The organism is Sphingobium sp. KCTC 72723 (assembly GCF_014280435.1).
Lineage (GTDB): Bacteria > Pseudomonadota > Alphaproteobacteria > Sphingomonadales > Sphingomonadaceae > Sphingobium.
In genome coordinates, this window is record NZ_CP060388.1 from 3074567 (window position 1) to 3189105 (window position 114539).

101 protein-coding genes and 1 riboswitch (2 of these 102 running past the window's edge) are annotated in these 114539 nt (G+C 63.2%); of the genes, 66 read left to right on the top strand and 35 right to left on the bottom strand.

The genetic code is table 11. The features are described 5' to 3' along the window. From SPBM01_RS15110 to SPBM01_RS15150, 9 genes are all read left to right on the top strand, one after another. On the top strand, positions 1 to 785 hold the end of the coding sequence (locus SPBM01_RS15110) for a LuxR C-terminal-related transcriptional regulator (protein ID WP_188062447.1). Its footprint begins 1897 nt before the window's first position; the window shows 785 of its 2682 coding nt (coding positions 1898-2682); its start codon lies off the left edge, out of view; it ends in the stop codon at positions 783 to 785. Positions 786 to 866: 81 nt separating this feature from the next. After that, complete coding sequence (locus SPBM01_RS15115; protein WP_188062448.1) at positions 867 to 1796, top strand: 3-keto-5-aminohexanoate cleavage protein; 930 nt, start codon at positions 867 to 869, stop codon at positions 1794 to 1796. Further along, the gene (locus SPBM01_RS15120) at positions 1796 to 2890 is read left to right on the top strand and encodes a CaiB/BaiF CoA transferase family protein (protein ID WP_188062449.1); all 1095 of its coding nucleotides are present in this window, start codon (positions 1796 to 1798) and stop codon (positions 2888 to 2890) included. The genes SPBM01_RS15115 and SPBM01_RS15120 overlap by 1 nt, the downstream gene beginning before the upstream one ends. 177 nt (positions 2891 to 3067) lie before the next feature. Continuing rightward, positions 3068 to 5449 carry a TonB-dependent receptor gene (locus SPBM01_RS15125; RefSeq protein ID WP_188062450.1) on the top strand — a complete coding sequence of 794 codons (2382 nt, stop codon included), beginning with the start codon at positions 3068 to 3070 and terminating at the stop codon, positions 5447 to 5449. Positions 5450 to 5542: 93 nt separating this feature from the next. Beyond that, positions 5543 to 7861 carry a 5-amino-6-(D-ribitylamino)uracil--L-tyrosine 4-hydroxyphenyl transferase CofH gene (gene cofH / locus SPBM01_RS15130; protein ID WP_188062451.1) on the top strand — a complete coding sequence of 773 codons (2319 nt, stop codon included), beginning with the start codon at positions 5543 to 5545 and terminating at the stop codon, positions 7859 to 7861. Beyond that, a complete protein-coding gene (locus SPBM01_RS15135) occupies positions 7858 to 8688 on the top strand; it encodes an SDR family NAD(P)-dependent oxidoreductase (protein ID WP_188062452.1) in 831 nt (276 codons plus the stop codon). The genes cofH and SPBM01_RS15135 overlap by 4 nt, the downstream gene beginning before the upstream one ends. Beyond that, positions 8685 to 9341 carry an NADPH-dependent F420 reductase gene (gene npdG / locus SPBM01_RS15140; RefSeq protein ID WP_188062453.1) on the top strand — a complete coding sequence of 219 codons (657 nt, stop codon included), beginning with the start codon at positions 8685 to 8687 and terminating at the stop codon, positions 9339 to 9341. The genes SPBM01_RS15135 and npdG overlap by 4 nt, the downstream gene beginning before the upstream one ends. 82 nt (positions 9342 to 9423) lie before the next feature. Beyond that, positions 9424 to 10344 carry a TIGR03619 family F420-dependent LLM class oxidoreductase gene (locus SPBM01_RS15145; protein WP_188062454.1) on the top strand — a complete coding sequence of 307 codons (921 nt, stop codon included), beginning with the start codon at positions 9424 to 9426 and terminating at the stop codon, positions 10342 to 10344. Between the two features lie 35 nt (positions 10345 to 10379). Continuing rightward, a complete protein-coding gene (locus SPBM01_RS15150) occupies positions 10380 to 12047 on the top strand; it encodes an FAD-dependent oxidoreductase (protein WP_188062455.1) in 1668 nt (555 codons plus the stop codon). A 57-nt stretch (positions 12048 to 12104) separates the two neighbouring features. Here the strand turns inward: SPBM01_RS15150 and SPBM01_RS15155 are convergent, their stop codons facing one another. The 3 genes from SPBM01_RS15155 to SPBM01_RS15165 all read right to left on the bottom strand — a co-directional run bounded on the left by SPBM01_RS15155 (position 12105) and on the right by SPBM01_RS15165 (position 15270). Beyond that, positions 12105 to 13181 (bottom strand): LLM class flavin-dependent oxidoreductase, encoded by a 1077-nt coding sequence (locus SPBM01_RS15155; protein WP_188062456.1) that lies wholly within the window; start codon positions 13179 to 13181, stop codon positions 12105 to 12107. A gap of 62 nt (positions 13182 to 13243) precedes the next feature. Beyond that, positions 13244 to 14317 (bottom strand): oxygenase, encoded by a 1074-nt coding sequence (locus SPBM01_RS15160; protein WP_188062457.1) that lies wholly within the window; start codon positions 14315 to 14317, stop codon positions 13244 to 13246. 14 nt (positions 14318 to 14331) lie between these two features. Continuing rightward, the gene (locus tag SPBM01_RS15165; protein WP_188062458.1) at positions 14332 to 15270 is read right to left on the bottom strand and encodes a Rieske 2Fe-2S domain-containing protein; all 939 of its coding nucleotides are present in this window, start codon (positions 15268 to 15270) and stop codon (positions 14332 to 14334) included. 78 nt (positions 15271 to 15348) lie between these two features. On the opposite strand from SPBM01_RS15165, the gene SPBM01_RS15170 reads away from it, so the two are divergent. After that, positions 15349 to 16002, top strand: coding sequence for a TetR/AcrR family transcriptional regulator (locus tag SPBM01_RS15170; protein ID WP_262504195.1), 654 nt, complete (start codon positions 15349 to 15351; stop codon positions 16000 to 16002). Positions 16003 to 16014: 12 nt separating this feature from the next. On the opposite strand, the gene SPBM01_RS15175 is transcribed toward SPBM01_RS15170, so the two are convergent. Together SPBM01_RS15175 and SPBM01_RS15180 are read right to left on the bottom strand one after the other, a co-directional pair. Beyond that, on the bottom strand, positions 16015 to 16332 hold the full coding sequence (locus tag SPBM01_RS15175) for a 2Fe-2S iron-sulfur cluster-binding protein (protein ID WP_188062460.1): 318 nt from the start codon (positions 16330 to 16332) through the stop codon (positions 16015 to 16017). 90 nt (positions 16333 to 16422) lie between these two features. After that, positions 16423 to 17712, bottom strand: a complete 1290-nt coding sequence (locus tag SPBM01_RS15180; protein WP_188062461.1) for a sulfotransferase family protein — start codon at positions 17710 to 17712, stop codon at positions 16423 to 16425. A 133-nt stretch (positions 17713 to 17845) separates the two neighbouring features. Between SPBM01_RS15180 and SPBM01_RS15185 the strand changes: the two genes are divergently transcribed. The 8 genes from SPBM01_RS15185 to SPBM01_RS15220 all read left to right on the top strand — a co-directional run bounded on the left by SPBM01_RS15185 (position 17846) and on the right by SPBM01_RS15220 (position 25001). Beyond that, entirely contained in the window at positions 17846 to 18709 is an 864-nt protein-coding gene (locus SPBM01_RS15185; RefSeq protein WP_188062462.1) for a helix-turn-helix transcriptional regulator, read from the top strand. Between the two features lie 127 nt (positions 18710 to 18836). Continuing rightward, positions 18837 to 19622 (top strand): SDR family NAD(P)-dependent oxidoreductase, encoded by a 786-nt coding sequence (locus SPBM01_RS15190; protein WP_188062463.1) that lies wholly within the window; start codon positions 18837 to 18839, stop codon positions 19620 to 19622. Positions 19623 to 19686: 64 nt separating this feature from the next. Next, positions 19687 to 20205, top strand: coding sequence for a VOC family protein (locus SPBM01_RS15195; RefSeq protein WP_188062464.1), 519 nt, complete (start codon positions 19687 to 19689; stop codon positions 20203 to 20205). Next, a complete protein-coding gene (locus SPBM01_RS15200) occupies positions 20202 to 20966 on the top strand; it encodes a tyrosine-protein phosphatase (RefSeq protein ID WP_188062465.1) in 765 nt (254 codons plus the stop codon). The genes SPBM01_RS15195 and SPBM01_RS15200 overlap by 4 nt, the downstream gene beginning before the upstream one ends. Before the next feature lie 28 nt (positions 20967 to 20994). Then, on the top strand, positions 20995 to 22254 hold the full coding sequence (locus SPBM01_RS15205; RefSeq protein WP_262504196.1) for a DUF1214 domain-containing protein: 1260 nt from the start codon (positions 20995 to 20997) through the stop codon (positions 22252 to 22254). A gap of 13 nt (positions 22255 to 22267) precedes the next feature. After that, the gene (locus SPBM01_RS15210; protein WP_188062466.1) at positions 22268 to 22723 is read left to right on the top strand and encodes a nuclear transport factor 2 family protein; all 456 of its coding nucleotides are present in this window, start codon (positions 22268 to 22270) and stop codon (positions 22721 to 22723) included. A gap of 61 nt (positions 22724 to 22784) precedes the next feature. Then, positions 22785 to 23867, top strand: a complete 1083-nt coding sequence (locus tag SPBM01_RS15215; protein ID WP_188062467.1) for a TIGR03857 family LLM class F420-dependent oxidoreductase — start codon at positions 22785 to 22787, stop codon at positions 23865 to 23867. Positions 23868 to 23870: 3 nt separating this feature from the next. Continuing rightward, a complete protein-coding gene (locus SPBM01_RS15220) occupies positions 23871 to 25001 on the top strand; it encodes a phosphotransferase family protein (RefSeq protein ID WP_188062468.1) in 1131 nt (376 codons plus the stop codon). A gap of 169 nt (positions 25002 to 25170) precedes the next feature. Here SPBM01_RS15220 and SPBM01_RS15225 read toward each other — a convergent pair whose 3' ends face one another. Beyond that, positions 25171 to 25440: a PRC-barrel domain-containing protein gene (locus tag SPBM01_RS15225; protein ID WP_188062469.1), complete on the bottom strand. Its 270-nt coding sequence runs from the start codon at positions 25438 to 25440 to the stop codon at positions 25171 to 25173. Between the two features lie 150 nt (positions 25441 to 25590). On the opposite strand from SPBM01_RS15225, the gene SPBM01_RS15230 reads away from it, so the two are divergent. The 3 genes from SPBM01_RS15230 (at position 25591) to SPBM01_RS15240 (ending at position 28269) form a co-directional block, all read left to right on the top strand. Beyond that, positions 25591 to 26901 carry an MFS transporter gene (locus SPBM01_RS15230; protein ID WP_188062470.1) on the top strand — a complete coding sequence of 437 codons (1311 nt, stop codon included), beginning with the start codon at positions 25591 to 25593 and terminating at the stop codon, positions 26899 to 26901. A 127-nt stretch (positions 26902 to 27028) separates the two neighbouring features. Next, entirely contained in the window at positions 27029 to 27877 is an 849-nt protein-coding gene (locus SPBM01_RS15235) for an NAD(P)-dependent oxidoreductase (RefSeq protein WP_188062471.1), read from the top strand. Next, entirely contained in the window at positions 27874 to 28269 is a 396-nt protein-coding gene (locus SPBM01_RS15240; protein WP_188062472.1) for a hypothetical protein, read from the top strand. Before SPBM01_RS15235 ends, SPBM01_RS15240 begins: the two co-directional genes overlap by 4 nt. Before the next feature lie 56 nt (positions 28270 to 28325). Here the strand turns inward: SPBM01_RS15240 and SPBM01_RS15245 are convergent, their stop codons facing one another. Further along, a complete protein-coding gene (locus SPBM01_RS15245; RefSeq protein ID WP_188062473.1) occupies positions 28326 to 29612 on the bottom strand; it encodes an MFS transporter in 1287 nt (428 codons plus the stop codon). A gap of 228 nt (positions 29613 to 29840) precedes the next feature. Between SPBM01_RS15245 and SPBM01_RS15250 the strand changes: the two genes are divergently transcribed. The 3 genes from SPBM01_RS15250 to SPBM01_RS15260 all read left to right on the top strand — a co-directional run bounded on the left by SPBM01_RS15250 (position 29841) and on the right by SPBM01_RS15260 (position 34151). Beyond that, positions 29841 to 30719, top strand: coding sequence for a helix-turn-helix domain-containing protein (locus SPBM01_RS15250; RefSeq protein ID WP_188062474.1), 879 nt, complete (start codon positions 29841 to 29843; stop codon positions 30717 to 30719). 151 nt (positions 30720 to 30870) lie between these two features. Further along, on the top strand, positions 30871 to 33264 hold the full coding sequence (locus tag SPBM01_RS15255; RefSeq protein ID WP_188062475.1) for a TonB-dependent receptor: 2394 nt from the start codon (positions 30871 to 30873) through the stop codon (positions 33262 to 33264). 86 nt (positions 33265 to 33350) lie between these two features. Next, positions 33351 to 34151: an SDR family NAD(P)-dependent oxidoreductase gene (locus tag SPBM01_RS15260; protein ID WP_188062476.1), complete on the top strand. Its 801-nt coding sequence runs from the start codon at positions 33351 to 33353 to the stop codon at positions 34149 to 34151. A gap of 23 nt (positions 34152 to 34174) precedes the next feature. Here SPBM01_RS15260 and SPBM01_RS15265 read toward each other — a convergent pair whose 3' ends face one another. Then, the gene (locus SPBM01_RS15265) at positions 34175 to 34540 is read right to left on the bottom strand and encodes a nuclear transport factor 2 family protein (protein WP_188062477.1); all 366 of its coding nucleotides are present in this window, start codon (positions 34538 to 34540) and stop codon (positions 34175 to 34177) included. A gap of 119 nt (positions 34541 to 34659) precedes the next feature. Here SPBM01_RS15265 and SPBM01_RS15270 point away from each other — a divergent pair, with 119 nt between their 5' ends. From SPBM01_RS15270 to SPBM01_RS15280, 3 genes are all read left to right on the top strand, one after another. Beyond that, the gene (locus tag SPBM01_RS15270) at positions 34660 to 35880 is read left to right on the top strand and encodes a cytochrome P450 (protein WP_188062478.1); all 1221 of its coding nucleotides are present in this window, start codon (positions 34660 to 34662) and stop codon (positions 35878 to 35880) included. A 107-nt stretch (positions 35881 to 35987) separates the two neighbouring features. After that, positions 35988 to 36209: a hypothetical protein gene (locus SPBM01_RS15275; RefSeq protein ID WP_188062479.1), complete on the top strand. Its 222-nt coding sequence runs from the start codon at positions 35988 to 35990 to the stop codon at positions 36207 to 36209. Between the two features lie 45 nt (positions 36210 to 36254). Beyond that, positions 36255 to 36521, top strand: coding sequence for a GlsB/YeaQ/YmgE family stress response membrane protein (locus SPBM01_RS15280; RefSeq protein WP_188062480.1), 267 nt, complete (start codon positions 36255 to 36257; stop codon positions 36519 to 36521). A 5-nt stretch (positions 36522 to 36526) separates the two neighbouring features. On the opposite strand, the gene SPBM01_RS15285 is transcribed toward SPBM01_RS15280, so the two are convergent. From SPBM01_RS15285 to phhA, 6 genes are all read right to left on the bottom strand, one after another. After that, positions 36527 to 38185 (bottom strand): FAD-NAD(P)-binding protein, encoded by a 1659-nt coding sequence (locus SPBM01_RS15285; RefSeq protein WP_262504447.1) that lies wholly within the window; start codon positions 38183 to 38185, stop codon positions 36527 to 36529. A gap of 2 nt (positions 38186 to 38187) precedes the next feature. After that, positions 38188 to 40332: a catalase gene (locus tag SPBM01_RS15290; RefSeq protein WP_188062481.1), complete on the bottom strand. Its 2145-nt coding sequence runs from the start codon at positions 40330 to 40332 to the stop codon at positions 38188 to 38190. 116 nt (positions 40333 to 40448) lie between these two features. Continuing rightward, on the bottom strand, positions 40449 to 41750 hold the full coding sequence (gene fahA / locus SPBM01_RS15295) for a fumarylacetoacetase (protein WP_188062482.1): 1302 nt from the start codon (positions 41748 to 41750) through the stop codon (positions 40449 to 40451). Then, positions 41747 to 43087: a homogentisate 1,2-dioxygenase gene (hmgA, locus tag SPBM01_RS15300; RefSeq protein WP_188062483.1), complete on the bottom strand. Its 1341-nt coding sequence runs from the start codon at positions 43085 to 43087 to the stop codon at positions 41747 to 41749. The genes fahA and hmgA overlap by 4 nt, the downstream gene beginning before the upstream one ends. Before the next feature lie 8 nt (positions 43088 to 43095). Then, complete coding sequence (gene hppD / locus SPBM01_RS15305; RefSeq protein ID WP_188062484.1) at positions 43096 to 44151, bottom strand: 4-hydroxyphenylpyruvate dioxygenase; 1056 nt, start codon at positions 44149 to 44151, stop codon at positions 43096 to 43098. Positions 44152 to 44173: 22 nt separating this feature from the next. After that, entirely contained in the window at positions 44174 to 45034 is an 861-nt protein-coding gene (phhA, locus tag SPBM01_RS15310; protein WP_188062485.1) for a phenylalanine 4-monooxygenase, read from the bottom strand. 94 nt (positions 45035 to 45128) lie between these two features. Between phhA and SPBM01_RS15315 the strand changes: the two genes are divergently transcribed. Beyond that, on the top strand, positions 45129 to 45599 hold the full coding sequence (locus SPBM01_RS15315; RefSeq protein ID WP_188062486.1) for an Lrp/AsnC family transcriptional regulator: 471 nt from the start codon (positions 45129 to 45131) through the stop codon (positions 45597 to 45599). A 2-nt stretch (positions 45600 to 45601) separates the two neighbouring features. Here SPBM01_RS15315 and SPBM01_RS15320 read toward each other — a convergent pair whose 3' ends face one another. Then, positions 45602 to 45814: a hypothetical protein gene (locus tag SPBM01_RS15320; protein ID WP_188062487.1), complete on the bottom strand. Its 213-nt coding sequence runs from the start codon at positions 45812 to 45814 to the stop codon at positions 45602 to 45604. A 188-nt stretch (positions 45815 to 46002) separates the two neighbouring features. Between SPBM01_RS15320 and SPBM01_RS15325 the strand changes: the two genes are divergently transcribed. Then, positions 46003 to 46632, top strand: a complete 630-nt coding sequence (locus SPBM01_RS15325) for a TetR/AcrR family transcriptional regulator (protein WP_223177710.1) — start codon at positions 46003 to 46005, stop codon at positions 46630 to 46632. Positions 46633 to 46883: 251 nt separating this feature from the next. Then, the gene (locus SPBM01_RS15330) at positions 46884 to 48962 is read left to right on the top strand and encodes a TonB-dependent receptor domain-containing protein (protein ID WP_188062489.1); all 2079 of its coding nucleotides are present in this window, start codon (positions 46884 to 46886) and stop codon (positions 48960 to 48962) included. Between the two features lie 4 nt (positions 48963 to 48966). Here the strand turns inward: SPBM01_RS15330 and amyA are convergent, their stop codons facing one another. Continuing rightward, a complete protein-coding gene (amyA, locus tag SPBM01_RS15335; RefSeq protein ID WP_188062490.1) occupies positions 48967 to 50454 on the bottom strand; it encodes an alpha-amylase in 1488 nt (495 codons plus the stop codon). Between the two features lie 38 nt (positions 50455 to 50492). Beyond that, a complete protein-coding gene (locus SPBM01_RS15340; RefSeq protein WP_188062491.1) occupies positions 50493 to 51131 on the bottom strand; it encodes a sigma-70 family RNA polymerase sigma factor in 639 nt (212 codons plus the stop codon). 135 nt (positions 51132 to 51266) lie between these two features. On the opposite strand from SPBM01_RS15340, the gene SPBM01_RS15345 reads away from it, so the two are divergent. From SPBM01_RS15345 to SPBM01_RS15360, 4 genes are all read left to right on the top strand, one after another. Further along, the gene (locus SPBM01_RS15345) at positions 51267 to 52013 is read left to right on the top strand and encodes a FadR/GntR family transcriptional regulator (protein ID WP_262504197.1); all 747 of its coding nucleotides are present in this window, start codon (positions 51267 to 51269) and stop codon (positions 52011 to 52013) included. 122 nt (positions 52014 to 52135) lie between these two features. Continuing rightward, complete coding sequence (locus tag SPBM01_RS15350) at positions 52136 to 54820, top strand: glycoside hydrolase family 2 TIM barrel-domain containing protein (protein WP_262504198.1); 2685 nt, start codon at positions 52136 to 52138, stop codon at positions 54818 to 54820. 50 nt (positions 54821 to 54870) lie between these two features. Then, the gene (locus SPBM01_RS15355) at positions 54871 to 55914 is read left to right on the top strand and encodes an oxidoreductase (protein WP_262504199.1); all 1044 of its coding nucleotides are present in this window, start codon (positions 54871 to 54873) and stop codon (positions 55912 to 55914) included. A gap of 86 nt (positions 55915 to 56000) precedes the next feature. Beyond that, the gene (locus tag SPBM01_RS15360) at positions 56001 to 56201 is read left to right on the top strand and encodes a hypothetical protein (RefSeq protein ID WP_188062493.1); all 201 of its coding nucleotides are present in this window, start codon (positions 56001 to 56003) and stop codon (positions 56199 to 56201) included. A gap of 51 nt (positions 56202 to 56252) precedes the next feature. Here the strand turns inward: SPBM01_RS15360 and SPBM01_RS15365 are convergent, their stop codons facing one another. The 4 genes from SPBM01_RS15365 to SPBM01_RS15380 form a co-directional block, all read right to left on the bottom strand. Next, positions 56253 to 59069, bottom strand: coding sequence for a TonB-dependent receptor (locus SPBM01_RS15365; protein WP_188062494.1), 2817 nt, complete (start codon positions 59067 to 59069; stop codon positions 56253 to 56255). A 148-nt stretch (positions 59070 to 59217) separates the two neighbouring features. Next, positions 59218 to 59478 (bottom strand): hypothetical protein, encoded by a 261-nt coding sequence (locus SPBM01_RS15370; protein ID WP_188062495.1) that lies wholly within the window; start codon positions 59476 to 59478, stop codon positions 59218 to 59220. Between the two features lie 92 nt (positions 59479 to 59570). After that, positions 59571 to 60941, bottom strand: a complete 1371-nt coding sequence (locus SPBM01_RS15375; RefSeq protein WP_188062496.1) for a sensor histidine kinase — start codon at positions 60939 to 60941, stop codon at positions 59571 to 59573. Then, positions 60931 to 61584 carry a response regulator transcription factor gene (locus tag SPBM01_RS15380; protein WP_188062497.1) on the bottom strand — a complete coding sequence of 218 codons (654 nt, stop codon included), beginning with the start codon at positions 61582 to 61584 and terminating at the stop codon, positions 60931 to 60933. Before SPBM01_RS15380 ends, SPBM01_RS15375 begins: the two co-directional genes overlap by 11 nt. Positions 61585 to 61695: 111 nt before the next feature. On the opposite strand from SPBM01_RS15380, the gene SPBM01_RS15385 reads away from it, so the two are divergent. The 4 genes from SPBM01_RS15385 to SPBM01_RS15400 are packed head-to-tail and all read left to right on the top strand — an operon-like array spanning position 61696 to position 66631. Continuing rightward, positions 61696 to 62781, top strand: coding sequence for an ABC transporter substrate-binding protein (locus tag SPBM01_RS15385; protein ID WP_188062498.1), 1086 nt, complete (start codon positions 61696 to 61698; stop codon positions 62779 to 62781). Further along, positions 62778 to 64241 carry an OprO/OprP family phosphate-selective porin gene (locus SPBM01_RS15390; RefSeq protein WP_188062499.1) on the top strand — a complete coding sequence of 488 codons (1464 nt, stop codon included), beginning with the start codon at positions 62778 to 62780 and terminating at the stop codon, positions 64239 to 64241. Before SPBM01_RS15385 ends, SPBM01_RS15390 begins: the two co-directional genes overlap by 4 nt. A 34-nt stretch (positions 64242 to 64275) precedes the next feature. Then, positions 64276 to 65577, top strand: a complete 1302-nt coding sequence (locus SPBM01_RS15395) for a CitMHS family transporter (protein WP_188062500.1) — start codon at positions 64276 to 64278, stop codon at positions 65575 to 65577. After that, positions 65570 to 66631: an AbrB family transcriptional regulator gene (locus tag SPBM01_RS15400; RefSeq protein ID WP_410483002.1), complete on the top strand. Its 1062-nt coding sequence runs from the start codon at positions 65570 to 65572 to the stop codon at positions 66629 to 66631. The genes SPBM01_RS15395 and SPBM01_RS15400 overlap by 8 nt, the downstream gene beginning before the upstream one ends. On the opposite strand, the gene SPBM01_RS15405 is transcribed toward SPBM01_RS15400, so the two are convergent. From SPBM01_RS15405 to SPBM01_RS15425, 5 genes are all read right to left on the bottom strand, one after another. Beyond that, positions 66591 to 67247 carry a YjbE family putative metal transport protein gene (locus SPBM01_RS15405; RefSeq protein ID WP_188062501.1) on the bottom strand — a complete coding sequence of 219 codons (657 nt, stop codon included), beginning with the start codon at positions 67245 to 67247 and terminating at the stop codon, positions 66591 to 66593. The genes SPBM01_RS15400 and SPBM01_RS15405 overlap by 41 nt on opposite strands. Positions 67248 to 67390: 143 nt before the next feature. Then, positions 67391 to 68890, bottom strand: a complete 1500-nt coding sequence (locus SPBM01_RS15410; RefSeq protein WP_188062502.1) for a CRTAC1 family protein — start codon at positions 68888 to 68890, stop codon at positions 67391 to 67393. A gap of 19 nt (positions 68891 to 68909) precedes the next feature. Continuing rightward, positions 68910 to 70211 carry an MFS transporter gene (locus tag SPBM01_RS15415; RefSeq protein ID WP_188062503.1) on the bottom strand — a complete coding sequence of 434 codons (1302 nt, stop codon included), beginning with the start codon at positions 70209 to 70211 and terminating at the stop codon, positions 68910 to 68912. 38 nt (positions 70212 to 70249) lie between these two features. Continuing rightward, positions 70250 to 71212 (bottom strand): FecR family protein, encoded by a 963-nt coding sequence (locus SPBM01_RS15420; RefSeq protein ID WP_188062504.1) that lies wholly within the window; start codon positions 71210 to 71212, stop codon positions 70250 to 70252. Beyond that, positions 71172 to 71765 (bottom strand): RNA polymerase sigma factor, encoded by a 594-nt coding sequence (locus SPBM01_RS15425; RefSeq protein WP_262504200.1) that lies wholly within the window; start codon positions 71763 to 71765, stop codon positions 71172 to 71174. Before SPBM01_RS15425 ends, SPBM01_RS15420 begins: the two co-directional genes overlap by 41 nt. A 199-nt stretch (positions 71766 to 71964) precedes the next feature. Between SPBM01_RS15425 and SPBM01_RS15430 the strand changes: the two genes are divergently transcribed. From SPBM01_RS15430 to maiA, 3 genes are all read left to right on the top strand, one after another. After that, on the top strand, positions 71965 to 74565 hold the full coding sequence (locus SPBM01_RS15430; RefSeq protein WP_262504201.1) for a TonB-dependent receptor plug domain-containing protein: 2601 nt from the start codon (positions 71965 to 71967) through the stop codon (positions 74563 to 74565). A gap of 66 nt (positions 74566 to 74631) precedes the next feature. Beyond that, positions 74632 to 76746 (top strand): penicillin acylase family protein, encoded by a 2115-nt coding sequence (locus SPBM01_RS15435; RefSeq protein ID WP_262504202.1) that lies wholly within the window; start codon positions 74632 to 74634, stop codon positions 76744 to 76746. A 114-nt stretch (positions 76747 to 76860) separates the two neighbouring features. Continuing rightward, a complete protein-coding gene (gene maiA, locus SPBM01_RS15440; RefSeq protein WP_188062506.1) occupies positions 76861 to 77493 on the top strand; it encodes a maleylacetoacetate isomerase in 633 nt (210 codons plus the stop codon). Positions 77494 to 77497: 4 nt separating this feature from the next. Here maiA and SPBM01_RS15445 read toward each other — a convergent pair whose 3' ends face one another. Next, on the bottom strand, positions 77498 to 78361 hold the full coding sequence (locus tag SPBM01_RS15445; protein WP_188062507.1) for a LysR family transcriptional regulator: 864 nt from the start codon (positions 78359 to 78361) through the stop codon (positions 77498 to 77500). 88 nt (positions 78362 to 78449) lie between these two features. Here SPBM01_RS15445 and SPBM01_RS15450 point away from each other — a divergent pair, with 88 nt between their 5' ends. From SPBM01_RS15450 to SPBM01_RS15470, 5 genes are all read left to right on the top strand, one after another. Next, positions 78450 to 79595, top strand: coding sequence for an acyl-CoA dehydrogenase family protein (locus SPBM01_RS15450; protein ID WP_188062508.1), 1146 nt, complete (start codon positions 78450 to 78452; stop codon positions 79593 to 79595). 198 nt (positions 79596 to 79793) lie between these two features. Then, on the top strand, positions 79794 to 81395 hold the full coding sequence (locus tag SPBM01_RS15455; RefSeq protein ID WP_188062509.1) for a carboxyl transferase domain-containing protein: 1602 nt from the start codon (positions 79794 to 79796) through the stop codon (positions 81393 to 81395). 104 nt (positions 81396 to 81499) lie between these two features. After that, entirely contained in the window at positions 81500 to 81889 is a 390-nt protein-coding gene (locus SPBM01_RS15460; protein ID WP_188062510.1) for an endonuclease domain-containing protein, read from the top strand. Then, complete coding sequence (locus SPBM01_RS15465; RefSeq protein WP_188062511.1) at positions 81886 to 83727, top strand: acetyl/propionyl/methylcrotonyl-CoA carboxylase subunit alpha; 1842 nt, start codon at positions 81886 to 81888, stop codon at positions 83725 to 83727. The genes SPBM01_RS15460 and SPBM01_RS15465 overlap by 4 nt, the downstream gene beginning before the upstream one ends. A gap of 399 nt (positions 83728 to 84126) precedes the next feature. Next, complete coding sequence (locus SPBM01_RS15470; RefSeq protein ID WP_188062512.1) at positions 84127 to 84594, top strand: MaoC family dehydratase; 468 nt, start codon at positions 84127 to 84129, stop codon at positions 84592 to 84594. On the opposite strand, the gene SPBM01_RS15475 is transcribed toward SPBM01_RS15470, so the two are convergent. Continuing rightward, a complete protein-coding gene (locus SPBM01_RS15475) occupies positions 84560 to 85105 on the bottom strand; it encodes a histidine phosphatase family protein (protein WP_188062513.1) in 546 nt (181 codons plus the stop codon). The two genes, SPBM01_RS15470 and SPBM01_RS15475, sit on opposite strands and share 35 nt — an antisense overlap. Positions 85106 to 85135: 30 nt before the next feature. Then, a riboswitch (cobalamin riboswitch) is annotated at positions 85136 to 85266 on the top strand. A 34-nt stretch (positions 85267 to 85300) separates the two neighbouring features. On the opposite strand from SPBM01_RS15475, the gene SPBM01_RS15480 reads away from it, so the two are divergent. The 14 genes from SPBM01_RS15480 (at position 85301) to SPBM01_RS15545 (ending at position 101339) form a co-directional block, all read left to right on the top strand. Then, positions 85301 to 85528 carry a CbtB domain-containing protein gene (locus SPBM01_RS15480; protein WP_188062514.1) on the top strand — a complete coding sequence of 76 codons (228 nt, stop codon included), beginning with the start codon at positions 85301 to 85303 and terminating at the stop codon, positions 85526 to 85528. Positions 85529 to 85537: 9 nt separating this feature from the next. Next, positions 85538 to 86266 carry a CbtA family protein gene (locus tag SPBM01_RS15485; protein ID WP_188062515.1) on the top strand — a complete coding sequence of 243 codons (729 nt, stop codon included), beginning with the start codon at positions 85538 to 85540 and terminating at the stop codon, positions 86264 to 86266. Positions 86267 to 86346: 80 nt separating this feature from the next. After that, entirely contained in the window at positions 86347 to 87693 is a 1347-nt protein-coding gene (gor, locus tag SPBM01_RS15490) for a glutathione-disulfide reductase (RefSeq protein WP_188062516.1), read from the top strand. A 12-nt stretch (positions 87694 to 87705) separates the two neighbouring features. Further along, complete coding sequence (locus tag SPBM01_RS15495; protein ID WP_188062517.1) at positions 87706 to 88593, top strand: LysR family transcriptional regulator; 888 nt, start codon at positions 87706 to 87708, stop codon at positions 88591 to 88593. 85 nt (positions 88594 to 88678) lie between these two features. Then, a complete protein-coding gene (locus SPBM01_RS15500; RefSeq protein ID WP_188062518.1) occupies positions 88679 to 90541 on the top strand; it encodes a bifunctional sugar phosphate isomerase/epimerase/4-hydroxyphenylpyruvate dioxygenase family protein in 1863 nt (620 codons plus the stop codon). A 37-nt stretch (positions 90542 to 90578) separates the two neighbouring features. Next, positions 90579 to 91238: a TetR family transcriptional regulator gene (locus tag SPBM01_RS15505; RefSeq protein WP_262504203.1), complete on the top strand. Its 660-nt coding sequence runs from the start codon at positions 90579 to 90581 to the stop codon at positions 91236 to 91238. Positions 91239 to 91340: 102 nt separating this feature from the next. Continuing rightward, positions 91341 to 92327: an alpha/beta hydrolase gene (locus tag SPBM01_RS15510; RefSeq protein WP_262504204.1), complete on the top strand. Its 987-nt coding sequence runs from the start codon at positions 91341 to 91343 to the stop codon at positions 92325 to 92327. Then, entirely contained in the window at positions 92327 to 93946 is a 1620-nt protein-coding gene (locus SPBM01_RS15515; protein WP_262504205.1) for a carboxylesterase/lipase family protein, read from the top strand. The genes SPBM01_RS15510 and SPBM01_RS15515 overlap by 1 nt, the downstream gene beginning before the upstream one ends. Beyond that, the gene (locus tag SPBM01_RS15520; protein ID WP_262504206.1) at positions 93933 to 94466 is read left to right on the top strand and encodes a DUF3237 domain-containing protein; all 534 of its coding nucleotides are present in this window, start codon (positions 93933 to 93935) and stop codon (positions 94464 to 94466) included. Before SPBM01_RS15515 ends, SPBM01_RS15520 begins: the two co-directional genes overlap by 14 nt. Beyond that, positions 94463 to 95551, top strand: a complete 1089-nt coding sequence (locus tag SPBM01_RS15525) for a hypothetical protein (RefSeq protein WP_188062519.1) — start codon at positions 94463 to 94465, stop codon at positions 95549 to 95551. Before SPBM01_RS15520 ends, SPBM01_RS15525 begins: the two co-directional genes overlap by 4 nt. Positions 95552 to 95660: 109 nt before the next feature. Further along, on the top strand, positions 95661 to 96119 hold the full coding sequence (locus tag SPBM01_RS15530) for a type II 3-dehydroquinate dehydratase (protein ID WP_188062520.1): 459 nt from the start codon (positions 95661 to 95663) through the stop codon (positions 96117 to 96119). Next, positions 96116 to 97405: an MFS transporter gene (locus SPBM01_RS15535; RefSeq protein WP_188062521.1), complete on the top strand. Its 1290-nt coding sequence runs from the start codon at positions 96116 to 96118 to the stop codon at positions 97403 to 97405. The genes SPBM01_RS15530 and SPBM01_RS15535 overlap by 4 nt, the downstream gene beginning before the upstream one ends. Before the next feature lie 68 nt (positions 97406 to 97473). Next, positions 97474 to 100410, top strand: a complete 2937-nt coding sequence (locus SPBM01_RS15540; RefSeq protein WP_262504207.1) for a TonB-dependent receptor domain-containing protein — start codon at positions 97474 to 97476, stop codon at positions 100408 to 100410. A gap of 68 nt (positions 100411 to 100478) precedes the next feature. Then, positions 100479 to 101339 carry a shikimate dehydrogenase gene (locus SPBM01_RS15545; protein ID WP_188062523.1) on the top strand — a complete coding sequence of 287 codons (861 nt, stop codon included), beginning with the start codon at positions 100479 to 100481 and terminating at the stop codon, positions 101337 to 101339. Here SPBM01_RS15545 and SPBM01_RS15550 read toward each other — a convergent pair. The 3 genes from SPBM01_RS15550 to SPBM01_RS15560 form a co-directional block, all read right to left on the bottom strand. Continuing rightward, the gene (locus SPBM01_RS15550) at positions 101328 to 103370 is read right to left on the bottom strand and encodes a M3 family metallopeptidase (RefSeq protein ID WP_188062524.1); all 2043 of its coding nucleotides are present in this window, start codon (positions 103368 to 103370) and stop codon (positions 101328 to 101330) included. The genes SPBM01_RS15545 and SPBM01_RS15550 overlap by 12 nt on opposite strands. Before the next feature lie 41 nt (positions 103371 to 103411). Then, the gene (locus SPBM01_RS15555) at positions 103412 to 103987 is read right to left on the bottom strand and encodes a hypothetical protein (protein ID WP_188062525.1); all 576 of its coding nucleotides are present in this window, start codon (positions 103985 to 103987) and stop codon (positions 103412 to 103414) included. A gap of 135 nt (positions 103988 to 104122) precedes the next feature. Then, positions 104123 to 105226 carry an alpha/beta hydrolase gene (locus SPBM01_RS15560; protein ID WP_262504208.1) on the bottom strand — a complete coding sequence of 368 codons (1104 nt, stop codon included), beginning with the start codon at positions 105224 to 105226 and terminating at the stop codon, positions 104123 to 104125. An 80-nt stretch (positions 105227 to 105306) separates the two neighbouring features. Here SPBM01_RS15560 and SPBM01_RS15565 point away from each other — a divergent pair, with 80 nt between their 5' ends. Beyond that, entirely contained in the window at positions 105307 to 105765 is a 459-nt protein-coding gene (locus SPBM01_RS15565; protein WP_262504209.1) for a MarR family winged helix-turn-helix transcriptional regulator, read from the top strand. Here the strand turns inward: SPBM01_RS15565 and SPBM01_RS15570 are convergent. Then, positions 105762 to 106544, bottom strand: coding sequence for an SDR family NAD(P)-dependent oxidoreductase (locus SPBM01_RS15570; RefSeq protein WP_188062526.1), 783 nt, complete (start codon positions 106542 to 106544; stop codon positions 105762 to 105764). The two genes, SPBM01_RS15565 and SPBM01_RS15570, sit on opposite strands and share 4 nt — an antisense overlap. A 141-nt stretch (positions 106545 to 106685) precedes the next feature. Here SPBM01_RS15570 and SPBM01_RS15575 point away from each other — a divergent pair, with 141 nt between their 5' ends. After that, positions 106686 to 107594, top strand: coding sequence for an SDR family NAD(P)-dependent oxidoreductase (locus tag SPBM01_RS15575; protein ID WP_188062527.1), 909 nt, complete (start codon positions 106686 to 106688; stop codon positions 107592 to 107594). A 1-nt stretch (position 107595) separates the two neighbouring features. Here SPBM01_RS15575 and SPBM01_RS15580 read toward each other — a convergent pair whose 3' ends face one another. The 3 genes from SPBM01_RS15580 to SPBM01_RS15590 are packed head-to-tail and all read right to left on the bottom strand — an operon-like array spanning position 107596 to position 111215. Beyond that, positions 107596 to 109086 (bottom strand): UxaA family hydrolase, encoded by a 1491-nt coding sequence (locus SPBM01_RS15580; protein WP_188062528.1) that lies wholly within the window; start codon positions 109084 to 109086, stop codon positions 107596 to 107598. Between the two features lie 5 nt (positions 109087 to 109091). Continuing rightward, positions 109092 to 110375 carry an MFS transporter gene (locus SPBM01_RS15585; RefSeq protein ID WP_188065756.1) on the bottom strand — a complete coding sequence of 428 codons (1284 nt, stop codon included), beginning with the start codon at positions 110373 to 110375 and terminating at the stop codon, positions 109092 to 109094. Between the two features lie 39 nt (positions 110376 to 110414). After that, positions 110415 to 111215 (bottom strand): 2-keto-4-pentenoate hydratase, encoded by an 801-nt coding sequence (locus SPBM01_RS15590; protein ID WP_410483003.1) that lies wholly within the window; start codon positions 111213 to 111215, stop codon positions 110415 to 110417. Between the two features lie 116 nt (positions 111216 to 111331). On the opposite strand from SPBM01_RS15590, the gene SPBM01_RS15595 reads away from it, so the two are divergent. The 4 genes from SPBM01_RS15595 to SPBM01_RS15610 form a co-directional block, all read left to right on the top strand. Next, positions 111332 to 112384 carry a LacI family DNA-binding transcriptional regulator gene (locus SPBM01_RS15595; RefSeq protein WP_188062529.1) on the top strand — a complete coding sequence of 351 codons (1053 nt, stop codon included), beginning with the start codon at positions 111332 to 111334 and terminating at the stop codon, positions 112382 to 112384. A 67-nt stretch (positions 112385 to 112451) separates the two neighbouring features. Next, complete coding sequence (gene kduI / locus SPBM01_RS15600; RefSeq protein ID WP_188062530.1) at positions 112452 to 113291, top strand: 5-dehydro-4-deoxy-D-glucuronate isomerase; 840 nt, start codon at positions 112452 to 112454, stop codon at positions 113289 to 113291. 84 nt (positions 113292 to 113375) lie between these two features. Continuing rightward, on the top strand, positions 113376 to 114131 hold the full coding sequence (gene kduD / locus SPBM01_RS15605; protein WP_188062531.1) for a 2-dehydro-3-deoxy-D-gluconate 5-dehydrogenase KduD: 756 nt from the start codon (positions 113376 to 113378) through the stop codon (positions 114129 to 114131). Between the two features lie 61 nt (positions 114132 to 114192). Then, positions 114193 to 114539: the 5' end (the start) of a carboxylesterase/lipase family protein gene (locus tag SPBM01_RS15610; protein ID WP_188062532.1), read on the top strand. The gene runs 1210 nt beyond the window's last position; the window shows 347 of its 1557 coding nt (coding positions 1-347); its start codon is at positions 114193 to 114195; the stop codon falls past the right edge of the window.

Consider the following 114539-nt stretch of genomic DNA (forward strand, 5'->3'; position numbering starts at 1 on the left):
TTAACGATGCGCATCTGGTCGCGATCGAGTGTGGGCTGGACCGGATGCGGGCGTTCATCGTGGCGGAAGAAGTCCGGCTGCTGATCAAGGCAGGGCAGATCGAGGAGGCCGAACGGCATTTTGCGGCGGGCGACCTGCAACTGGAAGGGGAACCGATCCCGACCTTGCATCCCACGCGCCGTAACGAAAGCATTGCCATTGCCTGGCTGCGGATCGAGATGCAGCGCCACCGCCTGGGCCGCGCGCGCAAGGTCGCCTATCGCTGGCTGGAATTTGTAAAGCGCGCGGGCGCTGTGCGATCGGCAGTCACGTTCGAACTGTTGCTGGCGGAAATCGCGGTGTTGCAGGGCAATCGTTCGGAAGCCCGGCGTGCCGTGCGAACCGCCGTCGAAATGGCCGAGCCGGCGGGATGGGTCCGCACCTTCATCGACGAAGGCGAAGTCATCTCTACGCTGTTGACCGAAGCCTATTCGCAAGGGCCGGAACTGGAAACGCCGGCCGACCGCTTCGCCGTACGGCTCGTGTCGATGATGCGCAGCGGCCCGCAGATCGAAACCGATGAGGAGGGTGACGAGGATTTTGGCCTGACCGGCCGCCTGGCCAACCGTGAAGTCGACATATTGACCATGGTCAGCGGGGGATTACGCAACCGCGAAATCGGCGATCGCCTCGGCCTGACCGAAGGCACGGTCAAATGGTATATGCAGCAGATCTACGACAAGCTGGGGGTGCGGCGGCGCCCTCAGGCGGTGTTGCGGGCGCGCCAATTGGGCATCCTGCCCTGAGCGCTTTCCCTACGCCTATCGAAGGATAGATTGCGCACCCGCAGGTGCCTGTCATCGCCCTGCTGCGCGAAAGGAACCATCATGGCCAAACGTAAAGTCATCATCAGCTGCGCCATTACCGGCGCGATCCACACCCCTTCCATGTCGCCCTACCTGCCCGTAACGGCGGAAGAAATCGCGCAATCGGCGATCGGCGCCGCCGAGGCGGGCGCGGCGATCATTCACCTGCACGCGCGCAATCCGGTCGATGGGCGGCCCGACCAGAATCCCGATCTGTTCACGCCTTTCCTGAAAGTCATCAAACAGCGCAGCGACGCTGTGCTGAACCTGACAACAGGCGGTCATCCCTCCATGACCGTGCAGGAGCGCGTCCGCCCAGCCCGGACCTTCGCGCCAGAAGTGGCCAGCCTGAACATGGGGACGATGGGCTTTGGCCTGTTTCCGATGCTGGATAGGTTCAAGGATTTCAAACATGCCTGGGAACCCGCCGCGCTGGAAGCGTCGCGCGACCTTGTGTTCAAAAATACCTATGCCGACATCGAACATCTGCTGGAGACGCTTTCACCGCTCGGCACCCGGTTCGAATTTGAATGTTACGACACCAGCCATCTCTATAATCTGAAATATTTCTTCGATCGCGGACTGGTGAAAGCCCCTTTGTTCATCCAGACCTGCTTTGGCATATTGGGCGGGATCGGCAGCCACCCCGACGACATCATGCACATGAAGCGCACGGCCGACCGGCTATTTGGCGACCAGTATCAATGGTCGGTGCTGGGGGCGGGCGCGCGTCAGATGAGCATCGTCGCCATGGCCGCGTCCATGGGCGGCAATGTGCGCGTCGGGCTGGAAGATTCGCTGTGGGGCGGTCCGGGTCGACTGGCGCAGACCAATGCCGAACAGGTCACGACCGCGCGGCAGATCATTGAAGGCATGGGGCTGGAAGTGGCTACGCCGGACGAGGCCCGCGTTATCCTCGACCTCAAGGGTGCGGACCGGACCAACATCTGATGACCACGGCATTGGGGCCGCTGGCCGGTATCCGCATCGTCGAGATCGACGCGATCGGCCCTGTGCCGCTGGCCGCGATGCTGCTGGCGGATATGGGCGCGGAGATCGTGCGCGTGGCGCGGCCGCCATCGGCGGGTGCGGGCGATTGGGAGGATGTCGGCGGCGATATTCTGCACCGCAGCCGGACGGTGACCTATCTGGACCTGAAGCAGGAGAGCGACCGGGCGCAACTGCTCGACCTGATCGCATCCGCAGACGGTTTGATCGAGGGGTATCGACCCGGCGTGATGGAACGGCTGGGCGTTGGTCCCGACATCTGCCTGGCGCGCAATCCGCGCCTGGTCTTCGGGCGGATGACCGGGTGGGGCCAGTCGGGTCCGCTGGCGATGCGCGCGGGGCATGACATCAACTATCTCTCGATCACCGGCGCGCTCCACGCGATGGGCGATAAGGGCGCGCCGCCGCCGGTGCCGCTCAATCTGGTCGGCGACTATGGCGGCGGAGCGATGTTCCTGATCTTCGGTCTGCTCAGCGCATTGCTGTCCGCGCAGAAAACGGGGCAGGGGCAAGTGGTCGATGCCTGTATAACGGATGGCGTGGCATCCCTGATGAGCCTGTTTTACGCCTGGCAGCCCAAGGGATTGTGGACGGATGCCCCGGCGTCCAACCTGCTGGACGGGGCTGCACCTTATTATCGCTGTTATGCCTGTGCGGATGGGCGGCATGTCGCTGTCGGCTGTCTGGAACCCAAATTCTTTGCCCAGATGGTCGACGGGCTTGGCTTGGCCGATCGCAATTATGACCAGAATGATCGCGCCAAATGGCCCGCGATGCAGGCGGACTTTGCAGCCGTTTTCGCCACCCGAACGCGCGACGCATGGGCCGATCATTTCGCGGCGACCGATGCGTGCATCACGCCGGTTCTGTCCATGGCCGAAGCACCGGACCACCCGCATAATCAGGCACGCAACAGCTTCCTTCACCGGGGTGGCATGGCCCAGCCAGCGCCTGCGCCACGGCTCGATCGCACAATGGGGGCGATCACCGAACCGGGAAGCGCGGACATAGCCGACCTGATCCGCCGCTGGTCCTGATTGCCGCATAATGAGCGTGCGGCATAAATGCCACGATAGACAGATTAGTTTTCATCTGTGCAACGATTCCTGCCGGACGGTAGGTGGAGAATCGCGGCCGTGACGGCCTCTATACATCGGTAAGGATGATGCCTGCGAACAGAACAGGCTATCCGCATCGACCACGGGAGAGAGAGAATGAAATTAGGCATTTTGAAACTTGCGCTGTTGTCGACCGGGGCAACGATGGCGACCCCGATCTGGGCGCAGGATGCCGCAAATGGCGCTCCCCAGGTTGAGAGTGCGGGCAGCGGTGACATCGTCGTGACTGCGCGCCGCCGCGAAGAGCGGTTGCAGGACGTGTCGGTTTCCATTTCCGCCTTTTCGGCTGCCGCGCTGGAACGTAGCACGGTCCAGACCATAAGCGACGTCAAGACGATCGCGCCGGGCTTCACCTTCTCGTCCGAAGGCGGCAAGGATAATGTGGCGCTGACGCTGCGCGGTATCGGCCAGTTGCCGCTGGGCGAAGTGACGCCGGGTGTGGTCATCTACCTGAACGACACGCCGCTGCCCGCCGTCGGTTCCAACGTCCCGACCTATGATATCGGCAGCATTCAGGTGCTGAAAGGACCGCAGGGGACGTTGTTCGGCCGGAATACGCTGGGCGGCGCGGTGGTCGTGGGCAGCCAGAAGCCGACCTACGAGTTTGAAGGCTATGTCGAAGGCACCTATGGCAGTTTCGACTATCGCGAACTGGAAGGCGCCATCAACGTGCCGATCATCGCCGACAAGGTGGCGTTCCGGGCGGCCGGTCAGATCCGTCGGCAGGATCCGCGCACGATCGCGTTCGATGGCGGGCCGGGTTTCGACAATATCAAACAGGACGCTTTCCGCCTGTCCTTGCTGCTGGAGCCAATCGAAGGGCTGAAAAGCACGACCATCTATGAATATTTCAAGAGCGACGAGCTGGCCGGTGGTCTTTACCTGCTGCGCCAGAATTTCTCGCTTGCAGCGTTCGGGCTTGGGGTACTCGACCCGCAGGCAGCCACCGCGCTGGCGACACAACGCGCCAATCGTCGTGGCTCCTTCGACGGTGGCATCAACGGCGGTCGTTCGTCGCGCAAGATGACGTCGATCACCAATGATACGTCGTTCAGCTTCGGCGATCTGACGCTGCGCAACATCTTCGGCTTCCGCAAGAATTTCAGCGATCAGTTGATCAATACCGGCGCATTGCAGGATCTGTCGATCCCGACTGGCCTGCCAGCGCCATTCCCCGCTGCCGTACCTTTCACTCTATTCCATGCCGCGTCGGTCCTTGATCGCCAATATCTGACCAACGAAACTCAGTTGCTGGGCGATTTCGGATCGTTCAACTTCATCACCGGCGCATTTTACAATAATGACAAGTCCGCTGGTCCAACCGGATCGCAATTCACGGCATTTTCTGTCGGTGGCGTGCCTGCGCCTGCGGTCAGCGCCCATGTTCGGAACAAGAATTTCGCGGTCTATGGCCAGATCGGCTATGAAATCACCGAGAAGCTGAAGCTGAACCTAGGCGCGCGTTATAGCTGGGACAAGGTATCGGCCTGTGGCGGCACGATCGGCACCACCTATGTGGACGAAGAAACCTGCCTCGCCACGGCGAGCCTCGGCCTGGCCGACGGCGTGGGTACGGTCGCCAACAAGGGTAAGGAGCCTAGCTGGACCATTGGTCTGGACTATAAGGCCACGCCTGACTGGCTGCTCTACATTGCTTCGCGGCGGGGCTATCGCGGCGTGAACATCAACACGCCGCTGTTCGAAACGCCCTTTACAACGGGTGGCCGCAACGCAGCTTGTGTAGCGACCGGCGGTATCTGCCCCGATTTGCGCGCGTTCCAGAAGACGGACGAAGAAACGATCACCGACGTCGAACTGGGTTCGAAATATGACTATCATGTCGGGTCGGCGCGTGGCCGGTTGAACGTTGCAGCCTATTACAGCAAATATAAAAATGCGCTGCAATTCCTCAATACCCAGACGATCGTTCCCAACGGTACGCCGGATTCGCCGACTAACGGATCGCTGGCGGCCAATGTCGCCAACCTGCGGATCTGGGGCATCGAACTGGAAGCGTCGATCAGTCCGAGCCGGAACCTGACGGCAGCGTTCAACGCCGCCTATACCAATGTGAAGGTGGAAAGCGTAAACGTACCAGCCGGATTGCCAGCGGCGGTGACGCTGGGCGAGGCGCAGATCAATACCTACTCGCCCAAATTCTCCGGTACGGCGAGTGTCAGCTGGATCCTGCCGATCAAGCCTGCCGACGGCGACATCGCCTTTAACGCGGACCTGTTCATGACCGACGATTTCGGTGGTCAGAATGGCGAAAAGCTGCCGGGTTACAAGCTGGCCAATGCCCGCCTCGACTGGCGCGGCATCGGCGGAACGGGGCTGGATCTGGGTGTATTCGTCAAAAATCTATTCAAGGAAGAATATTTCTCGGCATCCAGTGTGCTGCTGGCCTCCTTCCCGCTCAGCTCGGTCTATGCCGGCGAACCGCGGACATGGGGCGTCAGCGCCAAATACAGCTTCTGACAATGGGCGGGCGGGGCGATGAAAGTCGCTCCGCCCGCATCATGGGTTAGTGCAACCGCGGAGTAAGATGTGACGTTGGACAATCTACATCGCATGACAGCCTCTGCTGGCGATATTGCGGCTTTGCTGGGTGCCAGCACGCTGGGCGCGATGATGAAGGCGGCTGAAGCGCTGACGCTGGAGGGTCATGGCGCGCGCGTCACCTATTCGCGCAAGGTGTTCATTCCGCTGACCAAATTATGCCGCGACGTCTGCCATTATTGCACCTTCGCCACCACGCCTGCACGGGCAGGCGACGCTTATCTCAGCCGCGACGAAGTGCTGGTGATCGCAAGGGCAGGGGTTGCGGCAGGATGCCGGGAGGCGCTGTTCACGCTGGGCGATCGGCCCGAAGATCGCTATGGCGCGGCGCGTGAGGCGTTGGCGCGTCTGGGCCATGACTCCACCTTGTCCTATCTCGCCGAAATGGCCGAACTGGTGCTGCAAGAGACAGGCCTGCTGCCGCACCTTAACCCCGGTTTGATGGATGGGGCGGACTATGCCCTGTTGCGGCCCCATGCCGCGTCGATGGGCATCATGCTGGAAAGCAGCGCCGATCGGCTGTGCGCGCGCGGCGGCCCGCATTTCGGGTCGCCCGACAAGGAGCCTGCGCGCCGTCTGGCCACGATCGCCGAGGCGGGCCGCGCCAAAGTGCCTTTTACCACCGGGCTGTTGATCGGCATCGGAGAAACCCGCGACGAACAGGTCGAAGCGCTGGTCGCCATCCGCGACCTGCATCGCCAATATGGCCATGTTCAGGAAGTTATCATCCAGAATTTCCGGGCCAAGCCCGGCACGCGGATGGCCGATCATGCCGAACCGGCGCTCGACGATCATCTCTGGGCGATCGCCGCCGCGCGACTGATCCTTGGGCCGGACATGACGATCCAGGCGCCGCCCAACCTGCACGACCAGGTCGATCTCGCCCCGCTGATCCGCGCCGGGGTCAATGACTGGGGCGGGGTGTCGCCGGTGACGCCCGACCATGTAAATCCCGAAGCGCCCTGGCCGCATCTGGAGACATTGGCGCAGGCCACCCGCGCCGCTGGCCGCACCCTCGCCCAGCGGCTCGCCATCGGACCACGTTATGCGCTGGCGGCGCCGGATTGGGCTGCGCCGGCGGTCGCGACTAACATCCTCCATGCCATCGACGGACGTGGCTTGCCCAAGCCCGACGATTGGGCCGCCGGACATGGTGACGACGCCGCGCCCGCCCTGATCGGGGCCGATGTCGGCCAGGCATCGGCATCGGTTCTGGCGCTTTTGCGCGATGCCGAAGCCGGTGCGCGATTAAGCGAACGTGACATAGTCACGCTGTTCGATGCGGATGGCCATGATCTTTCCGCTATCGTCGCGCAGGCCGACCGGCTGCGGCAGGAGAGCGTCGGCGACACTTTGACCTATGCCGTCAACCGTAACATCAACTACACCAATATCTGCCTCTACAAATGCGGCTTCTGCGCCTTTTCCAAGGGCAGTACGAAGGCGATGCGCGGCCCCGCCTACCGGCTCGACTATGCCGAGGTCGGACGGCGCGCGGCGGAAGCCTGGGATCGCGGCGCGACCGAAGTCTGCCTGCAAGGGGGCATCCATCCCGACTATGACGGCAACACCTATCTGGCGGTGCTGAAGGCCGTGCGTGAAGCCGCGCCCGATATTCATATCCACGCCTTCTCCCCGCTGGAAGTCACCCATGGCGCGCAGACGCTGGGCCTGCCGCTGGAGGATTATCTGGCGCAGTTGAAGGCGGCGGGCCTCTCTACCTTGCCCGGTACAGCGGCCGAGATACTCGACCCTGAAATCCGCGCCTTGATCTGCCCGGACAAGGTCAGCGCGGACGAGTGGATCGAAGTGATGCGCGTCGCCCATGGCATCGGCCTGCGCAGCACCGCGACGATCATGTTCGGCCATGTCGAGGGATATCGCCACTGGGCGCGCCACCTGCTGCGCATCCGCGCCTTGCAGGAACAAACCGGCGGCTTCACCGAATTTGTCCCCTTGCCCTTCGTCCATATGGAAGCGCCGATCTGGCGCAAGGGGCTGGCCCGGTCGGGACCAAGCTATCGCGAGGCCGTGCTGATGCACGCCATCGCCCGCATCGTCCTGCACCCGCTGATCCCCAATATCCAGGTATCCTGGGTCAAGATGGGGCCGGAGGGGGCCGCCGCGATCCTGAACGCGGGTGCCAACGATATGGGCGGCACGCTGATGGACGAATCGATCACCCGCGCGGCGGGCGGCGTCAACGGCCAGGAATTCGGCCCCACGCAAATGCGCGCGCTCGCCGCATCGGTCGGACGCCCCGTCTGCCAGCGCACCACCCTCTACGAGCCGGTATCGCCCCGGCAAACCCACATCACGGAGTCCCTATGACTGATCTCTTGCACCCCCTGAAGGACAAGGTGGCGATCATCACGGGCGGCGGCAGCGGCATTGGCCGCGCCACCGCGCTGATGATGGCGCAGCGCGGCGCGAAGGTCGCGATCACGGGCCGCACCGAAGCGCGGCTCGCGCATGTCGTCGAAGAAATCGCGGCGCAGGGCGGGCAGGCGCTGGCCGTCGCCATGGACGTCATGGAGGAAGCCTCGATCGCGGCGGGGATAACCAAGGTGGTCGATCGTTTCGGACGCCTCGACATTCTCCACAGCAATGCCGCCCAGACCGGCCTGATGCACGAAGATGCGCTGATCGCCGACATGGACGTCGCCTTCTGGGACCGCACCTTCGCCACCAACCTGCGCGGGTCGATGCTGTGCGCCAAGCACGCCATCCCCCATCTCCTGTCGGCAGGCGGCGGGTCGATCGTCTTTACCGGTTCCGGCAAGGGGCTGGCGGGCGACCTCGATTATCCCGCTTATGGCACGACCAAGGCGGGGATGCTGGGCCTCTCCAAATATATTGCCACCCAATATGGCAAGCAGGGCATCCGCTCCAACGTCGTCGTAGTCGGGCTGGTGATGACGGAGGCGCTGGACGACAATATGCCGCCCGAAGCGCAGAAGCTGATGACCGAACATAATCTGGTCGATTATCTGGGTCGCCCCGAAGATATCGCCGAAGTCGTCGCCTTCCTGGCATCCGATCAGGCCCGCTATGTCACCGGCGCATCGATCGTCGCCGATGGCGGCTTCACATCCCATTCGGCGGTCTATGCGGACATGATGCGCTTCGCCGCCATGCAGACGGAGACACAGTCATGAGCCTTCCTGCTATCGCCATCGTCGGCGGCACCGGCAATCTGGGCGCGGCGATCGCCTGGCGGCTTGCCCGCGCGGGCTATCCCGTCGTCATCGGATCGCGCAGCGCGGACGGCGCGCAACAGGCGGCCGCAGAGCTTGGCCACGGCCTATCGGGTGCCACCAATATCGACGCGGCGACGGGGGCGGACATCGTCTTCGTCACCGTGCCCTTCGCCGCGCAGGACGCGACGCTGCGCGACATCGCGCCGCATGTTATGGGCAAGATCGTCGTGGACACCACCGTCCCGCTGGTCCCGCCCAGGGTGATGCGCGTCCAACTCCCCGCCGAAGGATCGGCCGCGCTCCGTGCGCAGGTCGCGCTGGGCGAAGGCGTGACTGTCGTTTCCGCCTTCCACAATGTCGCCGCGCACAAGCTGGCCAAGGATGTCGATGTCGGCTGCGACGTGCTGGTGTTCGGCGATGACAAAGCGGCGCGCGGCCAAGTGGTCGCCCTTGCCGACGCGATGGGCCTGCGCGGCCTGCACGGCGGCGCGCTGTGCAATTCGGCGGCAGCCGAAGCGCTGACTTCGATCCTCATCTTCCTCAACAAGACCTACAAGGTCGACGGCGCGGGCATCCGCATCACCGGCGACCTGATCCCGCCTGCCGATTGAGCGCCCCCTTCCGGGCGGAAGGTGCGACCGGGCCACCGGGCGCGCCATCCTGCCGGGCATAAACGATACAGGGGATAGAGGAATGAAGCTCAACATCGGCGTGCCCAATTCGATGCATGTGGCGGCGATGACCCAGCCATGGGAACATGCGCTCACCGGCGACGATATCGGCCGCGCGCTCAAGGTCGCCGACGATCTGGGCTTCAACAAATGCATGTTGGGTGAGCATTTCATCATCCCGCAGGAACATATCGCGCTGTCGGGCGACCATTATGTCCATGGCACGGTGGCGCTCGCCTTCCTCGCCGGGCGGACGTCGAAAATGCGGGTCAGCTCGTCCGTTTCCATCCTCCCGCTGCAAAGCCCGATCGTACAGGCCAAGGCCTGGTCTACGCTCGACTGGCTGAGCGGCGGCCGCGCGACCGCTTTGTTCGGCGTCGGCTGGCTGAAGGAGGAATTCGACATGCTGGGCGTCGATTTCCACAATCGCGGGCGCATGGCGGACGAATATGTCGCCGCGATCATCGAACTATGGACGTCGGACACGCCGACGTTCGAGGGCGAATTCGTCTCCTTCAAGAATGTCGGCTTCGCGCCCAAGCCAGTGCAGCAGCCGCGCCTGCCGATCTGGTTTGGTGGCGATGCGGAGCCTGTGCTCAAGCGCGTCGCGAAATTCGGCGACGGCTGGTCGCCTTTCCGCACCCCGCCGGAAAAATTCCCCGCATGTCTCGACCTCATCCGCGCGCAGCCGACCTATGATGGCCGCCCGATCGACCTGTTCTTCGCGCTGGAAATGCTCAATGTCGGCGCCCATCACGAAATCATGGACGACCCCCGCGCGCCCGGCACGCGCAACGCGCAAAAGATCATCGACCAGATCGGCTGGCTGAAGGATCTGGGCGTCAATGAGACGATCGTGCCGCTGCCACCGGGCATGACGGGCCTTACCGAATATATCGAACGGCTGCACTGGGTGGCCGAAGAGATCATGCCCAAGGTGTGAGCATTGCCCACCCGCACGATGAATCGGAGTAGATAATGAGCCAATATGATGTGGTCGTCGTCGGATCGGGTGCGGCGGGCCTGACGGCGGCGCTGCGGGCCGCTGCGGCGGGCCTGTCTGTGCTGGTGCTGGAAAAGGCCGCGCATTTCGGTGGCACCACCGCCATATCGGGCGGCGGCATCTGGGTGCCGGGCAGTCCGCAGGCGCAGGCCGCCGGGGTCGATGATAGCGCGGCGGTGGCGCGCCAATATGTCCTCGACGTCATCGGGCCGAGCGCCGACCCCGCGCTGGTCGACGCCTATCTGGACGCCGCGCCCGAAATGGTCGCCTGGCTGGACAGCAACAGCGCCGTCCGCTTCCTCCTCTCGCCACCCAGCAGCGACTGGTATCCCGACATCGCGGGGTCCGCCGATCATGGCCGCCTGCTGTCGCCGCAGGAATATGACGGCAAGAAACTGGGTGCCCATTTCGCCGACCTGCGGCCAGCGCGTGAGGAGTTCAACGCACCGGGCGGCTTCATGATCGACCTGTTCGATCTGCCCTATCTGGCCGACATGCCATCGGCCAAATCCCTGTTCCATTTCGGCAAGCTGGCCGCCAAGTTCGGTGCGGACAAGCTGCGCCGCTACCCGCGCGGCACCCGGCTGACGATGGGCAATGCCCTCATCGCGCGGCTGATGCGGTCGGCGCTCGACGCGGGCATCACCCTGCGCAAGGACGCGGCCGTCGATCGCCTGTTGGTCAGTGACGGCCGCGTGACCGGCGTGCGCGTGGGTGGAGAGGATATCGCGGCCAAGGTCGGCGTGCTGCTGGCGGCAGGCGGCTTTTCCGCCAGCGAACAATTGCGCAAAGCCTATATCCCCTATGCCGAGGACCATGTCTCCATCCTCCCCTATGAAAATACCGGCGACGGCATGAATATGGCGTTGGATGCTGGCGCTTCATTGGACGGCGAAAACCTCGTCAACGCGGTGTGGGCCGTGGTATCGACCATGACCCGGCCCGACGGCTATGTCGCTCGCTACGCCCATCTGATCGACATGTCGAAACCCGGCTGCATCGCCGTCAACGCGAAGGGCGAGCGATTCGGCAACGAAGCCTCCGTCCACTTCGTCGAAGCCATGCACGCCACCGGCACCGTCCCCGCCCACATCATCGGCGACGCGCATTTCGTGAAGACCTATGGCATGGGCATGGTGCTGCCCGGCGGCGGCGGCCTCAAGAAGCTGATCGCGGCAGGCTATGTCATCGAGGCACCCACTTTGCGCGAACTGGCCGACAAGATCGGCGTCGATGGCGACGGCCTGCTTTCGACCGTGGCCAAGATGAACCGCTATGCCGAAACCGGCAAAGATCCCGAATTCGGGAAGGGCGATACCCAGATCGACATCGAAATCGGCGATCCCAAACACAAGCCCAATCCGTGCCTGGGCCGTGTCGAGAAGGCGCCCTTCTACGCGATCAAGATCCATCCCGGTGATGGATCGACCACGGTGGGACTGAAGATCGACACGCATTGCCGGGTGATCGGCACCGATGGCGCGCCGGTTGCGGGCCTCTATGCCGCAGGGCTGGACGCCAACTCGATCTGGCGCGGCAAGTCGCCCGCCCATGGCTGCAATGTCGGCCCGGCGATGGTCACAGGCTATATTGCGGGGCAGGCGATGGCCGCAGTCGGGGCCGAGGCGTTGGTTCCCGCCTGACCGGCACAGGACAAGGCCCGCGCTATCGGCGATAGCGCGGGCATCTTACATGCATTCTCAGACTGGTTCGGCGACCGCCCCGGCACGCGCTTTCGCTGTGGCGACCAGCGCGTACAGACCCGCATTATATTGCGTCATCTGCTCCATCGTCAGGTCGCGATAGGGCGTCATCGGGCAGAGCGAATCCACCACATCCCAGAAGGGCTCTATCTTCTCCAGCACTTCGTCGACCGGGCCGCAGGTCACGAACGCCTCGACCATATCGTCCGACACATTGCCGATGACCTTGGCGATATCGCCATGTTCGCCCAGGCTGAGCTGGCAAGCGCGGGCCTGGTCGCCAAAGCCGGTCGCTTCGAAGAACGGCTCATATTCCTTATAGCCCGAATAGGCGGCGACAGTGGCACGGCTGTCGTCGATCGCCTTTTGCTTGTCGTCATTGATCGCGATCCACGGCCAGGCATTGATTTCGATGTCCGCGCGGCTGCGACCATATTTGGCCAGCGTCGTTTCGATGAAGGGCAGCTTGCTGCGCGTATAGGCCGCCGACCACAGCGCATGGACCATCAGCCCGTCGCCAACCTCCAGCGCCAGCGCCGTCATCTTGTCCTGCAACGCAGCGATCCAGATCGGGATTTCCGGGCGCACCGGCGGCGCGGTCAGCATCATCTCGCCAAAATCGGCGGAGAAATATTCGCCCTCAATCGGGTCCATGCCCGTATGCGCATTGGCGATGACATAGCGGATCACCTTCACGCTCTCGCGCAAATGGGTCAGCAATTTGCGTTCCGGCTCGCCATACATGCCGGTGACGCAACTCTTGATGCTGGACCCCAGCCCCAGCACGAAGCGCCCGCCCGAAATCCGGTCGACGTCCATCGCCGCATAGGCGGTTTCGACTGGGCTGCGCGTGCCCGCGATCGCGACGCCGGTGCCGACTTTCAGATTGCTGGTCAATGCGGCCGTTGCCGCCATCGGCACGAAGGGCGGGCCGTAGATCTGGAGCGAAAAACAGCCCTCGAAGCCGACCTGTTCCATCTGCTGCCCGATCCCGCCCATCATGGGGGCGGGCAGGGTCGGCATGACGCCCCACCAGCGGCGTTCGCCGCCGACGGCATTGGCGAGCTGTGTCATGGAAATTTCCCGAAAAAAATCGGGCGGACCGTCATGGTCCGCCCTTCAGGGGGAGGGGGAAATCAGAACTGGAACAGTTCCTTACGCAGGCCGATGATATCGCTGCAATCGGCGCTCACATTATCGCGATAGGCAAAATCGCCCTTCGCCTGCCGATCGCTCAATTCCATCATCGCCATGCGATACCGCTGGCCGGCCTGGTCAAACTTGCTGTGCAAATCCTTGCGATCGGTATGGCGCATATAGCGGGGGCTTTGTGGGGAGGTCATATAGCTGTCCTGCCGCGACACTTTGTAACCGGCCTTGGGCATGACATAGCTGAACATGCGCCCGGCATTGCTGGTATTCATGACCATTTCCATCCGGGTGCGGTCCCGCGTTTCGGGGGTGCATGGGTGGAACAGCGGCACGTCGTCACCGGGGCTGAACCGGCCATAGGCGATCGCGCAGTGCGACCGCAGATAGATGCGGATCACCTGCCGCACATTCTGGGTCGGCTGCTTGATTCCGCTGAAGAATTTCATCACCGGCGCGACCGATTTGTTGACGCAGGTGCGGACCATGGTGACAGTCTCGCTGTCGTAAAATGTCTCGATCGTTTCGCTATCCGACCGTTCGTCGCCGACCACGTCGGCGTGCAGGAAATCGGCATGGGTCAGGTCGATCAGATTCTCCAGGCTGATCGGCGCGGAGCTTTCGAAACGCACCGTCGCCGTCATATGGCGGGGCAGGCCACCCTTGGGCGGAAGGAAGGGCAGGCTGGGCAAATGGCGCGGATCGGCAGCCAGCGGATTGCCCAGCCAGGCCCAGACGACGCCATAATGTTCCATCACCGGATAACGGCCGCGCGCGTCGGTGTAATCGCTCTTGTCGCGCACCACGCGCTCATTGGGGTGGAACTCGCTCGCCACGACCACGCCATTGTCGCGCCACAGGAAGATAGGGTTGGAATAGACGGCGCGGCGCACCGGCTTGCCCGTCACCGAATAATCGTGGGCAACCGGGAACCAGCTGTCGCGCATTACGATATTGTGCGGCACCCAACGGTTGACGACATTCATGGCGATGGGGCTGCCACCCGATGGCGGCGCGCTATGGTTTTCGTCAGAGACGGGGCGATCGGCGATTTCCAACATGTTCAAATCCTCCTTCAGGCCGCTACGGTCTGGTCATGGGTATCCTGCGTTGCGTCGAGCAGGGCGTTGCGCAAATCCTCGCCATGGAGCGATACGGTCGGTTTGGTGGTCCGCAGCTTCGATCCGTCGATGGACGAAAGGACGGTCAGCGGATTGACCCCGCGCAACATCGCGCCGCGCAGCCCGGCCCGGCGGACGCCCAGTTCCGCGCGCCAGCGCACTGCGGTCACACCGCGCGCTGCTGGGACGGGCGACAGGACGGCATGGAGCAGGTCGTTGAAGGCGTCGTCGCGCAGCGTCAGATGCGTCTCGCCGGTCAGCGGATGGGTGCGGGTCAGCAGCGTCAACGGAAATTCGGCGACGAAATGGGATGGCCAGTGCAGCGGATACCACTGGCAACTGCGCTCCATCACCAGCATCCCGCCCTCTTCATGCAGTTCGGACATGATATAGGGGCTGAACCGCACACCGCGGATCGACAGGATCAGCGCGGGATCATCATATAGCGCATCCAGATATTCCTGATGGCTGCAACTGACATTGACGGTGCCGATATAGCGATATTTGGGTTCCGCGCTCAGCGGCGCTTCCGCCTTGGGGTTCAGACAGACGCGCACGAAACCGGCCTGTTCGCTGACGCCAAAGGCATTGGCCTTGTAGATCGGCGGAAATTTCTGCTGATCCTTCATGTTCGGGATCTCTTTCAGCCGCCCCGTCTCGCCATCATAGCTCCAGCCATGATAGCCGCACTGGATCAGCCCATTGTCGCGGATACAGCCCAGCGACAACGGTGCGCGGCGGTGCGGACAGCGGTCCTCCAGCGCGCGGGCAATGCCCTGATTGTCGCGCCACAGCACCACCGGCTGCTCGCCAATATCCACCGACAGCGGCTTTTTGGACGTGACTTCCTCAGACCGGGCGACGGCCCACCAAAGATCGGTATCGAGACTCATGGCGCTTATCCTTACTCCTGTGATTAAATTGACGTATGACAATTTATATGTCAACGTCTTTTCACTATGGATCAGCTGATGCTCGATCGACCCCCGCGCGCCCGTGGCCGCCCCGCCCTCAACGCCGTCCAGGCCGTGGACGAGGACAAGCTGCTGGGCCTGGCCTTTGCGACCTTCGCCGAACGCGGCTATGAAGGGACGACGCTGCGCGACCTGTCGAAACGGTTGGGCGTCAGCCACAATCTGCTCAACGTGCGTTTCGGGCGGAAGGAGGATCTGTGGGTTCGCGCGGTCGATTGGCGCATGGCGCAAGCGTCGCCCTTCGTTGAAGCCGCGTTCGACGAACCGGCTGATGCCGAAGTCCGGTTGCGTCACCTGATCCAGCGCTTTTGCCTGTGGGCGACCCGCAATGGCGACATCGTCTCGCTCACCAATGTCGAAGGATGCCGCTCGACCTGGCGGCTCGACCATATCGTCGAACATTTCGTGTTGCCATTTCAGCGGCGGCTCGATGACCTGCTGGACGCGGTGCGGCGGCAGCGGTCGGTGCATGGCCTGTCGACTCCGGCGCTGATGGCGCTGCTGGTGCAGGGTGTGGGCTATTATTTCTGCGCCGTGCCGATGCAACAGCGTTTGGGCGCTGGCGGCGAAGTGGATGACGCCCATGCCGCCGCGCAGGCCGACCGGCTTGCCGACTTCCTGCTCGCCGCGCTGCTTCCTCCCATTGCCTGACTTGCGCCGCCGTCAGTCTTCCGGCGCGATGGTAACGGTCAGGCCGGATAATGCGTCGCTCATCATCACCTGGCAGGACAGGCGGGAGTTTTCGTTACGATGGGGCGATCCGTCGAGCAGGTCGCTTTCATCCTCCGTTACCGGCGGCAGGATCGCGGCGACCGCCGGATCGACATAGACGTGGCACGTCGCGCAGGAACAGCAACCACCGCACAGCGCCAGCAATTCGTCGAATCCGGCATCACGAATGGCCTCCATCACCGAAACATTGGCGGGCGCATCAATCGTCTTGCAGGTGCCGTCGCGGGTGATGACGTTCAGTTCGGGCATGATATTCCTCGTCTGGAATCGGAATGATCGGCCAGTCCTATGCGCCCGGACGCCCCGCCCTGCCTGTCGAAAGACAGGGCGGGGCAGGGCTTATTTCACTTCGACCTGGACCGGAAACCGATCGAAATAGAAGCCGAAGGGGCGCCGCAATTCTTCCCCGGTGACGTGGAAATCCCGCTCCAGGTCATAGACGATCTTGCCCTTCGTCTGCTCGCCATGTTCGGCCAGATAGACATGCAGGTCGGCCAGCGCCTCGTCGGTCAGGGGAATGTCGGCGATGCGGTAAATCTCTTTCAGGATCGGATCGGGATTTTTGATCCAGTCATGGAAATAGACGTCGATCGTCTGTTCGGGCGGTAATATGTCGCGGTCCCGCACGCAGGCGCGCAACAGTTTTTCGTAGCGGTCGGGCCAATAGCCAAGCGGCTCCTGAATATCCACGGACATGCGAAGCATCCGTGCGGCATAAGTGTACATGGTCAGTTGCGACCGGATCGACCCGACAGGATCGCGATGGGTGATGACGAAAGTTGCGTCGGGAAAAGTCTTATAGAGGGCAGGCAATTGCTCCATATGCTGGGGGCATTTGATGACCCAGCGATTGGGGCCGTTCAGGAAGGTCAGCACCTGGAGCGCCTTCTTGAGATAGGCATAGGTGCCCGACTGGTCGTGGCTCAGATAATAGTCGCGCCAGCGTGGCACCATCGCCAGCCATTCGATCAGGTAGGATGAGAAATCGGGCGCCTGCAACTCGATATCCTCACTGATATGGTCGGGCGAAAATTCATGCATGATCGCCATGTGCGGCAGGATAGACTCCATCATCCGCCATCCCTGTTCCGCCTTGGTCCAGCGCGGATTGGCGTCGTCTGGCGTCGGTGCCTCGTCGGGCGCTGGCACCGGCGCGATCGCTTCCCACCAGGGTAGCGACCGGAAACGGCGATCGGCGGACAGCAGTCCCAGCAGGTGCGTCGTCCCCGACCGCGGCAGGCCCGCGACGATGATCGGCCGGTCGATCGGAATGTCCAATATATCCGGGTGGCGCTTGACGATATCCTCGATCCGCAGCCGGGTCGCGGCATAGCGTATCATCATCTGGAACAGGTTGGCGCGCGTGACGGCGGAGGCATTGGCGTCCTCGTCTATCGCCTGGCACCACACCGCCAGCCGTTCGCGAAAATCCGCCGCGCCGAAATCCGACAGGCCAGTCTGGGCCTGCGCCGCGCCCAAAATGATCGCGGGCTGGAAGGCGATCTGGTCCGCTGCTGCCTCGGCCCCGGCCATCACCTGTTTCTGAACCTCCGTCAGCACCGGATGATGCAGGTCGGTAATGTCGATGATGTTGCGGCGCGCTGCCGCTTCCTGCGCGGGACTGCCCATGTCGCTCTCCTGTTATGATGCGCCATCTAATCTCCTTGACCCTGCCGTCGGCAAGGTGCGCGGCCATCGCCGCTGCGCCAATTGCTGCGTCATCGCGCCAAAGGAGCAGCCAAGCGCCAAGCGGAGAGGATGAATGGACGCTGTTTCCCAAGTCTATGACCTGCCGGTCACGCCCGCCATGGATTGCATGGTCAAGGGACGGATCGCGCTGCCCGGCGTAGTTATGGAACTGCACCATTATCGCTTTCGCGGAGCGCAGGGCGGGGTCTTTTCCTCGCCGCGCAGCTTCCTCGATCTGGCGCTGTCGCCAAGGCCGGGTCGGCCCTGCGGCGGCTATGACGGCCCGACCAGCGCGTTGGGCGACATCATTTTCATTCCGGCGGGAAACCCGTTGCACACAGCATGGGGGGAGGGGGAGCAGACGTCGATCTGTTGCGGATTCGACGGCGCGGCGTTGGACGGCGACGCACTGGCTTTGTCGGATGACGCCTTGCAGGCATCGCTCAATTTGCGCAGCCCGCTGGTGCGCGACGCGCTGCGGCGGATTGCGGGCGAGATTGCCACGCCGGGCTTTTGCAGCGAGATGCTGGCCCAGGCGATCTGGATGCAGGCATCGATCGACCTGCAACGTTATCTGCGCCTGTCGGTCGAAAGTTATGGCGCGCGGAGCGGCCTGTCCCGTGCGCAGATCAGGCAGATAACCGATTGCATCGAACAGCCCGGCAAACCCCCATCCGTCGCCGATCTGGCGGCTGAGTGCGGCCTGTCCACTCGCCATTTCTTTCGCCAGTTCCGCGCCGCCACTGGTCAGACGCTGACTCATTATGTGACCGACCGCAAGATCGACCGGGCCAGGCAGTTGCTGCGGCAGGGGAGCGTAGCGATCAAGGTGGTCGCGTGGGAATGTGGGTTCGACAGCGCAGCGGCCTTTTCTGCCGCTTTCCGCAAGGCGACTGGCACGACCCCCCGGCAGTTTCGGGAATCTGTGATGCATTGAGGGCAGGGCAGTTTCGCGATGGCTTTGGCGCAACTGCGAAAGCCAGCTTGCTTGTCGCCAAGCGCCTTCGCCCGCACTGTTACGCCAAAGCGTCGCCCCATGACGAGCGGCCATCAGGAGAAGCGCGATGCCGGAAAATCTGTTCGACCTGACTGGCAAGGTGGCGCTGGTCACGGGCGCCAATTCGGGATTGGGATTTGGCTATGCCCGTGGGCTGGCCCGCGCGGGCAGCGACGTCATCCTGTGGGGCCGCCGCGCCGACAGGAATGAAGAGGCCGCGCAGGCGCTGCGTCAATATGGGGTCCGCGTGTTCGCCGATAGCGTGGACGTAGCCAGCGAACCCGCGATCGTGGCCGGATTCGCGCGCGCGATCGACGCGATGGGCCGGGTCGATACGCTGGTCGCCAATGCGGGGATCGCCAGCCAGGTGGCCTTTACCGACATGGACGTTGCCACCTATCGCAAGCTGATCGACGTCAATCTGGACGGTGCGGTATTCACCCTGCGCGAAGGTGCGCGGCATATGAAGGCGCGGGCGGAGGCTGGCGATCCGGGCGGGTCGCTCATCATCTGCGGCAGTGGCTCGATATTTCAGGGCGTGCCGACCATGGCCCATTATGGCATCGCCAAGGGCGCGCTAAATTCGCTGGCCAAGGCGCTGGCCGCTGAACTGGGACCGATCGGGGTGCGGTGCAACGTCATTGCGCCAGGCTTCATCGAAACGGACATGACCTTTGCCGACCCCGCCATCGGCCAGATGCTGGCCGACATGGTCGCGGCCAAGACGCCGCTGGGCCGTGCGGGTAAACCCGCCGATCTGGAGGGAGCGGTCGTCTATCTGGCCAGTGACATGGCCGCATATCACACGGGCGACACGCTGGTGGTGGATGGCGGCAAGCTGTTCGCCAACTGATCGTCCGGCAGGTGCCACCTTGGCCCCGTTGCGGCTGACCAGACAAGTCCCACAGGAGAAGCGCATGTTCGCCCGGCCCAATAGCCATCATTCCCAGATTGCCTACGTCACCAACGACCTGGCCGCCGCGATGGCGCGGCTGACGGCCGACTATGGCACGCCCGGTTTCTTCGAGATGTCGAATATCCAGCCGGGGGAAGACCCGACCGGCAAGCCTGTGCTGAAGATCGCGCTGGCCGTGGTCGGCGGAGTGGAAATCGAACTGATCGAGCCGGTCGGCGATACCGCGCCGTTGTTTAGCGACGTCCTGCCCGATAGCGATGGTCTAGCCATCTGCTTCCACCATATCGCCAGCCGGATCGAGGGGCCGATCGCGCATTGGGACGCGCATGTCGCCTCGTTGGACCTGGCGCGGCATCCAGTCGTGTTCGAAGGGGCGCTGGGTGACATGCTGCGCTACATCTACACCGACGAGCGGGCGACGCTGGGCCATTATGTGGAGCATGTGTGGATGTCGCCCGATTTGCTGGCGCAGATGCGTGGCATCGTGCCTGCCTATCCTGCTGTGGAGGACGCGGCATGACGATCGCACTTTCCCGTCTCAACTTCCGCGACATTGGCGGATTGCCGACGATCCATGGTGGGCAGGTGCGACCCGGCATCCTGTTCCGGTCCGAAGGGCCAGCCAGTTTCGTCGCCGAGCATCATGCCGAACTGGTCGCACTGGGCTTTCGCGCGGTGGCGGACCTGCGGTCGGAAATGGAGCGCGATAAGGCACCGCATGACTGGTGCGGCGCGGATTGCCGCATCCTTGACCTCGACATGAACACCGACCTGCGCGCGCAGGGGGAGGATATGTGGATGACGCTGGGGCGTGATCCGACACAGGCGCGGGCCATTGCGGTCATGACCCATAATTACGGCCTGATGCCGCAGGCGTTCCTGCCTCATGTCGCGCCGATGGTCGACGCCCTGCTGGCGGGCGATACGCCGATGCTGGTCCATTGCACCGCTGGCAAGGACCGCACCGGCGTGGTGGTCGCGCTGGTCCTCGACCTGCTGGGCGTGCCGCGCGATGTGATCGATGCGGATTATCGCAAGTCCGACGTTTTCGGCCAGAATCTGGTGATGTCGGGCCATTTGAAGGGCGATCTGCAAAAGACGTTCGGCTTTGTTCCGCCCGACGAGATGGTCGCGGTGCTGATCGGCGTCCATGCCGATTTCCTGAACCGCGCGCTCGACGTCGTGGCCGCGCAATGGGGCGGGATCGACGGCTATTTCCAGGCGGCGGGCGTCGGTGCGGATCGGCGCGACGCACTCCGGCAGCTTCTTGTCGCCGACTAGGCGCGACTTGTGCCTGGGGGCGTCTGTAATGCTGCTGACCAGCGGTGCAGGCTGGTCGCGGGCCGCCAGCGATATGCAATCCGTGGAGAATGAGATGACGGACATGGCGATTTACGAATGGGAGCAGTTGCTGGACCAGTTGCGCCCGTTGGGGCAGCAGATGCGCGATCGGATTCCGGCGCGGCTGCATGGCGACCCGCAGGTGATGCAGGAAGCGATGCGGCTGTTGCTGGCGGGCGTGCTGCGCACCACCAACGACGCGATCATGCATGATCGCAGCCACCCGATGTTCGTGCCGGAACTCAATATCTGCCAGAATATCTTTCAGCCCAACGCGGATACCATCTACAAGGCGGCGCTGATCGAAAAGGGTGGAACCTACCGTATTCGTGGCGATCGCGGCACGGTGCGGATGATGATCCTGGCGCAGCTTGGCCCCGACACGCTGCGCACCGGGCAGCATCATCCCGCACAGGACGCCAATGATTTCGATGATCTGGCGATCGGTGCGGATGGCGGGTTCGACGTGATCCTCTCGCCCGCCCGGCCCGACGGCTACAGCGGCGACTGGTGGGAGCTGAAACCGGACACCGAAAAGCTGATGGTGCGGATCGTCGGTTGCGACTGGGGCGTGGAGCGGGAGCCGCGTTTCGGCATCGTCCGGCTGGACGCGGAGCGCGCGGCCAAGGGGCGGCCGACGCTGGCGCAACTGGCGCATCGCTTTGCCGAGATACCCAGGACTGCGGCGGTTTGCGCGCTGGCCTTCCCCGACAAGGTGCAGAAACTGCGCGAGGAAGGGTTGATCAACACGCTCAAAGTCGTGGACTTCTCGCAGATGACGGGGCTGGCCCGCCAGTCCTATTATGAGGGCGCCTATGATCTGGCCGAGGACGAAGCACTGATTACCGAAGTGCGGATTCCGGGCGATGTCGCTTACTGGTCGCTGATCCTGACCAACGAACTTTACGAGACGACCGACTGGTATCACAACCAGTCGAGCCTGAACGATGCGCAGGGGGTGGTCGATGGCGATGGCGTGTTCCGCGCGGTCATTTCGGCGCGCGATCCCGGCGTTCACAACTGGCTCGATACGGCAGGCTATGCCAGCGGCGCTGTACAGGGGCGCTGGTTCAACAGCGACGCACGACCGACGCCGACGATGCGCAAGGTAAAGCTGGCCGAGGTGCGCATCCATTTGCCGGCCGACACGGTGTTGGTGACGCCACAGGAGCGCGACGCCGCGATCCGCGAACGGACATTGCGCGCGCAGATGCGCGTCATCTGGTGAGGGAAAAAATATCATGAGCGACGCACTGGCCATGCTGCTGGATTATGAAGCGATCCGTCAGGTGAAGGCGCGCTATTGCCGCCTGCTCGATACCAAGGATTGGGACGGCTTCATCGGCCTGTTCACGCCCGACGCGGTGATGGACGTGCAGGAGGATACCGGAAATCCGCCGATCAGCGGTCATGCCGCGATACTGGAGCAGGTGCGATCCGCCGTCATCGATGCGCAGACCGCACATCAAATCCATTCGTCCGAAATCACACTGCAAGGCGACAGCGCCGATGTCGTCACCGCCATGCAGGACCGGGTGGTGTGGGCGCCGGGCACATGCCCCATCCCCGGCGGCGCATCGATCACCGGCTTTGGCCATTATACCGAACGCTATGTGCGCGTGGACGGCGCGTGGAAGATCGCCTTCCTCAAACTCACCCGCCTCTATGTCGAAGTGCATCCCGCGCCTGTCCTTTGACAGGTTGCGAAGTGTCCGCTGCGCGGCAATCCTGCCCGCCATAGATTTGAGAGGACAGGATATGACGGCAGCAATGGAACCCGGCGCGCAGGCGTTGTTCGACAAGTTCGGCACCTATATCCTGCCCGGACGTGTCACCGATCCGCGCCGGGGTATTGAGGAGGCGCAGGAGGCCGAGCGGATCGGGCTGGGTTGCGTGTGGATTTCCGAACGCTATGCGCTGAAGGAACCGGCGGTGCTGGCGGGCGCGGTATCGCAGGCGACGTCGAAGATCCGCATCACCGGCACCATGTATGCGACGATGCGCCACCCGCTGGTCACTGCCAGCGTCGCGGACCTGATGCAGGCGATGAGCGGGGACCGTTTCCGCCTGATGTTCGCGCGGGCGGTGCCTGCTTATATGAAGATGCTGGGGTCGCCGCCGATCACGATGGAGCGGCTGGCCGACCTCATTTCCATCTGCCGTCGCCTGTGGGCGGGGGAGAAGGTCGATTATGAGGGCATATTGGGCAAATTCCCCGCGATCAGCCTGACCGATCGCCATGGCGGCACACCGCCGCCGATCATCTTTACCGCCATCGGTCCCAAGAGCCTGGAATTTGCCGGCGAACATTGCGACGGGGTGCTGCTGCATCCCTTCGTATCGGCGCAGGGGGTGAAGAACAGCACGAAGATCGTGCGCGATGCCGCCGAAAAGGCCGGGCGCGATCCGATGGCGGTGCGCATCTATCATAATATCATCGTCGCCCCCGACCTGCCCAAGGATGAGGAGGAAGCGGTCGTTGGCGGCCGGGCCATCACCTATTTCGAGCTGCCCGGTTTCGGCGACCTGATCGTGGATATCAATGGCTGGGACAAGGGTGTGCTGGACCAGATCCGCGCCCACCCCAAGATTGCCAGCCTGAACGGCAAGCCCGCGGACCAGGCCTATACGCGGCAGGAACTGGTCGATGTCAGCAAGCTGATCCCGCAACATTGGCTGGACGAGGGCGCGGCCGTCGGCACGGCGGCGCAGTGCGCCGACCAGTTGATGGCGTTTCTGGATGCCGGGGCGGACGAGATATTGCTGCATGGTTCATCGCCCAAGGACATGGGTCCGCTGACCGTCGAGCTGAAGCGCGCTCTGGCGGCGAAGGGGCTGTAAGTCATGGAATATCTGACGCCGGAGCGCATTACCACGCAGTTGCAGGGCTGGCTGGCGAGTGAAAAGCCGGACTGGCGCGATATCGTCGTCAGGCCGCTAAACGTCACGCTGGGGGCGGGCTTTTCCGCCGATATCTTCTTCGTCGATGTCGATTATGTCGACCCCGCCGGGGCGCAGAACCAGACGTTGGTGGTGCGCCGCCAGCCGATGGACCTGGAGGTGGTATTCGGCAGCAGCCTGGCGTTGCAGGGCAAGATGATGGCCGCGCTCTATGCGCGTGGCGACCTGCCCGTGCCGCCGTGGATCGGCATGTATCTGGAGTCCGATATTCTTGGCCTGCCGTTCCTGGTGATGGGCAAGGTCGAAGGGGAATGCGCCAAGCAGAAGCCCAATTATAATCTGGACGGCTGGCTGGTCGAAATGACGCCGGACCAGCGCCGGGCCAGCTTTGCCAACGCCATTTCCGCCTTTGCCAGCATGGCGACGATCGACTGGCGCGACGGGTTCGATTTTCTGGCGCAGCCCGAAAATGGCCAGCCGGGGCTGGACCAATATGTCGGCGCGCTGGAGGCGTGGCACAGGGCGGCGGGGCGCGGGCGGGCGATGCCGATCGTGGATGCGGCGATGGCCTATGTGCGGGCGAACATGCCCGATGATGCGGGCGTCAATGTGCTGTGGGGCGATCCCACGCCGTCGAACGTGATGTTCGCGCCGGACGGCAGCGTCAATGCGCTGATCGACTGGGAACTGGCCGCGCTTGGCCCGGCGGAGCTGGATCTGGCCTGGTGGCTTTATTTCGACGATCTGTTCGGGCGGCGTTTCGGCGTGACCCGGCTGGAGGGGTTGCCGAGCCGGGACGAGACGATCGCGATCTGGGAAGCGGGGTCCGGGCAGAGTGCGAAGCATCTGGATTATTACGATATTGTGGCCGCGTTGCGCATGGCGCTGGTCGCGGTCGGGGCGTTCGACCGGCAGGTGGGGATCGGCAATATTCCGGCGACCAACAAGTCGCTGAACGACAATTTCATGACCCAATATCTGGCCGAGAAGCTGGGCCTGCCGGTGCCGCAATTCGGCCCGGATTTCGTGGCTTTCATGAAGAATCTGACGCCGGTCGAGGAGCAGGCGGCCTGAGCGGAAGGGCGCCATCGGTAGACAGCGAGATGGACATATGTAGCGATAAAGACGTTTATTCGTTAGCGTGCTAAGTAATAAATGAGATATTCCCATTTATAGCGGCGAAATGGAAAAAAAGGGCGGCAGGGAAATGCCCAGCCGCCCTTTTTACAATGCTTCGCCCGGTTCAGAGCTTTTTGAGGTCAGCGTTCGACAGGCTGGTCATCACGCCCTTTTCGCCCGCGCTGAGCGTGGTGGCGGGGATGGTGATGAACTTGCCGCGATAGATGACGCGGATGGCGGTCAGGGCGCCGTCGTCGGCATTCAGCACCTTGTCGACCTTGCCGATCTTGGTCCCTTCGGCGGAAAAGATCGCGGCGTTGCGATCGACAGCGGGTGCCTGCGCCAGCGCCGGTGCGGCCATGGCGAGAGCGGCGAGCGCGATGATCATCTTCATGTCCAATATCCTCTTGTCGATAATGGTCATCTGTTGGCGCAGGCGAGAGCGAGTTTCAAGAGAAAACCAATACACATCGGAAAGAATCTGTTCTATCTGTATTGATATGACCAGCGGCAAGACGACCGCGAACGAGGGATGAGGGCGGAAATGACGGGTTTTGGCGCACGCGATCGCTGGTTTTTGCTGCTGTTGGGCGCAATCTACATGTTCAATTTCATCGATCGCACCATCATTGCGGTGGTGGGCGAAGCGATTCGCCATGACCTGCGGCTGAGCGACCTTCAGCTTGGCTTGCTGGGCGGGCTGGCCTTTTCCTTCTTCTATGCGATTCTGGGCATTCCGCTGGCACGGCTGGCCGAACGTTACAGCCGGGTGCGCATCATCGCGGTGGTGACGGTGCTATGGTCGTTCATGACGGCGCTGTCGGGCATGGCGGGCAGCTATGTTCAACTGCTGCTGTGCCGGATGGGCGTGGGCGTGGGGGAGGCGGGTTTTACGCCTGCGCTGGTGTCGATGATTTCGGACCGATTCGATGCCGGGCGGCGCGCGGTCGTATTTTCGCTGATTGCGCTGGGCGTGCCGCTGGGCGGGGCGATCGCCGCAATCGGTGGCGGGGCGATTGCGCAGCATTTCGGCTGGCGCATGGCATTGGTGGCGGTCGGTGCGCCGGGCCTGTTGCTGGCGGCCCTGTTGTTCCTGACCATAGCCGAACCTGTTCGTGCCGATGCGGGCGACCGGGCGGATACGCCGCCATTTGGCGCAGTGTTGCGCCGTCTGGGCCGGTCGCCTGCTTTCCTGCACCTGACCTTTGGCAGTGGCTTTGTCGGCATGGTCGGTTTTGGCACCAACCTGTTCCTGATCCCGCTGCTGGTGCGGCGATACGACCTGCCATTGGCGCAGGCGGGGATGATATTCGCCCTGTCGTTCAGCCTGGCGACGATGGTGGGGCAAGTGAGTGGCGGCTATCTGATCGGCCATCTGATCCGTCGCGACATGCGCTGGGGCGGGTGGGCGCCCGCAATTGCGATAGGGCTGGCGTTGCCGCTCTATCTGCTGGCGATCCAACAGGCCGACTGGCGCTGGCTGATCGGCTTCCTGTTCATGGCGACGGCATTATTATATGCGTTCATTCCTGCGATCATGACGATCACCCAGTCGCTGGTCGAACCCCGGATGCGCGCGTCGGCCGCCGCGCTGCACAGTTTCGGCCAGACCGTGGCGGGGCTGGGGCTGGGTTCTGTCGTGCTGGGCTATCTGAGCGACCGGCTGGCCGTCTTTCTCTATGCCGGTGACTATGCCGCCGATTGCCAGACGGGGCAGGCTGCGCCCGCCTGCCTGAGTGCGGCGGCCGATGGTTTGCAGCTGAGTATGCAGTTGGCCGCGTCCGTGCTGTTGCTGGCGGTGGGCCATTATCTGCTGGCTGCGCGCCAGTTGCCGCGTGAGGCAAATGCGTCGTGAGCGGCGACAAAGCTGTCGATGTTCGGCCACCGCGTTCGGTGCGGGATGACGCCGGGGGCATGGCTGTGTCAGGCTGTCGCCATCACGACCACAGTATCGCTAACAAGCGACGGAAAGGATGTTGAGGATGAAAAATGCAGGCGTAATCGGATTGGGACAGATTGGGGCGGGCGTCGCCATCTGTCTGGCGCGCAGCGGTCAGCTGGCGGCGGTTTATGACGTGCGGGCCGATGCGGCGGACACGCTGGAGGGTGTGCCGCCCGTGGTCGCCAGCCCGGCGGAACTGGCGCGGCAGGCCGATGTCGTCATCATCGCCGTGGTCAATGCCAAGCAGACGGTGGACGTCCTGTCCGGTCCCGACGGCGTGCTGTCGCAGGCGCGACCGGAGATGAGCATCGTGCTGGTCGCGACCGTTTCGATCGAGGATCTGAACGCCATTCGCGCGCTGACCGACGCGGCGGGCGTCGCCCTGGTCGACAGCGGTGTGACCGGCGGTCCCAAGTCGCGCGAAAATGGTCTGGTCTGCCTGGTCGGTGGCAGCGACGAAAGCGTGGCGCGGGTGCGCCCGGTGCTGGACGGCTTTGCCAAGCAGGTCGCGCATATGGGCGGGCCGGGCGCTGGCATGGCGGCCAAGATCGCGCGCAACGTCATCGTCTTTGGCGGGTTGCGTGCCGGTTATGAAGCGGCGATCCTGTGCCGCAATGCGGGCGTGGACGTGCGCCAGTTGAGCGATGTGATCGACGCGAGTTCGGACAGCGTGGGCGGCCCGTTGATGCTGGCGATCCGCGACGATCCGGCGACTAGCGCGCAGGAAGCGGCGATCCGCGAATATACCCGCGCGCTGATGATCAAGGATCTGGACGCGGCGATCGACCTGGCGCGCAGCTATGGCATCACGCTGCCGCTGATCGAATTGACCCGGCGGACCGATCAGGCGGTCGTGGGCATGGCCGATGTGATGGGAGAGAAGGCATGAAGGTCGACGAAGCACAGTGGCAGAAGGGTCTGGAGGTTTTCGACAAGGTCTATGGGCCGGGCATGTCGGCCATGACGCTGCCGTTCCGCGATTCCGCCTTCAATCAGGAAATCGTGGGCAACCAGTTCGCCAATCTGTGGGCGAGCGAGACGTTTTCGATGCGCGAGAAGCGGTTGATGGTGTTGGGCGCGACGGCAATGCTGGGGCGGCCCGACCTGGTCGAGATCCAGATGAACGGCGCGCTGATCAATGGCGAATTTACGGATGAGGAGCTGGATTTCCTGCCGCTGTTCCTGCTGTTCTACGCCGGGGCGGGCAATACGACCACGGTGTTCCGGGGGATAGAGGCGGCCAAGGCACGGCGCAAGGAGCGGGAAGCCGCAGCCGAATAAGCCAGCGGACATGAGGAAAAAGGGGCGGCCCGGTCGGAAACGACCGGGCCGTTTTTTTATGCGTTTGCCTCTGCCCGGCGGATGGTGCGCGACGCCATCAGCAGCATCAGGCCACCGGCGAAGGTGAACAGCATGGCGGTGCCGATGCCCCAGGCGACGCCTTCATTGCCGCCGACATAATCGCTGACCGCGCCGATCAGATAGGTGCCGGCGCCCACGCCGATCAGGTTCGCGCCCAGTTGCACCATCGACACCGCCAGCCCGCGCAGGCGTGGTCCGGCGATGGTGACGATGACGGCATAGATGGGACCATTGTAGGAGGCGCTGAGGAAGCCGCAGGCCATCATCAGGATGAGCATGGGTTGCAGGTCGTGGACCAGCATGGTGCCGATGCCGGTGATGGCGGTCAGCAGCGGAATGAACGCACCGAACAGCGCCGTGCGCGCAGGGTCGAAGCCGCCCCGGCGGCGGTTGATGGCGTCGATCACCCAGCCCGCCAGAAATCCGCCCAGTGACCCCAGTCCGCCATAGGCTATGGCGATGAGGATGCCTGCTCGTGCGATCGGCATGTCGTGGACGCGGATGAGGAAGGTGGTGAGCCAGGTACTCATGCCGTAAATGCCCGCCGCGATCAGGACGATCGCGCCGATGCAGTAGAGCAGGCCCGGCCGTGCGGCGAGCAGGCCGATGCGCTGCATCAGGCCGACGCGATCATCCTGTTGCGCCGGGGCAGGGCCATCGAGCGCGCCGCGTCGGGGTTCGCGCACGGTCAGCAGAAGGATGGGGGCAAGCAGCAGCCCCGGTACGCCCGCCGCGACGAAGGCCCAGCGCCAGCCGACGCTCTGAACAATCGCGCCGCCGACGATGAAGGCGATGGCCAGGCCAATGCCGGAACTCAGATACCAGATGCCGATCGCGGTGGCGCGGCGATCCTGCCCGAAATAGTCGCTGAGCAGCGACATGCCGGTGGGCGATCCGCCCGCTTCGGCCGTGCCGACCGCCGCGCGCCCGATCACCAGCGTCCAGAAGCCGGTCGCCAGCCCGCATAGCGCCGTCGCGCCGCTCCACAGCGTCAGCGCTGCGGCCATCAGGTTGCGCCGGTTCCAGCTGTCGACTGCCACGCCAAAGGGCAAAGCGGCAAGCGCGAAGAAGATGCCATAGGCAAAGCCCGCCAATATCCCCAATTGCCCATCGGACAGGGCAAATTCGCGCCCGACAGGCGCCAGCACCAGCCCGATGATCGCGCGGTCGATGCCGTGGCAGGTCTGCGCCAGCGTCAATATGCCCAGCACATACCAGGGATAGCGGCCCATATCGGTCGGCTTTTCCACCCGCGCTTTCATGCCGCGCGCCGTCGTTGGATAAAGGGGATGTGCATCGCGGGCCTCTCCGTCTTTTTTGATTGGCGCAGCCTAGCTGTCTGCGGGGCGCAAGCCACCGGGGGCTATGCCGCCATCTGGCCAGATCATGTCGTATATGGGCCACGCCAATACCTACCCGAAGATAGAGGCAAAGTAGGACTAATGGCCTATGCAGGGGGAAAGACAGAATAGAAACGGACGGAGGAAACGATGTTTCGACCGGAGAGCGACTGGACCGGACAGGAAAGGTTCGGGGTCAACGACTTCTATATAGAAGCGATGGCGACCATGGGCGATGCGCAGGTCGATGTGCGTCATTTCAACTGGGTTTTGCCCTGCACCGGCGTGTTCAGCCCGGAAAAACATTATCTCGACTATTCGCTCGACAGCCAGCCGCGCCGCAGCATCGTGAGCATGGGCGGGCCGAACCGGCGCGCGGCGGCGGGCGACATTCTCTATATGCCGCCGCATCGCCAATATGTCGGCGAACCTGCCTTGCAGGAACGGCATCTGGTGTGCGTTGCGCTGGGCGACCTGTTTCTGGAAGAATTGTTCGACGGGCAGCGGCCGCTCCAGGGGCTGGACCCGTGCGCGGACGTGCAGAATATCGCGATGCGCCGGATGTTCGAGGGGCTGGCGGCGGAATTGCGCGCGCCCGGTTTTGCCAGCCAGACGCTGATCGAATCCATGATGATGGGGCTGGCGGTCGAACTGGTGCGGCATATGGGACCGCAGGATCTGGGCGCGGGCGCTTCGCGGTGCGGGCGGCAGGTGCGCCATATCGTGGATTATGTGATGGATAACCTGTCCGGTTCGCTGGGCGTCGCCGACATTGCGCGCGGATGCAATATGAGCGTGCGGCACGTCGCGCGCGTGTTCAAGGATGGCACCGGCGTCAGCCTGGGCGAATTTGTGGCGCGCAGCCGCATCGCGCTGGCCAAGGAATTGCTGCGCGGTGACAGCAGCCGGATCAAGGAAGTCAGCTGGCGCTGCGGTTTCAGCAGCACGTCGGCCTTTTCCGCCGCGTTTCGCGCGGCGACGGGGCAGACGCCCAAAGATTATCGCTGCCAGCCCACGCAGGTACATTGAGCAGGCAAAATATCGGACAGCGGCCAAAACCTGTCGCTGCACAGTCAATCAGGGTCCGGTCCCTATGGGCGCGATCCGCCGCCCGCTAGGACGGTTTCGTAACAAAGTGCTGTCGAAGGCACCGATCACAAAAAATAAGCAGGGAGGATTTATGACCAAAGCCGTCACTCTGGGAACCATTGCCACAGGCGCGCTGATTGCCGCCATGGCACAGCCCGCCTACGCGCAGCAGCCGCAGACAGGTGCCGTCACTGGCATTCAGGACATTGTCGTCACCGCGCGGCGGACCGAGGAAAGCCTTCAGACCACGCCGATCGCAGTCACTGCGCTAAGCCCCGAAGCATTGACCACGGCGAAAGTCGAAAATGTCGTCGATCTTCAGCGCACGGCACCGGGCCTGGTCATCGGGCGCGGTTCGGCGGGCGGCGACGGCATCGTGTTCGTCGCCATTCGCGGGCAGGGCAACCTCCAGCCGATCCTGGCCAATGACCCCGCCGTCGCCACCTATATCGACGGCATCTACATCCCCCGTCCTTCGACCGGCATGACCGACCTTCAGGACATTCAGCGTCTGGAAGTGTTGCGCGGGCCGCAGGGTACGTTGTTCGGCCGTAATACCACAGGCGGCGCGATCAACATCATCACCAGCGAGCCGGACGACCAGCTGAGCGGCACGTTCAAGGCCGAATATGGCAATTATAACAATCTGGGCGTGTCGGCGAGCGTCAACGTGCCATTGGCGCAGGATCTGGCGATCCGCGTCAGCGGCGCGATCAACGACCGCGAAGGCTATGGCAACAATCCGCTCAACAACCGCGATTTTTCCGACAACAAGTCGAAATTCCTGCGCGGCAAGATGAAATATGACGGCAATGGCTGGGATCTGACCCTGTCGGCGGACTGGAACCGCCAGACCAACCAGGGCCAGCAAACCGCGCTCTATGCCTTCAACCCCGCGATCGTCCCGGCCGCGTTCCAGCCCGGCCTGACCGCCGGTCTGCTCAAGAAGGCCAATTGGTGGGACAATATGGCGACCGGCACGTCGATCGCGGCGGGCATCGGCACGCTGACGCCCGAAGCGCAGGCGCTTTATGGCGTGCAGCCGTTCAACACGCTGGAAGTCTATGGCTTTTCCGGCACGATCAACGTCGAACTGGGTGGGCTGAACCTGAAATCCATCACTGGCTATCGCCATTCGATGAATTACGGGCTGAGCGATACCGACGCGACGGCGGTGCCGCTGCTTGGCACCTTTGCCGGTTCCGGTTCCTATTATGTGTCGCAGGAATTGCAGGTTTCGGGTAATATTACCGACAGCCTGAGCTTCATCACCGGCGCCTATGCGGGCAAGGAAAGCGGATATGAATTCAGCCGTTCGCAGATTTTCGGCGGGTTGATCCGCGATTCCAACGCGGACGTCACCAACAAGACGTTCGGTCTGTTCGCGCAGGCCTATTATGAGATCACGCCCACGCTGCGCGCGGTCGGCGGGTTCCGCTACACATGGGACACGCGCAACAGCGTGCTGCATAATGCGCAGGTTCTGGGTCGCCCCTATAATGTCCCGGTGGCAGGCACGCCGACCGGCATCAATTGCACCGTGACCCCATCGGAGCCTGTGACGGCCACGACCTGCAACCAGGTGCAGAATGCCAAGTTCAACTATCCGGCATGGAATCTGGGCGTCGACTGGCAGGCGGCCGACAATATCTTCCTCTACCTCGCCACGCGCGGCGCGGCCAAGGCTGGTGGCTGGAACCTGCGTGCAGGTGGTCTGCCCGCCTTTTCGCCCGAAAAGGTCAAGGATGTCGAAGCAGGTTTGAAGGTCGACCTGTTCGACCGGCGCGTGCGGTTCAACACCGCAGTGTTCCATACGTGGAAGGATGACAATCAGGCGATCGTCAACAGCTTCGTCACGGGCATCGGTGTCACCCAATATATCCAGAATAACGGCAAGGTCCGCATCTGGGGCATCGAAAACGAACTGACGGTCGTCCCGTGGGAAGGCATGACGTTGAGCGTCAATGGCAGCTTGCAGAACGGCAAATATGTCAAGGGCAGCTTTAGCGAGACGCAGGTGATTGCCGGTAGCGGCTGCACCAATTCCGCAGGCGTGGTCAATGGTTGCGTCGTCGACCTGAGCGGTCTGCCGCTGCTGCAATTGCCCAAGAAGCAGTTGAACATCAGCGCGACGCAGAAAATACCGCTGGGCGGCGGCACGTTGGCCGTCACGGGTGCCTATGCCTATATCGGCGCGCAGCATTTCGATGCGGTCAAGGCCGCGGATCAGGCTTCGGCCGCGACCAAGGCGGCCTATGAAGTTGAAAATACGCTGGGCCGGGTGCCGGGCTATGGCATCTTCAACGGCCGTATCGCGTTCCAGCTGGAAAATCCCAATGTCGAGATTGCGGTCTATGGCCGCAACATCGGCGACAAGAAATATCTGCTGCGGCGCTTCCCCGATCTGTACCGGACGCTGGGGATTGCGGCGGCCTATGTCGGTCAGCCAGGTACTTATGGCGTTGAAACGACGTTCAAATTCTGATCCGCTACGGCTGATCGGATAGAAGGGGCGACGGGAGAGGGCGAAACGGCCTTCTCCCCAAGCCTGTAGAAGGAGAATGTTCGGGCATGATGCGGTTGGAAAACAAGGTTGCGATCATCACCGGCGGCGGTGGCGGCATCGGTTCCGCCGTAGCCGCACGCTTCGTCGCCGAAGGCGCGTGCGTCGTGATCGCCGACCTGTTCGAGGATGCAGCCATCCGCGCTGCACAACCGCTGGGCGACAAGGCGCTGGCGGTGCAGTTCGATGCGGCCGATCCGGTGTCGGTCAAGGCGCTGGTGGACCGTTGCGTCGATCATTTCGGCGGCCTTCACATATTGCACAATAATGCGGCGATGACCGACCCGGCCAAAAGCCCGCAGGATACGACCGCCGTCGATATACCCATCGCCATCTGGCGCGAAATATTGGACGTTAACCTGACGGGTTATCTGTTGGGGTGCAAATATGCGATTCCCCATATGGTTGCGGGCGGTGGCGGGTCGATCATCAACACCGCTTCCAATTCCGGCACGGCAGGCGATCTGGCGCGGATTGCCTATGGATCGTCCAAGGCGGCGATCATCGGCCTGACCAAATATGTCGCGACCCAGCATGGGCGGCAGAATATCCGCTGCAACAGCATCGCGCCGGGCGTGGTGTTGACCCCCGCGCTGGAAAAAACGGTGCCGGGCCTGAAGGAAATCATCAAGCGGCACATATTGACGCCCGAATTCGGCACGCCCGAAGATATTGCCGCGCTGGTCGCTTTCCTGGCGTCCGATGAATCGCGCTATATCACCGGCGAGAATATCTCCATTTCCGGCGGCGGGCTGGTGCATCAACCCCATTATGCCGACCTGCTGGCCTTCATGCAGGCAGCGGACTGACCATGTCCGCTGCCTGCCGATCCTTAATGCGCGGCCCGGTGGAAATAGCGGATGGTCAGCTGTCCGTCCTTAACCTTATAGGTTTCCAGGCTAGGCAAGGTGACGATGCCGTCCGGCGTCTGAAGCCGGTTGAGGACATAGGCGGCCCCTTCCGATCCGTTGACGATGACCTCCACCGGCTCGGTGATGCACTGGCCGCCATATTGCGTCCACATTTCCGCCATGGCGACCGGACCGTCCATGACGGGCGCGCCGACATATTCGATGGTGAAGCCGTTCGGTCCCATCGCGGCGAACAGCCGGTCGAGCGCATCACGCTCGCCCTCGTTCCACAATCGGTAATTGTCGCGGATCGCCTGTTCCAGATCCAGCGTCGCTGCTTCGCTCATGTTCATCGCCTCCTGTCGTCGCGGTCGATCCGCGTGCGTGCCAAATTGGCGCGGGTGGCGATGGCCGCACCTGTCTTTGGCAAGGACAGGCTTTATCCCATCCCCCTTCGGAGAGTTAAATGACCGCACTCGCACAAAAGCCCCTGCCAGCCCATGTGCCGGCGGAACTGGCGATGGCCCTGCCGCTGTTCGCGCGCAAGGTGACCTATGACAATCCGCAGGACGTGCTGATCCCCCAGATGCACGCCGACCTGCCGCCGATCACCTATGTCACCAACATTTTTCCCGGCGACCAGCCCGGATGGCTGCTGAAAAATGCCGAGGACGTGCAGGCGATGCTTCGCGACGCGGATAATTTCACCAAGAATGGCATGGGCAAATGGGCGCAGAATATCGGCGAAAACTGGCTGGTGATCCCGACCGAGGCCGATCCGCCAGTCCACACCGCCTATCGCAAGGCGCTCAACAGCCATTTCGCCCCGCAAAAGATGTTCGCCATGAAGGAACAGGTGCGTGAACGCGCCCGCACCCTGATCGACGAATTCAGGGACAAGGGCGGGTGCGATTTCATTGCCGATTTTTCGGAGAAATTCCCGATCTTCATCGTGCTGGACCTGCTGGGCCTGCCGCAGGCGCGGATGGGCGAATTCCTGAAATGGGAAAAGGAGCTGCTCCACAGCAATGACTGGGAAGTGCGCGGCAATGCGGTGCGCTGCGTCAAAAACTATCTGATGGAGGAAATCGAGGCGCGCCGGGTTGCACCGCGCGACGATTATATCAGCAAGATTTTGACGTTCGAGGTGGATGGCCGCCTGTGGAATGACGACGAAGTGCTGGGCCATTGTTTCAACCTGTATATCGGCGGGCTGGACACGGTCACGTCGCTGCTGGGCAATATCTTTAACTATCTGGCGGCAAACCCCGACAAGCAGCAGGAGTTGCGCGCCAACCCGTCGCTGATCGTGCTGGCGGTGGAAGAATTTCTGCGTGCCTTCGCGCCCGTCACGGCGTTCCGCATCGCCACCAAAGTGATCGAAATTCAGGGGCAGACGATCATGCCGGGCGATTATGTCGCTTTCTGTTCGCCAGTCATCGGCCGCGACCCGGCCTATTATGAAGACCCGCAGGCGATCCGTTTCGACCGCAAGGCTGCGCATATGGCGTTGGGCAGCGGTATCCACAAATGCCTGGGGATGCATCTGGCGCGGCTGGAATTGCAGATTGCGGTGGAGGAATTCGTCACGACATTGCCGGAATTCCGCATCAAGGACGGGTTCAAGGTGCCGTATTTCGTCGGCAACATCCTGCATGTTCCCGACCTGCACCTGCAATGGGGGTGATCTGCCGGGGGTGATCGGCGTCCTTCGGCCCGGCACCCCTTCCCCCTATCTCCCACAACACCGGAACCGCAGGATCGCCTGAGAGTTTTGCCAGACGAAAGGGGATCATGATGATCGGTAATCTGATAGGCGCTCTGGTAGGCAAGAAGGTCGCGAGCCACACGGCGGGCATGAGCGAAACCGGCGGGCTGGTGGCGGGTCTGGCCGCGACCACGCTGCTCAAGCGGGCGGGGCCGGTCGGCCTCATCATGGCGCTTGCGGGCGGTTATGCGATCAAGCATCATCTCGACCGGAAAAACAGTGGGGCCAGCCGTGCGCGGCGCTACTGATTTTCCCGACGGTTTGCGGATAGTTTCGACAGAAGGGGTAGGAATATGGGCTGGATCATCGCACTGATCGTTGGCGGCATCGCCGGTTGGCTGGCAAGCATCGTCATGAACCGCAATGCGTCGATGGGGATTTTCCTTAACATCGTCGTGGGTTGCGTCGGGTCGGTCATTGGCAACGCATTGGCCGGGCCGTTGCTGGGCGTGCGGGGCAGCGTGCAGCAATTTTCGCTGACCGGCCTGATCATCGCCTTTGTCGGCGCGGTCATTTTGCTGGCGGTGGTCAACTGGTTCCAGCGCAAGCGGTTTCGCTGACCGGGTCAGGGCGCTCTATTCGTCGGAGCGCCCTTTTCCGTTAGCTTATTGGCGATCGTGGCGCCGATTTCCGCGCTGGCGGTGATTCCCTGCGTAAAGGGATGGTCGCGCATCAGATAGGGTATCGCGCCAAAGGCTATCCGGCCCGCGATGATGGCGGGCGATTGCAGGATATAGTCGTCCCCCACATCGGGGACATCGTCGCCCTCTTCGAGCAATTGGGCCTTGAGCCGGGGGAAAGGCAGATCCTTCGTCTCCAGCGGCTTTTGGCCACGCGCGTCGATGAAGATGGCATAATGATGGGTCGTGCCATCGACAGTAATGGATGTGCCGTCTTCGGCCACGTCCATATCATAATCGGTTCCCAGTTCGAGCAGCGCGATCACGCCCGCCTTGTTCAGCGCCAGCAGACGGCGAATGGATTCCGACGGGATGGCCGCATAATTATCGATAAAGACGCGGCTTAGCCCCGCGTCGAACCGTGCGCGGTCATCCTCACTCAGATGGGCGACGATTGCCTGCACCGCTTCATGCAGGCGCAGGATGGCGTAGCGCCACGGGACGGTGTGGCGTTCCGCCTTGTTCCGTTCGACATCCGCCAGATTATAATGCGCCCAGCGGAACGGGTCGTGCCGGTTGCGATCGGCGAAATAGGCGTCGGCAAATATATCCGCGTTCAGGCCGGGCAGGGCGATGCGCGCGCTCCATGCCGGATCGGCCTGCGCGATTTCCGCCGCCGCCAGCGCGAAGACGCGGTCGAGCAGGCCATGTTCGCCAACCTCTATTTCCTGCGCGATGGCTTGCGGCGTGGCGACACGCAGCGGTTCGTAAGGGATGGGGCAATAGAAATCGGCTTCGGGCAAGATGCCCGACCGCGACATCAGCGTGATGGACAGCGCCTGGCTGCCCGCATCCCGATCGAACCGCAGGATGCCATCGGCTTGTCTGGCGAAATGGCCATGCTGGGCGGCAACGGCCATGGCCGCGTCGATCGCGCTGAGCGATGTTCCCATGATGCCGACCTTGCACGGCGGGATCTGTGCATCGAGCAGGCCGGACCAGGGGCTGGGGAAGAAAGCGCGGGTCGCTTCTTCCTCATCGGGCCAGACATGGCCAGTTGCGATGACGACGCGATCGAAACGGTGCGGGTCGATGCCCGGCCCGGCCCAGAGCAGGACAGCATCCTCCCGCGCCTCTATATCGGTAACGGCGCAGGATTCATGGACGTCGATGGCAAAGCCACGCGCCCGGCCGATGTCCAGCAGCGCCAGAAACTGGTCGCGGAAATATTCGCCCAGCAGGATGCGCGGCAGGAACTGGCGGTCGTGCAGGCCAGTCTTTTCCACGCCATAGCGCGCAAGGCGCGCTGCATCCTGACCCTGCAACCAGTCGAGATAGGTGCAGGTGAGCGGGGGGATTTCGATGCTGGCGATATTGGCCAGCATCAGGCGGATATTGTCGTTATCATTATAAGGTATACCGACGCCCGCCTGCTCCCCCTGTTCGAAGATCGAAATGGCGAGCGGCGCGTCCCCGTTAAGAAGCGAGAAGAAACTGTAAAGCCCCGTCGGCCCTGCGCCGACAATGGCAATGCGCTGCATGGTCTGTTTGCCCCCGGACAGGTGGGCGGCGGGCGATGGTTGCATCATCCCGCCGCCGGTCATGTTCACGCCAGATCGCGGACCTTTGGCTCACGCGCCCAGTGGCGCTTGGTCCCGACCTTGATGAAGGATTCGATCGGCACGACGCCCTCGTCCGGTTCGACATTGGCCTTGTCCAGCAAGATCTGCGTCCCCTTGCAATGGGCGATGGTCTTGCAATGGGCAAAGGCATCCATGAACCATTGCACCGCCGCGCCGTCCTTCGTCAGCTTCTCCGCTGCATCGGGCATCAGGATGGAGGCGATGGCGTCGAACATGACGGACGGCGACCCGGCCAGTTGTCCGTCAGCCTTGAGCGTGCCGCCCTTCACCTTGATCCCGCCGACCTTGGGCGCGACGAGGAAGGCAGTGCCGCCCGCCTTTTCGATCTGTCCCTTGAGCGTGTCGATGGCGGCCTTGTCCGACCCGTCGGCAAACAATATGCCGACCTTGCGCCCGGTCAGTATGTCCTTCGCCTGTTTCTGGATCGACAGCGCGTCGGACACTGCCATGTCGATGGGGGTCTTCGCGGCTTTCGCAGCGTCCGGCAGGTCCATGGCCAGACCTTCCGCGACACGCTTGGCCAATGTCTCATCGACATTGCGCAGGCGCGACAGCACGCGGGCGCGGACATGCTCCAGACTGACCTTGGACAGTTCGAACACGATGGCCGACGCGATATGTGCCTGCTCATTGTCCGTTTGCGACCGGAAGAACAGCCGCGCCTGGCTGTAATGATCGGCGAACAGGTCGGGGCGGATGCGCAGCTTTTCCGATCCGTCGTTGCGCTCGTCATTGACGGCGAAGGACGTAAAGCCAGTGGCAGGCGATGCGCGCGGGCCGGCATCCTCGCCCGCTTCGTTCAGGCTGTTGGGTTCGTAATTGGCGCGGCCGGTCGGCACCAGAGTCTGCATCATGCCGTCGCGCTGCATATTGTGGAACGGGCATTTGGGCGCGTTGATCGGGATCTGGTGGAAATTGGTAGTGCCGAGCCGCGATTTTTGCGTGTCGAGATAGGAGAAGAGACGCCCCTGCAACAGCGGATCGTTGGAGAAATCGATGCCGGGAATGATGTTGCTGGGCAGGAAGGCGACCTGTTCGGTTTCAGCGAAGAAATTATCGACATTGCGGTTCAGCGTCATGCGACCGACGATCTGGACCGGCACGACTTCTTCGGGGATCAGCTTGGTCGCGTCCAGCACGTCATAGGGCTGCTTGGCGGCCCATGCCTCATCGAACACCTGTATGCCCAGATCCCATTGCGGATAATCGCCGCCCGCAATCGCTTCGAACAGGTCGCGGCGGTGGAAATCCGGGTCTGCGCCCGCGATCTTGACCGCTTCGTCCCATGTCGTGGATTCGATGCCCAGCACCGGCTTCCAGTGGAATTTGACGAAGCGCCCCTCCCCCTTTTCATTGACGAAGCGGAAGCTGTGGACGCCGAATCCTTCCATCATGCGCAACGAGCGGGGAATGGCGCGGTCGGACATGGCCCACATGACCATGTGCAGGGTTTCGGGCATCAGGCCGACGAAATCCCAGAAAGTGTCGTGGGCGGAACCAGCCTGCGGATAGCCGCGATCCGCCTCCATCTTCACGCTGTGGACCAGATCGGGGAATTTGATCGCGTCCTGAATGAAGAAGACCGGGATGTTGTTGCCGACCAGATCCCAATTGCCTGCCTGGGTATAGAGTTTGACGGCAAAGCCGCGCACGTCGCGCGGCGTATCGACCGAACCTGCGCCGCCCGCGACGGTGGAAAAGCGGACGAACACCGGGCAGGTGTCGCCCTTCTTTTGCAGGATCGCGGCCTTGGTCAGTTCCGGGATGGGATTGGTACATTCGAACACGCCATGCGCGCCGGACCCGCGCGCATGGACGATCCGTTCGGGGATGCGTTCATGGTCGAAATGAAAGATTTTTTCGCGGAGGATGAAATCTTCCAGCAGGGTGGGGCCGCGCGCGCCGGCTTTCAGGCTATTCTGATTGTCGGCGATGGCATGGCCGTGATTGTCGGTCAGGACCGTGGAGGGATCGTCGCCCTTGACCGTCTGGTGCGTTTCCCCGGCATTGCCGGTGCCGGTGGAAAAGCCGGGATTGCCTGCGCCGGGCTGATGATCGTGCAGGGCGTTTTCGTTCGCCGGTGAAGTCTTGTCGCCGTTCGCGGGCATCGCTGATTCTCCTGTGGGATGCAGCGATGTGATCGCCGCCAGATTACACAGGGTAACCGTGGGCGAAGCGGGCGGTTCCTCCCCGTGCGATTAAATCGGGCGGGGCGCAACCTGCATCAAGAGGCCATCACCATGGCGCGACATTCGCCAAGGCCAATGGCGACGCGACCCGGCGCGCTGGCGGTGGCGCGCAGGATGATTTCGTCGCCATCGGCGATGAAGGCGCGCGTTTCGCCATTGGGCAGCGTGATGGGCGCGGTGCCGCCGACGCTGAGTTCCATCATGCTGCCAAAGCCGTCGCGCGTAGGGGCGGACAGGGTGCCGGTGCCAAGCAGGTCGCCGGGGTTGAGGTCGCAGCCATTGGATGTGTGGTGCGCGATCATCTGGTGAATGGTCCAGTACATAGAGGTGGCTGGCCCGACGCTCAGGCGCGTTGGCGCTTCGCCCGCATCGCGCATTTTTGTCGTTAGCAGACAGGCTTCGAGCGTCAGGGCAAGCGCGCCATGCTGCTGATCGTCGGCGTCGTGCAGATAGGGCAGGGGGGCGGGATCGTCATCGGGCCGTGCGGGCTGGGGCAGGCGAAAGGGGGCCATGGCTTCGGCGGTGACGATCCAGGGGGAAATGGTGGACTGAAAATTCTTGGCCAGGAAGGGGCCGAGCGGCTGATATTCCCACGCCTGAAAATCTCGCGCCGACCAGTCGTTGAGCAGGCAGAAGCCCGCGACATGATCGGCCGCCTGCGCGATCGGGATGGGGTGGCCCAGCGCATTGCCCGGCCCGACCCACACGCCCAGTTCCAGCTCATAATCCAGCCGTTCGGTGGGACCATAGGTCGGCGCGTCGGCCTGCGGCGCTTTACGCTGGCCCGACGGGCGGCGCAGCGGCACGCCCGACGCGCGGATGGAGGAGGCGCGACCATGATAGCCGATCGGCACATATTTATAGTTGGGCAGCAACGGATTGTCGGGCCGGAACTGGCGACCGACATTATTGGCGTGGTGGATGCCGACATAGAAATCGGTGTAGTCGCCGATGCGGGCGGGGACGTGCAGGGTGCAGTCGGCAGCGACGTGGAGATGGGGTTCCACCTGCGCGCGATGGTGCGAAGTAGACAGCGAGATGGACAGTCTGTGCCGTAATGCGCGGCGCTGGTGCGAGGGGAGCGCAAGCAGGGCGTTTACCGTTGTGGCGCAGGCGGGCGCGACCAACGCTTCGTCCAGCAGGCCCGCATGGGCGCAGGCGGCCAGATCAAGGATCATGTCGCCGATCGCCACGCCGATCCGTGCTTCCTGACCCGGCGGGGCGAACAGGCCGAGCGGCAGATTCTGGATCGGGAAGTCGCCATGGCCCTGCGCGCTGGCAACCCAGCTAGTCAGGGCCGGGTCGTGCGTTTCATCGGTTTCCCACCAGCGCGTCACGGTTTCTCTCCTTGTGTACCGGGTCGTGTGCCGGGGCGTGTGCCGGGCAGTTGCGCCTTGGCAAAGCCCGTCCAGCAGGCGTCATAATCAGGTTGCAACAGCGGCGTTTGCATCGCCCAGCCCGTTGTGCAGAAGGGCAGGCGGCTTTCGAACATGAAGGCCATGCCATTGTCGATCTTCTGCGGCGAAAGCGTCGCGGCAATGGCCCTGGCATAGCTGGCCGCGTCGGGACCATGGGCGGCCATGCCATTGTGCAGCGATCCGCCGCCGGGCGCGAAACCGCCTGCTTTGGCGTCATATTCCCCCTCGATCAGCCCCATATATTCGCTCATGACATTGCGGTGGAACCAGGGCGGGCGGAACGTATCCTCCGCCACCATCCAGCGCGGCGGGAACAGGACGAAATCGATATTGGCGGTGCCGGGGGTGTCGGACGGCGACGTCAGCACCGTGAAGATCGACGGGTCGGGATGATCGTAGCTGACCGTGCCGATCGTGTTGAAACGGGTGAGGTCATAGCGGTAAGGCGCGGCATTGCCGTGCCAGGCGACGACGTCGAACGGGCTGTGCGGCAGGGTGGTGGTCCAGAGGCGACCCTGAAATTTCTGGACGATTTTGCAGGAGCGTTCGACATCCTCGAACGCGGCCACGGGCGCTTCGAAATCGCGGGAGTTGGCCAGGCCATTGGATCCGATCGGGCCAAGGTCGGGCAGGCGGAACAGGCCGCCATGATTTTCGCAGATATATCCGCGCACGGGACCATCGGGCAGTTCCACCCGAAAGCGTAACCCGCGCGGGATCAGCGCGATCTGGCGCGGGGCGATGGTCAGCACGCCCAGTTCGGTCACGATCCGCAATGCGCCGACCTGCGGCACGATCAGCCATTCGCCATCGGCGCAGAAGAAAGCGCGGTCGATCATGGAGGCGCTGGCGGCATAAAGATGGATCGCGCAGCCATGGCCGCTGGCAGCGTCGCCATTGCCCGCGATGGTGACGAGGCCGTCGATGAAATCGACCGGATCGCCCGACAGCGGCATAGGGTTCCAGCGCAGCCGGTTGGGGGAGGCGGGGTAATCCGTAAACGGTCCCGACCGCAACAGGCTGTCGCGGCCATAGAGCGCAAAAGGCGGATGCCCCGCCGCCGGGCGCAGGCGATAGAGCCAGCTGCGCCGGTTTTCGTGGCGGGGCGCGGTGAAGGCGGTGGCGGAAAATTGTTCGGCATAAAGGCCGAAGGGCGTGTGCTGGGGCGAGTTGCGGCCGACCGGCAATGCGCCCGCGACCGCTTCGCTCACATGGTGATTGCCAAAGCCGGGTAGAGTCGCCTCAGGAGCGTGCATGGCCGTCCTCACGCATCGACGCTGACGACGCCGCGCCGGATCTGGTCCAGCTCGATGCTTTCGAACAAAGCCTGGAAATTGCCGTTGCCGAACCCCTCATTGCCCTTGCGCTGGATGATTTCGAAGAAGATCGGGCCAAACATATTTTCTGTGAAGATCTGGAGCAATATGCCCTCGTCATCCTCGACGCTGCCGTCGATCAGGATGCGGTTGGCTTTCAGGCGCGCAATGTCCTCGCCATGGCCCGGCACCCTCTGGTCCACCAGTTCATAATAGGTGTCGATCGTATCCTGCAACCGCACGCCGCGCGCGCGCAGTTTCTCGACCGTGGCGTAGATGTCGGGGGTGGTCATGGCGAGATGCTGGATGCCTTCGCCCTTATATTCGCGGATGAATTCCTCGATCTGGCTTTTGTCGTCCTGGCTTTCGTTGAGCGGGATGCGGATCGCGCGGTCGGGCGCGATCATGGCCTGACTGAACAGGGCCGTGGCCTGTCCCTTTATGTCGAAGAATTTCTGCTCCTCGAAATTGAACAAAGTGCGGTAAAATTCGCTCCACACCTGCATCTGCCCGCGCCGGACATTGTGAGTCAGATGGTCGAGCAGGTCGAGGCCGACGCTGTTGGCCGCTTCGGCTTCGCGCCAGCCGGGAAATTCCGCCCAGTCGGCATAGAGATCCGCGTCGTCGCGCACGAAATAGAGGTAGGAGCCGCCAATGCCCTGAATGACGGTGTCGTCCTCGTCCGTGGCCTTGGCCCCATGGGCCAGCGCCCATTGCATCGCGGCGGCCGGATCGCTCACGCGAAAGGCCATGGCGCTGGCCGAGGGGCCATGATCGCCCCGGAACGCCGCGACTCGCCCGGCATCGTCGCGGTTGAGCATCAGGTTGATGCGGCCCTGCTTGTAACGGGTGATATTCTTGGCCGGGTGGCGGTGGGTGGGGACGAAGCCCAACTGCTCGAACTGGCGGGCCATCGCCGCCGGATCGGGCGAGGTGAATTCGACAAATTCAAAGCCGTTGAGGCCCAGCGGATTGTCGGTAGAGCTATTCGTTTCGGCGGTCATGGGGGCATCCTCTCTCAATTTTTTATGATGTGATTGCGCGGGCATGGGCCTGAGTGCCGTGGGTAAAGACGCGGTCGGTGGGCAGGACCGCGTCGGTTGCCAGATCGGGCTGCCCCTCCAGTTCCGCATAGAGGGGCGCGAAGTCCGTCTCGACCGTCTGGCGCAACAGATCCTCGAAACTGTCGATGACGAAATAGCTCTGCTGATAATCGTCGATCTTATACTGGGTGCGCATCAGCCGTTTCAGGTCGAAGCCCAGCCGGTTGGGGGAGGGATCGTCCAGCGCGAAGCGGGACTCGCCATAGGAGGAGACGATACCCGCACCATAAAGCCGCAAGCCATCATCCTGCCGGATCAGTCCGAATTCGACGGTATACCAATAAAGCCGCGCCAGCCGCGCGATCGCGCCCAGCCCGTCGGCGCGCAGGCCACCTTGCCCATAAGCCTGCATGAAATCGGCAAAGGCGGGGTTGGCGAGCAGGGGGACATGGCCGAACACGTCGTGGAAAATGTCGGGTTCCTGCAAATAGTCGATCTGGTCGGGCGTGCGGATGAAGCGCCCGGCAACAAAGCGGCGATTGGCCAGATGGTCGAAAAACAGGGCGTCGGGGACGAGGCCGGGGACGGCCACGACCTGCCAGCCGGTCGCTTTCATCAGCCGTTCGGACAGGGCATCGAAATCGGGGATGCCCGGCTGGTCCATGCGCAATATGTCCAGTCCGGCCATGAATTGCGGCACGACCCGGTCGGCCAGCATCGCGCTTTGCCGCGCGAACAGATGGTCCCATGTCGCATGGTCGGCCGCGCTGTAGCGGTCCCATTGTTGCGGGATCGTCCAGTCGGCGGCGGCCCCTTCCGGCCGTTCCATGATCGCATCTGCCATGGGGCGATTGTGTCACGGAAAATCGGAAAAAGGCTTTCAAATTTCGGATGAATTGCGGCATATATGATGCATATATTTCATGATATGGTGATTTATGAAATCAGACTATCAGCCCGATGCCGTCGACCGGCGCATATTGGAGCAGCTTCAGGTCGATGCGACTCTGAGCAATGCAGAGCTTGCCGAACGAGTGGGCAGTTCGGCGGCGTCCTGTTGGCGGCGGGTGCGCAATCTGGAGGAAAAAGGGGTGCTGGGTCCGGCCGTCCGCCTGCTCAATGCCGCCGCGATCGACCGCAAGGTCAACATCCTGTGCAATGTCCGCGTGCGCAGCCATGCCCGCGACGTCCGCGGCGCGTTCGAGGATTTCGTGCGCCAGCGGCGTGAGGTCATGGAATGTTATTCGATGTCGGGGGAGTGGGATTATCTGTTGCGGGTGGTGGCGCAGGATGTCGCGGATTATGAGCATTTCCTGATGCGCGTGCTGCTCGAACACCCTTCCGTCGGCAATGCGTCATCCCATTTCGCGCTGTCGCTGACCAAATATACCACGGCGCTGCCGGTATAGGATCAGGGGTGCGGGCGCGGTACGGGTTGAAGCTGCTGCGAAATTTCCAGCATGATCTGGTCATGCGGAAAATCGCTGCAACTGCCCGACGTGCGGATTTCCTGCTGGCTGATGTCGATCATATGCTGTGGTGCCTTGGGACCATAGGCCGCGACGAGCGCAGCGGCCGTTTCGCGTATCTTTTCAGGGGACCAGGACGCTTGCGCCATCATCATCGTCCTTCGCGATAAAGAGGCAGATATATTGCGCCACGGATTGCGCCTGACAATGCCGAAAAATTCATCCAACCCCTCCCTGCAATGCGGTTCAGAACATAGCGGTACAATTTTCTAGGTAAAATAACCAGTTTATACAAGGGGCTTGTTGGCCTATAGCGCGCGCCACAACGGCGTGGACGGTTTCGATGGCATCAGTGCGGCACAACAGGGCAGGAAGCGAAACCCGCGCCACCATATTGGATTGCGCGGTCGGCGTGATACTGGACCATGGGATCGGCGGTTTGACGTTGCAGGAAGTCGCGCGCCGGGCGGACATCAAATATGGCAATCTGACCCACCATTACCCCAGTCGCGACATGTTGATGACGGCGGTGCTGGACTCGCTGGAAGCCCGCTATCTGGAAGAATTCGGCGCGTTCGCCCTGTCTATTGCCGATGCGCCGGGGTCGCCGGTCGAATATTTGCTGGGCTGGTTGCTGGACGATGCCGTCACGCGCGAAACGGCGGGGATATTTCTGGAGCTATGGGCCAGCGCCACGCGCGATCGGCAAGTCGCGGACCGGGTCAGTCGCCTCTATGATCAGGCGGTCGATGCGTGCATCCGGGCGCTGGGCGCTTCGCCATCTGCTGATAGTGCGCAACCGTTGCGGGAAGCGCTCTATCTGCTTGGCACAGTGGTGGAAGGCAGTTCGGCGCTGTTTTCCACCCGCACCGGCGATGCGGCACTCTACCGCGCCTTCCGCCGCGACGCGCTGCTGCTGGTCAAGCCGCTGATCGAACAAAGGCTGGCCGAGGCGCGCGCCGGTTCGGCCTGATACGGGTCACGCCCGGTCGCGATGGCCGCATATATTGCTGATCCCGCTTTATGCGATTGGCCATGTCTCTGTAATGTTACAAAATGTTGCAGCAGCGCCTTTGCGTGCCTGCGCGATTGACCAGGCGAAGCTTCCCCCACATCAGGCGCTCAAGTCTAACGCGACTTAGTCGCAATATTAGTTTTTCTTGGGGTATGTCCATGTCGCTGTCTGTTTTGCATCCTGCGCACCTTTCGACAGCCTGCGCCAGCATGATCGCGGTCGCCGCTGTCCTGTCCGCGCCGGTGATGGCGGCCGATGCCGCGCCTACCGCCGATGCCGAACAATCCAGCGCTATCGTCGTCACTGCCGCCGGTTATGAACAGTCGATCATCGAAGCGCCCGCCAGCATCACCGTATTGGGGCGCGAGGAATTGCAGGAAAAGCGTTTCGGCAGTCTGGCCGAAGCGTTGCAGGATGTGCAGGGCGTGGATGTCGGCGGCGAAGCGGGAAAGACCGGCGGCCTCAACATCTCCATTCGCGGGATGCCCAGCGACTATACGCTGGTCCTGATCGACGGGCGCCGCCAGAATGCGCCGGGCGGCGTCACTCCCAACGGCTTTGGCGAAACATCGACCAGCTTCCTGCCGCCCTTTTCCGCGATCGACCGGATCGAAGTGGTGCGCGGTCCCATGTCCACGCTTTACGGGTCGGACGCGATGGGCGGTGTCGTCAACATCATCACCCGCAAGGTCGGCAATCGCTGGGTCGGCACCGCGAGCGCGGAAAGCACGATCCAGGGCGATGATCGTTTCGGCAATATCCAGTCGATCAACGGCTTCGCGCAGGGACCGATCGTCAGGGATCTGGTCGGGCTGACGCTGCGCGGCAGCGTGTTCCACCGCGAAGGGTCGAACATCGATATTCCCGGCGATCCTGCGTTGACGCTGGGGCGCAACCCGGTGCGGTCTGACGTCTATACCTATGGCGGGCGGCTGAGTTTTACGCCCCATGCCGACCATGATCTGTGGGTCGAATATGATCGCAACGAACAAAGCTATGACAATAGCGAGGGGCAGCTTGGCACGTTGGGGTCGGGCGGTTACGCGCCGGAACAGCGGTTCAACCGCAGCAATTATGTGGTCGCGCATAGCTGGCGCATGGGTTTTGGCCAGCTGGACACCACGCTGACCCGGAACGAGACAGAGACGATCGGCCGCCTGATCCCCAATGGCACGCCGGGCGCAGCGGCGGGCAGCCCGCGCACGCTGGAGGCGCGCAACGACATTCTGGATTCACGTTTCGCGGGGAAGGTCGGCCCGGTCGCCTTCACGGTCGGCGGCCAATATTGGAAAGCCCGCATGGTCGAGGGGGTTGCGCCCGAACCGTTCAAATTTACGCAATGGGCGGGCTTTGCCGAAGCGACGCTGACCGTGGCGGACGGGTTCAACATCACCGGCGGCGCGCGTTATGACGACCATTCGACATTCGGCAATAAATGGTCGCCGCGTGCCTATGCCGTGTGGAACATCACGGATGCGCTGACCCTGAAAGGTGGCGTCAGCCGGGGGTTCAAGACGCCGCGCGTCGAACAGATCGCCGAAGGGATCATCGGTTTCGGCAGTCAGGGCCGGGTGCCGTTGCTGGGATCGCCGGGCCTGACGCCCGAAACCAGCACCAGTTATGAAGCGGGGCTATATTATGACGGGCAAGGCTTCTTCAGCGGCAATGTCACCCTGTTCAACAATGATTTCAACGACAAGATCGCGTCCGGTCCGGGCATCCCCAATTGCCGTTTCGTCAGCAATCCCAACCTGCCCGGCTGCGTCGATGTCGGCAATTTCCCGGCGGTCGAATTATTCAGCCAGTCGATCAACATCGACAAGGCGCGCACGCGCGGGGTGGAAGTTGCGACCCGCTTCGCCTTCACGCCATCGGTGTCGCTGAGCGCCAACTATACCTATACCGAAACGGAGCAGCTGAGCGGCGCGGAGCAGGGATTGCCGCTGGTGGGGATGCCCAAACATATGTTGAACGGCAATCTGCGCTGGAAACTGGACGACAAATCGAGCCTGTGGGCGCGGGCGGAGATCCGGTCCAGCCGTTATCGCGGGGCCAATGCGCAACAGGCCGCACTGGGCGATTTCCGCGCCTATGAGGTGTTTCATCTGGGCGGCAATTATCAGGTCACGCCCGCGTTCCGCCTGTCCGCGACGGTCAACAATCTGCTCGACACCGATTATGCGATCTATGTCCCCTATCGCAGCGGGAGCGCGACGGTCTTCACGCCTGCCTATTCGATCAATCAGGAAGGCCGCCGCCTCTGGCTGTCCGCCACCGTCGATTTCTAATCGCTCACAGCGCGTCGGCGCGGACCCAGACGCTGACCGATCCGCCCGGCACGAACAGGGCGATGCGGCCATCATCGTCGGCAGTGACATCGTCGGCGCAATGGCCGAGATAATCGCGGAAGGTCGCGCCGCCATGGCCCGGTCCCAGATCGACGGTCTTTTCCGCCGCGTCGCCATTGGTGACGAGCAGCACGCAACCGGGCTGCTCGTCCGTGCCGTGGCGGATCGTGCCGATGCAGTGGGAATCGTCGAACAGGTCGGTCTGCGCACCATGGGCAAAGCGGGTGCGCGCCTCGATCAGCCGGGGTAGCGCCTCGACTGGTGCGAGGTCGATGGTGTGGTTTTGCCCATCATCGCCGCCATCTTCATAGGTGGCGCCATAAAGGTCGGGGTAGAAGATGCAGGGCGTTCCCTGTTCGCGCAGCAGGATCAGCGCATAGGCGATCGGCTTGAACCAGTGATCGACTTCGGCTTCCAGCGCCTGAAGCGGTTGCGTGTCGTGATTGCCCACGATGGTGACGGCATGGTCGGGCGCGGAGGCAGTCAGCGAGCCGTCGAACAGGGTGCGCATGTCGAAGCCTTCGCCTGCGCGGGAGGCATCGTAGAAGCGGTGATGCAGCGCGACGTCGAACAGCATCAGCTGCTGGTCGACCTGATCGAGATATTGGTGCAGCACGTCCATGTCCGGGTGCCAATATTCGGCGACGACGAGCAGTTGCCTGTCCACGCTATCGCGCATATGGCCCACCCAGTCGCGGATGAACCATGCCGGGATATGTTTGGCCGCGTCCAGGCGAAAGCCGTTGCAGGGCAGTTGGTCCGCCATCCAGCGGCCCCAATATTTCAGTTCTTCATAGACGGCCTTGTTACGAAATTCGACATCCGCGCCCATCAGATAGTCGTAATTGCCATTCTCGCTATCGACTTCGTCATTCCATTCCCCTTCGCCATAGCCGTTGACCAGGCGAAAGACGCCATTGTCGTCGGGATCCTCGATATGATCGACCCCGGTGAAGCATTTCGCGTCCCAGATGAAACGCGAATATTGCCCCTGCCGCGCGGGGAAAGTGAAGCGGGTCCAGGCGTTGGCGTCGAATGATTCATCCTCTATTTCGGCGCGATTGTCCGGGTTGGCACGGCGCACGCTGACCCGTTCCGCTTCGTCCGCACCCATCTTGTGATTGAACACCACGTCATGAATGACGCCGACGCCCGCATCGCGCAGGGCGGCCGTCGCGCGTTCCAGCGCCGCCCGGTCACCATATTTGGTCGGCACGCTGCCTTTCTGGTCAAATTCGCCCAGGTCGAACAGGTCATAGCTGTCATAGCCGACCGAATAGCCGCCGGTCGCGCCCTTATAGGCGGGGGGCAGCCAGACGTCGGTAATGCCCATGTCTTTGAGGCTCTGCGCCCTGTCTGTGACTTCGCCCCACAGATGCCCGCCCTGCGGATAATACCAGTGGAAAAATTGCAGCAGCGTGCGCGCGCTCATGACGTCTCCCGTGGCAACAGATCAGGGCAGGGCGGAAATCAGGCGGCGAGGCGCTGTTCCGCGCCGGGTGCCTGCGCCTCGATCCGGCGCATATAGGCCATGATGTTGACGACGATGTCTGGCGTGGGGGCCATGTCGTTGCGGGAATGGGCCAATATGCCGCCTTCCATCAACGCTTCCAGCGCTGCGCGTGCGCGGGCGACCCGGCTTTTGACCGTGCCGATCGCAACGCCCATGACCTGCGCCGCTTCCTCATAGGCCAGGCCACCTGCCCCGACCAGGATCAGCGCTTCACGTTGCGGCACCGGCAATTGCGACATGGCGCGCATGACGTCGTTCAACTGAACCGTTGCATCCTGATCGGCCGATGTGGCGAGCAGGCGATCGGCCACCAGATCATCCCATGCGCCGACGAATTTGCGGCGGCGGCACACGCTGAAATAATGATTGCGCAATATGGTGAAGCACCATGCGCGGAAATTGGTGTCCGCCATGAAGCGGTGCCGCGCGCTCCATGCCTTGAGCATCGTTTCCTGCACCAGATCGTCGGCCAGATCGCGGTCGCCGCACAGGCTGCGGCCGAATGCGCGCAGGTGTGGCAGGATGGCCTTCATCCTGTCCTTAAATTCCCGATCCGTCAGGGTGGGCCGAACTTCCAATGTCGCTGCTTCACTCATGGCGCACCTCAAAACAGGGTTAACGCTGTATGAATGTTTCGGATGGGAATCGGTTCCGCGCCTTTGTGCGGCGGTATGGTTGATATGCGCATCTCCGCCCTGTAAGGTTGACTGGTAAGGCCAAAGGAGCATGGTGTGGAAGATAGTCGTGGACGGCTTTACCAGGATCTGGCCCGGACATTGCTCCATGAACTGGCCAGCGGGAAATATGCCGTCGGCGCGCGCTTGCCGGCGGAACGGGAACTGGCCAGCCAATATGCAGTCAGCCGCCCGACCGTGCGCGAAGCGATCATTGCGCTGGAAGTGCAGGGCTTTGTCGAAGTGCGGGTCGGATCGGGCGCCTATGTCGTGCGGCTGCCGGGCAAGGACATTGCGCCGGGCTTTGATGTGTCCGCGCTGGAACTGACCGAAGCACGGCTGCTGTTCGAGGGGGAGGCGGCTGCATTGGCCGCGACCCAGATCACGGAACAGGAACTGGTCGAACTGGAGCGGCTGCTGGCGCAAATCGCGCAGGAAAATCTGGACCCCCATGGTTCGGTCGAAGCGGACCGGGCGTTTCATATCGCCATTGCCCGCGCGTCCCGCAACAAGGCGGTGGAACAGGTGATCGAACAGCTTTGGCGGCTGCGCTTTACCTCGCCCGAAGCATCGCTGCTGCATGAAAAGGCGCGGACGGCCAATATCAAGCCGGTCGTGGATGAACATGGCGCGGTGCTGGCGGCGTTGCGCGCGCGCGATGCCATGGGCGCGCGGGCGGCGATGCGGCGGCATCTGACCGCTGTGCTGGACAGCCTGCTGTTCGCGACGGAGGAACGGGCAGTACTGGAAGTAAGGCGTGAAACGCAGCAAAAGCGGGATCGCTATGCCCGTATGACGGAATAGGCCGCGCCCAAATTATTGGACAATCCAATTTGCGTTAGTTGACATAAATTGGACAGGCCAATATCGAGCATGATATCTGGTTGCCCTGAACGGTAAGCCAGCATCATGTCATGGAGGGACCGTTGCGCGCCTTTTCGCTGGGAAAAATGATCGCATTGGCGCTCGCAACGACAGCCGTTCCTGGCGTGCTTTGGGCGCAATCGGCCAATCCACCAGTGGCGGACACTGGCGCACGGCCGGTCATGTTGCTGGCGGATGGATGGCGGTTCGATTTTGCCGACCATGACGGCGCGCAATCCCCCGGTTTCGATGACAGTCGATGGGCGCAGATCGCGGTTCCCCATAGCTGGAACCGGGTCGGCTATTATCTGCAACCCGCCGGTCCCGCCGCCAATCGCCCCGAAACGGTCAACAAGGCGCAGGGCGTGGGATGGTATCGCCTGTCCTTTTCCGCCGATGCCGCTTTGCGTGGCCAGCAGGCATGGCTGGAATTCGACGCTGCCAGCCGCATCGCCAGCGTCTGGCTGAACGGCCAGTTTCTGGGCGAGCATAAGGGCGGCTTTTCCCGTTTTCGCCTGAACGCCAGCAAGGCGTTGCGCTTCGACCGGGCCAATATTCTGGCCGTACGCGTAGATAACAGCAAGCCCGCGCCGGGATCTTCCACTGCCGACGTGCTGCCGCTGACCGGCGACTTTTTCGTGTCGGGCGGCCTGTATCGCCCGGTGCGGCTGGTGGGGACGCAGGCCGTGCATTTCGACATGATGGACCATGGCGGTTCCGGCATCCGCGCGACCACCAGCGCCATCGGCGCGGATGGCGCAACGGTCGATGTCGAAGCGAAGCTGCGCGACGAAAGCGACAAGGCGCGTGACCTGCGCCTGGAAACGCGCCTGATCGACGCGCGGGGCCAGGTGACGGCGCGTGACGAACAGGCGATTGCCCGCGCAGCCACGCAGGTGCGCGCGCGCCTGACCCTGCCGACGCCGCATCTGTGGCATGGCACCGACGCCCCCTATCTCTATCGCCTCTCGACCCGCATCATCGATGCCAAAGGCCGTGTTCTTGACAGTATCGAACAGCCATTTGGCGTGCGTCAGATGCAGTTCGATGCGCAGCGGGGCTTCCTGCTGAACGGCAAACCCTATCGCTTGCACGGCGTGGGCTATCATCAGGATCGCGAGGGGAAGGGCTGGGCCGTCACGCCGCAGGATGTTGCGGAGGATGTCGCGACGATGCGCGAAATGGGCGTCAACACGATCCGCCTGACCCATTATCAGCATGGGCAGGCAATCCATGATCTGGCCGATCGATACGGCATCCTGTTGTGGGATGAAATTCCGCTGGTGTCGGCATGGACATGGGGGGAGGCGCGCGCCGCCACGCCCGCGCTGGTCGACAATGCCCGCCAGCAAATGGCCGAGTTGATCCGGCAGAATGAAAATCACCCATCGGTTGCGTCCTGGGGTATCGCGAACGAAGTGGATTTCGGCAATTCCCTGCCCGGTTTCCTGAGCAATTTCAAAGGTAGTCCGCCCGATCCGCTGCCATTGCTCAAGACGCTGAACGCCTTTGCCAAAGGGCTGGACCCCAGCCGCCCGACTGCGCTGGCCACCTGTTGCGAAGGGCGGTTGTTTTCGGCCGGGGTCGAAGTGCCGATCACGGGACCGGAAGTGGACCTGGGCGGGGCGAACCGCTATTTCGGCTGGTATTATGGCCAGCCCGATGACGTCGGCCCGGCGCTGGACGCGCTGCACGCCAATCGGCCCGGCCAGCCGCTGGCCGTGACCGAATATGGCGCGGGCGGGGCGACCAGCATCCATAGCGACAATGTGCTGGGCGGCCCGGTGGATTCGCGTGGCCGCGCGCAACCCGAAGAATATGAAAGCCATGTCCATGCCCGCAATTGGGCGCAACTGGCCGCGCGACCCTATTTATGGGCGACATGGCTGTGGGTCGGGTTCGATTTTGCCAGCACGGTGCGCAGCGAAGGCGATGCACAGGACATCAATACCAAGGGGCTGGTCAGTTTCGACCATAAGCTGCGCAAGGACGCCTATTATTTCTACAAGGCGAACTGGTCGAAAGCGCCGACCGTCCATATTGCGGGGCGGCGCTATGTCGATCGCGCCTATCGCGTGACTGATGTGGCGGTTTACAGCAACGCGCCGTCCACGGACCTGATGCTCAACGGCCGGTCTTTGGGCGCGATGACGGATTGCGCGCAGAATATCTGCGTATGGCGCAATGTCGCGCTGGCGACCGGCACCAATGTTCTGGTGGCGCGCGGGGCATTTGCCGATGCGCCGGTGGAGGATCATATCGCCTGGCAGCTTTCCGCCGATGCGGCGCGGACGATCCGTATCGACAGCGGCACTTTGGTGGCGGGCAGAAGCACGATCGGGGTCCATGGATCGGACAATTTCTTCGACGGCGGGGTCGCAGGCTCCATCGCGGAACCGGCCGATTTTGGCAAGCCGGCCAAGCCGGTCGTGATCGCCGGAACGCCGGACAGCGCCATCGTCGCCACCTATCGCGAAGGCGATTTTCACTATCGCGTGCCGCTGGACAATGGCCGCTATCGCGTGACGTTGACCTTCGTGGAGCCGTCCGCGCAAGCGGGCGAGCGGCGGTTCGATGTTCTGGCCAATGGGAAATCTGTGATCGACACTATCGATCTGGCGAAGGTTGCGGCGCGCACCGCTGTGCAGCGCAGCTTTGCCGTCATGGTGCGCAACGGTCAGATCGATCTGCATTTCCGCCCGCGCGCGGGCAAGGCTATTGTTTCGGCGATAGAAATCGCGCGATAGATGATTGCGACCCTGCCCATTCGGGCGGGATGATCGGCGAAGGAATGGCCATGACGATCGGCGTGGGATTGATAGGCTATGGCCTTGGCGGGCGGGCCTTTCATGCGCCCTATGTCAACGCGACGCCCGGCATGACGTTGCGTGCCATCGTTTCGCGGCAGGCCGACAAGATATTGGCCGACCATCCGCAGGTGCAGGTGGTGGACAGCGTATCCCACTTGCTGGAACAGCCCGGCATCGATCTGGTCATCATATCCAGCCCCGACGCGCTGCATGGCGATCATGCGCTGGCCGCGCTGGCGGCGGGCAAGCATGTCGTGGTGGACAAGCCCTTTGCCACCCGGATGGAAGATGCGCAGGCCATCGCTCGGCTCGCCCGCGCAAAGGGGCTGGTCGCCACGGCGTTTCAGAACCGGCGCTGGGACGCCGATTTCCTGACGCTGCGCCGCATCCTGAACGATGGGATGCTGGGCGAGATCGTGCAGTTTGAGAGCCATTTCGACCGTTGGCGACCGCAACCGGCAGACAATTGGAAGGACGCGCGGGAAGGCGGATCGTGGATGGATCTTGGCCCGCATCTGGTCGATCAGGCGATTGCGCTGTTCGGCCTGCCGATCGGCATCACCGCCGACATCGCGGCGCTGCGCCCCGGTGCGCCTGCGCCCGATTATTTTCACGCCGTCCTGCGCTATCCCACGATGCGGGCGATCCTCCACGCCAGCAAAAGCGTGGCCGACCATGGCCTGCGTTTTGCGGTGCATGGGCGCGGCGGCAGCTGGATCAAGCATGGCACCGATCCGCAGGAGGCGCAGGCGTTGGCAGGCGCTGTTCCCGGCGCGAAGGAAAGCTGGGGGCTTGATCCGATTGAAGGCGTCTATGTGTCTTGCGATGCTTTGACCGATCGGCAGTCATTGGCCAATGAACGGGGCGATTATCTCGCCTTCTGGCGGCAGGTTGTCGCGGCCATTGCGACTGGCGCGCCCAATCCCGTGCCAGCGGATGATGCCGTGGCAGTGATGCAGTTGCTGCACGCCGGGCTGGAAAGCGCGGCCCGCCGGTGCGAGATTATCATCACGCCGCTTTCCGCCAGCTGAGCTGACCGGGCCGATCGTCCGCACCGAATCCAGTCCGAACTGCTGTGCGTAGGAGAGTTTGATCGACACCGCGCACGGCGAAGCTGTTGTCGATCCCTACCTGCAATGTCGGCGCGGCCCGTGCAATCTGGCTCAGGTCGTTGGCATTGCGCGACGCCAGTGTTTCGCTGCTGAGCGCGGTAACGCTGACCGGCACTTTTTGCAGGCTTTCGCTGCGCCGTGACGATGATTTCGCCCGTAACAGCTTCGTCCTGCGCGAAGGCGACCGGCGCGCTCGCCATCCATAGGATGGATGAATGCGGCACAGTTGGCATCCAGGCCGACCGTGCCGCATCGGGTCAGAATTTCACCGCGACCTTGCCGTAATAATAGCCGCCGGTGAAGCCATAGGCACCGCTGGTCGCGTAGAAGCCCGAACCGAGATTGGCGTTGGCCGACGCGGAATCATAATCGGGATAGACGTTGAACAGATTGTTCGCGCCGATCGACACGGCGATCGGTTGCGTCACCTGCCAGGTCAGTTCCGCGTCGGTGATGATCTTTGCCCCGAAATGACGGTCGCTGCCATATACCGGCACGCCGCCGACGGTCGCGGTCGCGTTGCCCAGCGAATTGAACGAACCGAAGCGAGTGGCGCGGCTCGTCAGGCTGAAATCGCCCAGCGTGGCGGTATTGCCAAGGAACAGCTTGGTCACGGGCAGATTTTTGGTGATGTTCATTTGCGACAGGCGGTCGAACAGTACGAAGCCCGCGCCCAGCGACGCCAGTTCGGCCGGGTTGGCCTTGATATTCGTGATCTTGGTCTTGTTATAGTTGAAGCCCAGATTCCATGACAGTTTCAGGTCGCCCAGCGTGTGGCGATAGCTGGCCACCACGTCCACGCCGCGCGTGCGGGTGTCGATGGCGTTGGTGTAATATTGGGCGCTGATGTCCGACGACAGGCCGTTGGCGATCAGGATGTTGGATACCGCTGTGCCGGTCAGGGTCGAGGTGACGGCGATGCGGTCCTTCACCTTCACATGATAGCCATCGACCGTGATGCTGAGATTTTGGACAGGGGTCAGGACGAACCCGGCCGAGAAGTTGGTGGATTTTTCCGGGGTCAGCGGCTCGGACCCCAGAGCGATGGCTGCGGCTGAGCCGACTGGCAGCGTCTTGATCTGCAACAGGTTCAGCACACCCGCGATGGTGCGGAACTGGCCACTGGTCGAGGCGTAGATTTGCTGCGCCAGTGCAGGGGCGCGGAAGCCGGTGCTGGCCGCGCCGCGCACGGAGAACCAGGGGGTCAGTGCCTGACGCACATTGATCTTGCCGATCAGCGTGTCGCCGCTGGCATCGTCATAATGTTCAAAGCGCCCCGCCAGGCCGACGGTGGTCGAAGGGCTGGGATCCCACGCGACATCGGCATAGGCGGCGATGTTGTTGCGCGACATGCGCCCGGCATCTTCGGGTGTGATGCCGTTGGCGGCCTGCCCGCCCGGAGCGGGGCGGATGGTCACGCCGTTGCGGACATAGGTATAGCTGCCCGCCGCGTAGGAGGCCGGTTCGCCCTGCGTGATTTCATAGGTTTCGTGACGATGCTGAAGGCCGCCCGACACCTGAAGATGCCCGGCAATGTCGAACCCCTTGGTCAGGTCGAGCGAATTGACCCATTCGCTGGATTTGAGCGCGCCGACATAAAGTTCGGTCGGGCTGGTCGGTCCCAGCGTGGGGTTGTAGGTTTCATAGCCCTGCCGATAGGCGTAATTCTTGCCATAGGTGGAGCTGATGTCCCAGTCCCAGCCCGCGACCTGGCCCTTGGCACCGACCGCAAATTCGAAATCATCCTCGACGATATCGAGGCGGGGGCGGAAGCCATTGGGATAGACTTCGGGCAGGGTGGCGGTGTTGTTGGGCGCGCGATAGGTGAAGTTGAGTTCCGAATTGCGCTGGCTGTAGGTGCCGAACGAATAGAGGCTGACGGCACCGGCGTCATAGCCGACATTATAGCCGACGTTGAACCCCCTGGTCGGGAAGGCACCGTAATTTTTGGTGACGAGGCGGTCGATCGAGGCTTCGCGCGGGTCGCGCTGGCCGTTCACCAGCGGGTAGAGGTTGATGGTGCTGGCGATCGGCACGGCCCGGTTGGACGCCTGCTGAATCTTGCCGTTGGCAAAAATGTCGATGAAGCCGGTTTCGCCCAGCTTGGTCCCCCAATTGGCCTGAACCAGATAATTTTCGCCATCGGAGCGATCATAATTCTGCCCGGCGGTGAAGCTGGCCGCGCCGCCCCCGGTCCCGCTTTTCAGGATCAGGTTGATGACGCCTGCAATCGCGTCCGACCCATATTGCGCCGCTGCGCCGTCGCGCAGCACTTCGATATGGTCGATGGCGGAGGTGGGGATGAGGTCGAGGTCGAGGGGAACCGAACCATTGTAGAAGGAGGAGACGGAGTTGATCAGTGAGGTCTTGTGCCGCCGCTTGCCATTGACCAGGATCAGCGTCTGGTCCGGGTTCAGGCCGCGCAGGCCGCCGGTGCTGATGACCGTCGAAATGCCGCCGCCCGCGCGGGTCGGCACGTTGAAACTGGGGACGAGCGTGTTGAGCGCGGCCAGCACGCCCGGCTTGCCGGTGGCGTCCAGTTCCTTGGCGGAAATCACGTCGATCGGGGTCGGGCTGTCCGTGATGGTGCGGGCAAGGCCGCGTGATCCGGTAACGACGATGTCGGTGCGGGGTTCTTCGACCGCTTCCTGCGGCAACGCGCCGCCGCTGCCCTGAATAGCCATGGCTGATTGCATCGTGACGGGCAGGTTGCCGACCGACAGGCTGGCCACTTCGACGCGGCGGGCGGGCTTGACCCGGTTGCTGAGCGAGAGGGCAATGACGTTGCGATTGGCCAGCGAGACTTTCAGCCCGCTGCCCGCGATCAGGCGGGACAGGGCAGCGTCCGGGGTCATCGTGCCGCTGATCCGCTGCGCGCGCATTCCATCGACCTGATCGTAGGAAAAGAGAATCTGGATGCTGGATTGTTTGGCAAACTGGACCAGTGCCGATTGCATCGATTGGGCCGGAATGTCGAATTTAACGGCGTTGGCAGCGGCAATGGATGGCGCGGCGACCATGGCCATCATCGCAACGGACGATAGACCAGCGGCGCGCAATAAGTGACGTGTCATGAAGCCCCCTTCAGATTATTCCTGTCTCTGCTGATGGAAACGGAGGCGGCGCGCGTTTCTGCTAGTTGCCGCGCGGTTTTATGACCTTTTTATTGCGCGGAGGGTGCGCCATGCGCGACAGCGAGATGGACGATGGGTAGCCCTTTTTTCAGCCCGCCGTTTCGACCAGTTCGGCAATCTCGAACAGATGGGATTTCCAGCCGCGCATCCGGGTCGCGTCGGCAGTAGCGGCGCGCTTCTTCTTCGCTTCGGCGAGTGAGCGGGTATGGCCCCAGAATACTTCGGTCTTGCCATTGTCGAGCGTGGCGACGATGCGCCAATAATGGGTGAAGCTGTCGGTGGTAGGACCGATCGTCTTGACATAGCCGTCGGCCATGGTGGCGGTCAGATAGCGTCTTTTCTTTGCCATTTCTGAAATATACTCAATAATATAATGATTTAGTAATAGACATCAGCGCCGCACAGGCCGTTCGGAGTGATCGAACAGAAAGTGGTGCAGGGCTAGATAAAGCGGATGCGGATGGTGGTGCCGGGTCCGCCATCGACGATTTCGGCGATCGCCCCCATGCGTGATGCTGCCGATCGGACGATGGCAAGGCCCAGGCCGCTGCCTTCGGGACCATCCGCCCCGACTGCGCGAAAGAAGCGGTCGAAGATGACGGGGTGGTGGGTCGCGGCGATGCCCGGCCCGTCGTCATGGACGGTCAGCGTGGTTTGCGCGTCGTGCTGCGACAGCAGGATGGACACATGCCCGCCGGCCCGATTGTAGCGGATGCCATTGTCGATCAGGTTGGCGACAATCTCAAAAACGAGCGTGCGATAACCCGACACGATATAGTTTTCGCGCGCGTCGGCTTCGAGGTTCAGTTCCACTCCGGCGTCGATTGCCTGATCGATCAGCCGACCGATGACGGCGGCGCTCACTTCCTTCAGGTCCACGCTTTCCAGCGGCGCGGACACGCCCGCTTCCTCGGCGCGGGCGAGCCCAAGTAGCTGCGTCACCAGCCGTTCGAGGCGGACGACGGCATCGGCGATTTCGTCCAGCGCCTGCGCCGACCCGCGCCGGGCGAGCGCGACCTGCACCTTCAGCACCGACAGCGGCGTGCGCATCTGGTGCGAAGCGTCGGCAGTGAAGCGGCGCACGCCGCTGGTCGCGCCATCCAGCTGCGCCAGCAGCCGGTCGAACGCGCTGGCGAGCGGGCGCAATTCGCTGGGTAACGGCCCGGCGTCGAGCGGCGAGAAATCGGGCCGCGCGCCGCCGCCGCGCGATTCCACCGCATGGCGCAACCGGGCGAGCGGACGCAGGCTCCATCCCAGCGCCGGGCGCAGCAGCAATATGGCGACTCCCACCAGCGCCAGTTCACCGATCAGCAGCGCCCCGATCAGGCGGCTGGTCAGCGCATTGCGATTGTCGAGCGTTTCGGCGACCTGCACGATGACGGGGCGGTCGATCCGGGGGAGCGACCGTTTGACTTCGCCGATGCGAATGTCCTGCCCGCGATAGCGCGCGAAGCGGAAGCGCGGCTGGTCCGTGGTCAATGTCGCCATGTCGGGCGCGGGCAGATCGGCATAGCCGGTCAGCAATTCACCTCCCACGGCGATGCGGTAATAGACATTGTCGCGCTCGCTATTTTCCAGCATCCCGAACGCAGCGGGCGGCAGGTCCAGCGTCACTTCGCCGCGTTCCACCTGCACCGTTTCGGCAATCGCGCCCAGCGCCCCTCCCAACACCCGGTCGTTGGTGCGGCGCACCACGTCGGCGATCAGCGTCGCGCCGCCCACGCCGATGATCGCGGCGGCCCCCAGCAACGGACCCAGCATCGCGGCGAGCAACCGCGTGCGCAGCGCAATGGCGCGCGGTTCAGCCGGCATCGAGCATATAGCCCACGCCCCGGATCGTGCGGATGCCCGGACCATCGGGGGCGAGCTTCCCGCGCAACCGGGTGACATGCACTTCGATGGCGTTGCCGCCGACCGGATCGTCGAAGCCGAATACTTCGCCGATCAGCCGTTCGCGCGGCACGACCTGACCCGCGCGGGTGGCCAGCGATTCCAGCACCGCCAGTTCGCGCCGCCGCAGGTCGAGCGCGCGCCCGGCCACGTCCGCCGTGCCGGTGGAGCGGTTGACGGTCAGCGTGCCGACGGTGATGTGCGGCGTGGGGTCGCCGCCGCGCCGCCGCCCCAGCGCGCGCACCCGCGCCTCCAGCTCCTCCGGCTCGAACGGTTTACGCAGATAATCGTCCGCGCCAAGGTCCAGCCCGCGCACCCGGTCGTCCAGCGCGTCGCGCGCGGTCAGCATCAGCACCGGCACTTTTTCGCCCCGACGGCGAATTTCCGCCAGCACGGTAAAGCCGTCAATGTCGGGCAGGCCGACGTCCAGTATCACCAGCGCATAGGGTTCGCCGCCGACCACGGCCAGCGCATCCTCCCCGGTGGCGACATGGTCCACGGCATGGCCGCCCGCGCGCAATAGCGTGGCGATGCTGCGGGCCAGCGGGGCATCATCCTCGATCATCAATATGCGAATGGCGACACCATATGGTGAAAGGTTGATGACAGCTTCGCATCCTATCCCACCCTGACATCTTATCCGAACACAAGAGACGGAAAGCGAAAAGAGGAAGCGATGCGAAGGGTTATTCAGATCATGACGGCGCTGGCAAGCCTGTCGGTAACAGCATCGCCCACGCTGGCCCAGCGACCGACCGGCTATCCGCGATCCTATGACCAGTTGATCGCCGACGCGCGCGCCGAACGACAAGTGGTGGTCTATGCCAATGCCGACACGGCGGAAATGGCCCCGGTCATCCTGGCGTTTCAGCGGCGCTATGCCGGGGTGACGGTGCGCTATGCCGATCTGGGTTCCAACGAGATTTACCGCCGCTTCATCGCCGAAGCGCGGGGCCGCAAGCCGTCGGCCGATCTGGTCTGGTCGTCGGCGATGGACAGTCAGGTGAAGCTGATCAACGACGGTTTCGCGCAGGCCTATGCCAGCCCGGAAAAGCCCGCTTTGCCTGCATCTGCGGTGTGGAAGAATATGGGTTTTGGCGTCACCGCCGAACCGATCGCCTATGTCTATAATCGCAAGGCTATCCCCGACGCGCGCGCGCCGCGCAGCCATGCCGCGCTGGAAGCTATGCTGCGGCGCGACCGGCGGGCGCTGACGGGAAAGGTCGCGACCTTCGATCCGGCACGCTCTAACACCGGCTATCTCTATTTGACGCAGGACCATGCGATCACCCGCGATACCGGCGCGCTAGTGCAGGCGCTGGCGGCGACGCGCCCGGTGCTGTCGATCACTACCGAACCGATGCTGCGCGGCGTGGCGGAGGGGAAGCTGACCATCGCCTATAACGTCATTGGTTCCTACGCGCTGGAACGGGCGCGGCGCGACCCGCGCATCGGCGTCATTTTCCCGCAGGATTACACCATCCAGATGTCGCGCATCGCCTTCATCGCGCGCGACGCGCGGCATCCTGCGGGGGCGAAGCTGTTCCTCGATTTCCTGTTGTCGCGTGCAGGGCAATCGCTGCTGGCGCGCAACAGCCTGTGGCCCGTGCGCGCCGACATAAAGGCGCGCCGCCTGCCCGCCGGCCAAGCCCGGCCGATCCGCGTCGGTCCCCAGCTTCTCGTTAATCTCGATCACCTCAAGCGCCAGCGCTTCCTGCGCGAATGGACCGCTGCCCTTGCCAATGGAGCCAAGACCCAATGATGTTTTCCGTTTTGCGTGGCGGTTGCGCCCTTGTCGCGCTGATCGCGGCTACGCCTGCTCTGGCGCAAGCGCCGTCGAGCGCCGAACTGGCCGATCTGGTCCGCGCGCAGGCAGCGGAAATCGCGACTCTGCGCGCCCGTCTCGACCGGCTGGAAGGCGCGCAGGCAGCGGCCCCGCAACCCCAGGTCGCGCAGCAGCAAGCCGCCCCGCCGCCGATGATCGTCACTCCCTTCGCGCCGCAAATCGTGCCGCCCGGCCCGGCGGATATCGACGTGGCGCAGGCGCGGGCGATTGCCGCCAACGAAGTGGGCCTGAAAACCGAATGGGGTGCGGGCCTGCCGGTGTTCCGTTCGGCGGACGGCGTTTTCACCTATAAGCCGCGCGGGCGCATATTGGTGGATGTCAGTTCGACCATGGGGTCGCGCTACGAAGGGCGCAACACGACGACGACGGGGATGCGCGCGCTGCGCCTTGGCCTGGAAGGCGGGGTGGGACCGCATTTCTTCTATCAGTTCGAAACCGATTTTTCGGAAAATGAAGTCGATATCGTCACGGCCTTCATGGGCTGGCGCAACAAGATCAGCGATAGGCTAGATTATGACGTCCGCGTCGGCCATCTGTTCAACGATCGCGCTTTCGAAGGCAGCACGGGGTCGGACTCCACCCCCTTTCTGGAGCGCGGCGCAGTATCCACCGCGATCATTCCGCAGCGCGGCTTCTATGGCATCGGCATCATGGGCCGCGTGTTCGGTCCCGGCTTCCATGCTTCGGTCAGCGTGACGGGTGACCGGGTGGACGGGCAGCAGGCGACCAACGACAGCCGCACCGTGGCGGCCCGCGCGCACTGGAACCCGGTCATGACCGACAGGGCGCTGCTGCATGTCGGGGCATGGGGTTTCGACGAAGCGCTCTCGTCCGCTGCCACCACCCTGACCCGCAACACCGTGATGGGCGGGCGGTTCAATGGCGCGGTGCGGGTCGGCACGGGCGAATTGCTCGGCGGCCGTTCGACCACTGGCTATGGCGTGGAACTGGGCGGTTATGTCGGCGGATTGTGGCTGATGGGGGAGGCGGGGCAACGGATCGCCCGGCTGGACGCGGGACGCCCCGATTTCAGGAGCAAGGCGTGGAGCGTATCGACCGGCCTGTTCCTGACCGGCGAATTGCCACCCTATAACCCGCGCCTTGGCAGTTTTGGCCAGCCCAATGTGCTGAACCCGCTGCTGGACGGCGGATCGGGCGCGATAGAGTTGACCGCGCGCTACGAAAATCTCGATTATACCGACCTGTTGCTGGGCGGCGAGGGGTGGGCCGCGACGGTGGGCGTGAACTGGTATCTCAACAGCTTCACCCGATTCCAGGTCAACGCCATCCAGTGGCACACCGACAATCGCGCCGGCACCTTTACCGGCAGCGACGATGGCCAGACGCTCAGCGCCCGTGTCGGCGTGACCTTCTAATCCCCCAATTATCCCTATTGTCTAGGACTCAGCGATGAACCTTGCCCTGCTCGGCTTCCTGATGGTCGCCACATTCATGACGCTGATCATGACCAAACGGATGACGCCGCTGGTGGCGCTCATCATCATCCCTTCCATGTTCGGCGTCATCGCGGGACAGGCGGCGGGGCTGGGCGACATGATGATCGACGGGATCAAGAATCTGGCCCCCACCGGCGTCATGCTGTTGTTTGCGATCCTGTTCTTTTCGACCATGACCGACACGGGCCTGTTCGATCCGCTGGTCGGGCGGCTGATCAAGATCGTGCATGGCGATCCGCTGCTGATCCTGATGGGTTCGGTGGTGCTGTGCGCGGTCGTCAGCCTGGATGGCGACGGATCGACCACATATATCATCACCATCGCCGCGCTGTTGCCGCTCTACAAACGGTTCGACATGAACCGGCTCTATCTGTGCTGCCTGCTGATGGTGACGAGCGGGATCATGAACCTGACGCCATGGGGCGGGCCGACCGCGCGCGCGGCCAGCGCATTGAAGCTGGACGCGGCGACTTTGTTCCTGCCGCTCATCCCCGGCATGATCGCGGGTCTGGCCTTCCTGATCGGTCTGGCCTTCTGGTTCGGGATCAAGGAACGGCGTCGGCTGGGCCATGTTCACGCGCATCAGCCCGACGCGCCATCGGACCTTGGCGTATCGCAATATCCAGAAGCGCGCCGTCCCCATCTGCGCTGGTTCAACGGCGCGCTGGTCGTGGCGCTGCTGGTGCTGCTGGTATGGGGCATATTGCCGCTGTCGGTGCTGATGATGATTGCCTTCGCCATCGCCATGATCGTCAACTATCCCGGCGTCGCGCAGCAGAAGGAGCGGATCGCCGCCCATGCGGGCAATGTCCTGTCGGTCGTGTCGCTGATCTTCGCGGCGGGCATTTTCACCGGCATCCTTGGCGGCACCGGCATGGTGGAGGCAATGAGCAAGGAAGTGGTCGGCATCATCCCGCCCGCGCTTGGTCCCTATATGGCGCCGATCACGGCGCTATTGTCGATGCCCTTCACTTTCTTCATTTCCAACGATGCCTTCTATTTCGGGATGTTGCCGATCCTGGCCGAAGCGGGCGCGCATTATGGCGTCGATCCGATGGCGATCGCGCGCGCATCGCTGATGGGGCAGCCGGTGCATCTGCTCAGCCCGCTGGTCCCGTCCACCTATCTGCTGGTCAGTCTGTCGGGCATTGACCTCGCCGATCATCAGCGCTTCACTTTGCTGCCCGCCGTCGCGGTATGCATCGTCATGACGCTGGTGGGGATGATCGCGCTGGCCTTCCCGTTCGTTGCATAAGGGGCTGGCTGTCCTGTTCCGCTTCCTTGGTGCCTTGATCGTCGGGGCATCGGGCGGCGCGCTGTTCGCAGGGATGGGCGCGCCGCTGCCCTGGGTGCTGGGTTCCATGGCCGCCTGCGCCATCGCCAGCATATCGGGCCTGCCCATTCAGGCGGCCGCCGCAACGCGCCGCCCGATGGCGGCCATGATCGGCGTGGTGCTGGGCAGCAGTTTCAGCCCGGCCCTGTTCGCGCACGCAGGCGCATGGGTCGTCCCGCTGATCGCGCTGCCCTTCTTCCTGACCAGTGCGGCCCTGCTGTGCGTCACCTATTTCCGCAAAGTGGCCGGGTTCGATCCGGCGACCGCCTATTTTGCCGGGATGCCCGGCGGCATCGCCGAAATGGTGGTGATGGGCGGGGAACGCGGCGCGGACGAGCGGATGGTGGGATTGATCCACGGCGCGCGCATCTTTCTGGTCGTTTTCATCCTGCCCTTTTTGATCCGGCTCTATCATGGGCCGGGTGGCACCGTTGTGGCGACGCCGGTGACGGGCGATGTCGCCGACTGGTCACTGCTCGGCTGGGCATCGGGCTGCATCATCGTCGGGCTGGCGCTGGGCCGCCTGTTGCGTCTGCCCGCATGGCATCTGGTCGGGCCGCTGGCGGTGAGCGCCGCCGTGCATATGAGCGGCCTTGCCGATTTCCGCGTGCCATCATGGGCGCTGGCCGCCGCGCAGGTCGGGCTGGGCGCGACCATTGGCTGCCGCTTCGTTGGCCTGCGCCTGCCCGTGCTGCTCCGCACGCTGTTGCTGGCGGCGGGATCGACCGTCATTTTGCTGGCGGTCACGTTCGTCTGGGCGGCGGGGGTCAGCGCGCTGACCGGGATCGACCCGGTGCTGCTGACCTTGGCCTATTCGCCCGGCGGCCTTGCCGAAATGAGCATCGTCGCGCTCAGCCTGGCGCTGGAGCCGGGCTTCATCATCGTCCACCACCTGACCCGCGTCGTGCTGGTGCTGGTCGGCGCGCCGATAGGCTTTACGGCAGCAGCGTCATCAGCCCGGTCGCCGGATCGGTAAAGCCTTCATAGATCATCTTGCCCGCGACATAGAGGATGACGAGCAGGCCGACATAGGCGATCGCGCGATACCGTTCGATGACGCGGGCCAACAGGTTGGCGGCAATACCCATCAACGCGACGGACAGGACCAGCCCGATGACGAGGATGCCGGGATGGTCGCGCGCCGCGCCCGCGACGGCCAGCACATTGTCCAAACTCATGCTGACATCGGCAATGGCGACGGCCCATGCCGCCTGGGCAAAGCCCTTGGGTGCGGCATTGCCGGCTATGTCCTGCGCATCTTCCGCCGCGCCACCCGACCGCAGTTCGCGCCACATTTTCCACGCGACCCACACCAGCAGCAACCCGCCGGCAAAGACGAGGCCGACCAGCTGCATCAACTGCGTCACCAGCAGGGCGAAGGCGATGCGCAGCACCAGCGCGGCGATGACGCCGATGGCGATCACCTTGCGCCGCGATGCTGGCGGCAGGCCCGCTGCCAATGCGCCCACGACGATGGCATTGTCCGCTGCCAGCATGATGTCGATCAGCACGACCTGACCAAAGGCCGCGAGCGTCGCTGCCGTGCCAAGGTTGGAAAAATCCGCGACGATATGGTGCCAGATTTCGGTCATGTGTCAGTCGCCCCTTGCCTGTCGCGCGTTCGGCCGGGGCTTTAGGAAGTCAAGCTGTCACCAGCCTTTCAGCCGGAGCGGGAAGAAAGGGGGCAGCCGCGTCATGCGACCGCCCCTTTCCGCTACCGCCACGTCGCGGGCTGTTACTTGCTTTCGGTCACGATCAGCGATTTGCCTGCATATTGGCCGGGCTTTACGTTGCGAATGGTCTGGAGCTTGCGGCCCTTCGCGCCCATCCATGTGACTTCGACCGTGACTGGCTCCAGAGTCTTGAGGCCGAAATGCACCGGCGCGGCATTTTCCGAATTATAGCCATCGCCGGTCGATAGTTGCCGGGTCGCGACGATCTTGCCCGCCTTGTCGTAGAGGCGCACTTCGGCCCCCATGCGCGTGAAGCGCCCCTTGGCGTCGAGCAGCAGCACCGACAGGCTGCGCTTCGCAGCGGCAGGGGCCATGTCGTTGTGGAACAGGAAATGGCCGCCCTTGTCGGTGTAACCACGCATCACCGACAGGTCGATCGCGCCGTCGCGGTCATAATCGACCCATTGCACGCCATGATCGCCGACATTGATTTTCGAGGTGGGGGTCAGGACGTTGACGAAGCCCTTGCCCGCTTCATTGTGGAACAGGCTGTTTTTGGGCTGCTGCTGGTTACGTTCGCCGGTGTAGGATGTGACGAACAGGTCGATGAAGCCGTCATTGTCATAATCGCCCCACACCGCGCCCACCGCATGATTTTCGATGCCGACGCCCATATCCTTGGCGACGTTGGTGAAACTGCCATCGCCATTATTGTGATACAGCGCGTTCACGCCATAATTGGGGACGAACAGGTCGAGATGGCCGTCATTGTCATAATCGCCCACGGCGCAACCGACACCGCCTTCTTCCTTTGTCCGCCCCGGATTGTCGAGACCAATGGATGCGGCGACATCGACGAAGCCGGTCCCATCGTTGCGCCATAGCGAATCGGGTGCGCCCGACTGGTTTGCCAGAAACACGTCGAGATCACCGTCGCGGTCATAATCGAACCAGCAGGCACCGACCGTGGGGCGTGTGTCCGACGGGCCAGTCCCGGCAAAAACCTGCGTAAACTTGCCGCCGTCATTGCGGAACAGCGCGTTGGCGCCAATGCGGTTGGCGGAGTAAACGTCCAGATCGCCGTCATTGTCATAGTCGATCCAGCTAGTCTGCCGCGCCGACCGGCCAGGGATGGTGAGGCCCAGTTCCGGCGCGACATTGGTAAATGCCTTGCCGCCCTTATTATGGAAAACCAGGCTCAGCTGGTCGGGCATGGTCGCCCCGCCCAGCAGGTCGGCCCAGCCATCGCCGTCATAATCGCCCCAAGCCACGCCGCGCATTTCCGGGCCGGATGTGGGCAGGCCCAGTTGCGGCCCGACATTGACGAAATGCCCCTTGTCATTGCGATAGAGGCGAATGTCGCCGCCCTTCAGCGACACGGCCAGATCCAGATCGCCGTCGCGGTCGAAATCGGCCCAGCTGTTGGACAGCGACCCGGCAATGGCGAAATCGGCGGTCTGGACCGACGTGAACGCTGGTTCTGCCGGTGTTTGGGCCTGTGCCGCCTGGGCGAGCAGCAGGAAGGGCAGCGTATGGCAAAGTGTGCGGGTCAATGACGGCATGGAAAATCCCCCTTTTGTGTCAGATGCGGCTGGTGGTGCGGGTGTCGGGCATACGCAGGTAGACGATCAGCGACACGCCGATCATGGCCGTGACGTACCAGAAGAAGCCTTGTTCGATTCCGGCCTGCTTCATCCAGAGCGCGGCATATTCCGCCGTTCCGCCGAACAGCGTGTTGGCCAGCGCATAGGGCAGGGCGACGCCAAGCGTGCGGATATGGGCGGGAAACAGCTCTGCCTTCACGATGGCGTTGATCGACGTATAGCCGGTGACGATCACCAGCCCCGACAGGACCAGCAGGAACGCACCGAAGGAGGATGTGACAGTCTGTAACCGGGTGAAGATCAGCGTCGTGAACAACACGCCGCTGATGCCGAAACCAAGCAACAGCGGCTTGCGCCCGATCCGGTCGGACAGCCATCCCGCCATGGGTTGCAACAGCATGTAGATGAACAGCGCCGACGCCATGATCGCGGTCGCGGTCTGGCGACCAAAACCTGCGCTATTGACCAGGAATTTCTGCATATAGGTGCTGTAGGCGTAGAAGGCGAGCGTGCCGCCAGCGGTCAGCGCCATCACCAGCAGCACTTCGCGCGGGTGGCGGCGGATGAGATTCCAGCCGCTCGATGCGGGCTGTTCCTTGACTGCCGCGCTTTCCTCATAGGCTTGCGTTTCGCGCAGGCCACGGCGCAGGCGATAGACGCCGATCGCCATCAGTCCCCCCACGAAAAAGGGGATGCGCCAGCCCCAGCTTTCCAGTTGCAGTTCGGTCAACGCCACCTGCAACAGCAGCAACATGCACAGGGCCAGCAACTGCCCGGCGATCAGCGTGACATATTGGAAACTGGAAAAGAAACCGCGCTGGTCGCTCTGCGCCATTTCGGACAGGTACGTCGCGCTGGCCCCATATTCGCCGCCGACCGACAATCCCTGCATCAACCGCGCGACCAGCAACAGGGCAGGGGCGGCCACGCCGATACTGTCATAGCCCGGAATCGCTGCGATCATCAGCGATCCGCCGCCCATCAGCATGACCGACACGGTCAACCCCGCCTTGCGGCCCTTGCGGTCGGCATAAATGCCCATGATCCACGCGCCGATCGGCCGCATCAGGAAACCGACGGCAAAGATGGCCGCCGCGCTCAAAAGTTGTGCGGTGCTGTCATCCGACGGAAAGAAAACCGGCGCGAAATAGAGTGTGAAGGCGGAATAGACATACCAGTCATACCATTCGATCAGATTGCCGATCGACCCGCCGATGATGGACCGCAGCCTGTCCTGTCGGGAGATATAGGCGGGTGTAAGCGAAGGCACATGTTCCATGCCCGTTGAAACGGGCGGCCCGCGCACTTCTGCTAATCTTATTCGTCGGATACCAGAATGACCGAATTGTCGCTGCCCGCCACCGCGCGCACGCCAAAGCCGCTTTGCAGCGCCTGAACGAAATCTTCCGACCGGTCGAGGCGGAATGCGCCACCCACGCGCAGGCTGGCGATGGCCGGATCGCCGATTACCAGCGGGGTGGCGCGGTAACGGTTGAACTCTTCCACCGCCTGCGCCAGCGTATCACCATCGAACTGGACCAGCCCGTCCTGCCAGGAAATGCGCTGGCGGATCTTGGCCGGTTCGATTGGGGTTACGGCTATGCCGCCGCTGCGCACGGCGGCGCTCTTGCCGCTGGCAATGCGCCGCACCACCGACCCGCCATTGCTGACCGCGACGATCCCCTCGATCACGGTCAACTCGGTCAGGTCCGTGCGCAGCCGCACGTTGAACATGGTGCCGACCGCGCGCACCTGCGTCCCGTTGGCTTCCACGATGAAGGGCCGCTTGCCATCATGGGCGACGTCGAACCGCGCTTCCCCCTTTAGCAGGCGGATGGAGCGGATATTCTCGCGCAGGGCGACTTCCACCGAACTGTTGGTGTTGAGGTGGATGGACGACCCGTCGGCCAGCTTCACCGTGCGGGTTTCGCCCAATGCCGTGCGATAGCGATCGACCGTGCCGACCAGCCGCAACGCCACCGTGCCTGCCACCCCGATGCACGCCGCCGCCGTCAGGCCCATCCAAAGGTTGCGGCGGCTCATCAGGGCGACGGGCATCGTTACGGGCGGGCTATCGTCCAGGTCGGGCGCGGCCATGCGCCCGGCGGGCAGTTCGTGCAGCCGTTCGGTCAGCTCCCATCCCGCCTCCGCCTTGGCAAAGGCAAAACCATGGGCAGGGTCCAGCGCGACCCAGGCATAGGCATCGGCCCAGTCGTCGGCATCGTCGCTGGCGCGCGCCTTAAGGAACAGACGTGCCGCTTCGGCTTCGACCGCCTGCATTTCCTCCGCGCTTTTGTAGCGACCAACCAAAACCAGAACCCTCAAACTGCCCGATGGCATCCATTATCTTCACAGCGGCCCGCGTCAAATGCTTGTCTACCGTGAATACGGAGAGCTGCATCTCCTCTGCTATCTCCTTGACAGATTTGCCATGAACGCGCCGCGCGATGAAGGCGCGGCGGCATTGGGGTGGCAATGTGTCGAGTATAGCCTGAAGATGGCGCAATTCGTCGCGCGCGTGCAGCGCTTCTTCGGTCGAATGGTCCGCGTGCAATATGTCCAGATCCGCCACCAGTTCCAGCGAGACGATCTTTTCGCGGCGCGCTTCGTCGATCAACAGGTTGCGGGCGATCTGAAACAGGAACGCCTTGCCGGTCTGGGTGCGCGATATGTCGCCATTGGCATAGGCGCGGGTCATGCACTCGGCGACCATGTCGTCCACCTCGCAACTGCGCGGCATGACCCGGCGCAGGCGGGATCGCAACGCGCCTTCATGCGGTAATATGGCCAGCTTGAACCAATCCAGCCTGGCCCTGATCGATTCTACGTCCACGCTATTCCCCTGTTTTCCCATTCGTGTCCCGCGCCGCTCGCACCGTGCCGACCGGCAGGAACCGGATTGGCGATAGGGCCGGGATGGGCGTCACGAAAATGAGATATTCTCAAGCGTCACTAGCAGAAACGCGACCAGCCCCCGTTTCCACCATCAGGACGTTCAAAAATTGCATGGGGGCATGATGACACGAAATTTTATGCGTTTGGCTGGCTATGTCGCGGCGGTGGCCGCTACGGTTCCTGCGGTGGCGTCGGAACCTGCGAATATTGGCGTAACGGGGCAGTCGTCCCACGCCGCGCTGGCAGTATCGCTGGCGGCCAGCGCCACGCCCGGCGTTACCGGCCTGCCCTATGCGATGCAGGCCGCAGCGCCGCAGACCAGCAGCAATGCCAATGAACAGGCGCCCGGCGACGCCATCGTCGTCACCGGATCACGCGGGCAGGCCCGCACCGTGACCGACAGCCCGACCCCGATCGACGTGATTTCCGGCGCGGACCTTGCCCGCACCGGCAAAGCAGGCATTTTCCAGGCGCTCAATACGCTGGTCCCGTCCTTCAACCTGCCAGTGCGGGCAGGCGGCGCGACGTCCACGGTCATCGCGACCGGCGGCCTGCGCGGCCTCAATCCCGATCAGGCGTTGATATTGGTCAATGGCAAGCGGCGGCACAAGACGTCGCTCATCAATGCGGTGTCCACGCTTTATAACGGTTCCGTCCCGTCCGATCTGGACATGATCCCCACTTCGGCGGTCGACCATATCGAAGTGCTGCGCGATGGCGCTGCCGCGCAATATGGGTCCGACGCGATTGCCGGCGTCATCAACATCATCCTGAAGGACGATGCCAGTGGCGGATCGGCCAATGTCACGGCAGGTCAGAATTTCGACCGTTCCGATGGCGAACTTTATCAGGCGGACCTGAATTTCGGCATGAAGCTGGGCGAAAGCGGCTTCGCCAACTTCTCGGTCAACCTCAAGAAGCAGGAGATGTCCAACCGCGCATTGCCGCTGGCCGATTGTTCGGTGACGGCGACGACCACCTGCCTCTACCCCCTCGTCAGTGGCAGGCTGGACCCGCGCGACGCGGCAGCGGTCGGGACCGAACGGATCGTTACCACCAGCTTTGGCGTGATGCCATCGCGCAGCATCAGCACCGCACTCAACGCAGGCTATGACCTTGGCGGGGTGCAGCTTTATGCGTTCGGCACCTACGGCCAGCGCCGCTCGGACCTGTGGTACAGCTATCGCTATCCCAAGGACGTCAACAACGTCATGGGCATCTACCCCAATGGCTATCGCCCCCATGTCATGATCGATGAGGAGGATTTCGAATTCACCGTCGGCGCAAAGGGTGAGATTGCCGGGTGGGACTGGGATCTGTCGACCGGCTATGGCCGCAATCGCGCGCGCCAGTCGTCGGAAGGCACCGTCAACCCGACGCTGGGCGTCCTCAGCCCGACCGAATTCTATATCGGCACGCTCAAATCGTCGGAATTCGTCACTTCGCTCGACCTGACGCGCGGCTATGATGTCGGCGGTGGCAATCTTCAGGTTTCGGCAGGCGCGCAGCAGCGCCACGAACGCTACCAGACCTTCGCGGGCGATCCGGCCAGCTATTCGGTGGGCAGTTTCATCACCACGGGCATGACGCCGGGCGCACAAAGTTCGGCCGGGTTCCAGCCGAGCGACGCGGCCTATATGTCGCGCGACAATTATGCCGTCTATGGCGATGTCGCCTGGGATCCCAGCAGCGCCATCACCATCGGCGCGGCGGCCCGTTTCGAACATTATGACGACGGCAGCGGCAATACGCTGATCTGGAAGGTCAATGGCCGCTACGCCATTGCGCCGTGGATCGCGCTGCGTGCGGCGGCCAACACCGGCTTCCGCGCACCGGCGGTCGCGCAGCAAATCTACACCCAGACCACCAACCAGTTCCGCACCGTCAATGGCGTGAACAACGTCCTGCTTCAGATCAAGACGCTGGCCGTCAACGATCCCGCCGCCGTCGCGCTGGGTGCCGAACCGTTGCAACCGGAAAAATCGTTCAACATTTCGGGCGGCATCGTGCTGACGCCTCTGCCCAATTTCAACCTGACGATCGACGCCTACCAGATCGACGTGGACGATCGCATTTCCATTACCAGCACGCTGACCGGCACGGCGGTATCCAACATCCTGATCGCCAGCGGCATCCCGGCGTCGCAGGCGAATACTTTGTCGGCGCAATATTATACCAACGCGCTCGACACCCGCACACGCGGCATCGACGTGGTGGCATCCTATCGCCACACCCTGTTCGACACCGCCAATATGCAATGGAATCTGGGTTTCAACTATAACAAGACGACCATCACCCACATCATCGACAACCCGCCCGAACTTAGCACGATCAGCTTCGAACTGTTCGACCGCGCCCGGCGCAGCAACATGACCACCAACCTGCCGCGCACGAAATTGTCGATCAGCAACCTGACCACGCTGGGTGATTTCACCCTGTCGTCGCGCATGACCCGGTTCGGCAGTTTCCGGGTGCTGCAAAATGGCGTGACCAGCGGCGGCGTGACCACTTACCCCAATGACCGCAGCTATGGGGCGAAGTGGATCGCGGATCTGGAAGGAAGCTGGCAGGTGACGCCAGCGGTCAACCTGGCGATCGGCGCGAATAATCTGTTCAACACCTACCCCGACGAAACGGGCCAGATCAGCGCGACTCTGGGGCAGGGTGCCTATCCCGGCACGTCGCCCATCGGTTTCACCGGCGGCTTCTACTACGCCCGTGTCGGCGTGAATTTCTGATCGAAAGACATGGATGCGCCGTTCCGCTGGATGATGGAGCGGCGCATATTCTGCAATGACGGGAGAATGATGGCGATGCGTCCGATGAACATGATGATGGTAGCCATGGCTGCGTCCGTAGCGGCAGCGGCGATGGCTGCCCCCGCCGACAAGAGCGCCGTCCAGTGGGGCGGGGGCGAGATTTTGTGGGACAGTTTCGGCGTGCCGCACATCTATGCCAAAACGGAAGAAGGCGGCTTCTACGGCTTTGGCTATGCGCAGGCGCAGAGCCATGGCGACCTGCTGCTGCGCATCTACGGCGAATCCCGCGCCCGTGCGGCGGAATATTGGGGCGACAAATATGCCGATCAGGACAAGTGGCTGGTCGCCAATGACGTGCCGGAACGATCGGCCCTCTGGTTCCGCCAGCAAAGCCCGCAGATGCGCAAGAATCTCGATGCGTTCGCGGCGGGGGTCAACGCCTATGCCGCCGCTCATCCCGATGCCATCGACCCGGCAGTGCGCGTCGTCCTGCCACTCAAGGGCGTGGACATCATCGCCCATGCCCACCGGCTGATGAATTTCGGCTATATCGCTTCGGATCGTAAGGTGCTGGTGGACTCCTCCGTCAACGAAGCGGGCGGTTCCAACGCCTGGGCCGTCGCGCCCTCCCGCTCGGCCAGTGGCAAGGCGATGCTGCTGGCCAACCCGCATCTGCCCTGGGCGCCCAGCCAGCTGACCTATTATGAAGCGCATATCAATGCGCCGGGCATGGCCATCTATGGCGCAACGCAGGTCGGCCTGCCGGTGCTGCGCTTTGGCTTCAACAAGGATCTGGGCTTTACCAACACCGTCAACACGATGCAAGGTTTTACCAGTTACAAGCTGACGTTGGCCGACGGTGGTTACAGCTTCGATGGCAAGATATTGCCGTTCAAAACCGCGACCAAAAGCTATAAGGTCAAGCAGGCCGACGGCACGCTCAAGACGATCAGCTTCGAACAGAAAAGCGCGGTGCAGGGTCCGGTTTTCACGCTGCCCGATGGCAAGACGACGATCGCGCTGAAGGTTGCGGGGCTGGACCGGCCCGGCGTGCTGGAACAATATCTCGACATGGGCAAGGCGCATGACTGGGCGGGCTTCCAGAAAGCGTTGCGCAAGATGCAGGTGCCGATGTTCAACATCGTTTATGCCGACCGCGCCGGGCATATCCTCTATCTCGACAATGGCCTGCTGCCCAAACATGCCAGTGGCGACCTGAAATACTGGTCCGCGCCGGTGCCGGGCGACACGTCGGCGACGCTGTGGAAGGACGTCCACAGCTATGACGACCTGCCCAAGGTTCTCGATCCGGCCAGCGGCTTCGTGCAGAACGCCAATGATCCGCCATGGCTGGCCACCTGGCCGCGCCAGCTCGATCCCAGGGCATTTCCCGCCTATGTCGCGCCGGTTGGCCCGGTCAGCCAGCGGGCGCAAATGTCGGTCAAGCTGATGACGCAGAGCGACAAGATCAGCTTCGACGATTTCGTCGCGCGCAAACTGACCACCACGTCGCTGATGGCGGAACGGATGATCCCCGACCTGCTGGCCGCTGCTGCCGGTTCGACCGACGCGGACGTGCAAAGCGCCGTCGCACTGCTCAAGGGCTGGGACAACAGGTTCGAGGCGGACAGCCGCGCCGCCTTGTTGTTCGAGACATGGGCAGCGCTGTTTGCACCGCGCAACTTTACCGACCAGTCCAACTATGCCGTCAAATGGACGCTGGACGATCCGTTGCAGACGCCGCGCGGCCTGAAAGACCCTGCCGCTGCCGTCGCGATGCTGAAACAGGCAGTCGTTAGGACGAAGCAGCTCTATGGCGCGGTCGATCGCCCCTATGGCGAAGTGTCCCGCTTTCACCTGGGCGATGTCAGCGTGCCGGCGAATGGCGGCTTCGGCAATACTGGCGTGTTCCGCACGATCACCTGGGGACCGATGAAAAATGGCGAACGCTTGCCGGTACATGGCGAAACATGGGTGTCGATGGTGGAATTCGGCACGCCGATGAAGGCCGTCGGCGTCATGAGCTATGGCAATAGCAGCCAGAAGGGCTCGAAACATAATAGCGACCAGCTCCAATTCCTGGCCGACAAGACGTTCCGCACGCTGTGGATCGACCGGGCAGAAGTCGAAAAACATGTCGAGGAAAAGGTCGCATTTTAAGCCGCTTTGGGTTGGCGGGAGGACGCGGGATGCGTCCTCCCGCCAATTGGCGCTTTAACGGGAGCCTGTTTTCGGCCTACGATCCGCGCAGACCAATCTGTCAGGACCCAACCTATGCCCCCGACCTTGCACGGCTATTTCCGCTCGACCGCATCCTATCGGGTGCGGATCGTGCTGAATATGAAGGGCGTTGCCTATGCCGACGCCTTTCATCACCTGCGCAAGGGGGAACATCGGGCAGCGGACTATCTCGCGCTCAATCCACAGGGGCTGATTCCTGCGCTGGAAATCGACGGCGCGGTCCTGACCCAGAGTCTGGCGATCTGCGAATATCTGGACGAAACCGTTGCAGGTCCGGCGCTGCTGCCGGCCGATCCGATGGCCCGTGCCAAAGTGCGCGCGGCCGCGCAACTCATCGCCTGCGACATTCACCCGGTCCAGAATCTCAAAATTCTCGACCGGCTGCGCGCGTTGGGACTGGATGAGAATCAGGTCACGGGCTGGGCGCGTGCGGTGATCGAGGAGGGGCTGGACGCTTTCGACCGGCTGATCGCGGTGCAGGATGGTCCCTATTGCTTTGGCGATCAGGTGACGCTGGCCGACATCTGTCTGGTCGCTCAACTGGTCAACGCGCGTCGCTTCGGCGTGGATCTGCGCTGGCCGCGCCTGTTGGCGATCGAAGCGGCCTGCCTTGCGCTCGACGCCTTCACGCGCGCCGCGCCGCAGAATCAGCCCGACGCTGAATAGAGGGCTAGGCGCTGACGGTCGCCAATTCCTGCGCAATCGCGCGCAGTAACGGATGGTCACGCACCGCATCGTCCACCATCAGAAAGCCCAGCGTGCGGCGATGATCGAACCCGGCCATCGGCACATGCGCCACGTCCGCGCTGCGATAGCAATCGGGCATCAGCGTCACGCCCAGCCCCGCGCCGACCATTTGCAGCACCCGCTCGTCATTGGTCGTGCGCAACGAAAAATGCGGCCGCACGCCGCGTTCCAGAAAATGGCGGCTGGTCTGCGACAGCACTTCGCAATGGCGGCGCACGATCATCGTGTCATGCGCCAGTTCCTCGGCATGGAGCAGCGCGCGGCCCGCCAGCGGGTGATCGCGCGCCATCACCATCGCATAGCCTTCCTCCATCACGACCTGCTGCGCATAGGGCTGCGCGTCGGATCGCAGGATCGTCAGCGCCACGTCCAGCCGGTCGCGCGCCAGCCGCCCGGCCAGATCGCGTTCATTGGCAAAGACGATCTCCACCGGGCCGGGCAGCGCGTCGCGGCACGCCCGGCTGGCCCGCGCCACCATGTCGCCCGCAATGCTGCTCAGCACCCCCAGCCGCATCGGTCGCTGCTGCGCCACATCGGCCATCGCGCCCATCGCCAGATTAAACTCCCGCTCGATCCGCCGCGCATAAGGCAGAAAGCGCGATCCCGCTTCGGTCAATTCCACCCGCTGGTTGGTCCGCGTGAACAGGGCGCGGTCCAGCAGCGCCTCCAGCTTGGCGATGCCAACTGACAGCGTGGGTTGCGCGACATGGCACATCGCCGCCGCGCGGGAAAAATTGCCATGCTCCACCACGGCCAGGAAATAGCGGATCAGATAGCGTTCGATCATAGACCCTATCTATACACTGGTTGCGCACAGTCAATTTTGCGTCTGCGCCGCACCACGCTATGCTGGGAGCATAAGCAGGAGAGGCCCGATGACCGATTTCGATTTCGCCCTGGGCGAAACCGCCGACATGATCCGCGACACCACCGCGCGTTTTTCGGCGGAGCAGATCGCGCCTTTGGCCGCACAGATCGACGCGCAGGACTGGTTTCCCCGCGACCTGTGGCCCGCCATGGGCGCGCTGGGCCTGCACGGCATCACCGTGGAGGAGGAATTTGGCGGCTTGGGTCTGGGTTATCTGGACCATGTCGTCGCGCAGGAAGAAGTCGCTCGCGCGTCCGCCTCCATAGGCCTTAGCTATGGCGCGCACTCCAACCTGTGCGTCAACCAGATCCGCCGCTGGGGCAGCCCCGCGCAAAAGGCGAAATATCTCCCCAAACTCATCTCCGGCGAACATGTCGGTTCGCTCGCCATGTCGGAAGCGGGCGCGGGGTCCGACGTCGTTTCGATGACGCTCAAGGCGCAAAAGCGCGGCGACCGCTATGTCCTCAATGGCACCAAATATTGGATCACCAACGCGACCGAAGCCGACACGCTCGTCGTCTATGCCCGCACCGGAGAAGGCGCAAAGGGGCTGACCACCTTCCTGATCGAGCGCGGCATGAAGGGTTTTTCCATCGGCAAGAAAATCGACAAGATGGGAATGCGCGGCAGCCCGACCGCAGAGTTGATCTTCGACGATTGCGAAGTGCCGGAAGACAATATCATGGGGGCGGTGAATGGCGGCGTGGGCATTTTGATGTCCGGCCTGGACTATGAACGCACCGTCTTGGCGGGCATACAGCTGGGCATCATGCAGGCCTGTCTCGACACCGTCATCCCCTATGTCCGCGACCGCAAACAATTCGGCAAGGCAATCGGCACCTTTCAACTGATGCAGGCCAAGATCGCCGACATGTATGTCGCCCTCAACAGCGCGCGGGCCTATGTCTATGCCGTGGCGCGCGCGTGCGACGCTGGCCGCACCACTCGCTTCGACGCGGCGGGCGCGATCCTGCTGGCGTCGGAAAATGCGGTGAAGGTCGCGCTGGAAGCGGTGCAGGCGCTGGGCGGGGCAGGCTATACCAAGGACTGGCCAGTCGAACGCTATCTGCGCGACGCCAAGCTGCTCGACATTGGCGCTGGCACCAACGAAATCCGCCGGATGCTCATTGGCCGCGAAGTGATCGGCGCATGATCCTTCGAGAAGGGGCAGGGCCATCGCATATGGAAGCGGTCCATTTTGCCGGGTCAAGCCATGGTTTGGGACGAGAAATGGATGCTGAAACACATTCAGCATGACGTTGATAGATAAAGAAAAATCACATGCGATCGCCCCTGCGCGGAGAGGGCAGCAAGGGGCAGTTGCCCCAGACAAGAGGATAGAAAGAAGCACATGACCGCCCCCATCCTCGACACCAAAATCGCGCCCGACAGCGAAACCTTCCGCGCCAACGCCGCGCATAACCGCGCGCTGGCCGATCAACTGCACGCCAGGGTCGCCGACGCCGCGCAGGGCGGCTCCGCATCCGCCCGCGACAAGCACACCGCGCGCGGCAAGCTGCTCCCCCGCGACCGGGTCGAACGCCTGCTCGACCCCGGTTCCCCCTTCCTCGAAATCGGCCAGCTTGCCGCCAACGGCCTGTATGGCGACGAAGTCCCCGGCGCGGGGATCATCGCCGGCATCGGTCGCGTGTCGGGGCGTCAGGTCATGGTCGCCTGCAACGACGCCACCGTCAAAGGCGGCACCTATTACCCGCTGACCGTCAAAAAGCATTTGCGCGCGCAGGAAATCGCGCTCGAAAACAACCTGCCCTGCGTCTATCTGGTCGACAGCGGCGGCGCGAACCTGCCCAATCAGGCGGAGGTATTTCCAGACCGCGATCATTTCGGCCGCATCTTCTATAACCAGGCGGGCATGAGTGCGCGCGGCATCCCGCAAATCGCCTGCGTCATGGGCAGTTGCACGGCGGGCGGCGCTTATGTCCCCGCCATGTCCGACGAAAGCATCATTGTCCGCAATCAGGGGACGATCTTCCTCGCCGGTCCTCCGCTGGTGCAGGCAGCGACGGGCGAAGTCATCAGCGCCGAAGATCTGGGCGGCGGCGACCTGCACGGGCGCAAATCCGGCGTGGTCGATCATGTCGCCGAAAATGACGATCATGCGCTGACCATCGTGCGCGATATCGTTTCAACCTTGCAACCCGATCGTACGCCCGACCTCAACCTGCATGATGTGCGCCCGCCCAAATATGACGCCGCCGAGCTTTACGGCATCGTGCCGCAGGACGTGCGCGCGCCCTATGACGTGCGCGAAGTCATTGCCCGCATCGTCGACGGCAGTGAATTTCATGAATTCAAGGCGCTCTACGGCACGACGCTCGTCTGCGGCTTCGCCCATATCTGGGGGATGCCGGTCGCGATCCTGGCCAATAACGGCGTGCTGTTCAGCGAAAGCGCAGTCAAGGGCGCGCATTTCATCGAACTGGCCTGCCAGCGCCGCATCCCCCTCCTGTTCCTTCAGAACATCTCCGGCTTCATGGTCGGCGGCAAATATGAGGCGGAAGGCATTGCAAAACATGGCGCAAAACTCGTCACCGCCGTCGCCACCGCGCAAGTGCCAAAAGTCACCGTGCTGATCGGCGGCAGCTTCGGTGCGGGCAATTACGGCATGTGCGGCCGCGCCTATCAGCCCCGCTTCCTGTTCACCTGGCCCAATGCGCGGATCAGCGTGATGGGCGGCGAACAGGCCGCCTCCGTCCTCGCCACCGTCCACCGCGATGCGGCCAAATGGACGCCGGAAGAAGCCGAAGCCTTCAAGGCGCCGGTCCGCGAAAAATATGAAGAAGAAGGCAGCCCCTATTACGCCACCGCCCGCCTGTGGGACGACGGGATCATCGACCCGGCGCAAACCCGCGACGTGCTGGGCCTGGCCTTCGCCGCCTGCCTGAACGCGCCGGTGCCGGACAAGGCGCAATTCGGGGTGTTTCGGATGTGATGGGGGTGGGCGTAGAGGACAACGCCATACCTCCACGGAACGGGGAGGGGGACCGCCCGAAGGGTGGTGGAGGGGTGTTCAACACTAACTCCGCGACGATCAGGATGGCCAGACGCGAACGCCGCTCCGGCAACTTGCCTGAAGTGATACTATGGCGCGCATTGCGCCAGCGTCCCGGCGGTTTCAAATTTCGCCGCCAGCATCCGGTCGGCCCCTACAGTCTCGATTTCGCCTGCCTGTCCGCAAGGCTTGCCATCGAAATCGACGGCGAGGTTCATAATCGCGGCGATCAACCGGATAGCGACGCCGTCCGCGATGCCCATATGAGCGAGCGCGGGTTCGACACTCTCCGCATTCCCGCAAAGAAAGTCCTGCAATCTGTCGATACTGTCGTCATCGCCATCGTTTCCGCGTGCCGTGAGCGCCAACCCCTCCACCAGCCTTCGGCTGGTCCCCCTCCCCGTTCCGGGGAGGTAGAAGGACGTCTGCCATGATCCAATCCCTTCTCATCGCCAATCGCGGCGAAATCGCCTGTCGTATCATCCGCACGGCGCGGGCGATGGGCATTCGCACCGTTGCGGTCTATTCGGACGCTGACGCCGATGCCCTCCACGTCCGCGACGCCGACGAAGCGGTCCATATCGGCCCGTCGCCCGCGCGTGAATCCTATCTTGTCGGCGACCGCATCATCACCGCCGCCCGGCAAAGCGGCGCGCAGGCGATCCACCCCGGCTACGGCTTCCTGTCCGAAAACGCTGCCTTTGCGCAGGCGGTGATCGACGCGGGGTTGATCTGGGTCGGTCCCAACCCGTCCTCCATCACCGCGATGGGCCTGAAGGACGCGGCCAAGCAGTTGATGCAGGACGCTGGCGTTCCCACCACGCCGGGCTATCTGGGCGCGGACCAGTCGCCTGCACGTCTTGCCGCCGAAGCCGACGCCATCGGCTATCCTGTCCTGATCAAGGCAGTCGCGGGCGGCGGCGGCAAGGGGATGCGCAAGGTCGATGCGCCCGCCGATTTCGCCGACGCGCTTGCCTCGTGCCAGCGCGAAGCGGCGTCCAGTTTCGGCAACGACCATGTCCTGCTCGAAAAATGGGTCACCAACCCGCGCCATATCGAAGTGCAGGTGTTCGGGGACAGTCATGGCAATGTCGTCCATCTGTTCGAACGCGACTGCTCGCTCCAGCGCCGCCACCAAAAGGTGATCGAGGAAGCGCCTGCGCCGGGTATGGACGCGGCGACGCGCGAGGCGATCTGCTCCGCCGCCGTGCGCGCGGCACAAGCCGTCGATTATGTCGGCGCAGGGACGATCGAGTTCATCGCCGATGGCAGCGAAGGGCTGCGCGCGGACCGGATCTGGTTCATGGAAATGAACACCCGGTTGCAGGTCGAACATCCCGTGACGGAGGAAATCACTGGCGTCGATCTGGTCGAATGGCAATTGCTCGTCGCGTCGGGCGAACCGCTGCCCAAACAGCAGGATGCACTCGCCATCAATGGCTGGGCCATGGAAGCGCGGCTCTATGCCGAAGATCCGGCCAAGGGCTTCCTCCCCTCCATCGGTCGGCTCGACACTTTCGATCTGGGCGCGGGGTGCCGGATCGACACCGGGGTCGAACAGGGCGCGGATATTTCGCCCTTCTATGATCCGATGATCGCCAAGATGATCGCCCATGGCCCCACCCGTGAAGGCGCCCGCGCCACGCTCGCGGCGGCACTGGACGACAGCGCGATCTGGCCGGTCAGGACCAATGCCGGGTTTCTGGTGAAGGCGCTGGAGCATCCTGATTTTGTCGCCGCCCGGCTCGATACCGGGTTGATCGGGCGCGAAGGCGACGCGCTGATGCCAGCGCATCATCCCGATGCCGAAGCGTTGGCAGATGCGGCGGCGGCGTTGACGCCCGGTGGCGTGCTGGCGGGCTTCCGCCTCAACGCGCCGGTGCGGGCGCAGGCACCCTTTCTGCTCGACGGCGAAGCGGTAACGGTCGCCTTCGATCCCCGCGAAGGCGATGCGCGCGCGCTCGACGATGTGCTGATCGCGCAGGGTGGTCAGGTATGGCAAATGCAGCCATGGCGTGTGGACGGCGGCGCCTCCGCCACTGCCTCCGACGGCGCGATCCTTTCCCCCATGCCGGGGCGCATCATCGCCGTGTCGGTCGCGGCGGGCGACGCGGTGGTGAAGGGCCAGAAACTCGTCACATTGGAAGCGATGAAGATGGAACATAGCCTGACCGCACCCTTCGACGGGACGGTCGCGGAATTGAACGCCGCTGAAGGCGGTCAGGTGAGCGAAGGCACGCTGCTGGTGAAGATAGAGAAGGTCGAAAGCTAGGGTCGGAATCGTCTCCCTTCCTGCAAGGGCAGGCTATCGCATATGAAAACGTCCCACGTTCAATCGTCATGCTGAACTTGTTTCAGCATCCATTTCTCGTCACGAACAACTGCTTGGTGTGGAGAAATGGACCCTGAAACAAGTTCAGGGTGACGGTGAAAGAGGGCATGTTTCCATATGCGACAGCCCTGCCTGCAAGAGGAGGATCAGTTGAAGTTATTCGATCATAACGCATTGAAAAAACAAAATGATATGCCGCAAACCAAACCTCTGTTGCCCACTGTGCGACATTTCGCCTTTTCTCTATAACCCATTGAATACAAACAGAACTTCATAATCCCATAACAGCCACATGGACGAACTTTGTAAAGTTCCGAAACGACAGGAGCAAATCACGACATGGCCGGACGCTATTTCGACCAGTGGCAGATTGGCGACACGCTGATCCACGACATTCGCCGCACCGTGACGGAAACGGACAATGTCCTTTTCACCACCATGACCCACAACCCCCAACCGCTGCATCTGGACGCGGAATTCGCGAAGGCCAGCGAGTTCGGCCAGATTCTTGTCAATGGCACCTTCACCTTTGCGCTGATGATCGGACTGTCGGTGGGCGACACGACGCTTGGCACGCTGGTCGCCAATCTGGGTTATGACAAACTCGTCATGCCCAACCCCGTGTTCATCGGCGACACGCTGCGCTGCGAAAGCGACGTGAGCGACCTCAAGCCCAGCAAGTCCCGCCCCGGCGCGGGCATCGTCACCTTCACGCACCGGCTGCGCAATCAACGCGACCAGATCGTGTGCCAATGCCTGCGCATGGCCCTCCTCAACCGATCCCCTGAAGCCGCCAGCCCCGGTTGAACGACAGGCGCGTGCGCGAAAGCGGGGCGAGGTCGATCGCCAGCATCGCGCGCGGCGGCACGTCGAGGATATGGGCCAGTGCCGCGCGCACGACCATAGGATGGGTGATCGCGCACCACGTCCCGGCCAGCCCCGCGACATGATCGACCCACGGGCCGATCCGCTGCTGGACCTGCGCCATCGTCTCGCCGCCGGGCGCGCCGCTGGCGGGGTCGGCGATCCATTCCCGCAGCGCTTGCGGAGGCACGGCATCGAATGTTCGCCCGGTCCATTGGCCATGGTCGATCTCGACCAGCGCCGCTTCGACCGTAAAGGGCAATGCCATAGCCTGCCCCGTCTGTTGCGCCGCCAGCGCCGGGCTGCACCCGATCAGCGTCGCGCCAACATGATCGGCGCGTGCCGCATCGCGCCGCCCGCCCGCGTCCAGCGGTTCGTCCGGTCCGGCAAAGCCGCCGGTTCGGGCCATCCGCGTGGTCCCGGCGCAGATCAGGATGAGGGTGGTCGTCAGCATCGACTCCGGCAAGACAGGTTGACCCCGCCGCCCCGCCCGTCCAAAGAAGGGCCAGCGTCCATCAGGAAGAAGCCGGTGTAATTCCGGCGCGGTCGCGCCACTGTTATCGTCGTCGCCTGTCGCCGTCGAGAGCCAGACCTTCCTGCCGGACTCATTGATCTGCACGGGACGCGAAATCCCCAAAGGAGTATGACCATGGCGACCATTGCCGCATCGTTCGACGACGCTTTCATCCCCATTTCCGGCGGTAACGCCATCCCGCTGGACGACATCCTGCCCTGGGCGCTGTTCGGCACGCTGATCGCCACGATCTTTCTCTATTTCGTCAGCACCGAACAGGGTGCCTATGCGTTTTTCGATGGCATGTATGTCCATGAATATGTGCATGACGGTCGCCACCTCCTCGGCTTCCCCTGCCACTGACGCGCGGCCATGACGAAACAATTGCTGTGGCGCGGGATGCTGGTCGGCATCCTCGCGGCCCTTTTCGCCACGCTGTGCGCGCGCGTCCTTGCCGAACCGCAGGTCGACCTTGCCATCGCCTTTGAACATCGCGGTCACGCCGCTCACGCCACTCACGCCATGCCGGGCATGGACGATGAACTGGTCAGCCGCGCGACGCAGAAGGGCGCTGGCCTGCTCACCGCGATGACGCTTTACGGCGCGGCGGTCGGCGGCATCTTCTCGCTGGTGTTCGCTTATGGCTATGGCCGCGTCGCGCGCCTGGGACCGCGCAGCTTCGCGCTGTTGCTGGCATGGCTGGCCTTCGTGATCGTGGTGATCGTGCCGGGGATCAAATATCCCCAGACACCCCCTGCGGTCGGCAGCCACGACACGGTCGGCATCCGCACCGCCGCCTATTTCGCCATGATCGCCCTGTCGCTCGCCGCCGCTGTCGTTGCAGCCAGACTGCGGACCCAAATGCGGCGCAGCCTTAGCGCGTTCGATGCGACATTGGCCGCCATTGCCCTTTACGCTGGGCTGATGCTGCTCACCCAATGGCTGTTGCCCAGCGTCAACGAAGTGCCGGCCGACTTTCCCGCCACCCTGTTATGGGATTTCCGCGTCGCTTCCATCGCCACCCAAATGGTGCTGTGGAGCGGCATCGGCATCGCGTTCGGCTGGTCCGCCGAACGCCTGCTCCAGCGGCAGGGGCGATAGCTGCATAAAAGCCATTTGTAACCCGCCACGCCAGCCTCCATATGCGGGCGATGAGCCGAGCGCGGCCAGCGGAGACAGGCATGAGCGATTATGATTTCGACCTTTTCGTCATCGGTGCAGGGTCGGGCGGCGTGCGCGCGTCCCGCGTGGCGGCGGCCCATGGCGCAAAGGTTGCGGTGGCGGAGGAGTTTCGCGTCGGCGGCACCTGCGTCATTCGCGGCTGCGTGCCAAAGAAGCTGCTCATCTATGGCGCGCATTTCGCCGAGGATCTCAAAGATGCGCGGCGTTTCGGCTGGAACGTGCCGGATTGCGGTTTCGAATGGCAGACGTTGCGGGACAATGTGCTGGGGGAAGTCGACCGGCTGGAGGGGCTGTATCGCAACACGCTCGACAGCAACAAGGTCGAACTGATCGGTGAACGGGCGACGGTCGCCGGGCCGCATACCGTCAAGCTGGCGAGCGGGCGGGAAATCACGGCGAAATATATATTGGTGGCGACAGGTGCCTGGCCAGTCACCCCCGATGTCGAAGGCGCCGAACATGGCATCACGTCGAACGAGGTGTTCCATCTGGACGAATGCCCCAAACGCATCGTAATCGTCGGTGGCGGCTATATCGCCAATGAATTTGCCGGGATTTTCCATCAGCTGGGCAGCCATGTCACGATCGTCAACCGATCGTCCACGCTGCTGCGCGGCTATGATGAATCCATCCGCGATCGCCTGCTTCAGATTTCGACGGTGAAGGGCATCAATTTCCGCTTCAACGCGCAAATGGAGCGGATCGAAAAGGACAAGGACGGCTCGCTTCACGTCCATTTCAAGGATGGCGACCCGGTCAGTTGCGACGTGCTGATGTTCGCGACCGGCCGCACCCCCAATCTCGACGGGCTGGGCCTGGAATCCGCCGGGGTGGAACTAAGCGACAAGGGCGCGATCAAGGTCGACGATTATAGCCGCACCAGTTGCGAGAGCATCTATGCGGTGGGCGACGTGACCGACCGGCTGCAACTGACCCCCGTGGCGATCCGCGAAGGCCATGCCTTTGCCGACACGGTGTTCGGCGATAACCCACGGACTGTCGATTATGGCTGCGTGCCATCCGCCGTGTTCAGCCATCCCCCGCTCGCGGGCGTGGGCATGACCGAAGCGGAAGCCAAGAACCGGCTCGGCACGGTCAAGGTCTATACGTCCGACTTCCGGCCGATGAAAAATGTGCTGGCCGGGCGCGAAGAACGGGCGCTCTACAAGATGATCGTGGACGCCACGACCGACCGGGTCGTCGGCCTGCACATGATCGGCCCGGACGCGCCCGAAATCCTTCAGGCGGCGGCCATCGCGGTAAAGGCGGGCCTCACCAAGCAGGATTTCGACGACACCGTGGCCCTGCACCCCAGCATGGCGGAAGAACTGGTGCTGCTGAAATAGGGCGCAACAGCGATGTCGCAATGGGACGGGATAGACGAATTTATCGCCGTGGCGACGACGGGTTCCTTCTCGCGGGCGGCAAAGGCGATCCGCATGTCGCCCACGCATGTCAGCCGGGCGATCATCGCGCTGGAACAGCGGGTGCAGGCGCAGCTTTTCTTTCGCACCACACGCACGGTCCGCCTGACCGACACGGGCCGGGTCTTTTTCGAACGCTGCGCCCACATTGCGCAGGAACGGGACGAGGCCATTGCCCTGATCGGCGAGCAGGGCGAACCGCAGGGTGAATTGCGCGTCACTTGCTCGACCGCGATGGGCGAGCGTTTCGTCGCGCCGATCATCCGCCGTTTCGCCATGCACCATCCCCGGCTGAACGTGACGATAGACCTGTCGAACCGGGTCGTGGATCTGGTGGGGGAGGGCTATGATCTGGGCATCCGCACTGGCGCTGTGTCCGACCCGCGCGTCATCGCGCGGCGGGTGGCGTCGCGCACGCTCCACACCTGCGCTGCGCCAAGCTATCTGGCGCGGGCGGGCAAACCGGCGCGCGTCGATCAACTCGCGGCGCATGAACTGATCGTCGGCAGCAGCGACGCCTGGCATTTCCGCGTCGGCGATCAGGATGTGGCGCACTATCCGCGCGGGCGCTTCCGCTGCAACAGCGGCCATGCGGTGATGGAAGCCTGCATATCGGGACTGGGCATCTGCCAGTTGCCCGATTTCTACATCCTGCCTTATTTGCGGCATGGCATGGTCGACCTGATCCTGACCGATTGCCAGCCTGCGGATGAGCCGATCTGGGCCGTCTATCCCCAGCGCCAGCATCTTTCGCCCAAGGTGCGGGCGGTGGTGGAGATATTGGAACTGGAATTGTCGTCGGTCATCAACGCACGGGCGTAACGACTATGGACGCTGTGCATTAGCCCTTCTCACCTGTTGTACTAGATGGTACACGACGTTCGAGGATGCAAAGAAGGGCAAAGCCATGAAGACGTCGATCGCCACCGTTTCGGTCAGCGGGACACTGGACCAGAAGTTGCAGGCGATCGCCGCTGCCGGGTTCGACGGGGTGGAAATTTTCGAAAATGACCTGATCGGTTTCAATGGTTCACCGCGTGAAGTCGGCGCGATGATCCGCGACCATGGCCTGACCTGCACCCTGTTTCAGCCGTTCCGCGATTTCGAAGGGATGCCCGGCGACCTGCGCGCCAAGACGTTCGACCGGGCGGAGCGCAAATTCGACATCATGCAGGAATTGGGGACTGACCTCGTCCTCATCTGCTCCAACGTCTCGCCCCAGGCGCTGGGCGACCGGCAGCGGATCGTCGATGATTTCGCCGAACTTGGGCAGCGCGCGGACAAGCGCAACTTGCGCGTCGGCTATGAAGCCCTCGCCTGGGGGCGGCATGTGTTCGACCACCGCGATGCGTGGGAAATCGTCCGCACGGTCGATCATCCGGCCGTCGGCCTCATCCTCGACAGCTTCCACTCGCTCGCGCGCAAGGTGCCGACCGACTCGATCCTGACCATCGACCCGGCTAAGCTGTTCATCGTCCAGATTGCCGACGCCCCCGCGCTCGACATGGATTATCTCTACTGGAGCCGCCATTTCCGCAACATGCCGGGGCAGGGCGACCTGCCCATTGCCGACTATGTCCGCGCGCTGCTCGACATCGGCTATGCCGGGCCGTTGTCGCTGGAAATCTTCAACGACCGTTTCCGTGCAGGTTCCGCGTCCGGGGTCGCGCTCGATGGCTATCGTTCGCTGCGCATGGTGGAGGATGAAGCGCGCCGCCTGTCCGCCCGCGCGCCTGAAATCGCGCCCCGCGTCCCAATCGACGGCGTGGAATTCATCGAATTTGCGACCAGCGAAACCGAAGCGCCGATGCTGGAAACCATGCTGGGTGCCATGGGCTTTGCCAAGGTCGGCCGCCATGTGCGCAAAGCCGTGACTCGCTGGCGGCAGGGCGACATCAACCTGGTCGTCAATTGCGAGACGGAAGGGTTCGCGCATAGTCACGACATCGTCCACGGCGCATCGGTCTGTGCGCTGGGCCTGCGGGTCAGGGACGTACCGGCCGCGCTGGAGCGGGCCGCCGCGCTGCGCATCCCGCGTTTCGATCAGGCAGTGGCATCCGACGAAATGCAGATCCCCTCGGTGCGCGGGGTCGGTGGCAGCCTCATCTACTTCATCGAATCCGGCACGCAGGACGCGGTGTGGGACCGGGAGTTCGAACCGCTTGCCCCCGCCGACCAGCCCGGTGCCGGACTGGACCGGATCGACCATATCGCGCAGGCCATGGGCTATGAGGAGTTTCTGTCCTGGCTGCTTTATTATTTCGCCCTGTTCGACGTGACCAAGACGCCCCAGCTGGAAATTGCAGATCCCTTGGGTATCGTTCACAGCCAGGCGGTGGAATCGCCCGATCGTGGTTTCCGCGTCACGCTGAACGGATCGGCGGCGGCGCAAACGCTCTCCTCGCGCTTCCTGCACCATTATATGGGCGCGGGCGTGCAGCATATCGCCTTCATTTGCGACGATATATTTGCCGCGCGGGACGTCATGGTCGAACGCGGGCTGGAACTGCTCGACATTCCCGCCAACTATTATGACGATCTGGCTGCGCGTTTCAGTCTCGACCCGGATCTGGTCGCGCGGATGGCGGCGGGTAACATCCTCTACGACCGGATTGGCGATCAGGAATATTTCCAATTCTACAGCCGCGCCTTTGCCAAACGTTTCTTCTTCGAATTCGTCCAGCGGCGTGGCTATGATGGCTATGGTGCGGGCAATGCGACGATAAGGCTGGCGGCGCAGTCCCGTTTCCGGGCAGACATGCCCGCCTGACGACCGGCGGCAGGATTTGGACAAGGAGCGATAAAGAGTGGCAAAGGCGGTGCTGACGGCGATCGAGGGCGGGGCAAGCACGCGCGCGGTGGAGGCGGAGGAGACCCGGCGCAACATATTGGACGTGGCGACCCGCGAATTTGCCGACAAGGGATTGAGCGGCGCGCGGATCGACGAAATTGCCGAACGGACCAATTCGTCCAAGCGGATGATCTATTATTATTTCGGTGGCAAGGAAGGCCTGTATCGGGCCGTGCTGGAACGCGCCTATACCGCCGTGCGCGAAGTGGATGCAGCGGTGAAGCGCGACCATCTGACCCCCGACGCGGCGCTGCGCGACCTGATCACCACCACCTTCGACTATCATATCGAACATCCCGAATTCGTCCGGTTGGTGATGAACGAAAATATCCTGCGCGGCGCGCATATCGGCGAAGTTCCCGGCATCCGCGAACGCAACCGCCGGGTAATCGACAATTTGCGCGACGTCCTGGCGCAGGGCGTGGCCAGCGGCCATTTCCGCGAGGGCATCGACCCGGTCGAATTGCACATGACCATCAGCGCGCTGTGCTTCTACAATGTCTCCAACCGCTACACCTTCTCCTTCGGGTTCGATCGCGACATGTCCTCTGCAAAGGCGCTGGGCCGTCGCCGCATGTCGGTTATCGACATCATCGAAAGCTGGTGCCGCGCCTGACGCGCTGCGCGTTACGCCATCCAACTTCGCATCTTGTACTGGCGCACCAATCGCGATACCAATGAACGAAATAGTTAGCACATAATATAGCAGGAGAGGCCAATGCGCAAAGTTGCAGCCAGCATGATGGGCGTCATTCTTTTGGCTCTGGCGGCAGGAGCGGTTCCCGCCCATGCGCAATTGCCCTCCACCGCGCCAGAACCTGCGCTGGGCGATCCGATGCCCGACCGCCGCGTGACCTTTGCCAACGGCGTCACTGCCACCACCGACATCGCCTTTTCGACCATCCCCGGTTATCGCCCGATCACGCTCGACCTTTATCGCGCCGCCGATGCCAAGGGTCCGCAGCCACTCGTCATCTACATCCATGGCGGCGGCTGGATGGGCGGCCACACCCGCCAGTCGGGCGCGTTCAGCGATTTTCCCGCCGTCCTGTCCGCCCTCGCGGCAAAGGGCTATGTCGTCGCTTCGCTCGAATATCGCCTCTCGCTCGAAGCGCCCTTTCCCGCCGCGATCGACGATGTCCGCACCGCCATCCGCTTCCTCAAGGCCGGGGCGGCAGGCTATGGCATTGATGCGGCGCATGTCGGCGTCTGGGGTGGCTCTGCCGGGGGACAACTCGCGGCGCTCGCGGCCTTGCAATGTGGCGCAGCGCCCAGCGGATCGGACAAGAGTAACCCGACCCAGTCCGATTGCGTGCAGGCAGGGGTCGGCTGGTATGGCGTCTATGACTTTGCCTCCATGCCCGATGGCAACATGCCCCGCGCCGAAAATGCCTATCTCGACTGCACCAAGCCAGCCTGCCCGGCAGACCGCATCGCCGCCGCCAGTCCCGCCGCGCATGTCGATGGCCGCGACCCGCCGATGCTGCTGATCCATGGCACCGATGACAAGGTGGTGCCGGTGGAACAATCGCGCCTGCTGGCGGATCGGCTGAAGGCGGCGAAGGTGCCAGTCACGCTCGACATCATAACCGGCGTCGGCCACAGCTGGATCGGAGCCAATGCCGATGCGACCCGTGCCGCCTCGCTCCGTGCGCTCGACCTGACCTTCGGCTTTTTCGACACGCATCTGAAAGGTCGCCACTGATGCGCGGCCTGCGCGCTGCGCTGGCGCTCTGCCTGCCGCTGATCGTCGCTAGCACCGCCATGGCACAGGTCGTTCAGGCCAGCGCAGGTGTGCCGGTGAAGACGCAGGCGGGGCTTGTCGGCGGTATCACTCTGCCATCGGGCGTGCGCGCCTGGCTGGGCGTGCCGTTCGCTGCGCCGCCGGTGCGCGACCTGCGCTGGCGCGACCCACGTCCGGTCGCGGCATGGACGGGCGTGTGGAACGCGGATCGCCCCGCGCCGGAATGTATCCAGCCGCTGCGGGGCCGGTCGATCAACCATTATTTCGGTGAGGAGGCGACCAGTGAGGATTGCCTCTACCTCAACATATGGGCGCCCGCCCAGCCCGCACCACCGGGGAAACCCTATCCTGTGGTCGCCTGGATCTATGGCGGCGCGTTCAATGTCGGCTCGGCTTCCATGGCCAATTATTCGGGCGAACCGCTTGCTGCCGAGGGGGTGGTCTATGTCGCCCTTTCCTATCGCGTCGGCGCTCTGGGTTTCCTCGCCCACCCCGGATTGACCGCCGAAGGCGCAGGCCATTCGGGCAATTACGGGCTGAAGGATCAGGTTGCTGGCCTGCAATGGATTCAAAGCAATATCAAAGGCTTCGGGGGTGATCCAGCCAATGTGACAGTGGTGGGCCAATCGGCGGGGTCTATGTCCATCTCGCTGTTGCAATCCAGCCCCGTCGCGCGCGGATTATTCCATCGCGTCGTCGGCATGAGCGGGTCCAGTTTCGGCGACCTGATGGCCCCTGCACCGCTGGCCGACGCCGAACAGGAAGGCGTCGCCCTGCAACAGGCATTGGGTGCAGATTCGATCGAGGGGATGCGTGATATTCCAGCCGATCGCCTGATCGCCTTGGCGGCGGGCGTCCCCCGCCGACCGATCGTGCTGGACGGGCAGTTGCTGGCGTTGGCCCCGCCCGCCAGCTTCGCCGCGCGCCAGCAGAATGACGTGGCCGCGATGATCGGCTTCACCCGCGACGAAAGTTTCCGCTCGCTGGGGCCAATCAACAGTCCCGCCGATTTCGAAGCGGCTGTGCGCAAGGCGTTCCCCGCCAATGCCGCACAAATCCTGAAACGCTATCCCGCCGCCACCGACGAAGCGGCCCGCCGCGCCGCCCGCGACCTGCAACGCGACGCCAGCGTCGGATCGCAAATGGCCGAATGGGCAGGGGCGCAGGCAGCATCGGGTAGGGCGCCCGTCTATCCCTATTTCTTCACCCGCGTGCATCCCTACACGCCCGGCATCAGCTTTGCGGATCATGACCCCGCAACGGTCGGTTCATACCACACCGCCGACGTGCCATATTGGCTCGGCACGCTCGACAGCCTCAACCGTTTCCGCACCACCCGCGACTGGAGCGCGGACGACCGGGCTTTGTCGGCGCAGATGATGGATGCGCTGCTGTCCTTTGCCCGCACCGGCAATCCGGGTAGCGGCTGGCCCGTCTATGGGGACAAGGCACCCCGGATGCGGTTGCTGGGGCAGGGTGGCGGCACGATCGCCTGGCCGCATCATGACGACCTGCCTTTGCTTGTGGGCGCTCCTGTCGCACCACCACCCGCACCGGGACGCCCCAATGTTCGCGATTGACGTCGCCCTGTCGCGGCGGAGCATGATGCTCTCTGGCGGCGCGCTTGCGCTCGCCTGGCCCGCTGCCGCCCGCTCGGCGTCCGACACGCCGGGGCTGGAATTCGTCTATGAAGCCATCGTCACGCTGGAACCGACGATCGAGATCGGCGCGACCCCGCTCGGCACCCGTCGCCGCATCCCTATCACGGGCGGCCATTTTTCCGGGCCGGACATTCGCGGAACAATATTGTCGGGCGGTGCGGACTGGCAGTTGCAGCGCAAGGACGACTGGACCGTTATCGAAGCGGATTATATGATGCGCGCCGACGATGGCGCGCTGATCCATGTCCGCAATGTCGGCCTGACGAACAGCCGCGTTGCAGGCGCAAAGCAGCGCTACCTGCGCACCGTCCCGACCTTCGAAGCGCCCGATGGTCCCCATGCCTGGCTCAATCAGGCGATCTTCGTCGGCACATTGGGGCCGCCGCCTGATGATGCGCCCAAGCCATCGGTGCGCATCCGCGTCTATCGCGTCACATGATCCGCCCCGGTGCGGTCGCGGCACTGGCGCTGCTGACGCAGGGCTGCGCAACTACGCCCGCGCCACAAGCGGATAGCTGCGCGCCCACCGCGCAATTTGCGTTCATCTGCGGCGCGACAAAGCCCGAAGATCTGGCCCGCATCCCCGGCACGCCATGGCTGATCGCCAGCGGCTTTTCGACCGGCGCTGGCCTGAAACTGGTCGATACGCAGCGTCGCACCGCAACGCTCTGGTATCGCGGTCGCCCGGATCAGGCCGACCCCGAACCGGCCCAGACCGATTGCGCCAGCCCGCCCGATCCCGCCCTTTTCACGGCCAGGGGGATCAGCCTGCGCGTCCTGTCTCCGGGCAAGGCGCAGTTGCTGGTCGTCAACCATGGCGGACGCGAAGCGATCGAGCGGTTCGCTGTCGATTTCAGCCGACCCGACGCCGCACCCATATTACGCTGGCAGGGGTGCCTGCTCATGCCGCCGGGGCAGGTCGCCAACAGCGTTGCCTCCTATGCCGATGGCACAGTGCTGGCCAGCGTGCTGACGCGACCCGGCACCAGCATCACCTATTTCGTGGCTGGCCGCATCACGGGCGGCGTTTATCAGCGCGCACCGGGCGAAGCGGCCTTCCGCCTGCTGCCCGGCACCGCATTGCCCGGCAATAATGGCCTGGAAACCGCGCGCGACGACAGCGGCTTCTATGTCGTCGCCTTCGGGTTGCGTCAGGTCGTCGCCTATGGCCGCCATGATACGCGCGAACCGCTCTGGCGCATCACTGCGCCCGAATTCATGCCCGATAATATCCACTGGGATGGCGACCGGCTGATCCTGGCGGGAATGGTGCGCGACGAGCCGTCCTGCGGCGGCGTGCGGCGGATCGTTAACGGAGTGGCCGACGGTATGGCCTGCCATCGCGGCTATGCCGTGGCCCAACTCAACCCGGAAAATCGCCATATTTCGCTGATCGCCTATGGCCCGCCTGACCCGCAATATAGCGGCGTATCGGCAGCGGTTCTGATGGGTAAGGCGCTCTGGCTCGGCTCCTTTCAGGCCGACCGGATCGCCGTGCGCGACTTGCATTATATCGCTCCGTAAATTTGAAGTAACTAGTTAGTACATTTCACTTGCAGCCGTCGCATCGAGGGCTTAAAGCGATTCTGGCGATCGGAAACCAATACCGACGCTTTGGGGAGGAGGGCCGCTGATGGGACAGCGTTATATTCATATCCTGAACGGGCCTAACCTGAACTTGCTTGGCGTTCGGGAGCCTGCGATCTACGGCCACGAAACGCTGGCCGATGTGGAAGCCGCGTGCCGCGCAGAAGCGCAGGCCGCCGGACTGGACATTCTGTTTCACCAAAGCAACGCCGAACATGATCTGGTCGGCTGGCTGCATCAGGCGCGCGTCGGCGCAGTGGGCATCATCATCAATCCCGCTGCCTTTTCCTATGCGGGCTATGCCATATTGGATGCGCTCAAAATGTGCGAATGCCCGATCGTGGAGGTTCATATTTCCAACATCCATCGCCGCGAAGCGGAATGGCGTTCCCGCTCGATCATGACGCAGGTCGTGACTGGCATCATTTCGGGCCTTGGTGTCGATGGCTATGCGCTTGCCGTCCGCCATCTGGTGAAACTGGACCAGCGGCAGGTCGCGGCATGACCGGCATCGCCCAGATCCGCCCGACAAAGGCACGTCTTGGCGTGCTGGGCCTTATCAGCGTAGCGACCTTGCTCAACTATATGGATCGCGCCGTCATGGGCGTCGCGGCACCATCCCTGACGCAGGAACTCAAGATTTCGCCCGAACTTATGGGCGTCCTTTTTTCCGCCTTTTCATGGACCTATGCCGCTGCACAGATTCCCGGCGGCATCGTGCTGGACCGGCTCGGCACCCGCATCACCTATGCCGGGTCGCTGATCCTGTGGTCCTTCTTCACGCTGCTCCACGGGCTGGCGGGCAATGTCGCGATGCTGTTCGGCTTTCGTCTCGCGCTCGGCATATCCGAAGCGCCCTGCTACCCCTGCAACAGCCGTATCCTGAGCAGCTGGTTCCCACAGCAGGAACGCGCCCGCGCCAACGCGGTCTATGCCGTGGGCCAATATGCCGGCCTCGCTTTTTTCAGCCCCATTCTGTTCTGGGTCGTGGGCAGCCTGGGCTGGCGCGCCCTGTTCATCATTGCGGGCGGCGCAGGTCTGGCTTTTGGCCTGCTGATGTATGCCCGCTATCGCGATCCGCAGCATAGCGACCGCGTCAACGCAGCCGAACTGGAACATATTCGTGCCGGTGGTGGCCTTGCCGATGCCGCTTCGTCCGCGCCAGTCGCCTTCTCCTGGTCCAATGTTCGTAAACTTATGTCGCAGCGCCAGATTCTCGGCGCGTCGATCGGCCAGTTTTGCGGCAATTCGACACTGGTGTTTTTTCTGACCTGGTTCCCCACCTATCTGGCGACCGAACGGGGCATGGACTGGCTGAAATCGGGTACTTTCGCCGTGCTGCCCTATATCGCTGCTTCCGTCGGCGTATTGTTGGGCGGCTATGTGTCGGACATGCTGGTTCGCCGCACCGGGTCCGCCAATATCGGTCGCAAGCTGCCGATCGTCGTCGGCCTGCTGCTGGCGTCCACCATCGTCGCGGCCAATTTCGTTGAGAGCAACACGCTGGTCATTGCCATCATGTCGGTTGCTTTCTTCGGGCAGGGGATGGTCAATCTGGGCTGGACGCTGATTTCCGATGTCGCGCCGCGCCAATATATCGGCCTGACCGGGGGGGTGTTCAATCTGTGCGCGAATCTGGCGGGCATCGTGACGCCCATCGTGGTCGGCGTGATCGTGGGCCAGACCGGCTCCTTCTACGGCGCGCTCGGGTTCATCGGCCTGCTCGCCCTGATCGGTGCGGCGTCCTATATATTCATCGTGGGGGATGTGAAGCGGGTGGAGATGGACTGACCCGGTCCGACAGGATTTCAGTATTTTTTCATGAACGAACTAGTTAGTAATAAAAAGGGAGGATGAAAATGAAGGGATTATTTCGTGGGGATCTGCGCCGCAGCCTGAAACAAGGCGCGTCCGCAACCGCATTGACACTCGCCGCATTCGCTGCGCCCGCCATAGCGCAGGATAGTGCCGCCGCGCCGCAGGCCGAAGAACAGCCCGCCGCCGCCGATATTGTCGTGACCGGGTCACTCATCGCACGGCCGAACAATGTCGCTGTCAGCCCCATCGTCACCGTGTCCGATGAACTGGTCCAGCAGAGCGGCCAGATCACGCTGGAAGATTCGCTGAACCAGCTGCCCGGCTTCACCCCTTCGGGCAATGCAGGCACCGGCGGCCAGGGCAGCGGCGGTCGCGCCACGCTCAACTTGCGCGGCCTGGGTTCCAACCGCAACCTCATCCTGCTCGACGGTCGCCGCCTGCCGCTGTCGGACATTAACGGCAATGTCGATATCAACATCCTCCCTGAATCCATCATCGGTTCGGTCGATGTCATCACTGGCGGCGCATCGGCCATTTATGGCTCCGACGCCATGTCGGGTGTCGTCAATTTCAAGACGGACCGTTATTTTGACGGCGTGCGCGCCGACATTCAAAACGGCAACAGCTTCCGTGGCGACTATGGCAAATTCAACGCTTCGCTGGCGCTGGGAACCAAATTCGCCAATGATCGCGGCCGTTTGATGCTGGCGCTCAGCTATGCCAATCGCGATCCGCTGTCGGGGTCGCAGCGTGACTTCTTCGCCAATCGCGTGCCTTCCTCCTTCATCGGCACTGGCGCCTTCGTTCCCGACGCGCTCAACCTGCCTACGCAGGCGGCGCTTGGCACGGTGTTCGGTCGCTATGGCGTAACCACGCCAATCAACCGCACGCTCAACCTGGGCTTCAACAATGACGGCACGCTGTTCGTGCAGACCGGCGCAGTCAATTATCGCGGTCCCACCACTGACGGCTATGCCGTGATCGGCAACAATGTCCGTATGCCGGTCGGCCCGCAGCTTCAGGTTCTCAACGCCTTCGAACGCAAGTCCGCCTTCGCCAAGGGTGAATTCGACCTGACTGAGGATCTGACCGCTTATGGCCAGTTCCTGTTCGTCGATTCCACCGTCACCACCGAAAGCGGCGGCAGCCTGACGCAGTTTGCGCCGTTCACGACCATTCCCGTCACCAACCCCTTCGTCCCGGCGGACCTGCGCACGCTGCTCGCTTCGCGCACCAATGCCGCCGCGCCTTTCCGCTGGAGCGCGCGCTATGTCGGCATCCCCGACAAGGGCTGGGACGAAAACTATACCGTCCAGCAATATCTGGGTGGCTTGAAGGGCGGCATTGCCGGTTCGTGGAAGTTCGACGCCTTCGTGTCCTACGACCAGACCGTCCATGATCAGGCGATGTTCAACGCGGTGCTGAAATCGCGGGTCCAGACGCTGCTCAATGCAGCGGACGGTGGCCGGTCGATCTGTTCGGGTGGCTTCAACCCGTTCGGCATCACCAATGCGACCAGCCTGTCGCAGGCCTGCGTCGATTATATGACCGCCACGGTCAACAGCAAGGAACGGCTGACCCAGACCCAGGTGCAGGCGCAGGTCAACGGCCCGCTGTTCAACCTGCCCGCAGGCCCGGTTCAGCTTGCGTTGCTCGGTGGCTATCGCAAGAATAGCTACCGTTTCGATCCCAGCCCCGATCTGGTGTTGAACAATATCGAAGCCGTAGTCGGATCAAACCCTGCGCGCGGTGGCATCAGCGTCAAGGAATTTGCCGCACAGATCGACGTGCCATTGCTCACCGACAAACCCTTCTTCCGCGATCTGGGCGTCGGCGCAGCCTTCCGCTATTCGGACTACAACCCGACCGGCGGGGTCAAGAGCTTCGAATTTGACGGCCGGTGGAAGCCATTCGACGCGCTGCTGATCCGTGGCAGCTATCAACGCGCGGTCCGTGCGCCCAACATCGGCGAACTCTTCTCGCCGGTCACGGGTTCGCAGCTGGCCATCGGCACGCCGCCGGTTGCCATCGGCGATCCATGCGATGTTCGCTCCACCGCCCGCACCGGCAGCAACGGGACGCAGGTCCGCGCGCTGTGCCTGGCGCAGGGCATTCCGGGCGCGGCTATCGACGCCTATCAGTTCCCGACCACGGCGACCGGCGGCAACATTCAGGGCAATTCGGGCCTGACCCCGGAAAAGGCCAATACGTTCAATATCGGCTTCGTCCTCAACCCCAACTTCTCGTCGCCCTGGTTGTCGGGCTTCTCGATGTCGGTCGATTATTACAATATCAAGATCCGCAACGTCATTTCGACCATCAACGGCCTGACCGTGCTGGCCAAATGCTATAATCTGGACGGCACCAACCCCAGCTATGCGGCCAGCAACGAATTCTGCAAGCTGGTACAGCGCGATACGACCGGCGAGCTGGTGGCGATCGCCCAGCCTTATCTGAACCTTGGCGCACTCGACACCGATGGCTTGGATGTTCAGCTCAACTGGTCGCTCAAACTGGCCGAAGCGGGCATTGGCGATGGTTCGGGGCGCATCTATGCGTCCTCGGCGATTGGCTGGCTCAACCATTACAAGATCCAGACCCTGCCCGGCAGTGTCGCGCAGGATTTTGTCGGCACCAGCACGCCGGGCCGTCCACTGCCGACATGGAAAGCGCTGACGACCGTTGGTTATAATAGCGACGTGTTCGGCATCGGTATGCGCTGGCGCTATCAGGGCAAGCTGCGGGACATCAGCGCAATCACCAGCCCCACGGCGGAACAGGTCGGGGTCAAGCCCTACAATTTGTTCGACATCTTCTCGACCGTGGACGTGACCAAGGAAGTGCAGTTCCGCGCAGGCATCACCAACCTGTTCGACAAGGCTATCCCCTTCGTCGCCAGCTCGCAGAACGGCACGGACGCTGGCACGTATGACATGGTCGGCCGGTCCTTCTATGTCGGCGCGAAGTTCAACTTCTAGTCTCTCCCCTACCGCTCCCTGTCGTCTGAGGCAGGGAGCGGATTTTCTTCCAACGGGATTTTTCAGCCTTGGCCCACAACAATAATCATTATCTGACGGGCTTGATCGGCCGGGACATTCAAGGTTCGCTGTCGCCCTGGCTGCATGAGCAGGAAGCGGCCGCGCAGGACAAGACGCTGGTCTATCGCCTGTTCGATTTCGCCGCAGAAGGACTGGACGCAGACGATCTGGGCCGGGTGCTGGACGCTGCGCAATTGTGCGGATTTTCCGGCGTCAATGTGACGCACCCCTATAAGCAAGCGGTTATCGCCCATCTTGACGACCTGTCCGAACAGGCGGCGCAGATCGGCGCAGTCAACACCGTCGTCTTTCGCGATGGTCACCGTGTCGGCCATAATAGCGATATTTTCGGCTTTGCAGAAAATATGCGCACCGGCCTGCCGGGCGCTACGCTCGATCATGTGGTGCAAATGGGGTCCGGCGGGGCAGGGGCCGCCACCGCCCATGCGCTGATGAGCCTTGGCACCGGACAACTCATATTGTTTGATCCTGACGCAAGCCGCGCGCAAACGCTGTGCGCCGCGCTCAATACCATTTACGGCGCAGACCGCGCCATCGTCGGCACCGATCTGGCAGCGGCCGTGGATCAGGCCGACGGCATCGTCAACGCCACCCCGCTCGGCATGGCGGGCTATCCGGGCAGCGCCATCCCCGCCGACCTGCTCGACCCGCGCCTGTGGGTGACAGACATCGTCTATTTCCCGCTCGAAACGCAATTGTTGGCGGAAGCGCGCGCAGCTGGATGCCGCACACTCAACGGCAGCGGCATGACGATATTTCAGGCCGCTGGCGCGTTCGAACTGTTCACCCAGTTGAAAGCCGACGCCACCCGGATGCGCGCCAGCTTCCAGTCGGTGTCAGGCGGCTAATCCCAGCGCGCGGAGCAGCGCGCCGGAGTCCGGCTCCCGCCCCCGAAACGCGACGAAATTGTCGAGCGCCGGGCGCGATCCGCCGCGCGCCAGCACATGGTCGCGGAACCGCCCGCCCAGCACGACGCGATCCGCACCATCCTCGACAAAGGCTTCGAACGCATCGGCCGACAGCCGTTCCGCCCACAAATAGCTGTAATAGCCCGCCGCATAGCCGCCCGCGAAAATATGGCTGAACGCATGGGCGAAACGGTGCCACGCAGGCGGATGAATCACCGCCACGTCGCGCCGCACGCCCTCCAGCACCACCTGCGCCGACACGCCATCGCTCGTCTCGCTTTTCCCGTGGGCTGCCGCATGATGCAGCCGAAGGTCGAACAGCGCAAACTCCACTTGCCGCAACAGCGCCACCGCACCCATGAACCGCCGCGCGCCGAGCATCCGCCCGATCATCGCCTCGCTCAGTGGTGCGCCGCTTGTCTCATGCGCGGACACGGTGCGCAGCATCGCGGGTTCCCAGGCGAAATTCTCCAGAAACTGGCTGGGCAACTCGACTGCGTCCCACTCCACCCCGGAAATGCCGCCAACCGAAGGCACATCCACCTGCGTCAGCAGATGGTGCAGGCAATGGCCCATTTCATGAAACAGAGTCACCATTTCGGAATGGGCCAGATGCGCGGGCCGCTCCGCGCTGCCGCTGGCGGAATTGCACACCAGATAGGCGATCGGGATCTGGTTCTGCGCCTCATCGCGCAGGCGCGGGCGGCATACGTCCATCCATGCGCCGCCCCGCTTGCCGCTGCGCGCGAACAGGTCGCAATAAAGCGCTGCCACCGGCGCATCCTGCCCCGGTTGATGCAGCGTGAAATAACGCACATCCTCATGCCACACCGGCACCCCCGGCGTCGCGCGTATCTCCAGCCCGAACAGGTCGGTGACCAGCGAAAACAGCCCGTTCAGCACCCGCTCCAGCGGCAAATGCGCCCTGATTTCCGTCTCGTCCACGGCATGGACGGCACGCCGCATCTGCTCGGTCGTATAGGCAATGTCCCACGGCTCCAGCCGGTCTATGCCCAGATGTTCGCGCGCAAAATCGGTCAATTCGTGCAGTTCCTGCTCCGCCTTGGGCTTGGCCCGCTGCGCCAGGTCGACCAGGAAAGCGTCCACTTCCGCGCCATCGCGCGCCATCTTGGTCGACAGCGACAGCGCGACCGGATCGGCATAGCCCAGCATTGCCGCCGCGCCCTGCCGCAATCGCAGCAGATCGGCGATCCGCCCGCTATTGTCGAATTGACCCGCCTGCGGTCCCTGATCGGACGCCCGCGTGCCATAAGCTTCATAGACCGCCCGGCGCACCTCCCGGTCCTGCGCAAAGCCCGTCACCGCGCGCACCGACGGCGCGTGCAGGTCCACGACCCACCCTTCCAGCCCCTTGGCCGCTGCCGTCCGCGCCATTGCGTCCCGGTCACTGTCCGGCACGCCCGCCAGCTTGGCGGCATCGGTGATGTGCAGCGTCCAGGCTTCGGTCGCGTCCATCACCGCATTGGCGAACTCGGTCCCCAGCCGCCCCTGCTCCACGCTATTGGCCACAAAGGCCGCCCGCGCGTCATCCTCCAGCGCCACACCTGACAGGATGAAGCCCCGCAGCGTCAATTCCAGCGCGCGCGCTTCGGCCTCGCCCAGTCCCTCGGTCGGGATCGCCGCCAGCGCCTCATACAGCGCCCGGTCCTGGCCCACTTGCGCGAAATAGCTGTCGATCATCGGTTGCGCCGCGTCATGGGCGGCGCGCAATTCCGGGCTGTTGGCTACGCTGTTGAGGTGCGACACCGTCTGCCACACGCGCGACAGTGCCGCATCGGCCCGGTCCTTCGCCATGAAGATCGCGTCGAACCCCTGCGCCCCGGCGCATTGCCGCATGGCGTCGCGATGGGCCGCAATCGCCGCTTCCACGGCGGGCAGGACATGGGCGGGTTCGATCGCGCCGAAACGGGGGTGAAGCTGGGCGTCGAGCAGGGGGTTATGCATGGTCATGCCTGCTTCTTGGCACAGCACGCCGGGCTTGTGAACGATCTTCAACCGGCGAACAGGTCGCCCTGCCGCGCCCGTGCGCTGCCCCGTGGCGGCGGGGGAGGCGCACCTGTCAAAGCCCGCGCCCGCCCGGTCAGCGTATAGACGACCTGCCGCTGCGCCCCGCGATTAAGGTGATCGACGCGATAGCCCTGATAATGACGCTTGAGCAGCCCGGCCTTCACCAGTTCGGACGCCGCGCGGCTCAAATTCGTCTTGCCCGACGCGCGCACTCGCGTCCGCACTTCGTCCTGCACCACCATGTCGTCCGCCGCTGCGTCCCCGGTCAGCCGCTCGCCCTTGCGCAATTCCTCACGCACCCGCTCCACCAGCGCCATGCGGCGCGGATCGCGATGGCCCATCGGCGTCAGTGCATCGCACAGCCAGTCGCGCAGCGACACCAACCCGTCGCCCACCCGCACCAGCGGCCCCGCGCTGCCGTCAGGCTTTGCCACATCGGCAATCAACGTCAGCAGCATGAAGGCATAGCGGGGCCGGGAGCAGCAATGCGACAACTGGTCGAGCAACAGCGACAAATCGCTGCCGCCGGGAACATGGGAAGGAACGGGGGCATGAAACATATCGTGAATCAAGCACAGCCTGCACCCCATGTGAATCCCTAATTTCCGCCGAGTCGCATTTTGTCGCCCGTGACACTTCACCCGCTGGCAAAGTGTCACAGGGGAGCCTTTGCCAGGGGGCCGAGGCCGGCGGGCCTATCGCGCCAGTTTCAGATGCTTTGTGAAAAATCGCGCCATGACATCGAATGCCTCCCGCGATTCCGGCAAGGCGGGATCATAAAAGAAAGCATGGCCCAGCCCGTCCCAGACATGCAGGTCGGCATCGACCCCGGCCTTGACCAGTTCCTTGTGGCTGTTCACCGCCGCGCTCATCTCAAACGCGCGGGTGCCGGTGATCATCAGCGTCGCCGGAAATTGCGCCAGCATTTTTGGGTCCGTAACCGGCGACACCAATGGATCGGTCATGTCCGCCCCCTTGAAATAGGCGCGAACATCTTCCCGCTGCGCCAGCCCCTGAAACGGCCGCCCGAACGCCCGGCTGTCCCCGCCCCAACGTGCATCGGCCGACGCACAGAAAATCCCGATCGCAGCGGGCAGGGGCAGCGTGTCGCGGATCAGCGCCGCGATCGTTTCGGCGGTCAGCAATCCCCCGGCCGAACAGCCGAAAATCGCAATATCGTGCGGCTTATGCGTCTTGAGCAGTTCGCGATACACCCGCACCACATCCTGCGTTGCCGCCGGATAAACATGTTCGGGTGCCTGTCGATAAGTAATGCTGACTATCTCCACCCCGGCAAGGCCAGCCAGCGGGATGGACTCGACCATCCCCGTCCCCGGCGCGGCCCCCATGATGAATCCGCCACCCGGCAGGTTCAGCAAGATCTTGCCCCGGTTCGCCTTCACCACGCCGCCGCTCGGCGTTGCGCGAACGGCCGGTATGCCCGCAATCTGCTCTTCGCGCGTCGTCACCCTATACATCGCCTTCAACGCATCCAGACGCGGCGCCATGATCTGCGGCATCCGCGCCCGCAAAACACCGGCCTGCCCGGCGGCTACCGCGCGCATCATCGGTTCTTCTGGGTCATTGGGCGTGCGCGGCAACGCCTTCTTCGCGGCATCACTCAAATAGGGGGAGGGGGGCAGGCGAAAGGACGGCACGACCACCGTGCCATCCGGCTCGATCGTACCGGGGCCAGCCAGCGGTGGCGACACAGGCACCGTCTGCGCCAACGCAACGCCGGGCAGGGCGCAGGCCAGCAAGGGGGAAGTCATCAACGCCGCTAAAAACCGTCCACGCATGTCGCTCTCCTCATCAATTTATATTATGAAACATAATACGCAGAGTTGCGTCGCGACATGCAAGCGCGTTACACGACTCTATGTCCATCTCGCTGTCTACTTCGTCCGCCCTCGTCGACCCGCTGGACGCCCTGCTTGGCTATCATCTGCGCCGCACCACGACCGCCGCAACTGCTGCGCTGACCGACCTGCTGGCACCTTTGGGCGTCAATCCGGGCGAAGCGACGCTGCTGTTGTTTCTGGGTGCCAATCCCGGCTGCACCCAAAGCGACATTGGCCGCGCCCTGCGCGCGCAGCCCGCCAATCTCGTGCCGCTGATCAACAAACTCGCTTTGCTTTCCATGGTCGCCAAGCAACCGGGCAAGGGCCGCGCCATCACCCTGACGCTGACGCCGCAGGGGGAAAGCCTCCATGCCCAGGTCGCACAGGCCTTCGCCCGCCACGAAGCCATGATCGCCCGCTCCATTCCCGCCGATCGCCGCGAAGAATTGCTCGCCCTGCTGCGCGCTATCTGCCGCGACGCCTGCCACCCGGATTAGCCGGCGTCCGGTTCCACCCATGTCGTGGTCAGCGCGCGGGGCGACAGATATTTGGTCGTCGTCCACCCGCCATCCACCACGATCGTCTGCCCGTTAATGAACCCCGCGCCGGGCGAACACAGGAACGCGATGGTGCTGGCAATATCCTCCACTTCGCCCAGGCGCGGGAAGGGCGTCGTCTCGACATTCACCCGCTTGAACATCTCATCGTCGAAGCGGTGCCGCACCATGTCGGTCATGGTCACGCCCGGCGCGACGCAATTGGCGCGAATACCGCGCGGGCCATAATCGCACGCGATATGCTGGGTCAGCGCGCCCAGCCCGCCCTTGGCCGCCGAATAGGCGCCGCCGCGCCGCCCGCCGATCATCGCATAGGTCGAACTGACATTCACGATGCCGCATCCCTCGCCCATATGGCCGATCACTTCGCGGCACAGCCGGAACGGCGCGCGCAGCATCAGCCCCAGAAAATAGTCGAGCGTTTCGTCGTCCGTCTCATGCAATGGCTTGGGGCTTCCCGCGCCTGCATTATTGACCAGAAAGTCGATCCGCCCGAACCGTTCCAGCGTCAGCGCCACGATCCGCGCCGGGGCATCATCGGCGGTAATATCCACCGACAGCGTCGCCACCCGCGCCGGGTCGCCAATCGCCTGCTCCAGCGTCGCCAGCTTATCCGCATCCCGGCCCACGCCCACGACTGCCATGCCCGCCTCGGCCAGCATCTTGGCCGTCGCCAGCCCGATGCCGCTGCCCGCCCCGGTGATGATCGCAACCTGCATCCTGCGTCCTTTTCCTTGTCTCTGGCCTCCGTCATATCGCCGTTCCGCCCCCGCCGCGAACCGCCGGAGCGATGCCTGTCCCGCCCGCCTTGAACCTACGCGGGGGAGCGTTCACCCACGACGCAAAGAAGGAGCATCGCCATGGCAGACTATCGTTTTGACGATCGGGTAGCGGTCATCACCGGGGCGGGCAGGGGGCTGGGCCGCGCCTATGCCTTGCTGCTGGCCGCGCGCGGCGCGAAGCTGATCGTCAACGATCCGGGCGGCGCGATCCGGGGCGAGGGCGGCGACGCTGGCCCGGCTGCCGATGTCGTGGCGGAAATCCGGGCGCTGGGTGGGGAGGCCGTCGCCTGCACCGAATCGGTCGCCACGCCAGAAGGGGGCCGAGCCATCATCGCCTGCGCGCTCGACCATTATGGCCGGGTCGACGCGCTGATCCACAATGCAGGCAATGTCCGCTACGGGTCGATGCAGGAACTCAGTCAGGAGGATTTCGACGCCGTCCTCGACGTCCATCTGCGCGGTGCCTTCCACGTCGCCCGACCCGCCTTCCCGCTCATGTGTCAGGCTGGCTATGGCCGCATCATCCTGACCTCCTCGATCGGCGGCCTTTATGGCAATGAAAATTGCGTCAATTACGGCATGTCCAAATCGGGCATGATCGGCCTCAACAATGTGCTGGCGCTCGAGGGGGAGGCGCATGGCGTCCGCTCCAACATCATCGTGCCGGGGGCCGTCACTCGCATGGCCGAAGGGATCGACGTGTCCGCTTACCCGCCGATGGGACCGGAACTGGTCGCGCCGGTGGTCGGCTGGCTGGCGCATGAAAGCTGTTCGATCACGGGCCAGATGCTGGCGTCCATGGCCGGGCGTGTCGCCCGCATGTTCATCACCGAAAGCCGGGGCGTCTATCAACCCGACTGGTCGATCGAGGATGTCGGCAGCCGTATCGACGCGATCATGGACAGCAGCGATCCGGTGACATTCGGCCTGCACGGCCATGTCGATCATATCCGCTACAGCTTCGAACGCGCCGTCGCGGGAGCTTAGCTCATAGCGTCACGCCCCGCTTCCAGATCGCGATCGACCGTTCCTCATTCACTTCGTTGCGCGCGGGCCGCCCCGACGCAATGGCGATCACCGTGTCGAGCAGATCGTTGGTCGCGGCGTCCATGCCCTTGTCCAGCACGGTGCCGCCATCAAAGTCGATCCAGCCCGGCTTGGCGCTGGCCAGCGCGCTGTTCGACGCGATCTTGACGGTCGGCACCGGGCTGCCCAGCGGCGTGCCGCGCCCGGTGGAAAACAGCGTCAACGTTGCCCCAGCGGCGGCCAGCGCAGTGGTCGACACAGCGTCATTGCCCGGCCCTTCCAGCACGGTCAGCCCCGCGCCGCTTGCCCGCCCGGCATAGGGAATGACGCCCGTCACCGGCACATGCCCGGCCTTCTGCACCGCGCCCAGCGACTTTTCCTCCAGCGTGGTGATGCCGCCCTTGATATTGCCGGGGCTGGGATTTTCCGACACCGGCTCGCCATGGGCGACGAAATAATCCTTGAAACGATGAACCAGCCCGACCAGCGCATCGAACGTCGGTTCATCGACACATCGGTCCATCAATATCTGTTCCGCGCCGAATATTTCGGGAATTTCGGTCAGCAGCACGCTGCCCCCCGCTGCCCCCACCGCATCGGCCATCCGCCCGATCAGCGGATTGGCGGTCAGCCCCGACAGGCCATCGGACCCGCCGCACTTGACCCCCAGTCGCAGCGCCGACAACGGCACCGGCTGGCGGCGATCCTGCCCGGCAATGGCCGCTAGTTCCGCAATCGCTACCAGCCCTTCCGCCATCTCGTCATAGGACGCCTGCGCGCCCAGCGTGCGGATACGGTCGCGCCGTTCCATCGGAATTCGATCCAGCATCAACGCCATCTGGTTGGATTCGCACCCCAGCCCCAGCAACAGCACGCCGCCCGCATTGGGATGCTGCGCCAGCGCCGCCAAGATCCCGGTCGTCCCGCTCAAATCGTCGCTCAGTTGCGAACAGCCTAGAGGATGCGGAAAGGCATGGATGCCATCGATGCCGGGCGGCAGGTCGCGCCCCGCCTGCGCCGCCAGTCGCTCCGCCGTGCGCCCGACGCAACCGACTGTCGGGATGATCCATATCTCGTTGCGCGTGCCGACCGAACCATCGGCGCGGACATAGCCGTCGAACTGCCGCTCATTCGCCTGCACGTCCGCCATCGGGGCAGGGCGCGCATAGCGATAGGCGTTCCCGGTGCCGAGCGCGGTATGGACATTATGGCTATGCACATGCTCGCCAACCGCGATCGGTGCCGTCGCCACGCCAAAGGCAAAGCCATAGCGCAGCGCCGGGTCCCCCGCTGTCACGGCCCGCACCGCCAGCTTGTGACCCTGCGGAATATCCTGCGTCAAAAGGATATGCCGCCCGCCAACGTCAACCTGGCTCCCGGCGGCGAGCGGCACCATGGCAACGGCCACGCTGTCGTCGGGATGGACCAGAAGGATAGAAGGCAAGGGCGTCATGACAATCAGCGTTCCGTATCGACGACGCTGACCCGCTCCAGACGCGGGGACAGCAAATGGACGGCAGCCAGTGCCACGAAATAGGCGCTGCCCGCGACTGCGAACAGCGGCGTGTAGCTGCCGATGCTGTCCAGCACATAGCCTGCATATTTGGCCATGACCATGCCACCGATCGCGCCGACCGTGCCGCCGATCCCGACCACGGAACCAACCGCACCGCGCGGAAACAGGTCGGACGGCAGGGTATAGAGATTGGCCGAAAACGCCTGATGCGCTGCCGTCGCAATACCGATGACCAGTACCGCCAACCACAGATTGTCGATCGACTGAGCAAAGAAGATCGGCAGCACGGCGCAGGCGCATAGCAGCATCGTCAGCTTGCGCGCGGCATTGACGCTCTTGCCCGCCTTCATCAATCGACCCGACATCCAGCCGCCAAAGACGCTGCCGCCATCCGACAGCAAATAGATCGCCACCAGCGGCGGGCCGAAGCTGATCAGGTCAAGGCCATAGCGCGTCCCCAGATAACCGGGCAGCCAGAAGAGGAAGAACCACCAGATCGGGTCGATGCAGAATTTGCCGATCGCGTATGCCCATGTCTCCTTGATGGTGACCAGCTTGCCCCAGCCGATCGGTTCGACCGGATCGGCCGGATCCTGCCGGATATAGGCAAGTTCCTCCTGGGTGACTTTAGGATGCTGGTCGGGACGGCGGTAGAAGACCAGCCAGGCGATCAGCCAGACGATCCCGAAAATGCCCGTCGCGTAGAATGCAACGCGCCAGCCATAGGCAACCGTCAGCCATGGCACGAGCAAGGGGGTGATGATCGCGCCGATATTGGCCCCGGCATTGAACAGGCCAATGGCAAAGGCGCGTTCCTTTTGCGGAAACCACTCCGTCACGGCCTTGATACCCGCCGGGAAATTGCCGGACTCGCCGACGCCCAGCCCGAAACGGGCCATGGCGAACTGGGTGACGCTATGCACCCCGCCATGCGCCATATGGGCGATGGTCCAGACGACCACTGCAATCGCATAACCAAAACGCGCACCGATGAGATCGACGACCCGGCCAAAACCCAGATAGCCGATCGCATAAGCCGCCTGGAACCAGAAGACGATATTGGCGAAGTCGGTTTCCGACCATTGCATTTCGGCCGACAAAGTGGGCTTCAACACGCCGATCATCTGCCGGTCGATATAGTTGATCGCCGTCGCTGCGAACAGCAACGCCACCACGACCCAGCGATAACGCCCGACTGGCGGACCCTGCACCCCTGCTGCGTTCATCATCCTGCTTCCTCGTCCTAAGGGCTGTCCGCTTGTTTTTTAGCGCGGCTTCTGTGCTTCGATCGTGCAATTGAGCGTGCCGAACGGACCGAAATCCGTCTCCACCGCCTGACCGGGCCGGACCGGGTGAACCCCGGTTACGGCCCCGGTAGATATCCACCATCCCGCTTCGATCGCAATGCCGCGCGCGATCAGATTTTCCAGCAGGAAAGCCACGGACCCTATGGCCCCGCGATTGAACGCGGCAGCGGTGCCGGCACCAACCGTTTCGCCATCTATCCGCGTGGTCACGACTTGGTCGGCATAGGCGCCGCTGCGCCAATCGGTCACGGCTGGGCCGACGAGCAGGCCATTATTATTGCCGAAATCGGAAATGGTCACTGCCGGACCATTGCCATTGATCCCGACGAAGGGCGAACTGGCGATCTCGATGCCGATATGCACCGCGTCGATATGGTCGGCGGCCTCTTCCAGCGTGAAATGCGTCTGGCCGGGCGCGGGAACGGTACCGATGCGGAACAGAAACTCCGCCTCCACTGCGCCAAAACCCTCGGCAAAGACCAATCCTGCCGTATCGCCATCCACTGTCGTGACGGTCGATGCAAAGATCGGCCCGGCCAGCCGGTCGCAACCAAATTTATCGGCCAAAGCGCCCAATATGCGTCCGACTTTCCAACCCGCCACAGGCTCCGTCATCCGCGCCAGTGCAGCGGCCTGAATGGCATAGCCTTCGTCCAGCGTGGCGGGCAAATTGCCGGGATAATCGACCAGCCCTTGCGCAGCCTGCCGCGCGGCCACGAAATGCTCCGCCGTCACATCGACCATGCTGCCTGCGCTCACTGCGAAATCCTTTCGATCCTCATTATCCCCGATCGGTAATGGAAACCGGTGTCATTGACAAGCCACATCGCGTCCACGGCGACTGGCGGCGTCGGCAAAGCGCGCTATAAGGCAGCATGGCAAAGCAAAAACAGGATGAGGGTCAGACGCCCAAGCTGACGATCAACGACATCGCCAGCATGGCGGGCGTGTCGAAAAAAACGGTCAGCCGCGTCATCAACCGCTCCCCCCTGCTCAACCGGGAAACGCGGGACAAGGTGGAAGCGATCATTCGGGAAACCGGCTATGTCCCCAATCCGCAAGCGCGCGCGCTGGCGCTGGGGCGCAATTTCCTGATCGGCCTTGTCTATGACAATCCCAATGCGCAGATGATCCTGTCGATGCAACGCGGCATATTGGAAGCGTTGCACGGCACCGAATTTGAACTGGTGATTCGCCCGGTTGATCGCGGGTCTAACCAGGTGATGGATGACATTCGCAGCTTCGTGTCGCGCCAGCGGCTGTTCGGCGTAGTCATTTTGCCGCCCATGTCGGAAAATGACGCGCTGGCGCGGATGCTGGACGAACAGGGGTGTCGTTATGTCCGTATGGGGTCCGCCGTGCTGGACGACCCGGAACATATGGTCGCGTCCAACGACAAGGAAGCGGTGGCCGAAGCGGTGCGCTACCTCATTGCGCAGGGGCATCGCCGCATCGGCCTGATCGCCGGGCCGCACGGTTTTCGGTCGGCGCAGGAACGGCGCGAAGGTTTTGAGCTGGCCCTGGCCGAAGCGGGGATCAGCCTGCCGCGCAGCCTGATCGCGGATGGGCAATATACGTTCGAATCGGGCCAGTCCGCCTCGGAAAGCCTGTTCGACCTGTCGCCGCGTCCGACCGCGATCTTTGCCAGCAATGACGAAATGGCGGCAGGCGTTCTCTACGCCGCGCGATTGCGGGGCATCGCCGTGCCGGAGGAACTGTCGATCATCGGGTTCGATGACACCCCGCTTACTACCCGCGTCTGGCCCCCGCTCAGCACCGTGCGCTGGCCGATCGTCGCGATGGGCCGGGCCGCCGCGCTCAAACTGATCGGCACCGCCATCGGCGAAGGTTCCGAAGTGCATGAACCCTCGATGTTCAGCTCCACATTGATACGTCGCGCATCGGTTGCACCACCTGCCATATCCTGATAGACCGCCCATCATGACACCGGTGTCCAATAGGACGCTTTCGATAGACAAAGGACGAGGGGCCGACATGTTCGACAAGACCTATTACGCGACGCACCCCGACATGATGGAATGTGTGAGCAATGATGAGTTGCGCGATCGCTATCTGATCGGCGGGCTGTTCCGCGACGGCGAGTGCGTGCTGAACTACACCCATGCCGAACGCTTCGTCATCGGCGGCGTTGCGGTGGTGGACGCGCCGGTTGCGCTGCCTGCCCAGAGCGAACCGGCCTCCGCTGCGGGCCACCCCTTCCTCGAACGGCGCGAACTGGCGATCGTCAATGTGTCCGGCGTCACCGGCACCGTCACCGTCGATGGCGAAGCCTTCACGCTGGGCAACAAGGATTGCCTCTACGTCACCATGGGCGCGAAGGATGTGGTCTTTTCCGGCGCAGGCGCGCGCTTCTATCTCGCCTCCTGCCCCGCGCACAAGGCGTTCACCACCCGCCTCATCTCGCTGGCCGACGCGACCACGCTGGAACGCGGCTCCCTCGAAGAATCCAACGAACGCACCATTTTCCAGCTGGTCATCCCCGGCATTTGCGACAGCGCGCAGCTGGTCATGGGCCTCACCGTCCTGAAGCCCGGCAGCGTGTGGAACACCATGCCGCCCCACATCCACGAGCGGCGCAGCGAAATCTATTTCTACTTCGAACTGGATGGTCCCGCCGACCGCGTCTTCCACTATATGGGCGAAGGCGACGCGATGCGCCACATCGTCATGGCCAATGAGGAAGCGGTCATCTCGCCCCCATGGTCGATCCATATGGGGTCCGGCACCAAAGCCTATGCCTTCATCTGGGCAATGGCGGGCGAGAACCAGGACTATACCGATATGAACGTGCTGGACATCTGCCAGCTGGCCTGACCGAGCCTTCTCCCCTCCCGTCTGCGGGAGGGGCCGGGGGTGGGCTTGCAACGCCAGCCCCCCGCACGACAGCGGAGCCAAGACATGACCAACCCCTTCGACCTTTCCGGCAAAGTCGCCATCGTCACCGGCGCGAACACTGGCATCGGGCAAGCCATCGCGCTCTCGCTGGCACAGGCAGGCGCGGACATCGCCGCCGTGGGCCGGACGCCCGCGACCGAAACGGTGGAGAAAGTCCGCGCACTGGGCCGCAAGGCGCAGATCGTCTCGGCTGACCTCTCGACCATCGCACCCGTCCAGCGCGTCGTCGACGAAACGCTGGAGACGCTGGGCGGCCTCGACCTCCTCGTCAACAATGCCGGGATCATCCGCCGCGCCGACAGCGTGGACTTCACGGAAGAAGACTGGGACGCGGTGATCGACACCAATTTGAAGGTGCTGTTCTTCCTTTGTCAGGCGGCGGGTCGCCACATGATCGCCCAAGGCAGCGGCAAGATCGTCAACATCGCCTCGCTCCTCTCCTTCCAGGGCGGCATCCGCGTCCCCAGCTACACCGCGTCGAAAAGCGGTGTCGCGGGCCTGACCAAGCTGCTGGCCAACGAATGGTCGGCCAGGGGCATCAACGTCAACGCCATTGCGCCCGGCTATATCGCCACCAACAACACCGCCGCGCTGCAAGCCGACGAGACGCGCAACCGCCAGATCCAGGAACGCATCCCCGCAGGCCGCTGGGGCGACCCAAGCGACATCGGCGGCGCGGCGGTATTCCTCTCCTCCAGCGCCGCCAGCTACATCCACGGCCACACGCTGGCCGTCGATGGCGGATGGCTCGCGCGGTAAAACACCGACCGACCGAACGGAGAGGGCGCAAAGCCCCCCGCCCCAAACCACAGGAGGATGGATGCCCGACTTCGACAGGCGTATGCTGATCGGCGCGGTGGCCGGGCTGGTCCCCGCCGCGATCGCAACAGCGGCACCATCCGCCGATCCGGTCGTCCGCACCCGTCATGGTCGCATCCGGGGTGTGCGGGAAGGCGGGCTGCATATATTTCGCGGCGTGCGCTACGGCCAGGACACCGCGCCTCGTCGCTTTCAACCGCCGTTGCCGCCGCAACCCTGGCAGGGCATTGCCGACGCGACCCGCTTCGCGCCATCCTGCCCGCAGCGGGCCACGGTGGGCGCGACCAGCGAGGATTGCCTGTTCCTCAACATCTGGACGCCGGGAACGGAGCGGAACGCCAAGCGCCC

What these genes read in the sequence shown, in the direction of transcription:
- SPBM01_RS15555 (WP_188062525.1), bottom strand. Translation starts at nt 103,987, where the DNA reads ATGTTTCATGCCCCCGTTCCTTCCCATGTTCCCGGCGGCAGCGATTTG.
- SPBM01_RS15200 (WP_188062465.1), top strand. Translation starts at nt 20,202, where the DNA reads ATGACGATCGCACTTTCCCGTCTCAACTTCCGCGACATTGGCGGATTG.
- SPBM01_RS15170 (WP_262504195.1), top strand. Translation starts at nt 15,349, where the DNA reads ATGCTCGATCGACCCCCGCGCGCCCGTGGCCGCCCCGCCCTCAACGCC.
- SPBM01_RS15580 (WP_188062528.1), bottom strand. Translation starts at nt 109,086, where the DNA reads ATGACGCCCTTGCCTTCTATCCTTCTGGTCCATCCCGACGACAGCGTG.
- kduD (WP_188062531.1), top strand. Translation starts at nt 113,376, where the DNA reads ATGACCAACCCCTTCGACCTTTCCGGCAAAGTCGCCATCGTCACCGGC.
- SPBM01_RS15475 (WP_188062513.1), bottom strand. Translation starts at nt 85,105, where the DNA reads ATGCTGACGACCACCCTCATCCTGATCTGCGCCGGGACCACGCGGATG.
- SPBM01_RS15500 (WP_188062518.1), top strand. Translation starts at nt 88,679, where the DNA reads ATGAAGACGTCGATCGCCACCGTTTCGGTCAGCGGGACACTGGACCAG.
- SPBM01_RS15575 (WP_188062527.1), top strand. Translation starts at nt 106,686, where the DNA reads ATGGCAGACTATCGTTTTGACGATCGGGTAGCGGTCATCACCGGGGCG.
- SPBM01_RS15355 (WP_262504199.1), top strand. Translation starts at nt 54,871, where the DNA reads ATGACGATCGGCGTGGGATTGATAGGCTATGGCCTTGGCGGGCGGGCC.
- SPBM01_RS15210 (WP_188062466.1), top strand. Translation starts at nt 22,268, where the DNA reads ATGAGCGACGCACTGGCCATGCTGCTGGATTATGAAGCGATCCGTCAG.
- SPBM01_RS15260 (WP_188062476.1), top strand. Translation starts at nt 33,351, where the DNA reads ATGATGCGGTTGGAAAACAAGGTTGCGATCATCACCGGCGGCGGTGGC.
- SPBM01_RS15465 (WP_188062511.1), top strand. Translation starts at nt 81,886, where the DNA reads ATGATCCAATCCCTTCTCATCGCCAATCGCGGCGAAATCGCCTGTCGT.
- SPBM01_RS15235 (WP_188062471.1), top strand. Translation starts at nt 27,029, where the DNA reads ATGAAAAATGCAGGCGTAATCGGATTGGGACAGATTGGGGCGGGCGTC.
- SPBM01_RS15270 (WP_188062478.1), top strand. Translation starts at nt 34,660, where the DNA reads ATGACCGCACTCGCACAAAAGCCCCTGCCAGCCCATGTGCCGGCGGAA.
- SPBM01_RS15115 (WP_188062448.1), top strand. Translation starts at nt 867, where the DNA reads ATGGCCAAACGTAAAGTCATCATCAGCTGCGCCATTACCGGCGCGATC.
- SPBM01_RS15560 (WP_262504208.1), bottom strand. Translation starts at nt 105,226, where the DNA reads ATGCGTGGACGGTTTTTAGCGGCGTTGATGACTTCCCCCTTGCTGGCC.
- SPBM01_RS15340 (WP_188062491.1), bottom strand. Translation starts at nt 51,131, where the DNA reads ATGAGTGAAGCAGCGACATTGGAAGTTCGGCCCACCCTGACGGATCGG.
- SPBM01_RS15485 (WP_188062515.1), top strand. Translation starts at nt 85,538, where the DNA reads ATGACGAAACAATTGCTGTGGCGCGGGATGCTGGTCGGCATCCTCGCG.
- SPBM01_RS15195 (WP_188062464.1), top strand. Translation starts at nt 19,687, where the DNA reads ATGTTCGCCCGGCCCAATAGCCATCATTCCCAGATTGCCTACGTCACC.
- SPBM01_RS15145 (WP_188062454.1), top strand. Translation starts at nt 9,424, where the DNA reads ATGAAGCTCAACATCGGCGTGCCCAATTCGATGCATGTGGCGGCGATG.
- hppD (WP_188062484.1), bottom strand. Translation starts at nt 44,151, where the DNA reads ATGACCGCCGAAACGAATAGCTCTACCGACAATCCGCTGGGCCTCAAC.
- SPBM01_RS15280 (WP_188062480.1), top strand. Translation starts at nt 36,255, where the DNA reads ATGGGCTGGATCATCGCACTGATCGTTGGCGGCATCGCCGGTTGGCTG.
- SPBM01_RS15185 (WP_188062462.1), top strand. Translation starts at nt 17,846, where the DNA reads ATGGACGCTGTTTCCCAAGTCTATGACCTGCCGGTCACGCCCGCCATG.
- SPBM01_RS15160 (WP_188062457.1), bottom strand. Translation starts at nt 14,317, where the DNA reads ATGTTGGAAATCGCCGATCGCCCCGTCTCTGACGAAAACCATAGCGCG.
- SPBM01_RS15435 (WP_262504202.1), top strand. Translation starts at nt 74,632, where the DNA reads ATGATGGCGATGCGTCCGATGAACATGATGATGGTAGCCATGGCTGCG.
- gor (WP_188062516.1), top strand. Translation starts at nt 86,347, where the DNA reads ATGAGCGATTATGATTTCGACCTTTTCGTCATCGGTGCAGGGTCGGGC.
- SPBM01_RS15190 (WP_188062463.1), top strand. Translation starts at nt 18,837, where the DNA reads ATGCCGGAAAATCTGTTCGACCTGACTGGCAAGGTGGCGCTGGTCACG.
- SPBM01_RS15595 (WP_188062529.1), top strand. Translation starts at nt 111,332, where the DNA reads ATGGCAAAGCAAAAACAGGATGAGGGTCAGACGCCCAAGCTGACGATC.
- SPBM01_RS15165 (WP_188062458.1), bottom strand. Translation starts at nt 15,270, where the DNA reads ATGAGTCTCGATACCGATCTTTGGTGGGCCGTCGCCCGGTCTGAGGAA.
- SPBM01_RS15330 (WP_188062489.1), top strand. Translation starts at nt 46,884, where the DNA reads ATGATCGCGGTCGCCGCTGTCCTGTCCGCGCCGGTGATGGCGGCCGAT.
- SPBM01_RS15430 (WP_262504201.1), top strand. Translation starts at nt 71,965, where the DNA reads ATGCGTTTGGCTGGCTATGTCGCGGCGGTGGCCGCTACGGTTCCTGCG.
- SPBM01_RS15385 (WP_188062498.1), top strand. Translation starts at nt 61,696, where the DNA reads ATGCGAAGGGTTATTCAGATCATGACGGCGCTGGCAAGCCTGTCGGTA.
- SPBM01_RS15150 (WP_188062455.1), top strand. Translation starts at nt 10,380, where the DNA reads ATGAGCCAATATGATGTGGTCGTCGTCGGATCGGGTGCGGCGGGCCTG.
- SPBM01_RS15250 (WP_188062474.1), top strand. Translation starts at nt 29,841, where the DNA reads ATGTTTCGACCGGAGAGCGACTGGACCGGACAGGAAAGGTTCGGGGTC.
- kduI (WP_188062530.1), top strand. Translation starts at nt 112,452, where the DNA reads ATGTTCGACAAGACCTATTACGCGACGCACCCCGACATGATGGAATGT.
- SPBM01_RS15380 (WP_188062497.1), bottom strand. Translation starts at nt 61,584, where the DNA reads ATGATCGAGGATGATGCCCCGCTGGCCCGCAGCATCGCCACGCTATTG.
- SPBM01_RS15535 (WP_188062521.1), top strand. Translation starts at nt 96,116, where the DNA reads ATGACCGGCATCGCCCAGATCCGCCCGACAAAGGCACGTCTTGGCGTG.
- SPBM01_RS15175 (WP_188062460.1), bottom strand. Translation starts at nt 16,332, where the DNA reads ATGCCCGAACTGAACGTCATCACCCGCGACGGCACCTGCAAGACGATT.
- SPBM01_RS15245 (WP_188062473.1), bottom strand. Translation starts at nt 29,612, where the DNA reads ATGAAAGCGCGGGTGGAAAAGCCGACCGATATGGGCCGCTATCCCTGG.
- SPBM01_RS15375 (WP_188062496.1), bottom strand. Translation starts at nt 60,941, where the DNA reads ATGCCGGCTGAACCGCGCGCCATTGCGCTGCGCACGCGGTTGCTCGCC.
- SPBM01_RS15585 (WP_188065756.1), bottom strand. Translation starts at nt 110,375, where the DNA reads ATGAACGCAGCAGGGGTGCAGGGTCCGCCAGTCGGGCGTTATCGCTGG.
- SPBM01_RS15215 (WP_188062467.1), top strand. Translation starts at nt 22,785, where the DNA reads ATGACGGCAGCAATGGAACCCGGCGCGCAGGCGTTGTTCGACAAGTTC.
- SPBM01_RS15455 (WP_188062509.1), top strand. Translation starts at nt 79,794, where the DNA reads ATGACCGCCCCCATCCTCGACACCAAAATCGCGCCCGACAGCGAAACC.
- SPBM01_RS15405 (WP_188062501.1), bottom strand. Translation starts at nt 67,247, where the DNA reads ATGACCGAAATCTGGCACCATATCGTCGCGGATTTTTCCAACCTTGGC.
- SPBM01_RS15420 (WP_188062504.1), bottom strand. Translation starts at nt 71,212, where the DNA reads ATGCAGGCGGTCGAAGCCGAAGCGGCACGTCTGTTCCTTAAGGCGCGC.
- SPBM01_RS15255 (WP_188062475.1), top strand. Translation starts at nt 30,871, where the DNA reads ATGACCAAAGCCGTCACTCTGGGAACCATTGCCACAGGCGCGCTGATT.
- SPBM01_RS15230 (WP_188062470.1), top strand. Translation starts at nt 25,591, where the DNA reads ATGACGGGTTTTGGCGCACGCGATCGCTGGTTTTTGCTGCTGTTGGGC.
- SPBM01_RS15510 (WP_262504204.1), top strand. Translation starts at nt 91,341, where the DNA reads ATGCGCAAAGTTGCAGCCAGCATGATGGGCGTCATTCTTTTGGCTCTG.
- SPBM01_RS15525 (WP_188062519.1), top strand. Translation starts at nt 94,463, where the DNA reads ATGATCCGCCCCGGTGCGGTCGCGGCACTGGCGCTGCTGACGCAGGGC.
- SPBM01_RS15125 (WP_188062450.1), top strand. Translation starts at nt 3,068, where the DNA reads ATGAAATTAGGCATTTTGAAACTTGCGCTGTTGTCGACCGGGGCAACG.
- SPBM01_RS15540 (WP_262504207.1), top strand. Translation starts at nt 97,474, where the DNA reads ATGAAGGGATTATTTCGTGGGGATCTGCGCCGCAGCCTGAAACAAGGC.
- SPBM01_RS15415 (WP_188062503.1), bottom strand. Translation starts at nt 70,211, where the DNA reads ATGGAACATGTGCCTTCGCTTACACCCGCCTATATCTCCCGACAGGAC.
- SPBM01_RS15220 (WP_188062468.1), top strand. Translation starts at nt 23,871, where the DNA reads ATGGAATATCTGACGCCGGAGCGCATTACCACGCAGTTGCAGGGCTGG.
- SPBM01_RS15480 (WP_188062514.1), top strand. Translation starts at nt 85,301, where the DNA reads ATGGCGACCATTGCCGCATCGTTCGACGACGCTTTCATCCCCATTTCC.
- SPBM01_RS15365 (WP_188062494.1), bottom strand. Translation starts at nt 59,069, where the DNA reads ATGACACGTCACTTATTGCGCGCCGCTGGTCTATCGTCCGTTGCGATG.
- SPBM01_RS15550 (WP_188062524.1), bottom strand. Translation starts at nt 103,370, where the DNA reads ATGACCATGCATAACCCCCTGCTCGACGCCCAGCTTCACCCCCGTTTC.
- npdG (WP_188062453.1), top strand. Translation starts at nt 8,685, where the DNA reads ATGAGCCTTCCTGCTATCGCCATCGTCGGCGGCACCGGCAATCTGGGC.
- SPBM01_RS15370 (WP_188062495.1), bottom strand. Translation starts at nt 59,478, where the DNA reads ATGGCAAAGAAAAGACGCTATCTGACCGCCACCATGGCCGACGGCTAT.
- SPBM01_RS15450 (WP_188062508.1), top strand. Translation starts at nt 78,450, where the DNA reads ATGACCGATTTCGATTTCGCCCTGGGCGAAACCGCCGACATGATCCGC.
- SPBM01_RS15240 (WP_188062472.1), top strand. Translation starts at nt 27,874, where the DNA reads ATGAAGGTCGACGAAGCACAGTGGCAGAAGGGTCTGGAGGTTTTCGAC.
- SPBM01_RS15410 (WP_188062502.1), bottom strand. Translation starts at nt 68,890, where the DNA reads ATGCCGTCATTGACCCGCACACTTTGCCATACGCTGCCCTTCCTGCTG.
- SPBM01_RS15515 (WP_262504205.1), top strand. Translation starts at nt 92,327, where the DNA reads ATGCGCGGCCTGCGCGCTGCGCTGGCGCTCTGCCTGCCGCTGATCGTC.
- SPBM01_RS15120 (WP_188062449.1), top strand. Translation starts at nt 1,796, where the DNA reads ATGACCACGGCATTGGGGCCGCTGGCCGGTATCCGCATCGTCGAGATC.
- SPBM01_RS15495 (WP_188062517.1), top strand. Translation starts at nt 87,706, where the DNA reads ATGTCGCAATGGGACGGGATAGACGAATTTATCGCCGTGGCGACGACG.
- SPBM01_RS15315 (WP_188062486.1), top strand. Translation starts at nt 45,129, where the DNA reads ATGAAATCAGACTATCAGCCCGATGCCGTCGACCGGCGCATATTGGAG.
- SPBM01_RS15265 (WP_188062477.1), bottom strand. Translation starts at nt 34,540, where the DNA reads ATGAGCGAAGCAGCGACGCTGGATCTGGAACAGGCGATCCGCGACAAT.
- SPBM01_RS15520 (WP_262504206.1), top strand. Translation starts at nt 93,933, where the DNA reads ATGTTCGCGATTGACGTCGCCCTGTCGCGGCGGAGCATGATGCTCTCT.
- SPBM01_RS15570 (WP_188062526.1), bottom strand. Translation starts at nt 106,544, where the DNA reads ATGCAGGTTGCGATCATCACCGGGGCGGGCAGCGGCATCGGGCTGGCG.
- SPBM01_RS15285 (WP_262504447.1), bottom strand. Translation starts at nt 38,185, where the DNA reads ATGACCGGCGGCGGGATGATGCAACCATCGCCCGCCGCCCACCTGTCC.
- SPBM01_RS15565 (WP_262504209.1), top strand. Translation starts at nt 105,307, where the DNA reads ATGTCCATCTCGCTGTCTACTTCGTCCGCCCTCGTCGACCCGCTGGAC.
- SPBM01_RS15180 (WP_188062461.1), bottom strand. Translation starts at nt 17,712, where the DNA reads ATGGGCAGTCCCGCGCAGGAAGCGGCAGCGCGCCGCAACATCATCGAC.
- SPBM01_RS15325 (WP_223177710.1), top strand. Translation starts at nt 46,003, where the DNA reads ATGGCATCAGTGCGGCACAACAGGGCAGGAAGCGAAACCCGCGCCACC.
- SPBM01_RS15205 (WP_262504196.1), top strand. Translation starts at nt 20,995, where the DNA reads ATGCTGCTGACCAGCGGTGCAGGCTGGTCGCGGGCCGCCAGCGATATG.
- phhA (WP_188062485.1), bottom strand. Translation starts at nt 45,034, where the DNA reads ATGGCAGATGCGATCATGGAACGGCCGGAAGGGGCCGCCGCCGACTGG.
- SPBM01_RS15445 (WP_188062507.1), bottom strand. Translation starts at nt 78,361, where the DNA reads ATGATCGAACGCTATCTGATCCGCTATTTCCTGGCCGTGGTGGAGCAT.
- SPBM01_RS15470 (WP_188062512.1), top strand. Translation starts at nt 84,127, where the DNA reads ATGGCCGGACGCTATTTCGACCAGTGGCAGATTGGCGACACGCTGATC.
- SPBM01_RS15275 (WP_188062479.1), top strand. Translation starts at nt 35,988, where the DNA reads ATGATGATCGGTAATCTGATAGGCGCTCTGGTAGGCAAGAAGGTCGCG.
- cofH (WP_188062451.1), top strand. Translation starts at nt 5,543, where the DNA reads ATGACAGCCTCTGCTGGCGATATTGCGGCTTTGCTGGGTGCCAGCACG.
- amyA (WP_188062490.1), bottom strand. Translation starts at nt 50,454, where the DNA reads ATGAGCGCGCGCACGCTGCTGCAATTTTTCCACTGGTATTATCCGCAG.
- SPBM01_RS15135 (WP_188062452.1), top strand. Translation starts at nt 7,858, where the DNA reads ATGACTGATCTCTTGCACCCCCTGAAGGACAAGGTGGCGATCATCACG.
- SPBM01_RS15155 (WP_188062456.1), bottom strand. Translation starts at nt 13,181, where the DNA reads ATGACACAGCTCGCCAATGCCGTCGGCGGCGAACGCCGCTGGTGGGGC.
- SPBM01_RS15390 (WP_188062499.1), top strand. Translation starts at nt 62,778, where the DNA reads ATGATGTTTTCCGTTTTGCGTGGCGGTTGCGCCCTTGTCGCGCTGATC.
- maiA (WP_188062506.1), top strand. Translation starts at nt 76,861, where the DNA reads ATGCCCCCGACCTTGCACGGCTATTTCCGCTCGACCGCATCCTATCGG.
- hmgA (WP_188062483.1), bottom strand. Translation starts at nt 43,087, where the DNA reads ATGCACGCTCCTGAGGCGACTCTACCCGGCTTTGGCAATCACCATGTG.
- SPBM01_RS15225 (WP_188062469.1), bottom strand. Translation starts at nt 25,440, where the DNA reads ATGAAGATGATCATCGCGCTCGCCGCTCTCGCCATGGCCGCACCGGCG.
- SPBM01_RS15395 (WP_188062500.1), top strand. Translation starts at nt 64,276, where the DNA reads ATGAACCTTGCCCTGCTCGGCTTCCTGATGGTCGCCACATTCATGACG.
- SPBM01_RS15290 (WP_188062481.1), bottom strand. Translation starts at nt 40,332, where the DNA reads ATGCCCGCGAACGGCGACAAGACTTCACCGGCGAACGAAAACGCCCTG.
- SPBM01_RS15460 (WP_188062510.1), top strand. Translation starts at nt 81,500, where the DNA reads ATGGCCAGACGCGAACGCCGCTCCGGCAACTTGCCTGAAGTGATACTA.
- SPBM01_RS15530 (WP_188062520.1), top strand. Translation starts at nt 95,661, where the DNA reads ATGGGACAGCGTTATATTCATATCCTGAACGGGCCTAACCTGAACTTG.
- SPBM01_RS15320 (WP_188062487.1), bottom strand. Translation starts at nt 45,814, where the DNA reads ATGATGATGGCGCAAGCGTCCTGGTCCCCTGAAAAGATACGCGAAACG.